This window comes from Brevibacterium oceani (assembly GCF_013623835.1).
Lineage (GTDB): Bacteria > Actinomycetota > Actinomycetes > Actinomycetales > Brevibacteriaceae > Brevibacterium > Brevibacterium oceani.
Map to the genome: position 1 here is coordinate 57150 of NZ_JABKDE010000007.1, position 115343 is coordinate 172492.

The 115343-nt window shown below is 66.1% G+C and carries 95 protein-coding genes (2 of these 95 cut by a window edge); 45 read left to right on the plus strand and 50 right to left on the minus strand.

Annotated elements, in window-relative coordinates; genetic code table 11:
* Positions 1-141, minus strand: partial view of a YidH family protein gene (locus HK401_RS15230; RefSeq protein WP_181275684.1) — the 5' end (the start) only. 282 nt of this gene lie to the left of the window's left edge; the window shows 141 of its 423 coding nt (coding positions 1-141); its start codon is at positions 139-141; the stop codon falls past the left edge of the window.
* Positions 142-331: 190 nt separating this feature from the next.
* Here HK401_RS15230 and HK401_RS15235 point away from each other — a divergent pair, with 190 nt between their 5' ends.
* The 3 genes from HK401_RS15235 (at position 332) to hrpA (ending at position 6641) form a co-directional block, all read left to right on the plus strand.
* A complete protein-coding gene (locus HK401_RS15235) occupies positions 332-1648 on the plus strand; it encodes an Nramp family divalent metal transporter (protein ID WP_210605039.1) in 1317 nt (438 codons plus the stop codon).
* A 61-nt stretch (positions 1649-1709) separates the two neighbouring features.
* A complete protein-coding gene (locus tag HK401_RS15240; RefSeq protein ID WP_181275513.1) occupies positions 1710-2303 on the plus strand; it encodes a DinB family protein in 594 nt (197 codons plus the stop codon).
* A gap of 72 nt (positions 2304-2375) precedes the next feature.
* Positions 2376-6641 (plus strand): ATP-dependent RNA helicase HrpA, encoded by a 4266-nt coding sequence (gene hrpA, locus HK401_RS15245; RefSeq protein ID WP_181275514.1) that lies wholly within the window; start codon positions 2376-2378, stop codon positions 6639-6641.
* A 66-nt stretch (positions 6642-6707) separates the two neighbouring features.
* Here hrpA and HK401_RS15250 read toward each other — a convergent pair whose 3' ends face one another.
* On the minus strand, positions 6708-7079 hold the full coding sequence (locus HK401_RS15250) for an Asp23/Gls24 family envelope stress response protein (RefSeq protein WP_181275515.1): 372 nt from the start codon (positions 7077-7079) through the stop codon (positions 6708-6710).
* 198 nt (positions 7080-7277) lie between these two features.
* Between HK401_RS15250 and HK401_RS15255 the strand changes: the two genes are divergently transcribed.
* The 8 genes from HK401_RS15255 to HK401_RS15290 all read left to right on the plus strand — a co-directional run bounded on the left by HK401_RS15255 (position 7278) and on the right by HK401_RS15290 (position 17933).
* Entirely contained in the window at positions 7278-8870 is a 1593-nt protein-coding gene (locus HK401_RS15255) for a peptide chain release factor 3 (protein WP_181275516.1), read from the plus strand.
* 193 nt (positions 8871-9063) lie between these two features.
* Positions 9064-10149, plus strand: a complete 1086-nt coding sequence (locus HK401_RS15260; RefSeq protein ID WP_181275517.1) for an inositol-3-phosphate synthase — start codon at positions 9064-9066, stop codon at positions 10147-10149.
* Between the two features lie 356 nt (positions 10150-10505).
* On the plus strand, positions 10506-12089 hold the full coding sequence (locus HK401_RS15265) for an AbgT family transporter (protein WP_181275518.1): 1584 nt from the start codon (positions 10506-10508) through the stop codon (positions 12087-12089).
* 247 nt (positions 12090-12336) lie between these two features.
* Positions 12337-13119: a Bax inhibitor-1/YccA family protein gene (locus HK401_RS15270; RefSeq protein ID WP_181275686.1), complete on the plus strand. Its 783-nt coding sequence runs from the start codon at positions 12337-12339 to the stop codon at positions 13117-13119.
* A gap of 364 nt (positions 13120-13483) precedes the next feature.
* A complete protein-coding gene (locus tag HK401_RS15275; RefSeq protein WP_181275519.1) occupies positions 13484-14374 on the plus strand; it encodes a dihydrodipicolinate synthase family protein in 891 nt (296 codons plus the stop codon).
* Positions 14371-15903, plus strand: a complete 1533-nt coding sequence (locus HK401_RS15280) for an aldehyde dehydrogenase family protein (RefSeq protein WP_181275520.1) — start codon at positions 14371-14373, stop codon at positions 15901-15903. Before HK401_RS15275 ends, HK401_RS15280 begins: the two co-directional genes overlap by 4 nt.
* A 46-nt stretch (positions 15904-15949) precedes the next feature.
* Positions 15950-16276, plus strand: coding sequence for a hypothetical protein (locus tag HK401_RS15285; protein ID WP_181275521.1), 327 nt, complete (start codon positions 15950-15952; stop codon positions 16274-16276).
* Between the two features lie 25 nt (positions 16277-16301).
* Complete coding sequence (locus HK401_RS15290; protein ID WP_181275522.1) at positions 16302-17933, plus strand: molybdopterin-dependent oxidoreductase; 1632 nt, start codon at positions 16302-16304, stop codon at positions 17931-17933.
* 16 nt (positions 17934-17949) lie between these two features.
* Here the strand turns inward: HK401_RS15290 and HK401_RS15295 are convergent, their stop codons facing one another.
* On the minus strand, positions 17950-18384 hold the full coding sequence (locus HK401_RS15295) for a VOC family protein (protein WP_246490649.1): 435 nt from the start codon (positions 18382-18384) through the stop codon (positions 17950-17952).
* A gap of 18 nt (positions 18385-18402) precedes the next feature.
* On the opposite strand from HK401_RS15295, the gene HK401_RS15300 reads away from it, so the two are divergent.
* Positions 18403-19299: a helix-turn-helix domain-containing protein gene (locus HK401_RS15300; RefSeq protein WP_181275524.1), complete on the plus strand. Its 897-nt coding sequence runs from the start codon at positions 18403-18405 to the stop codon at positions 19297-19299.
* 2 nt (positions 19300-19301) lie between these two features.
* Here the strand turns inward: HK401_RS15300 and iadA are convergent, their stop codons facing one another.
* From iadA to HK401_RS15335, 7 genes are all read right to left on the minus strand, one after another.
* On the minus strand, positions 19302-20501 hold the full coding sequence (gene iadA, locus HK401_RS15305; RefSeq protein ID WP_181275525.1) for a beta-aspartyl-peptidase: 1200 nt from the start codon (positions 20499-20501) through the stop codon (positions 19302-19304).
* A gap of 61 nt (positions 20502-20562) precedes the next feature.
* Positions 20563-21393, minus strand: a complete 831-nt coding sequence (locus tag HK401_RS15310) for an ABC transporter ATP-binding protein (RefSeq protein ID WP_181275526.1) — start codon at positions 21391-21393, stop codon at positions 20563-20565.
* On the minus strand, positions 21390-22181 hold the full coding sequence (locus HK401_RS15315; RefSeq protein WP_181275527.1) for an ABC transporter ATP-binding protein: 792 nt from the start codon (positions 22179-22181) through the stop codon (positions 21390-21392). Before HK401_RS15315 ends, HK401_RS15310 begins: the two co-directional genes overlap by 4 nt.
* Positions 22178-23113 carry an ABC transporter permease gene (locus HK401_RS15320; protein ID WP_181275528.1) on the minus strand — a complete coding sequence of 312 codons (936 nt, stop codon included), beginning with the start codon at positions 23111-23113 and terminating at the stop codon, positions 22178-22180. The genes HK401_RS15315 and HK401_RS15320 overlap by 4 nt, the downstream gene beginning before the upstream one ends.
* On the minus strand, positions 23110-24231 hold the full coding sequence (locus HK401_RS15325) for an ABC transporter permease (protein WP_258234258.1): 1122 nt from the start codon (positions 24229-24231) through the stop codon (positions 23110-23112). The genes HK401_RS15320 and HK401_RS15325 overlap by 4 nt, the downstream gene beginning before the upstream one ends.
* Before the next feature lie 2 nt (positions 24232-24233).
* Positions 24234-25802 carry an ABC transporter substrate-binding protein gene (locus HK401_RS15330; protein WP_181275529.1) on the minus strand — a complete coding sequence of 523 codons (1569 nt, stop codon included), beginning with the start codon at positions 25800-25802 and terminating at the stop codon, positions 24234-24236.
* Between the two features lie 155 nt (positions 25803-25957).
* Positions 25958-27436 (minus strand): malate:quinone oxidoreductase, encoded by a 1479-nt coding sequence (locus tag HK401_RS15335; RefSeq protein WP_181275530.1) that lies wholly within the window; start codon positions 27434-27436, stop codon positions 25958-25960.
* Between the two features lie 64 nt (positions 27437-27500).
* Between HK401_RS15335 and HK401_RS15340 the strand changes: the two genes are divergently transcribed.
* Entirely contained in the window at positions 27501-28451 is a 951-nt protein-coding gene (locus HK401_RS15340) for a LysR family transcriptional regulator (protein ID WP_181275531.1), read from the plus strand.
* 9 nt (positions 28452-28460) lie between these two features.
* Here the strand turns inward: HK401_RS15340 and HK401_RS15345 are convergent, their stop codons facing one another.
* The 3 genes from HK401_RS15345 to HK401_RS15355 all read right to left on the minus strand — a co-directional run bounded on the left by HK401_RS15345 (position 28461) and on the right by HK401_RS15355 (position 32575).
* Positions 28461-30587 (minus strand): iron ABC transporter permease, encoded by a 2127-nt coding sequence (locus HK401_RS15345; protein WP_181275532.1) that lies wholly within the window; start codon positions 30585-30587, stop codon positions 28461-28463.
* Positions 30588-30590: 3 nt separating this feature from the next.
* On the minus strand, positions 30591-31631 hold the full coding sequence (locus HK401_RS15350) for an ABC transporter substrate-binding protein (RefSeq protein ID WP_181275533.1): 1041 nt from the start codon (positions 31629-31631) through the stop codon (positions 30591-30593).
* A 125-nt stretch (positions 31632-31756) separates the two neighbouring features.
* Positions 31757-32575: an ABC transporter ATP-binding protein gene (locus HK401_RS15355; protein WP_181275534.1), complete on the minus strand. Its 819-nt coding sequence runs from the start codon at positions 32573-32575 to the stop codon at positions 31757-31759.
* A gap of 209 nt (positions 32576-32784) precedes the next feature.
* Between HK401_RS15355 and HK401_RS15360 the strand changes: the two genes are divergently transcribed.
* From HK401_RS15360 to HK401_RS15370, 3 genes are all read left to right on the plus strand, one after another.
* A complete protein-coding gene (locus HK401_RS15360) occupies positions 32785-33918 on the plus strand; it encodes a metallophosphoesterase family protein (RefSeq protein WP_181275535.1) in 1134 nt (377 codons plus the stop codon).
* Positions 33915-36533, plus strand: a complete 2619-nt coding sequence (locus HK401_RS15365; protein WP_181275536.1) for an AAA family ATPase — start codon at positions 33915-33917, stop codon at positions 36531-36533. The genes HK401_RS15360 and HK401_RS15365 overlap by 4 nt, the downstream gene beginning before the upstream one ends.
* A 79-nt stretch (positions 36534-36612) precedes the next feature.
* Positions 36613-36846, plus strand: coding sequence for a hypothetical protein (locus tag HK401_RS15370; protein WP_181275537.1), 234 nt, complete (start codon positions 36613-36615; stop codon positions 36844-36846).
* 16 nt (positions 36847-36862) lie between these two features.
* Here HK401_RS15370 and HK401_RS15375 read toward each other — a convergent pair whose 3' ends face one another.
* The 5 genes from HK401_RS15375 to HK401_RS15395 all read right to left on the minus strand — a co-directional run bounded on the left by HK401_RS15375 (position 36863) and on the right by HK401_RS15395 (position 43703).
* Positions 36863-38569 carry a class I adenylate-forming enzyme family protein gene (locus tag HK401_RS15375; protein ID WP_181275688.1) on the minus strand — a complete coding sequence of 569 codons (1707 nt, stop codon included), beginning with the start codon at positions 38567-38569 and terminating at the stop codon, positions 36863-36865.
* A 287-nt stretch (positions 38570-38856) separates the two neighbouring features.
* Positions 38857-40566, minus strand: a complete 1710-nt coding sequence (locus HK401_RS15380) for a class I adenylate-forming enzyme family protein (RefSeq protein WP_181275538.1) — start codon at positions 40564-40566, stop codon at positions 38857-38859.
* 105 nt (positions 40567-40671) lie between these two features.
* Positions 40672-41877: an acyl-CoA dehydrogenase family protein gene (locus HK401_RS15385; RefSeq protein ID WP_181275539.1), complete on the minus strand. Its 1206-nt coding sequence runs from the start codon at positions 41875-41877 to the stop codon at positions 40672-40674.
* A 9-nt stretch (positions 41878-41886) separates the two neighbouring features.
* Positions 41887-42684: an SDR family oxidoreductase gene (locus HK401_RS15390; protein WP_181275540.1), complete on the minus strand. Its 798-nt coding sequence runs from the start codon at positions 42682-42684 to the stop codon at positions 41887-41889.
* Positions 42681-43703, minus strand: coding sequence for a phosphotransferase family protein (locus HK401_RS15395; protein WP_181275541.1), 1023 nt, complete (start codon positions 43701-43703; stop codon positions 42681-42683). Before HK401_RS15395 ends, HK401_RS15390 begins: the two co-directional genes overlap by 4 nt.
* Positions 43704-43901: 198 nt before the next feature.
* Between HK401_RS15395 and HK401_RS15400 the strand changes: the two genes are divergently transcribed.
* The gene (locus tag HK401_RS15400) at positions 43902-44873 is read left to right on the plus strand and encodes an NADPH:quinone oxidoreductase family protein (protein WP_181275542.1); all 972 of its coding nucleotides are present in this window, start codon (positions 43902-43904) and stop codon (positions 44871-44873) included.
* Between the two features lies 1 nt (position 44874).
* Here HK401_RS15400 and HK401_RS15405 read toward each other — a convergent pair whose 3' ends face one another.
* A complete protein-coding gene (locus tag HK401_RS15405; RefSeq protein WP_181275543.1) occupies positions 44875-46041 on the minus strand; it encodes an acyl-CoA dehydrogenase family protein in 1167 nt (388 codons plus the stop codon).
* 134 nt (positions 46042-46175) lie between these two features.
* Positions 46176-47555 carry an MFS transporter gene (locus tag HK401_RS15410; protein WP_181275544.1) on the minus strand — a complete coding sequence of 460 codons (1380 nt, stop codon included), beginning with the start codon at positions 47553-47555 and terminating at the stop codon, positions 46176-46178.
* A gap of 375 nt (positions 47556-47930) precedes the next feature.
* On the opposite strand from HK401_RS15410, the gene HK401_RS15415 reads away from it, so the two are divergent.
* On the plus strand, positions 47931-49409 hold the full coding sequence (locus HK401_RS15415; protein WP_181275545.1) for an APC family permease: 1479 nt from the start codon (positions 47931-47933) through the stop codon (positions 49407-49409).
* Positions 49406-50296, plus strand: coding sequence for a universal stress protein (locus HK401_RS15420; protein WP_181275546.1), 891 nt, complete (start codon positions 49406-49408; stop codon positions 50294-50296). The genes HK401_RS15415 and HK401_RS15420 overlap by 4 nt, the downstream gene beginning before the upstream one ends.
* A gap of 18 nt (positions 50297-50314) precedes the next feature.
* On the opposite strand, the gene HK401_RS15425 is transcribed toward HK401_RS15420, so the two are convergent.
* The 8 genes from HK401_RS15425 to HK401_RS15460 form a co-directional block, all read right to left on the minus strand.
* Positions 50315-51778, minus strand: coding sequence for an amino acid permease (locus HK401_RS15425; RefSeq protein ID WP_258234260.1), 1464 nt, complete (start codon positions 51776-51778; stop codon positions 50315-50317).
* Between the two features lie 246 nt (positions 51779-52024).
* Positions 52025-53632 (minus strand): nuclease-related domain-containing DEAD/DEAH box helicase, encoded by a 1608-nt coding sequence (locus HK401_RS15430; RefSeq protein WP_181275547.1) that lies wholly within the window; start codon positions 53630-53632, stop codon positions 52025-52027.
* 90 nt (positions 53633-53722) lie between these two features.
* Positions 53723-54448, minus strand: a complete 726-nt coding sequence (locus HK401_RS15435; RefSeq protein ID WP_181275548.1) for a DeoR/GlpR family DNA-binding transcription regulator — start codon at positions 54446-54448, stop codon at positions 53723-53725.
* A gap of 107 nt (positions 54449-54555) precedes the next feature.
* Positions 54556-55602, minus strand: coding sequence for a 4-hydroxythreonine-4-phosphate dehydrogenase PdxA (pdxA, locus tag HK401_RS15440; protein WP_181275549.1), 1047 nt, complete (start codon positions 55600-55602; stop codon positions 54556-54558).
* A gap of 51 nt (positions 55603-55653) precedes the next feature.
* Positions 55654-56997 (minus strand): four-carbon acid sugar kinase family protein, encoded by a 1344-nt coding sequence (locus HK401_RS15445; RefSeq protein ID WP_181275550.1) that lies wholly within the window; start codon positions 56995-56997, stop codon positions 55654-55656.
* A complete protein-coding gene (locus HK401_RS15450; protein ID WP_181275551.1) occupies positions 56994-58490 on the minus strand; it encodes a GntP family permease in 1497 nt (498 codons plus the stop codon). The genes HK401_RS15445 and HK401_RS15450 overlap by 4 nt, the downstream gene beginning before the upstream one ends.
* 163 nt (positions 58491-58653) lie before the next feature.
* A complete protein-coding gene (locus HK401_RS15455; protein WP_181275552.1) occupies positions 58654-59715 on the minus strand; it encodes a 2,3-butanediol dehydrogenase in 1062 nt (353 codons plus the stop codon).
* A 241-nt stretch (positions 59716-59956) separates the two neighbouring features.
* Entirely contained in the window at positions 59957-60901 is a 945-nt protein-coding gene (locus tag HK401_RS15460) for a VOC family protein (RefSeq protein ID WP_181275690.1), read from the minus strand.
* A 204-nt stretch (positions 60902-61105) separates the two neighbouring features.
* Between HK401_RS15460 and HK401_RS15465 the strand changes: the two genes are divergently transcribed.
* On the plus strand, positions 61106-62695 hold the full coding sequence (locus HK401_RS15465; protein ID WP_181275553.1) for an acetolactate synthase large subunit: 1590 nt from the start codon (positions 61106-61108) through the stop codon (positions 62693-62695).
* Between the two features lie 43 nt (positions 62696-62738).
* Positions 62739-63254, plus strand: a complete 516-nt coding sequence (locus tag HK401_RS15470; protein ID WP_181275554.1) for a hypothetical protein — start codon at positions 62739-62741, stop codon at positions 63252-63254.
* Between the two features lie 66 nt (positions 63255-63320).
* Here the strand turns inward: HK401_RS15470 and rraA are convergent, their stop codons facing one another.
* The 4 genes from rraA to HK401_RS15490 form a co-directional block, all read right to left on the minus strand.
* A complete protein-coding gene (gene rraA / locus HK401_RS15475; RefSeq protein WP_181275555.1) occupies positions 63321-63788 on the minus strand; it encodes a ribonuclease E activity regulator RraA in 468 nt (155 codons plus the stop codon).
* Positions 63789-63829: 41 nt separating this feature from the next.
* Entirely contained in the window at positions 63830-64852 is a 1023-nt protein-coding gene (locus tag HK401_RS15480; RefSeq protein WP_181275556.1) for a D-cysteine desulfhydrase family protein, read from the minus strand.
* Between the two features lie 17 nt (positions 64853-64869).
* Positions 64870-65310 carry a hypothetical protein gene (locus HK401_RS15485; protein ID WP_181275557.1) on the minus strand — a complete coding sequence of 147 codons (441 nt, stop codon included), beginning with the start codon at positions 65308-65310 and terminating at the stop codon, positions 64870-64872.
* A 280-nt stretch (positions 65311-65590) separates the two neighbouring features.
* Positions 65591-66940, minus strand: coding sequence for a dicarboxylate/amino acid:cation symporter (locus HK401_RS15490; protein WP_181275558.1), 1350 nt, complete (start codon positions 66938-66940; stop codon positions 65591-65593).
* A 134-nt stretch (positions 66941-67074) separates the two neighbouring features.
* Here HK401_RS15490 and HK401_RS15495 point away from each other — a divergent pair, with 134 nt between their 5' ends.
* Positions 67075-68931: an acyl-CoA dehydrogenase gene (locus HK401_RS15495; protein WP_181275559.1), complete on the plus strand. Its 1857-nt coding sequence runs from the start codon at positions 67075-67077 to the stop codon at positions 68929-68931.
* 83 nt (positions 68932-69014) lie between these two features.
* Here the strand turns inward: HK401_RS15495 and HK401_RS15500 are convergent, their stop codons facing one another.
* The 3 genes from HK401_RS15500 to HK401_RS21085 form a co-directional block, all read right to left on the minus strand.
* The gene (locus HK401_RS15500) at positions 69015-69749 is read right to left on the minus strand and encodes a phosphatase PAP2 family protein (protein ID WP_219921987.1); all 735 of its coding nucleotides are present in this window, start codon (positions 69747-69749) and stop codon (positions 69015-69017) included.
* Positions 69750-69885: 136 nt separating this feature from the next.
* Positions 69886-70551, minus strand: coding sequence for a response regulator (locus HK401_RS15505; protein WP_219921988.1), 666 nt, complete (start codon positions 70549-70551; stop codon positions 69886-69888).
* 50 nt (positions 70552-70601) lie between these two features.
* Complete coding sequence (locus HK401_RS21085; protein WP_309136015.1) at positions 70602-72125, minus strand: sensor histidine kinase; 1524 nt, start codon at positions 72123-72125, stop codon at positions 70602-70604.
* Positions 72126-72284: 159 nt separating this feature from the next.
* On the opposite strand from HK401_RS21085, the gene HK401_RS15515 reads away from it, so the two are divergent.
* Positions 72285-72938, plus strand: coding sequence for a DUF4352 domain-containing protein (locus HK401_RS15515; RefSeq protein WP_181275561.1), 654 nt, complete (start codon positions 72285-72287; stop codon positions 72936-72938).
* Positions 72939-73006: 68 nt separating this feature from the next.
* Here the strand turns inward: HK401_RS15515 and HK401_RS15520 are convergent, their stop codons facing one another.
* Together HK401_RS15520 and HK401_RS15525 are read right to left on the minus strand one after the other, a co-directional pair.
* Positions 73007-73798 (minus strand): fructosamine kinase family protein, encoded by a 792-nt coding sequence (locus HK401_RS15520; protein WP_181275562.1) that lies wholly within the window; start codon positions 73796-73798, stop codon positions 73007-73009.
* A 31-nt stretch (positions 73799-73829) separates the two neighbouring features.
* Positions 73830-74015, minus strand: a complete 186-nt coding sequence (locus HK401_RS15525) for a 3-keto-5-aminohexanoate cleavage protein (protein ID WP_181275563.1) — start codon at positions 74013-74015, stop codon at positions 73830-73832.
* A gap of 293 nt (positions 74016-74308) precedes the next feature.
* Between HK401_RS15525 and HK401_RS15530 the strand changes: the two genes are divergently transcribed.
* Genes HK401_RS15530 through scpC form a run of 3 tightly spaced genes read left to right on the plus strand, consistent with a single transcriptional unit; the run spans position 74309 to position 78126 of the window.
* On the plus strand, positions 74309-75214 hold the full coding sequence (locus HK401_RS15530) for a formylglycine-generating enzyme family protein (protein ID WP_181275693.1): 906 nt from the start codon (positions 74309-74311) through the stop codon (positions 75212-75214).
* A gap of 39 nt (positions 75215-75253) precedes the next feature.
* The gene (locus HK401_RS15535) at positions 75254-76600 is read left to right on the plus strand and encodes an amidohydrolase (RefSeq protein ID WP_258234261.1); all 1347 of its coding nucleotides are present in this window, start codon (positions 75254-75256) and stop codon (positions 76598-76600) included.
* A 23-nt stretch (positions 76601-76623) separates the two neighbouring features.
* Positions 76624-78126 carry a succinyl-CoA:acetate CoA-transferase ScpC gene (gene scpC / locus HK401_RS15540; RefSeq protein WP_181275564.1) on the plus strand — a complete coding sequence of 501 codons (1503 nt, stop codon included), beginning with the start codon at positions 76624-76626 and terminating at the stop codon, positions 78124-78126.
* A gap of 24 nt (positions 78127-78150) precedes the next feature.
* Here scpC and HK401_RS15545 read toward each other — a convergent pair whose 3' ends face one another.
* Complete coding sequence (locus tag HK401_RS15545; RefSeq protein WP_181275565.1) at positions 78151-79404, minus strand: SLC13 family permease; 1254 nt, start codon at positions 79402-79404, stop codon at positions 78151-78153.
* Positions 79405-79659: 255 nt separating this feature from the next.
* On the opposite strand from HK401_RS15545, the gene HK401_RS15550 reads away from it, so the two are divergent.
* From HK401_RS15550 to HK401_RS15570, 5 genes are all read left to right on the plus strand, one after another.
* On the plus strand, positions 79660-80136 hold the full coding sequence (locus HK401_RS15550; RefSeq protein WP_181275566.1) for a YybH family protein: 477 nt from the start codon (positions 79660-79662) through the stop codon (positions 80134-80136).
* Positions 80133-81530: a purine-cytosine permease family protein gene (locus tag HK401_RS15555; protein WP_309136016.1), complete on the plus strand. Its 1398-nt coding sequence runs from the start codon at positions 80133-80135 to the stop codon at positions 81528-81530. The genes HK401_RS15550 and HK401_RS15555 overlap by 4 nt, the downstream gene beginning before the upstream one ends.
* Before the next feature lie 126 nt (positions 81531-81656).
* The gene (locus tag HK401_RS15560) at positions 81657-82913 is read left to right on the plus strand and encodes a sensor histidine kinase (protein WP_181275567.1); all 1257 of its coding nucleotides are present in this window, start codon (positions 81657-81659) and stop codon (positions 82911-82913) included.
* A complete protein-coding gene (locus HK401_RS15565) occupies positions 82910-83587 on the plus strand; it encodes a response regulator (protein WP_181275568.1) in 678 nt (225 codons plus the stop codon). The genes HK401_RS15560 and HK401_RS15565 overlap by 4 nt, the downstream gene beginning before the upstream one ends.
* Positions 83588-83736: 149 nt before the next feature.
* Positions 83737-84888 (plus strand): fatty acid desaturase family protein, encoded by a 1152-nt coding sequence (locus HK401_RS15570; RefSeq protein ID WP_181275569.1) that lies wholly within the window; start codon positions 83737-83739, stop codon positions 84886-84888.
* A 9-nt stretch (positions 84889-84897) separates the two neighbouring features.
* Here HK401_RS15570 and HK401_RS15575 read toward each other — a convergent pair whose 3' ends face one another.
* Positions 84898-85758 carry an MBL fold metallo-hydrolase gene (locus HK401_RS15575; protein WP_309136017.1) on the minus strand — a complete coding sequence of 287 codons (861 nt, stop codon included), beginning with the start codon at positions 85756-85758 and terminating at the stop codon, positions 84898-84900.
* A gap of 88 nt (positions 85759-85846) precedes the next feature.
* Positions 85847-87106 carry an ABC transporter permease gene (locus tag HK401_RS15580; RefSeq protein ID WP_181275570.1) on the minus strand — a complete coding sequence of 420 codons (1260 nt, stop codon included), beginning with the start codon at positions 87104-87106 and terminating at the stop codon, positions 85847-85849.
* Between the two features lie 91 nt (positions 87107-87197).
* Here HK401_RS15580 and HK401_RS15585 point away from each other — a divergent pair, with 91 nt between their 5' ends.
* On the plus strand, positions 87198-87800 hold the full coding sequence (locus tag HK401_RS15585) for a TetR/AcrR family transcriptional regulator (RefSeq protein WP_181275571.1): 603 nt from the start codon (positions 87198-87200) through the stop codon (positions 87798-87800).
* A gap of 19 nt (positions 87801-87819) precedes the next feature.
* On the opposite strand, the gene HK401_RS15590 is transcribed toward HK401_RS15585, so the two are convergent.
* Positions 87820-88557, minus strand: a complete 738-nt coding sequence (locus HK401_RS15590; protein WP_181275572.1) for an MgtC/SapB family protein — start codon at positions 88555-88557, stop codon at positions 87820-87822.
* A 96-nt stretch (positions 88558-88653) separates the two neighbouring features.
* On the minus strand, positions 88654-91089 hold the full coding sequence (locus HK401_RS15595) for an ABC transporter permease (RefSeq protein ID WP_258234262.1): 2436 nt from the start codon (positions 91087-91089) through the stop codon (positions 88654-88656).
* A gap of 115 nt (positions 91090-91204) precedes the next feature.
* Here HK401_RS15595 and HK401_RS15600 point away from each other — a divergent pair, with 115 nt between their 5' ends.
* Positions 91205-91861 (plus strand): TetR/AcrR family transcriptional regulator, encoded by a 657-nt coding sequence (locus HK401_RS15600; protein ID WP_181275573.1) that lies wholly within the window; start codon positions 91205-91207, stop codon positions 91859-91861.
* 82 nt (positions 91862-91943) lie between these two features.
* Here the strand turns inward: HK401_RS15600 and HK401_RS15605 are convergent, their stop codons facing one another.
* Both HK401_RS15605 and HK401_RS15610 read right to left on the minus strand, forming a co-directional pair.
* On the minus strand, positions 91944-92663 hold the full coding sequence (locus HK401_RS15605) for a DsbA family oxidoreductase (protein ID WP_181275574.1): 720 nt from the start codon (positions 92661-92663) through the stop codon (positions 91944-91946).
* A gap of 58 nt (positions 92664-92721) precedes the next feature.
* Positions 92722-93753: an ABC transporter substrate-binding protein gene (locus HK401_RS15610; RefSeq protein WP_181275575.1), complete on the minus strand. Its 1032-nt coding sequence runs from the start codon at positions 93751-93753 to the stop codon at positions 92722-92724.
* A gap of 212 nt (positions 93754-93965) precedes the next feature.
* Here HK401_RS15610 and HK401_RS15615 point away from each other — a divergent pair, with 212 nt between their 5' ends.
* The gene (locus tag HK401_RS15615; RefSeq protein WP_181275576.1) at positions 93966-94700 is read left to right on the plus strand and encodes a helix-turn-helix transcriptional regulator; all 735 of its coding nucleotides are present in this window, start codon (positions 93966-93968) and stop codon (positions 94698-94700) included.
* A gap of 64 nt (positions 94701-94764) precedes the next feature.
* Here the strand turns inward: HK401_RS15615 and HK401_RS15620 are convergent, their stop codons facing one another.
* Both HK401_RS15620 and HK401_RS15625 read right to left on the minus strand, forming a co-directional pair.
* Positions 94765-95868 carry an Rv2578c family radical SAM protein gene (locus HK401_RS15620; RefSeq protein ID WP_181275577.1) on the minus strand — a complete coding sequence of 368 codons (1104 nt, stop codon included), beginning with the start codon at positions 95866-95868 and terminating at the stop codon, positions 94765-94767.
* A 66-nt stretch (positions 95869-95934) separates the two neighbouring features.
* Positions 95935-96465 carry a flavin reductase family protein gene (locus HK401_RS15625; protein WP_181275578.1) on the minus strand — a complete coding sequence of 177 codons (531 nt, stop codon included), beginning with the start codon at positions 96463-96465 and terminating at the stop codon, positions 95935-95937.
* Positions 96466-96774: 309 nt separating this feature from the next.
* Here HK401_RS15625 and HK401_RS15630 point away from each other — a divergent pair, with 309 nt between their 5' ends.
* The 6 genes from HK401_RS15630 (at position 96775) to HK401_RS15655 (ending at position 105213) form a co-directional block, all read left to right on the plus strand.
* Positions 96775-98106 carry an MFS transporter gene (locus HK401_RS15630; protein WP_181275579.1) on the plus strand — a complete coding sequence of 444 codons (1332 nt, stop codon included), beginning with the start codon at positions 96775-96777 and terminating at the stop codon, positions 98104-98106.
* A 103-nt stretch (positions 98107-98209) separates the two neighbouring features.
* Positions 98210-99586: an LLM class flavin-dependent oxidoreductase gene (locus HK401_RS15635; RefSeq protein WP_181275580.1), complete on the plus strand. Its 1377-nt coding sequence runs from the start codon at positions 98210-98212 to the stop codon at positions 99584-99586.
* 192 nt (positions 99587-99778) lie between these two features.
* The gene (locus tag HK401_RS15640) at positions 99779-101038 is read left to right on the plus strand and encodes an MFS transporter (RefSeq protein ID WP_181275581.1); all 1260 of its coding nucleotides are present in this window, start codon (positions 99779-99781) and stop codon (positions 101036-101038) included.
* 99 nt (positions 101039-101137) lie between these two features.
* Positions 101138-102592 carry an MFS transporter gene (locus HK401_RS15645; RefSeq protein WP_181275582.1) on the plus strand — a complete coding sequence of 485 codons (1455 nt, stop codon included), beginning with the start codon at positions 101138-101140 and terminating at the stop codon, positions 102590-102592.
* A 259-nt stretch (positions 102593-102851) separates the two neighbouring features.
* A complete protein-coding gene (locus tag HK401_RS15650; protein ID WP_181275583.1) occupies positions 102852-104369 on the plus strand; it encodes an NCS1 family nucleobase:cation symporter-1 in 1518 nt (505 codons plus the stop codon).
* A 52-nt stretch (positions 104370-104421) separates the two neighbouring features.
* On the plus strand, positions 104422-105213 hold the full coding sequence (locus tag HK401_RS15655; protein WP_309136018.1) for an aspartate/glutamate racemase family protein: 792 nt from the start codon (positions 104422-104424) through the stop codon (positions 105211-105213).
* A 3-nt stretch (positions 105214-105216) separates the two neighbouring features.
* Here the strand turns inward: HK401_RS15655 and HK401_RS15660 are convergent, their stop codons facing one another.
* Both HK401_RS15660 and HK401_RS15665 read right to left on the minus strand, forming a co-directional pair.
* The gene (locus HK401_RS15660; RefSeq protein WP_181275584.1) at positions 105217-105942 is read right to left on the minus strand and encodes a GntR family transcriptional regulator; all 726 of its coding nucleotides are present in this window, start codon (positions 105940-105942) and stop codon (positions 105217-105219) included.
* Positions 105943-105954: 12 nt separating this feature from the next.
* Positions 105955-107625 carry a DUF885 domain-containing protein gene (locus HK401_RS15665; protein ID WP_181275585.1) on the minus strand — a complete coding sequence of 557 codons (1671 nt, stop codon included), beginning with the start codon at positions 107623-107625 and terminating at the stop codon, positions 105955-105957.
* Positions 107626-107744: 119 nt separating this feature from the next.
* On the opposite strand from HK401_RS15665, the gene HK401_RS15670 reads away from it, so the two are divergent.
* The 4 genes from HK401_RS15670 (at position 107745) to HK401_RS15685 (ending at position 112544) form a co-directional block, all read left to right on the plus strand.
* Positions 107745-108941 carry an MFS transporter gene (locus tag HK401_RS15670; RefSeq protein ID WP_181275586.1) on the plus strand — a complete coding sequence of 399 codons (1197 nt, stop codon included), beginning with the start codon at positions 107745-107747 and terminating at the stop codon, positions 108939-108941.
* Positions 108942-109106: 165 nt separating this feature from the next.
* Positions 109107-109904 (plus strand): carbon-nitrogen hydrolase family protein, encoded by a 798-nt coding sequence (locus HK401_RS15675; protein WP_181275587.1) that lies wholly within the window; start codon positions 109107-109109, stop codon positions 109902-109904.
* A gap of 133 nt (positions 109905-110037) precedes the next feature.
* Positions 110038-110748, plus strand: coding sequence for a TetR/AcrR family transcriptional regulator (locus tag HK401_RS15680; protein WP_181275588.1), 711 nt, complete (start codon positions 110038-110040; stop codon positions 110746-110748).
* The gene (locus tag HK401_RS15685; protein ID WP_181275589.1) at positions 110745-112544 is read left to right on the plus strand and encodes an MDR family MFS transporter; all 1800 of its coding nucleotides are present in this window, start codon (positions 110745-110747) and stop codon (positions 112542-112544) included. The genes HK401_RS15680 and HK401_RS15685 overlap by 4 nt, the downstream gene beginning before the upstream one ends.
* A 90-nt stretch (positions 112545-112634) precedes the next feature.
* Here the strand turns inward: HK401_RS15685 and HK401_RS15690 are convergent, their stop codons facing one another.
* Together HK401_RS15690 and HK401_RS15695 are read right to left on the minus strand one after the other, a co-directional pair.
* Positions 112635-112967, minus strand: a complete 333-nt coding sequence (locus HK401_RS15690; RefSeq protein WP_181275590.1) for a hypothetical protein — start codon at positions 112965-112967, stop codon at positions 112635-112637.
* A complete protein-coding gene (locus HK401_RS15695) occupies positions 112964-114544 on the minus strand; it encodes an acyl-CoA carboxylase subunit beta (RefSeq protein WP_181275591.1) in 1581 nt (526 codons plus the stop codon). The genes HK401_RS15690 and HK401_RS15695 overlap by 4 nt, the downstream gene beginning before the upstream one ends.
* A 68-nt stretch (positions 114545-114612) precedes the next feature.
* Between HK401_RS15695 and HK401_RS15700 the strand changes: the two genes are divergently transcribed.
* Positions 114613-115343: the 5' portion of a biotin--[acetyl-CoA-carboxylase] ligase gene (locus HK401_RS15700; protein WP_181275592.1), read on the plus strand. Its footprint extends 157 nt past the window's final position; the window shows 731 of its 888 coding nt (coding positions 1-731); it begins with the start codon at positions 114613-114615; its stop codon lies off the right edge, out of view.

Sequence of the window (115343 nt, forward strand, 5' to 3'; positions counted from 1 at the left end):
CAGGAAGGTCCGCTCATTGGCCAGGGTGAAGCGCGGGTCCGGGTCCTCGCCGTCGGGGAAGACACTGCGGGCGATTCTGCTGCGGGTATCTTCGGCGGAATTGTCGTCACTCACCCTTCGAGGATAGCCCCAGACGGCCATCGCCGGGTGGGGAAGTCCGCACACGGCAGCGATGACGAGACGATGACGTCCGTGGCGCACCGGTCCTGTCGACTACGATGGTGGTGGACACACGGAGACCGCTGCGCCGCCGATGCCCGAGGAGATCCTATGGAGGGTCACCGACCGCCCGGTGAAGTCGTATGCGACCGAACACGAAGGCGGTAATGGAATGAGCGAGCAGTCGAGCGGCAGCGGATCCCGCGACGGAGCGGATCCGCAGACCGTATCCGGAATCGAGGAGGCCTCGGGGCCGGCCAAATGGAAGGTCATCGGTCCCGGACTCGTCGTCGCAGCCACCGGCGTCGGCGCCGCCGATATGGTCGCCACCCTCGTGGCCGGCAGCCAGTTCGGCTATGGCCTGCTGTGGGCAGTCATCGTCGGTGTCATCCTCAAGATCGTCCTCGTCGAAGGAGCCGGCCGATTCAGCCTCGCAACCGGGAAGACGATCTTCGAAGGCTGGAGGTCACTGGGCCGGTGGACCACGTGGTACTTCGGTCCCTACATCATCATCTGGGGCTTCGTCTACGGCGCGACAGCCATGAGCTCCGCTGCCCTGCCTCTGGCCGCGCTGTTTCCCGGACTCAACCTCACCGTCTGGTCGGTGCTCATGGGCCTGGCCGGTTTCGCCATGGTGTGGTTCGGCCGCTACGCGATATTCGAGAAGATCACCGCAGCCCTCGTGGGCATCATGTTCATCACCGTCGTCGGGCTTGCGATCATCGCCGCACCGAACGTCCCGGACATGCTCACCGGACTCATCCCGATCATCCCCGAGGGCGGCGTGATCTATACCCTCGCCCTCGCCGGAGGGGTCGGCGGCACCATCACGCTGGCCGCCTACGGGTACTGGCTGCGTGAGAAGGGCTGGCACACCCCGAAGTGGATGCGGGTGATGCGCATCGACAACTCCATGGCGTACGTGATGACCGGCATCTTCGTCATCGCCATGCTCATCGTCGGCGCCGAGGTCGTGCGTGCGGCAGGCGTGTCGATCTCCGCCGAGGACAAGGGACTGCTCGACCTCGCCGAGGTGCTCAAGGCCCGCTACGGCGACGTCGTCGGCATCGGCTTCCTCGTCGGCTTCTGGGCCGCCTCGTTCTCCTCGATCATCGGTGTGTGGAACGGTGTGTCCCTCATGTTCGCCGATTTCTGGGGCCATATGCGCAAGAAGCCCGGCGGACACCCCGACACCCTGACCGGCGGCAAGTACTTCAAGTTCTATGTCCTGTGGCTGACGTTCCCGCCGATGCTGCTGTTCATCCTCGGCAAACCGATCGGCCTCATCCTCGCCTACGGTGTTCTCGGCTCGCTGTTCATGCCGTTCCTGGCCGTGACCCTGCTCGGACTCCTCAACGGCAAGAAGATCCCGAAGGAATGGGCGAACAAACTGCACACGAACATCGCCCTGGCGATCACCGCACTGCTCTTCATCGTCCTCGGCATCCAACAGCTCTACTCCGCGCTCGCCCCGCTCTGGGGCGGATGAGAGGATCATTGCTTCATCCGGTCGTGGCTTCATTCGGTCGTGATTGGGGCAGACTGAGATCATGGACAGCGATGACGCGATGAAGACCGTGCTGCGGAACTCCCTCAAGCGAGCGCGAGAGACGCTGGTATGGAAGCTCGAGGGTCTGAACGAACGTGAACTGAGATGGCCGCGGACACCGACCGGGTTCAACCTCCTCGGCGTGGTCAAACATATGGCCAATGTCGAAATCGGGTACTTCGGCGACACCTTCGACCGGCCCTGGCCGCACCGGGACGAAGTTGTCTCCGATGAGGTCTTCGACACCGATCCGCAGGCCGATTGGTACGCCACCGAGGCGGAGTCCGCTGAGAGCGTTCTCGACCTCTACCGGCGGGTCTGGGGTTTCGCGGATGAGACGTTCGACTCCCTGCCGCTCGACGCACCGGGACAGGTTCCGCATTGGCCGGCCCCGATGAACGCGGTGACTTTGGGGCAGATGATGGTCCATGTCCTCGTCGACCTCACCCGCCACCTCGGGCAGGTCGATGTGGCCCGTGAAGGGATCGATGGGCAGGTCGGGCTGAGCGCGGCCAGCCCGAACATCCCGGAAGGCCAGGATTGGGAAGCCTACTTGGCGATGCTGCGGGAGCTGGCGGAGAAGACCGGCCGGTAGAGAATCCCTCCTCTTCGCCACAGCTCGCTGTCTCCGGATTCGCTTGCGGCTGCGGCTAAGCTGGTGACTGCAATGGCACAGGAGAACTCAGCATCGTCGACACCGCGTCCCGACGCGCATACTGATTCGTCGACTCCGCGGGCGAAGCGATCGCCTCGGCGAAAGAACCAGCGACGGAAGTCCACCGCGGCCCACCACCAGCAGCGACGTGCCCGGCTCAAAGACGCCCGCGCGGCGCATACGGTCGACGTCACCTATCCCGCGGACTTGCCCGTCACCGCCGCGAAGGACGAGATCGCCGAGGCGGTCCGGGACAACCAGGTCGTCATCATCGCCGGTGAGACCGGATCGGGCAAGACCACGCAGCTGCCGAAGATCTGCCTCGAACTCGGCCTCGGCGTCGACGGGCTCATCGGTCACACCCAACCTCGGCGGATCGCCGCACGGACCGTGGCCGAACGCATCGCCGACGAACTCGGCGAGGACCTCGGGAACACCATCGGGTATCAGGTGCGCTTCACCGCGCAGGTCGCCGACTCCACTCGTGTGAAGGTGATGACCGACGGCATCCTGCTCTCCGAGCTCTCCCGAGACAAGCTTCTGCGCGACTACGAAGTCATCATCATCGACGAGGCCCACGAACGCAGCCTCAACATCGACTTCCTCCTCGGCTACCTCAAAGAGGTGCTGTCCCGGCGGCCGGACCTCAAGGTCATCATCACCTCGGCGACGATCGACCCGGAGTCCTTCTCCGCGCACTTCGACGACGCCCCGATCATCTCCGTCGAAGGCCGGACCTACCCCGTCGAGGTCCGCTACCGGCCCCTCGTCGACGAAGACGACGATGATGATGTCGACGGACCCGGCGATTCCGGCAGCTTCGAGACCGGGGTCGAGGAGCAGACCGACGGCATCATCTCAGCCGTCGACGAACTCGCAGCCGAAGAACCCGGAGACATCCTCGTCTTCCTCTCCGGCGAACGCGAGATCCGCGACACCGCCGACGCCCTGACCGACCACCTGCGCAGACGTCCGCGGATGAGCAATTGGGAGGTCGTGCCGCTGTTCGCCAGGCTCTCGGCTGGGGAGCAGCAGAAAGTCTTCCAACCGCATTCGCGACCCCGCATCGTGCTGGCCACGAACGTCGCCGAGACCTCGCTGACGGTGCCCGGCATCAAATACGTCATCGACGTCGGCACCGCCCGCATCTCCCGGTACTCCAACCGCACCCGGGTGCAGAGACTGCCGATCGAACGGATCTCACAGGCGAGCGCCAACCAGCGCAAGGGCCGGTCGGGCCGCACGAGCGAGGGCATCTGCATCCGCCTGTACTCGGAAACCGACTTCGACTCCCGTCCCGAGTTCACCGACCCCGAGATCCTGCGCACCAACCTCGCCAGCGTCATCCTGCAGATGGCCTCGCTCGGGTTCGCCTCGAGCGATGAGGAGATCCTCGACTTCCCGTTCCTCACCCCGCCCGACGCCCGTGCCGTCCGCGACGGACGCACGATGCTCACCGAGCTCGGGGCGCTGACCAGCGACAGCACCGGCAGGATCACCGTCACCGAGATCGGTCGGAAGCTCACCGTGCTGCCGATCGACCCCCGCCTGGCCCGCATGGTCATCGCCGGCGCGGAGGCCGGCTGCGGGGGAGAGGTCATCGTGATCGTGGCAGCCCTGTCCATCCAGGATCCCCGGGAACGTCCAGCGGAATTCCGTGCTGCCGCCGATGAGAAACATGCGCGCTTCACCCACCGCGGCAGCGATTTCCTGTCCTACCTCAACCTGTGGAACTACCTGCAGAGCCTGCAGGCCGATATGGGGTCATCGAAGTACCGGCGCCGCTGCAGAGACGAGTTCCTTAACTTCGTGCGCATCCGCGAATGGCAGGACCTCGTCGGTCAGCTGCGCTCCCTGCTCGGCTCGGCAGGCATCCGCATCGACAGATCGGTCTGGCACCCGGCAGGCAGCGATGAGACAGCTGGGCCCGCCGGCGCGATCCACGGCACCGAGGCGGCCGGCAGCGCCAAGGCTGCCAGGAGCACCGAGGCGGCCGACGGCACCACTCAGACGCAGGGTGGTCGTGGTGCCCAGGCGCAGGGCGGTCCCGGGGCGAAGGGCAAGATCGGCTTCGCCGAACTCAGCGCCGCGAAACGCAGTGCGAAGAAGTCAGCGGTCACCGGTGGCGTCGGAGACGCAGGTAAGCAGGTCGCCGCCGCGAAACTCGACCCGCATGCCGCCGCCATCCACCGCGCCCTGCTCACGGGGCTGCTGACGATGATCGGTTCGAGATCCGAACGTCACAAGGACTACCAGGGAGCCCGCGGCACCCGCTTCGCGATCTTCCCCGGATCCGGCCTGTTCAAGGTCAACCCGGACTTCGTCATGGCCGCCGAACTCGTCGAGACCTCCCGCCTCTGGGCCCGCACCGTCGCCGCGATCGACCCCGACTGGGTCGTCGAAGCCGCAGGCGACCTGGTCACCCGCCAGCATTCCGACCCGCACTGGTCGACGAAAGCCGGAGCGTCGATGGTCTACGAGAAGATCTCCCTCTATGGGGTCACTCTCGTCAGCGACCGCCGCGTCGGCTACGGCACCTTCGACCGGGACGGTGCTCGCGACATGTTCATCCGCAAGGGCCTCATCGAAGGCGACTGGCACGAACGCTTCGGTTTCCTCGACCACAATGCCGCGGTCATCGCGGAGGCCGAGGAACTGGCCTCACGGACACGGAACCGGCGCGTACTCGACCAGGACGATGCCCTCTACGAATTCTTCGCTGAACGGATCCCGGAAGGGGTCACCTCGGCGGCGGATTTCCGGTCCTGGTGGAAGAAGCAGAAGCGACGCGACGCGCACCTGCTCGACCTGACCACCTCGGTGCTGCTCAGCGATGACAGTGAGGAGCTCACCGCCTCGGTCGCCGATGATTTCCCGATGGAATGGGAGCTCGCCGACGGTACGCAGGCGAAGCTGCGGTACTCGTTCGACCCCGGCAGCACCGAGGACGGGGTGACGGTGGAGATCCACGCCGAGGCGGTGCCCGCCGTCGACGTCGACGAGTTCTCCTGGCAGGTGCCCGGGCTGCGGGAAGAGCTCGTCGCCGCCTACATCCGGTCGCTGCCGAAGAACAAACGACGCTACTTCGTCCCTGCCCCCGATGTCGCTCGCGACATCCTGCCCGCGCTCACCCCCTACCAGGGCAGCCTGCCGGAGGTGCTGGCCGCCCACCTGAGCGAACGCGCCGGCGGGGGAGGGCTGAACGATCTGGTGCCGATCACGGTCACCGCCTCGGACTTCGACCGGGACCGGATCCCCGCGCATCTGCGACTGACCTTCCGCGTCGTCGACGGGAAGAAGACCGTCGGGCTCGGCGAGGATCTTGCCACCCTGACCACACCAGCGAAGCCGGAAGTGCGCAAGGCCAGGCAGAAGCAATCATCGTTCGCCCCGAAGACGGGACTCACCGGCTGGGCGTTCGGCAGCCTCGGCGATCCTGATGAGGCTTCGGCCGGGGCCGTCCCCGGGCTTGCCGCCCGTCAGCAGTCGGTCGACCTCGTGGCCTTCGACACCGCCCCCGAAGCGCGGCTGGCTACCCGGGAGGGACTCATCACGCTGCTGGCACTGCAGGCGAATGAGGCGCTGAAGTATCTGCAGGACGGGCTGACGACCGAGGAGAAGCTCATCCTCGCCGGGCACCAGAAGTCCTCCGACGAACTGCTCACCGGCCTCATTCGCGTGGGAATCCGCGGGCTCGTCGACGACAGGCTGGGACCGGCCGAGTCCTCATGGGTGGCCACGGAGGCAGAGTTCGATCAGCTGCGCACGCGCGTCCACGCGCAACTGCCGGTCACCTGCTCGTCACTGCTGCCGTCCCTGGTCAGGGCGCTCAAGGCGGCCACCGAACTCGACAAGCTCGTGTCGAAGGCGTCGTCGCTGGTCATCCTGTCGAACCTCGCCGATGTCCAGGCTTGGCGGGCCTCGCATGTGAGCGCCGAGGCGGTCGCGGCGATGACGCCCGAGATGCTGGCTCAACTGCCGCGCTGGGTTCAGGCCGAGGTTGTGCGCATCGGCGGGATGCAGGATTCGCCGATCCGGGACAAACAGTTCATGGACCGAATCACCGGTGTCAGTGACGATGTGTCCAAGAAGATCGGCAACCGGTTCCCGCCGCTGGCGAAGGCCGAGTGGGCGCAGCTGATCGTGTCACTGCCGCGAGATTGGGTCGAGGTCGTGGCCATGGTCGAGGAGCTGCGGGTGTCACTGTTCGCGAATTCGCTGGGCACCGCTCACCCGGTGTCCGAGAAGCGCATCGCCAAGGTGCTCGCGCAGCTCTGATCTCGGCTGGCTCCGCCGGGCGACGGGTTGTCGGTAGGGGACGCCGCGAACTGTAGGGCGTGCCGCTCAGGCCCCAGGATGGATCAGTTTGTCGGCCAGCGCCCAGAGCGGCAGCGCAGCAGCGACGAGGAAAGCGGCCGCCGCCCACCAGATCCGCCACTTCCACGTGCGACGACGAGAGCCGATGAAGAGGAACGCGATCCAGAAGATCACGAACAAGGCACCGGAGAGGCTGAGCATCACCATCGCGAAGGCTTCCCAGCCCGAGGTACCCAGATCGAAGATGTAACTGGTCACCTGAGCGATCTGCCACGAGAACATGATCGCGAACGCGAGCAGCGGGGCGCCGAGGACCCCGGCCAGGATGAGCGGCAGGGCCTTGAGCCAACGTTCCTTCGGCTCCGAACGGCCGGCGTAATCGACATATTCCTCAGACATCGCCACCAGCATATGGGCCGATTCCGACAGGACGCTGGACGCAATGCCGTCACAGCGATGCTCACTTCGGCCGTTCCGCGATGTACCCATCTCGGCTCGGACAGCGCGGACACCTCGAATGCCGCCTTGTACGGCCCCGAAATCCACTGTGACCGACCGGACAAGGCGGCGGCAGGAGAAGGACGATAGGATATTGCGGTGACTTCCGGCCAGTATTCCGATAAGGACATCCGACGAGAAGCGGCGCGCCGCCGCACGTTCGCTGTCATCTCCCACCCCGACGCAGGTAAGTCGACGACCACCGAGGCGCTTGCCCTGCACGCCCGTGCGATCGGTCAGGCCGGAGCCACCCACGGCAAGGCCGGGCGCCGCGCCACCGTCTCCGACTGGATGCAGATGGAGCAGGACCGCGGCATCTCGATCTCCTCGGCCGCGCTGCAGTTCGAGTACCGCGACGCCGTCTTCAACCTCGTCGACACCCCCGGACACGCGGACTTCTCAGAGGACACCTACCGAGTGCTCTCGGCCGTCGACTGCGCCGTCATGCTCATCGACGCCGCCAAAGGACTCGAGGCGCAGACGATGAAGCTCTTCGAGGTCTGCGCCCACCGCAACATCCCGATCATCACCGTCGTCAACAAATGGGACCGTCCCGGCCTCGACGCCCTCGAACTCATGGACGAGGTGCAGCAGCGCACCGGGCTCCTGCCCACCCCGATCACCTGGCCCGTCGGCCAGTCCGGCGACTTCCGCGGCGTCCTCGACCGCCTCACCGGCGAGTACACGAAGTACACGCGCACCGATGGCGGTGCCACCATCGCAGGGGAGGAGACCTACTCCGCCGAGGCGGCCGCGGACCTCGAAGGCGATGCCTGGGCCACCGCTGTCGACGAGTCCGAACTCCTGGAGATGGAAGACCAGATCCACGATCAGGAGACCTTCCTCGCCGGGAAGTCGACCCCGGTCATGTTCGCTTCCGCGGTGCTCAACTTCGGCATCCACAAACTCCTCGACCTCCTCGTCGATCTGGCACCCGCCGCCGAGGCGCGCCCGGACAAGGAGGGAGTCCCGCGTCCCGTCGACGCTCCGTTCTCCGGCTTCGTCTTCAAGGTCCAGGCAGGCATGGATTCGAACCACCGTGACCGGTTGGCCTATATCCGCGTCTGTTCGGGAGTCTTCGAGCGCGGCACCGTGCTCACCCACGCCGCGACCGGCAAGCCCTTTGCCACGAAGTACGCCCAGCAGGTTTTCGGACGCGACCGCGACGTCGTCGACGAAGCCTTCCCCGGTGACGTCGTCGGCCTCGTCAACGCCTCCGCACTGCGCGTGGGCGACTCGCTCTACCTGGACAGGAAGGTCGAGTTCCCGGGCATCCCGACGTTCTCACCCGAACACTTCATGGTCATCAGAGCCAAGGACTCTTCGAAGTACAAGCAGTTCCGCCGCGGCATCGAACAGCTCGATCACGAAGGCGTCATCCAGGTCCTGCGCTCGGATCTGCGCGGCGATCAGGCTCCGGTCCTCGGCGCGGTCGGTCCGATGCAGTTCGAGGTCGCCGAAGACCGGATGACCAACGAGTTCAATGCCCCCTGCAGCCTCGAGCGCCTCAACTTCTCCCTGGCCAGACGCACCACCCCCGAATGTGTGCCGACCCTGTCGAGGGAGAGGTCCGTCGAGGTCCTCCACCGTTCCGACGGTGAACTGCTCGCGCTGTTCTCTGACCGGTGGCGGCTGCAGGGCGTGGAGAAGAACCACCCCGACCTCGTCCTCGAACCGCTGGTCGTCAGCTGAACGGACACACCGCGATCCCCGGGCCGCCTGTCCCGGGTCGGGCACATGCCTCGCCACTTTGACGAGGAGTTTAAGATGAATAGTTGGGTCCGGGCGAATTCCGGACTCGGTCAGGAATATCCGAGGCACGCGATCCCTTGTAACCTCGGGAAACTTGGCATTCGGGTGAGACCCGAAACAACAAAGGAGAATTGTGGGAACGAAATCGATTCGAGTCGCGATTGCCGGATTGGGCAACTGCGCCTCGTCCCTGATCCAAGGCGTGGAGTACTACCGGAACGCGTCCCCAGGGACGAAAGTTCCCGGTCTCATGCACGTGGAGTTCGGGGACTACCACGTCGGTGACATCGATTTCGTCGCCGCCTTCGACGTCGACGGCAAGAAGGTCGGCGTGGACATCGCCGAGGCGATCACGGCCAGTGAGAACAACACCATCAAGCTCGCCGACGTCGAACCGACCGGCATCGAGGTCCTGCGCGGACCCACCCTCGACGGACTCGGACAGTACTACCGCGACACGATCGTCGAATCCGACCGTGACCCCGTCGACGTCGTCAAGGCTCTCAAGGACGCCGAGGCTGACGTGCTCGTGTGCTACCTGCCGGTCGGATCCCAGGAAGCCGTCGAGTTCTACGCGCAGGCCGCCATCGACGCGAAGGTCGCCTTCGTCAACGCCCTGCCCGTCTTCATCGCCGGCACCAAGGAATGGGACGAGAAGTTCCGCGCCGCCGGTGTTCCCATCGTCGGCGACGACATCAAGTCCCAGATCGGTGCGACCATCACGCACCGGGTGATGGCGAAGCTGTTCGAAGACCGCGGCGTCGTCCTCGACCGGACCTACCAGCTCAATGTCGGCGGCAACATGGACTTCAAGAACATGCTGGAGCGTCAGCGTCTGGAGTCGAAGAAGATCTCCAAGACGCAGGCCGTGACCTCGAACACCTCGGCCCAGCTGTCCGACCGCGACGTTCACATCGGTCCCAGCGATTACGTCGAATGGCTCGACGACCGCAAGTGGGCTTTCGTCCGCCTCGAGGGACGCAACTTCGGCGACGCCCCGGTGGCGCTGGAGTACAAGCTCGAGGTCTGGGACTCCCCGAACTCCGCCGGCGTGATCATCGACGCCGTGCGTGCGGCCAAGATCGGACTCGACCGCGGCATCGGCGGAGCACTCATCTCCGCCTCCTCCTACTTCATGAAGTCGCCCCCGGAGCAGCAGGACGACGACGCCGCCCACGAGGCGGTCGAAGCCTTCATCCGCGGTGACGTGGAGCGCTGACCCCAGCGCACACCGACAAGCGCGCCGAGCGCAGCCACGCTGTGATCGGCGCGCTTCGTCATTGTCCGGGCAACGCACGAAACGTCTGTCCGACGTTCACCGCTGCCCGGGGATCGGGCCGGCTGCCTGGGGTTCGCACCGGCCGCCGGGGCATCGGACCGGCCGCCGGGGGATCAGGCCGGCTGCCCAGGGATCGAGCCGCGGGACGATGAGTCGCCTCGGCGCTTCCGGAATATGAGATTGCCGTGACACAACGGCGATTGTCCACGACACTTGTCTCTTCGACGTGATTGCACTCACATGTGCGTCACGCGGGCCGACGCACCGCCCGGTGCGCCTACGACCGAGGAGATCCCATGTCGAGCACCACCTCAGCAACCGATGAGAAGCACAGCGGTTCATCAGACCTCAACTGGCTGATGCGACTGCTGGTCGTCATCGAGAAGGTCGGCAACAAGCTGCCCCACCCGTTCTGGCTGTTCCTCTCGCTGGCCGTCATCGTCATGATCCTCTCGGCGATCTTCTCCGCCACGGGACTGAGCGCGGTCAATCCCGCGACGGATAAGACGGTGGCGGTGACGAACCTCTTCAGCACCGAATCGCTGCGTGAGATCGTCGCCGGGGCGACGAACAACTTCGTCACCTTCCCACCGCTGGGACTCGTCATCATCGTCCTCCTCGGCGTAGCCGTGGCCGAGCAGTCCGGGCTCATCGCCGCGATGCTGCGCGGAACCATCGCCGGAGCTTCGCCGAGGTGGATCACCTTCATCGTCGCGCTCGCCGGCACCGCCTCGTCGATCGCTTCCGACGCCTCGTACATGATCATGATCCCGCTCGGCGGGCTCGCCTTCAAAGCCGTCGGACGCAACCCGCTGCTCGGCTGCGTCGTCGCCTATGCCGCGACCTCGGGAGGGTATTCGGCCGCACCGATGGTCAACTCCCTCGACACCATCCTCGGCGGCCTCTCGACCTCCGCGGCCCACATCATCGACGACAGCTACACGGTCAGCCCGGTCGCGAACTTCTACTTCAACTTCGTGTCCATGTTCGTCGTCGCTGCCGCCATCACCCTGATGACCGAGCTGCTGCTGACCAAACGCGCCGACCAGATCGGACTCGACCCCGAGGACGAGAACGATCCGGAGAACTTCGACGTCACGATGGACCTCGAACCCAAAGAGAAGCGCGGCATGGTCTTCGCTGTGCTCGCTATCGTCGCCTGCGCGGCGATCCTCTTCTTCCTCGCTCTGCCCGCCGACTCGTTCCTCCGGGACGAGGCCGGAGGCTTCGGCCCCGAATCCGGACTGATGGCAGGAATCGCCGGTATCATCGGTGTCGGCTTCTTCCTCGTCGGCATCGTCTACGGCTGCGCGACAGGGACGATCAAGACGACCGCGGACATCCCGGAGATGATGGCCAAGGGGCTGTTGCCGTTCGTGCCTGTCATCGTCCTCTTCTTCGCGGCCAGCCAGTTCCTTGCGCTGTTCACGATGTCCAACCTCGGCGAGATCCTCGCGATCAAGGGCGCAGAGTTCTTCGGCGCGCTCAACACCGGCACGTTCGTCATCCTGCTGGGCGGCTGGCTGCTCACCGCGCTCGGCGCGATGTTCCTGACTTCGGGCTCGGGCCTGTGGACGCTCATGGCCCCGGTCCTCGTGCCGATGTTCATGCTGCTCTCGATCTCCCCGGAGACGACGCAGGCGCTTTACCGCATCGGCGACTCGACGACGAACATCATCTCCCCGATGAGCCCCTACTTCGTCCTCGTGCTCGGCTTCATCCAGCGCTACCGGAAGGATGCCGGCATCGGCACCCTCCTGTCGTTCACGATCCCGCTGTCTTTTGCGATGTTCGTCTTCTGGGGTCTGCTGTTCTTCATCTGGTGGGCCACGGGAATCCCATGGGGCCCGGGCTCAGCGACCGGCTACCACATGGGCTGAGCCGCCACGGGGTGCGGCGGCGATCGAAGAGGGGCAGCCCGCTGGAAATGCAGCGCTGTCGGCGACCCCGACCATCCCGAGAACTCCAGGGATTACGATCGTGCAACGCCTCCCGGAGCGGGACCGGGAATTTCAGTATCCGTCCAGGTGTTGTCGCTAGACTGAACCAAGAATCACCACTCGCGTGACACCGCGTCGGCGCGAGCAGTCTACTCAGATCGAAAGGATCTCGACCGTGAGTAACCCCATGATGAACCGGGCGATCAACCAGGGCGCCCAGGCCGGACGCAATCAGCCGGTCATGTCCGATCAGGAACTCAACAACCTGTTCAACCAGCCGGCCGCGGAGAACCGCAACGCCGGTCCGCAGGTCGCCGACCGGGCGATGACCTATGACGATGTGATGATGAAGACCGGCGTGCTCTTCACCATCCTCCTCGCCGGTGCCGTCCTCGGCTGGTTCGTGCCGATGCTCGCCTTCCCAGCGATGCTCGTCGGCCTCGTCCTCGGCTTGGTCAACGCCTTCAAGAAGGAACCGAGCAAGGCCCTGATCATCGGCTACGCCGCATTCGAGGGCGTGTTCCTCGGCGGCATCTCCTCGATCTTCGAGAGCATGTACTCCGGCATCGTCGTCCAGGCCGTGCTCGCCACGCTCAGCGTCTTCGGCGTCATGCTCGCCCTCTTCAAGTTCAAGGGCGTGCGCTTCGGCTCGAAGATGATGAAGTTCATGATGATCGCCGTCGGCGGATATGCGATCTTCTCGATCGTCAACCTCGTCTTCGGGCTGGCCTTCGGCACCGGCGGAGTCCGCAGCATGGAGATCTTCGGTATCCCTCTGGGCATCGTCATCGGCATCGCCGCCACCGTGCTCGCCGCGATGACACTGATCATGGACTTCCAGATGATCGAAGAGGGCGTCAAGCACAAGATCCCGGAGAAGTACTCCTGGATGTGCGCGTTCTCGCTTATGGTCACCCTCATCTGGCTCTACGTCGAGATCCTGCGCCTCATCTCCTACTTCAGAGACTGACCGTCGGCAGAGATTGAGAACGACGCTCACCGCACACTCGAGGGTGGCGACCGAGCGCTGAACGAAGGGCGGATCCCCGAACCGGGGGATCCGCCCTTCGTCGTGTGCAGGGTCCCCGAGCGTCGATCAAGGCGAAGCGTGCATGTGCACCGGCGCACGGTTCGAAGAGTGCGCGGAGCCTTGAACGAGGCCGGAGTGAGGCTCGAGCAAGGCTGGAACGATCGAAAACAGGGCAACCGGGTCCGCCCCATTGCTTGTGATCACTTTTATGCCTATCGTCTGAGATACCGACGACGACCGTCGGAGGACCGCCTTCACCGTCGAAGACCGGACCAGCTGCCTCACCGCCTGAGAGGACCATTCGATGACGAATCCGATGCGCGGCGTCTTCGCCGTTCCCACGACTCCCTACACCGAGGACGGAGCCCAGAACCTCGACGCACTGAGCAGACGCATCGACGAGGTCGTCGCTGCGGGGGTGACCGGCATCCTCGGCCTCGGCGCCACGGGGGAGGCCCTCGCCCTTACTCCCGCCGAGCGCGACGCCCAGATCAAGACCATCGTCTCCGCCGTCGACTCCCGTGCCCATATCGTCATCGGCTGCATGGCCTACACCCCGACCGAGATGAGTGCGCAGATCAGCCAGGCCGCCGACCGCGGAGCCGACGCCGTCATGGTCACCCCGCCCTTCTACGGCGGACTCGAACCCGATGCCGTCATCGCCGCCCTGCAGCCCGTACTAGCCGGCGCCGAGGTACCGGTCATGGTCTACAACAACCCGCACTCCACGGGCACCGACCTGATCCCAGACCACCTCGCCGCCCTCGCCGACACCGGTCGGCTCTGGAGCGTGAAGGAGACCTCGGAGGCGGCCACACGCATCCGCGAACTGCGTGATCGCCTGGGCCAGGACATCGAGATCTTCGTCGGCGCCGACGGGATCGCACTCGAAGGCTTCGCCCAGGGAGCCAGCGGATGGGTGGCCGCCTCGGCGTGGCTGCTTCCCGAGCACTGCCAGCGACTCTGGGCATTCGCCGACGCCGGAGACTGGGCAGGTGCGGTCGAGCTGTGGACGAGGCTCGGGTCCGCGCTCGGCCTCATCGAAGGCAACGCAGCGTTCATCTCACTCATCAAACAGGCCCTCGGCCACCGCGGCCACGAACAGGGGCCGGTGCGCCCACCGCTGCCGACGGCCGACTCCGAATCGCTGACGGAACTCATGACGGCGATCGCCGCTCTGGAGGAGGAACGATGAGCGACACGACCATGAACGATCATTCCACGACGAAACAGGCACTGCTCGACCGCGGCGAAGCCGCACTGCACTCCATCATCGACGGCGACAACGGGCTGTGGATCGGCGGCCGAGCCGAAACGGGTGAAGGCGAGCAGATCGACCTCATCTCACCGATCGACAGAACCCTCCTCGGCAGCCTCACCGCGGCCAGCCGGCATCAACTGGATACGACCGTGACAAGGGCACGCACTGCTTTCGACACCACCGACTGGGCTCGCGACGCAATGCTGCGCGCCCGCGTGCTGCGTCGACTGGCCGACCTCGTCGAGGACGACGCCGCAGAGATCGCCTACCTCGACGCCGTCGAAGCCGGGAAGGTCGCCCCCGGCAGCGTGGATGAGGACGTCCCCGACGTCGTCGCGAACCTGCGCTTCGCCGCCGACCTCATCTCCCACGACGACGGCCGCTACCTGCGCAGCGCGGACGGTTGGGGCTGGGTGACGAAGGTGCCCGCCGGCATCGTCGCCGCGATCCTGCCGTGGAACTATCCCATCGCCATGCTCGGCTGGAAGGTCGCCCCCGCGCTGGCCGCCGGGAACGCGATGATCATCAAGACCTCCGAGGACTCAACCCTCAGCGCCCTCCACTTCGCCTGCCTCGCCGCGAAGGCCGGGGTTCCCGACGGCATCCTCAACGTGCTCACCGGCACGGGCCCGGGCATCGGCGCGGCCATGGGGCTGCACGAGGACATCGACGTGCTCACCTTCACCGGGTCCGGCCCGGTCGGACGGTCCTTCCTCGAATCCTCCGCCCGGTCGAACCTCAAGAAGGTCTCGCTCGAACTCGGCGGCCGGGCCGGGTACATCGTCGACGCCGACCATGCCGGTGACTTCACCGCTATCGCCGCTGACATCGCCGGGGCCGCGTTCGGCACGAGCGGACAGAACTGCACGGCCGCCTCGCGGGCGATCTACGTCGGTGCCGACGACGAGCGCTTCGCCGACTTCCGCACCACCCTCATCGCCGCCACCGAGGCACTGACCGTCGGCGACCCCTTCGATCCGACGACCGACATCGGTCCCGTGATCAACACGAAAGCCCGCGACCGGATCACCGCCTGGGTCGACGAAGCCGTGGACCAAGGCGCGCGGATCGTCAACATCCGCGCCGAGGTGCCTGACATCGGCACCTGGTACCCGCCGACCGTCATCGAATCCGTCCCCGATGACACCCGCCTCGGAAGCGGCGAGATCTTCGGCCCCGTCACCCACCTGGTCCGCTGCGAGACCAGCGAAACCGCAGTGTCCCTGATCAACGACGAGCCCTATGGCCTGGCCTCGACCGTGTGGTGTGAGGACATCGGCTGGGTGCGCTGGTGGGCCGACCGGATCCGAGTGGGCACGCTCGCCGTCAACGGCTACAGCGAAGGCACCGAGGCGACCCCGTTCGGGGGAATGCGACAGTCCGGATTCTGGGGCCGCGACAACGGACCCGAAGCCCTGGCCTCCTACCAGGAGACGATGACCGTGTGGGTGGCCGACGGCTGAGCGCCACCTCGGAGCCGGGCCGAAGGTCGAGGACTACCATAGGCCTATGACCACAGCCGCGGAGGAACTCGAGACCGAGGTGCGTCGACTCCGCATCCGGATCATCTCGTTGACCCCCGCCCAACTCGACGAGGCGACCGCCACCGCACCCAGCAGGCGGCAGGCGATCATCGATGCCCTCGCCGAGTTCTCCTCCATCACCTCGGCCCGACGCGAGGTCCCGTGGCTGAGCGATCAGGCGCTTGCCGACCAGGTCGTCGTCCTCCTCGAGCACGGACTCAGCACATCCGCAAGGCTGTCCGAAGACGAGCGGGACGACCAGATCCGCACCCTCACCGAGGCGGCCGTGCGTCTGCGCCGCGCGCTGGCATGAGGATGGGCGGGGGAGGCGAAGAGCGATGACCGACCGTCGCACGGTCACCTCCGTCCTGGCCGGGATCGTCGCCACCGTCATCTACTTCGGCACCGCCGAACTCATCGCCCGCGGACTCGGCATCGTCTCGGCCCCAGCGCTCATCCTCGGCCAGATCCTCATCCCGCTCATGCCGACCGCTCTCATCAAGGCGGCGATCGCGGTCTTCGGCACCGGTGACAAGCTCGCGCTGGTCATCACCATCGTCATCGTCGGCTCTCTGCTCGGAGCACTCATCGGCTGGATCGGGGTCAACCGGCGGGGCCTCTCGATCGTCCTGCTCATCGGATTCGGCCTGTTGCCTTCCGTGCTCACTGTGACCACCGGCTCCGAACTGACCGCCACCCTGCCGACACTCGGCGGGGTCGTGGCCGGCACGATCGTCTACCTCATGCTCCTGCACCTTGATGATCGCGCCAGGCGGAAGTGTTTCGACGAGGTGGGGCAGCCGGGATCCGGCGAGGCGGGACGTCCCGACGCGCGGCCGGCAGACAGTTCGGATGCCGTCACGAGAGAACGCGCCGGGCGAGAGTCGAAGCCTGACCGGCGGGCCTTCTTCGGACTCGCCGCAGGGCTCGGTGCGATCGGAATCGCCGCCGTCGCCGCCGGCCAATCCGCCGCATCGTTGGCCCGCAGTGCGGCAGGCACGGTCACGCGACTCGTTCTGCCCCGTCCGGCCACCTCGGCGCCGGAGATTCCTGCCGGGGCCGAACTCGACGTCACCGGGCTCACCCCGCTGGTGACCGAGAACGAGGATTTCTACCGCATCGACACCGCGCTCATCCCGCCGTCGGTCGATGCCGGGACGTGGCAGCTGCGCATCCACGGACTCGTCGAACACGAAGTGACGATCACCATGGCCGAACTGCTCGACCTGCCGCTGGAGGAGCACTACGTGAGTCTGGCGTGTGTGTCGAACGAAGTCGGCGGGGATCTCGTCGGCAACGCGAAATGGCTGGGATACCCGATCCGGGACCTGCTCGCCCAGGCAAAGCCGAAGGCCGGGGCGGACATGGTGCTCTCGGGCTCCGACGACGGTTTCACCGCCTCCACCCCGCTCGAGGTGCTCACCGACGACCGGGCCGCCCTGCTCGCGGTGGGCATGAACGGCCACGCGCTGCCGCGCGACCACGGGTACCCGGCTCGCCTCGTCGTGCCGGGACTCTACGGGTACGTCTCCGCGACGAAATGGGTGACCGACCTCGAGGTCACCCGATTCGCGGACAAGGAAGCGTATTGGACGACCCGCGGCTGGTCCACGCACGGGCCGGTGCTCGTAGCCTCCCGCATCGACGTGCCGCGCCCCGGAGCCACAGTGACGCCCAAGGACGGTGGACGGGTGATCACAGCGGGCATGGCCTGGGCTCAGCACACGGGGATTGCGAAGGTGCAGGTGAGCGTCGACAACGGCGACTGGCAGACCGCCGATCTCAGCGAGGAACTCACCGCCGACACCTGGCGGCAGTGGCGGTGTGAGCTGAGCGGACTGAGCCGGGACACGCACACGGTGAGCGTGCGCGCGATCGACGCCGACGGCAATGTCCAGACCTCGCAGCGCCGCCCGGCCATCCCCGGTGCCGCCACCGGTCTGCACGACCGCCAATTCACCGTGGAGTGAGGCAGAATGGGCCCGCTCAGCCCCAGTTCTTCGCGTCCGAGATGCAGAACGGGTGACCGGCAGGATCGATGAGCACGACCCATGTCTCGCCGGGCTGCGGATCGGCGCGGGTGGCGCCGAGGGCCACGCAGCGGTCGGCTGCGGCCTCGACATCATCGGCTGCGAGGTCGAGATGGAACTGTTTGTGCCCATCATCGGGCCAGTCCGGGCGCTGATAGTCAGGGATCGTGCCGATGCCCAGAGCGTGGCTGGGTCCGGTGAGCATCGCATAGTTCTCATCCGAATAGGCGATCGGCCACCCGATGACGGCGGAGTAGAAGCTGCCGAGCGCCGCGGCATCCGGGGCGTCGAGAGTGACCATGGCCAGAGCGGCGATGGGGGACTGGGCCGTGGTGTCGGGAGTGGTCGGCAGGGTGTCGGTCGGGTCTGTGGAGTTCTGTGTGTCGGTCATGTCTGACATTCTTGTCTCATGGACGATGTCGTCTCTAGGAAAAATACGTCACCGGCGCCCGATCACCTCTACGGTCGCGTCCTCAAGCCGGGGGAGCTGCTCGAGCACGCGCAGTACTCGTCGGTCCGCGTGGTCGCGGAGCGCCTGCGGCCCTTCGTCAAACGCTATTGGGCCGTCGACTGGGATCTTCCCGACGGTGAGAGCTACCAGACGGCGACGGTCGCCGAGCCGACGATCAACCTGACCTTCGAATACGGGACGAGCCGGCGGGCGAACATCGACGGACCGGGAGTGTGGGTGACGGGTCCGGTGACGCAGCGACGCTTCGACGTCGGGATCTTCGGCCGCGGCGGAGTCTTCGGGGTGAACTTCCACCTCGGAGCGACCTTGGCGTTCTCCGGGCAGATGCCGGCCGACATCCGCGACACCACCGTCCCCGCGGCACAGTGGTTTCCCGCCCTCGAATCCGATCTGGGACTGACCGAGTCGGACTTCAGCTCGGCAGACGGCCCGAACATCTCCGCGCTCGCCGAGGCGGTCGAGTCCTGGCTGCTCTCCCGCCGACCGCAGATGACCGGGGGTTATATGCGGCTGAAGCAGCTGCTCGAGATCCTCGATGATCCCGAGGTCGTGAGTCTGAGAATGCTCTCCGAGCGTGCCGGTGTCACCGAACGCACGGTGCAGAGGATGTTCAGCCGCTACTGCGGGGTCGGAGCGAAGAAGATTCTCAGCCGGGCTCGGATCATCGACGCCGTCGGGGCCATCGACCGCGGATGGGACGAGCCACTGGCCGACCTCGGTGCTCGCTTCGGATGGTTCGACCAATCCCATTTCAACGCCGACTTCCTCCGTGTCACCGGTTTCAGTCCGGGCGAATACGCGCAGCGCAGGTCGGCGCGAGCCCAGCGCGACTGAGGTCAGTCCCGGCTGCTGCGGCCCGGGCGCGACTGAGATCGTGTTGTCTGAGAAGGCGCCGCATCGAACGTCCCACGGACCTGCAGCCGACCGTCGCTGATAGTCTGATGCCCCATAGCGAATCCGTGTCGGAACGTCCGGCCCTTATCGAACAGCAGCAGGTCGGCATCATGCCGGGGCGCGATCCGGCCCTTGCGGGAGAGCTTGAGTGCGTCGGCGGTGTTGGCGGTGACGAGGGCGAGCACCTGGGACAGGGAGAGTCCGCTGGACTCGGCGCAGGCCCACACCTGCTCAAACAACGTCGACTGGTCGGCCACTGTGAGGTCGATCAGACGACCCTGAGCATCGAACCTCGGCAGGCTTCCGTTGGCATCCGAGGACAGCGTGAGCCGGTCGAGATCACCGCCGAGCTCGACGTATCTGCGTACCGATTCCACGGTCGAGGCACCGGCCGTCATATCGACGAAGGCCCCCTTCGCCGCCAGCGCGACGGCATCGGCTAAGAGCTCCTCATCCCGGGTGATGTGCGTGGCGTAGACGGCTGGCGGCGCGATCGGGTAGTCATCGAGGAGGCGATGGAGAGGGGCGAGCCTGGACTCATGGGACCCGACGTGGAAGTGCGTGACACCGGCCTTGCCGCTGAGCAGTCCGCCGACGTGGCACTGGCTGACGATGTCGGCGAGAGCCTCGATCATGGGTTGGAACGAACGCCGTTCGGACACGGCGATCTCTCCGGCGCCGATGACCTTGTCGATGAGCACGATGTCGTCGACGACCGATCCGGTGATCGTCCGTGCCGGGAGCTGGTAGCTTCCGGTATAGACGAAAGCCGTGATCCCCTCTTCTTCGAGGCCCCGAGCCTTGGCGAGGAGACCTGTATGTGTGCGGGTGACGGAATCGGTGCCGAGGCAGCCGACGACGGTGGTCACACCCGAACGGATGATGTCGGTGACGGCGATCTCCGGGGTACGTGTCGCATAGCCTCCTTCGCCGCCACCGCCGGTGATGTGCACATGCGGGTCGATGAAACCCGGGCAGGCGGTGAGTCCCGAGGCATCGATGACCCGGGCACCGGGCAACGCGGCGATGCCGGCCGGATCCACCTCACCGATATGGGCGATGCGGGAACCTTCGACGAGGATGTCGCGGACTCCCAGCGGTTCGGGGGCGAAGATCTCCGCCCCGCGGATCAGTGTGACCAAGCTGAGTCTCCCTCCCACCCCGACCGTGTGCGCACTCGACCCGGTCGAGACGCGGATACGTTCATCCGGGGATCATGCCCTTGCCGTCGACCTTGGGGATGGCGGCCAACAGCTTCTTCGTGTAAGGGTGCCTGGGATCGTTCCAGATCTCAGCGGTCGGCGCGACCTCGACGATGCGACCGGCCTCCATGACCGCGACCCGGTCAGCGATGTCGCGGACGACGGAGAGGTCATGGCTGATGAAGATCATCGACGCCCCGGAGTCGATGGCGAGATCGCGCATCATCCGAGCGATGCGAGCCTGCAGGAAAGCATCGAGAGAGGCGATCGGCTCATCGCCGACGAGCACCTTCGGCCCGGCCGCCAGGGCACGCGCGATCGCGATGCGCTGTCGCTGTCCGCCGGAGAACGAATGCGAATACCGCTGCGCGGAGTCCTTCGGCAGGTCGACCGCCTCGAGGAGCGACTCGACACTCCAGCTCCCCGACGGGTCCAAGGCGAGGGCGTCCTCGAGCTGATCACGGATGCGCCTGCGGGGATTGAGCGAGGCGTAGGGGTTCTGGAAGACCATCTGGATGCCGAGCAGACTCTTCGCCCGCTTCTTCAGCCCCAAGGACCTCACCGGACTGCCGGCGAAGGTGATGGAGCCGCCGGCCGGTTTCTCCAGCCCGCAGATGAGCTTCGCCAGAGTGGACTTCCCACAGCCGGACTCACCGACGAGTCCGAGCACCTCGGAACGGCCCAGCTGCAGGGAGACCCCGTCGACCGCACGGAATCGTCCGCCGCCGTCGAGCTTGTATTCGCACGACACGGAATCGAGGGCGAGCAGCGGGGCACCGTCGGCGGTGGACTCGTCGCGGGCCTGAGTCGAGGTGTGACCATCGGGCGTCATGATGCGACCTCCGCTCCCGGCAGCGATTCGATGAGCGACCGTGTGTATTCGTGCTTCGGTGCGGTGATCACGGTCTCCCGGTCACCGGTCTCGACGACGACGCCGTTCTTCATCACGACGATGGAATCGGCCACCGAGGACAGCACCCCGAAATCGTGGGTGACGAGCAGGACCGCGAGGTCGAGGTCGTCGCAGAGCTCACGGAGGAGACGGAGGATGCCGGCCTGCACGGTGACGTCGAGCGCCGTGGTCGGTTCGTCGGCGATGAGGACCTTCGGATCGCAGATGATCGCCGAGGCGAACGCGATCCGCTGCAGCTGCCCGCCGGAGAACTGATGGGGGTACTTGCGGACGGCTTCATCGGGGTGGGGGACCCGTGTGCGGCCGAGGATGTCGACGGCCTTCGCCAGCGCCTGCTTCTTCGAGACCTTCTGGTGGTGCCGGAGATGGTCGGTGATCTGGTCACCGACGGTGAGCATGGGATGGAATGCCGACGCCGGATCCTGGAACACCATCGACAGCTGCGCCCCGCGCAGCCGGTTATGGGCCTTGGCCGGCATTCCGACGAGTTCGACGCCGTCGAAGTCGATGCTTCCGCTCAGTTGCGCCCCGGCTGGGGAGAGGCCCATGATGGCCAGCCCGGTCTGGGTCTTGCCGGACCCGGAAGCTCCGGCCACACCGGTGATCCGACCGGCATCGAGGTCGAACGAGACGTCCCGGAGGATGTGCGAGGTCTCCTTGCCGGTGGTGACGGAGAGATTGAGGTCTCTGATGCTGATCATGCTCATGATGTCGTCTCACCGACTTCCTGTGCGGTGTGCGGATCGAGGGTGTCGCGCAGACTGTCGCCGATGAAGTTGAAGGCCATGACGATGGTGAGGATGCACAGGCCGGGGAAGAACGCGATCCACCAGGCGGCGAACTGCGAGACGCCCTCGCTGATCATCGCGCCCCAGTCCGGGGTCGGGGGGACCGCGCCCAGAGACAGGAACGACAGCCCTGCCATCGTGAGGATCGCCGAACCGACGTCGAGGGTGGCGAGCACGACGACCGGTGAGATGACGTTGGGTGCTATCTCGCGGACCAGTGAGCGGCCGGCGCTGAAACCGAGGAGGCGACCGGCGATGACGTATTCGCTGCTGCGAGCCGTCATCACCAGAGACCGGGTGACACGGGCATAGGAGGGCCAGGAGACGAGCAGGATCGCGATGATGGCGTTCTTCAGCCCGGGTCCCAGCGCTGCGGCGATGACCATGGCGAGGATGATCGTGGGGAACGCGAAGACGAGGTCGGCGATGCGCATGATGATCTCGTCGACGGCGCGTCCGAAGTACCCGGCGATCGCTCCGAGCACCGAACCGAGCACCGCCGAGCAGATGACGACGAACACGGCGGCCGGAAGCGTGGTTCTCGCCGCGACGACGATGCGTGAGAATACGTCGCGGCCCAGAGTGTCGGTGCCGAGCAAATTCTCACTACCTGGTGCCGCGAGCCGAGGGAAGTCCTGGGCCAGCGGATCGAACGGCGCGATGAGCGGGGCGAAGACCGCCACGATCAGCCAGATGAGGAGGATGGCGGCACCGACGAATCCGAGCGGAGTGCGCAGGGACCTGGGGAAACGCAGCTGCCACCGCTTCACACCGGGGGTGAGGGGATCACGGGTGGCCGCCTCGGCGCCGGTGGAACCCTCGGCTGAGTATTTGGGAGTGCCGATGCTCATCTCACCCTCACTCTCGGATCCACGAAGCCGTAGATCAGGTCGACGATGAAATTGACGATGATGTAGACGATGCCGATGACGAGGCCCACCCCCATGATGACGGGCAGGTCGAGCGTCGTCGCCCCGCGATAGGCGTATTGGCCGAGGCCGTTCCAGGCGAATACCGTCTCGGTGAGCACCGCTCCCGAGAGCAGAGAGCCGAAGGCGAGTCCGACGACGGTGATTATCGGGACCAGGGCGCCGCGGAAGATGTATTTGAACACGACGGTGCCGGTGGGCAGGCCCTTGGCCTTCGCCGCAGTGACGTAGTCGAACTTGATGATGTCGAGCACGCTCGAGCGGGAGAAGCGGGTGAGCAGTCCGATCGTGAACAGGGCGAGCACACACGAGGGGAGGATGAGATGGCCGAATGCGTTGGTGAAGGTCGCCATCTGTCCGGCCAACAGGGAATCGAGTGTGTAGAGTCCCGTGACCTTCGGCGGGGGAGTGATCCACGGGTCGAGGCGGCCGGCGCCGGGGACGACCCGGAGTTTGAAGAAGAACACGAAGTAGGCGACGGTCGCGATCCAGAACGTCGGGGCGGAGATGCCGATGAGGCTGAGAGTGCGGATCGCATGGTCGACGATCGTGTTCTGCTTGAGCGCACTGAGCAGACCGAGCAGGAGCCCGAGGATGACGGAGATGAGGATGGCACCGATGCCGAGCTCGATCGAGGCGGGAAAGACCTGTCCGATCGAGTCGAGCACTGGGGTGCGCGTCTGGTTGGAGACTCCCAGGTCCCCGTGGAGCAGATTGCTCAGGTAGGTGAAGTACTGGACGATGAGCGGTTGGTCGAGGCCGAGACGCTCACGTGTCTGCGCCACGATCTCCGGGTCCGCGGCCGCCCGGTCGCCCAGTATTGCGGCGACCGGGTCGGTAGGCACGAGGTTCGTGAGCAGGAACGTCACGATCGTCACACCCCAGATGAGGAGGAGCGAGATGCCGATCCTGATGAGGATGAACCGCAGCAGCGGGTGGAGCTTCGGCGGTTCGATCCTCTGGGCGGCATCACCGGCGGTGGTGCCTGATGCCGGAGTCGCCTCGGTGGTGGTCGCTGCCTCGGGTGCGGCTTCCGCCATCCTCACTCTGCCTTTGCGAAGTCGAACGAGGTGTCTGCGTTGGAGACGAACTTCTTCACGCTGTTGCCCACGACGATGGTGTCGACCGGTTGGACGAGCGGGATCCACACCCCGGTGTCCGACAGCGACTTGTACATCGTGGCGTAGGCGTCGCCGCGGGAATCCTCATCGGCCTTCTCAGCTTTGTCGGCGAGTTTCGTGATCGCAGGATCGGCGTCCTTGTCCCAGTTGACGCGTTCGGCGACGCTGCCGCCGGGGACGAAGACGTTGTAGTTCGACGGGTCGGGGAAGTCCGCGCCCCAGGTGCCGATGCCCATGGGCTGTTTGCCCGAACGGAAGCCGTCGAGCTGCGTGGCGCTGGGAGCCGGCTTGAGTGCGAGGTTGATGCCCGCCTCCTTGAACTGGGCCTGGAGGGTCTCGGCGAGCTGGGCGAGGTCGACGCCGTTGACGGACTGATCGCTCGAGTAGTGGAACGGAATCTTCTCACCGTCGTAGCCGGACTTCTTCAGCAGCTTCTTCGTCTTCTCCAGGTCGCGTTCGGGCGCCTGGTCCTTCGGCACGGCCCCGTTGAACTCATTCGGGACGAGGCCGGCCATGCGCTGAGCGCCTTCGCCGGAGAGTTCGAGGATCTTGTCGTAGTCGATGGCCGAGGCCACGGCCTTGCGGAAGTCCTCGTTGGTCGTGATGTCGCTGACCTTGGAGTCCATGTTGTTGAAGATGTAGAGGCTGCGCGTCGACGGCAGCGAGGTCTTCTGCGCCATGCTGTCGTCGATCGAGTTCGCCTGGTCGGAATTGAGGTCGTAGGCGACCTGAGCCTGACCGGACTGGATGTCGGTGAGCTGCGTTTCGGCCGAGACGTTGCGCAGGACGACGCGCTTGTACTTCGGAGCCGGGCCGTTGTAGTGCTCGTTCGCGGTGAGCACGACCTGGCTGTCCGGGTCGTAGGTGTCGATCTTGTAGGGACCCGAGCCCTGCGAGTTCTCATTGAGGAACTGCTCGGCCCCGTCCTTCTCATCCGTCGTCCCTTTGTTCTCCTTGACGACCTTGGAGTTGACGATGCCGATCGAGGAGTTGGGCAGGATGTAGGGCAGCGCCGGGTTGGGCTTCTCGCTCTTCAGCTCGATGGTCTCGTCATCGATCTTCTTCACCTTCACCCCGTCGAGGAAGAAGGAGGGATTGCCCTTGAGGCCCTGGAGACGTTCGAAGGAGAAGACGATGTCATCGACGGTGACGGGATCGCCGTTGGAGAACTTCGCGTCCTTCTGCTTGAGCTTGAGCGTCATCGTCTTGTCGTCATCGGACATCTCGAAGGAGCAGAGACCATCGGTGGGTTTCGTGAGGTCGCCGTCCTTGAACTCCAAGGCGGTCTGGTAGAGGGCATTGTCGATCGTCGAGCCTGTGAATTCGAACTGCCGGTGGGGATCGATCGTCGCGAGGCTGAACGCCGTCTCCGCCACGATCGTGTCGCCGGAACCGCCGGCTTCGTCGGAGCCGCCGCTGCACGCGGCGAGGCCCGCCGTCAGCGCAAGTGTTGAGCAGATGGCCACGAAACTGCGGGTCAGACGCCTCATATGTGATCTCCCTAACGGTAAGTGTTGTCAGTCACATTAGAGTCGATTCGTCCCCCGTGCAATTCAACTTGCCACAACGCTGAGAGTTTTCCGCTGTGGGGTTCTGACAATGCTCTGATCCGTGGGGCCGAGGCGGTTGTAGGTGATCTCCGATGTCAGCGGCGCGAGGGTGCCAGGTCGAGCGCCTCGGCGGTGTCGGTGACGGTGCGAGCGACCGCCTCGGCGGTCCATGTCTGTCGGGCGCGATCGGGGACGGCCTCGGTCATGGCTGTGCTCCAGCGCTCACGCCACTGGACGGGGAAGGCCCGCTGGAGCAGTTCGAGCATGATCGGGACCGCGGTCGAGGCTCCGGGGGAGGCGCCCAGGAGCCCGGCGATCGAACCGTCGGCGGAGACGACGAGTTCGGTGCCCTGCTGGAGGACTCCGATCCGTTTCGGGTCCGGTGTGACCAGCTGTGCCCGCTGACCTGCCGGGGCGAGGGTCCATTCGTTCCGACGCGCCTGCGGGTAGTAGCGCTGCAGTTGGGCGAACTTCTTGGTGGGGCCGGCCGCGAGTTCCTTGATGAGGAAGCTTACGAGGCTGAGGTTCTGCAGGCCGGCGGCGGCGATGATGTGGAGGTTGTCGGGGCGCAGGGTTCTGAAGAAGTCGGTGAGGCGGCCATGCTTGAGCAGGCGGGTGCTGAACGTTGCGTAGGGGCCGAAGAGCAGGTGTTCGCGTCCGTCGACGACGCGTCTGTCCAGATGCGGCACCGACATCGGTGGTGCACCGACTTCGGCCTGTCCGTAGACCTTTGCGTCGTGGTCGGCGACGACGGACGGGGTGGAGCAGCGGTAGAAGGCGGCCCCGACCGGCAGCACTGCGTAGCCGCGGACTTCTGGGATCTTCGCCTTCTGCAGGAGTCGGAGGGCGAACCCTCCTGCACCGACGACGACGGTTCTCGCGCGCACCGTGAACGACCTCTGCGAGGTCGACCCGGTGACTGTCCATCCCTTGTCCGTTCGGTCGAGCCCAGTCACCTCATGGTCGGTGCGGACCTCAGTAGTCCCGATGCGTGTGAGCGAGCGGGTCAGCGCTCCGAAGTCGACGTCCGTGCCGCGCGGGTGTCGGGCGGCAGCGATCGGCTCGCCGGTCGAGGGGCGTCCGGTCATCGTCAGCGGGGCCCACTTGGCGATGGTGTCGGGGTCGTCGGTGTACTCGAGTTCGGCGAAAAGGGGGTCGGCGCGCAGGGTCTCGACACGAGTGCGCAGATAGGAGACGTCCTCGGCGCCGAAGACGAGGTTCATGTGCGCCGTTTCGTGGATGAAGTCGTCTGGGTCGAGCAGGCCGCGGCGCACGAGTTCGGCCCACCACTGCCGGGTCAAGTGGTACTGTCCCGCGATCGACGCGGGCTTCGAACCGTCGGTCGGGTCGGGCATGTAGTTGAGTTCGCAGAATCCCGAATGTCCGGTGCCGGCGTTGTTCCACGGATCGCTGCTCTCTCCGCCGATGCTCTCGGCCTTCTCGAGCATGAGGATGCGCCATTCGGGTTCGAGCTGGGCGAGCATCGATCCCAGCGTCGCCGACATGATTCCTCCGCCGATGAGGACGACGTCGGCGTCGGGCAGATGGTCTGAGGCTGTGGTGTGCGAAGACATGTCATCACGATGCGCCCCTAAGAATCATCCGTCCAATGAGGAATGTGATATGTATGATCCGAATATGGAACGATCGAATGATGGCCGTCTCCCGCTGACGGCGCTGCGGGAGCTCGTCGGGCTGGCCGACCAGGACGGACACCTCACCGAGGCAGCCGCCGCGCTCGGCATTCCGCAGTCGACGATGAGCCGGCGCATCCATGGACTCGAGGACCGCCTCGGCGTGCCTCTCATCGTTCCGCACGGACGGGCGATCGGCCTGACCGAGGCGGCTCGCGAGCTCGCTGCCGCGGTGCGGATGCCCCTGCACGAGATCGGTGCCGCGCTCACCGACATCGCCGAGGCGGCCGACCCCGATCACGGCACGATCCGATTCGGATTCCCGCTGACGATGGGAGCCGGCGAGGTGCCCGACCTGCTGGCCGCCTTCGCCGCGGAGCATCCGGGCATCCGGCTCGATCTCAAGCAGGCGCACGGTGCCGAACTCGTCGACGATCTGCTCAGGGGTGCTCTCGATCTCGCCCTCATCATTCCGCCGCCGCCGGAGGTGCCGCACGAGATCCTTGCCAGCCAGCGGATCGTGGCGGTCGTCCCCGCTGACCATCGGCTGGCGCGTCGCGCGAGCATCGCCGTCGAGGAACTCGTCGACGACGAGTTCATCTCCACGCCCGACAGCTACAATCTGCGGGCGCTCACCGATCGGTGGTGCCGTGCCGCCGGTTTCGTCCCGCAGGTGAGGACCGAGGTCACCGAGTTCTCCACGATCCGCGAGTTCGTCGGTCGAGGCATGGGCGTGGCACTGCTGCCGCGGGCCGTGCGAGCGGTCGAAGGGGTCGCCGAGGTGGAGCTGAGCGGACCCGAGTACGTTCGCGAACTCGCCCTGTGCGCAGCCGTCCGTCGGCCGGGCCGAGTCGTGTCCCGGCTGCGTGATTTCATTCGCGATCGGAGCGCCGAATGGAGCACCGAGTCGGTCTCGGCCAGGCAGTCGAACGGGGCACGGCCGCGTCCGGACTGAGCACAGACCTCACGCCCGTGACCGGGCGAGCAGGTAGACGAAGTACGGGGCGCCGATGAGGGCGACGATGAGCCCGGCCGGGATCTGTGCGGGAGCGATGATCGTGCGGCCCACGGCATCGGCGACGACGAGGCCGACGGCCCCGAGGATCATCGCGGCCGGAACCACCCTGCGATGTCGGGCGCCGACCAGTGCGCGGGCGGCATGCGGGGCGACGAGGCCGATGAAGCCGACGACGCCGACGGCCGAGACGCTCACCGCGGCGAGCACGGCGGCGGTGATGAGCACCGCGAGACGGACCGGTTCGCGAGCAACGCCGACCAACCTCGGGGTGTCGTCATCGAGGGCGAGCAGGTCGAGCTCACGTGTCCACACGAACGCCGCGGGCACGGCGACGAGGAGGACGAGGGCGCCCGGGGCGACATCGGCCCACACCCGCCCGTAGGTCGACCCGGACAGCCAGGTGAACAGGGTCGGTGTGTCCCAGGGATTCGCGCGGACGAGGAGCAGCGTGGTCAGCGATGTGAACCCGAACCACAGGCCGATGCCGATGAGCACGAGCCGGTCCGTGTCCATTCCGCCCCGCCATGAGAGTCCGTAGACGAGGGCGAAGGCCACGAGAGCGCCGATGATGCCGACACCGGACACCAGCCCGATGCCGGCGCCGGGGATGAGGGTGACGACGATGACCGCACCGAGCCCGGCACCGCCGGTGATGCCGAGCAGACCCGGTTCGGCCAGGGGATTGCGGGCGCTGGCCTGGACGAGGGTGCCCGAGAGTCCGAGAGCGGCACCGGCGGCCAGTGCCGCGGCCACCCGCGGAGCCCGGGAATCGAAGGCGAAGTCGATGACCGGGGCGGCCTGGCCCTGAAGCCACAGCAGACCGTCGCCGAGGAGGTAGAACCGTTCCCCGGTGAGCAGACCGAGGACTGCGACGACAATGAGGACGGCGAGCCCGAGACCGATGACCAGCCCTGCCCGCCGAGGACCGATGAGCGTCGATTTCGCCGCCGAGGTGGCCTGCGCCGGTCCCGAGGAACGCATCGACCTGGCGAGGAGGACGAGGACGATGGAGCCGAGGATCGTCGTCGTCACACCCGACGGCAGGGTGATCGCCTCGGTGGCCCCGACGATCGCGCGGAGCACGGCATCGGCGAGGATGACGATGATCGCCCCGATGATCCCGGTGGCCGGGATCATCACCGCATGTCGGCCGAGCACCGGCACCACCCTGGCGAGCAGACGGGCGATGACCGGCGCGCAGAGCCCGACGAACCCGATCGGCCCTGCCAACGTCACCGCCGTGGCGGTGAGCATGACGGCGAAGAGGATGCCGATCGCCCGGGTCGAGCGGATCGGGACCCCGAGGACGGAGGCCGCATCATCGCCGAGGCCGAGCAGATCCAGACGCCTGGACAGCAGAATCGCTCCGAGAACGATGAGGCCGATGACGGGGATGCTGCGCAGGGCGGCCGTCCCGTCGAGCTGATTGAGGGTGCCCGACCCCCAGGAGAAGAGACTCGTCGTCTCCTCGGAGAAGAGGATGAGCAGCGTCGATGTCCCGGCCTGCAGCGCCATGGCCGTGGCCGTGCCTGCGAGTACGAGCCGGGTCGTCGAGGCGGCCGCGCCCCCGGCGAGGCCGAGCACAAGGGCAGCGGCCAGCAGACCGCCGACGAACGCGACGCCTCCCGAAGCCCACATCGGGATCGCGATGCCGAAGGCCGTGACCACGGTGACGGCGAAATACGCTCCGCCCGTGACGGCGAGAGTGTCCGGCGAGGCCAAGGGGTTGCGTGCCAGGGACTGGAAGAGAACCCCGGCGACGCCGAGAGCCATGCCGACGAGGATGCCTGCCCCCACGCGCGGCAGCCGCGATCCCAGGAGGATGTCACGGGCACCGGGACCAGCCTCGGCGAGGGAGGAGTCCTGACCGAAGAAGGAAGCCAGCAGATCACGGACACCGATCCCGGAGGTGCCCTGGGTGATGTGCCAGGCGGAGAGGAGGACGAGGACGGCGGTGAGCGCCAACAGCACCCCGGTGGCCGAGATCGCACCGACGATCCCACCGCTGCGGAGCCGGGCCGTGGCCGACTCCGTCGTCGTGTCTTCTGTCGTTGCCGACACGGATGCGGTCATCGATTACTTCGTCAGCGCATCGACATAGGCGTCGAGGACCTGCTCGGAGGACTTCGGTCCGCCGAAGGTCCAGATTCCGGCCGGGAACGCGAAGGTGCGATCGTCCTTGACGGCGGGGATGTTCGCCCAGATGTCGTTCTTCTTCAGCAGCGCGACATAGTCCTCGGACTCCGGGTCCTCGGTGCCGGTGTAGAAGAAGTTCGCGTCGCCGACCTTCGAGATGCCTTCGATGTCGGTCTGGCCGAGGCCGTAGGCGGGGTCGACCTCTCCGGTCCACGCGTTCTTCAGTCCCAGCTCCTCGCCGAGCTCGCCGATGAGCGATCCCTGCCCGAAGGGTCGGATGGCGACGTTCGACCCGTTGACCCACCCGTCGAAGTAGACGAAGTCCTTCGTCTCAGGGTCCGCCTCGGCGATGGCCTTCTTCGACTCCTCGAGCTTCGCATCGAAGTCGCTGAGCACGGTCTCGGCGCGTTCGGTCCGTCCGGTCGCCTTCGCCACCGTGGTGAACGTGTCCTTCATGTACTTGACGGGGTCCTTCCCATCAGCCCCGGCCATCGCCATGACCTCGATGCCCTGGTCCTCGAGCTGGCCGACGATCTTGTCCTTGCGGTCGGCGCTCTCGATGATGACGAGATCGGGATCGGCTGAGAGGATCGACTCGACGTTGGGCTCCTGGCGGGTGCCGACATCGGTGACGTCCTCGGGCACCTTCTCCGCGGTGTCCCAGGTGGTGAAGCCCTTCGCATCGGCCACGGCGACCGGGTCGACACACAGGGACAGGAGGTCCTCGGTGTACTGCCATTCGAGGGAGACGACCTTCGCCGCCGGCTTGTCGAGGGAGATCTCATGTCCGGTGTCATCCTTGACGGTGACCGGATCCGCCGAGGTGGCGCTCGAGTCGTCCGCGCACGATGCCGAGCTCGTCGACTTCGCATCGGCCGAGGTCTCGGTGTTCGTGGTGCCGCAACCGGTCAGGGCGAGAGCGCAGATCGCCGTCGCCGAGGCGAAGGCGGCGAAGGTGCGGGGCAGGGGCGTCGTCGTCATGGTCTTCCTTCTGGTGGGCCGAGGTTGTCTCGGCGGCTGGGGTGAATCGGCGGGTGGTGAGGTCATCGTGCGGCGGGGCGCCCCGGGCCGAACAGGGGTCGTCGGAGGCGGGTCGGACCTGTGGTTCAGACGGCGGCGCGGCGGCGTCGCCGGTTGAGGGCTTCGACCCTGACCAGGCCGGTGTCCTCATCGATGCGAGCGGAGATGGGCAGCCCGTAGACCTCGCTGAGGACGTCGGCGGTGAACACCTCTTCGCAGGTGCCGACCGACCGGATGCGCCCCCGGTCGAGGAGGACGACGTGATCGGCGACCGTGGCCGCATGTCCGAGATCGTGGAGGACGACGCCGACGGCGAGGTGGTGGTCATCGGCGAGTTCGCGCATGAGGTCGAGGATCTCCGCCTGGTAGCGCAGGTCGAGGTGATTCGTCGGTTCGTCGAGCAGCAGCACTCCGGTGTCCTGTGCCAGGCAGGTGGCCAGCCAGACGCGCTGGAGTTCGCCGCCGGAGAGCTGATCGACCGGGCGGTCGGCCATGCGGACGGTGCCCGTGAGTTCCAGCGCCCGATCGATGGCTTCCCGGTCGGTGTCCGTGAGCGCGGCGAAGCGCTTGCGGTGCGGGTGCCGGCCGTAGGCGACGATCTCACGGACGCTCAACCCCGACGGGTGGGGGCGCGACTGCGAGAGCAGCGTGACGATGCGAGCGAATTCCTTGGCGCTCAGGGCGCTGGCCTGCGTGTGCTCCTCGTTCGTGGTCACGACGACCTCGCCGGAAGTGATCGGGTGGAGCCGGGCCAGAGAGCGCAGCACGGTCGACTTGCCCGAGCCGTTGGGGCCGAGCAGCGCGGTCACTTCTCCGGGGGCGATCGTCAGGCTCACCTCGTGGACGACGGGAGCGCGATCGTAGCCGAGGACGAGGCCGGTGGCGGTCAGTGCAGTGGAGTTCACAAATGTTTAGCCTAACCTAAGACTCCGGTCGGAGTCGCGTACTTGAGATGTCGTATCGGTCCGGGCAGCGGGTCCGCCGCCGGGACCGCCGCGTTCGCCCAGGTGGGGCACCTGGATCGTGCCGAGGGTGTGCTGTGCCTCACTTGTGTCATGACCGCCCGATACGGTGGGCACTCGCCCGTAGGATGGGATGAGATGAGGAGGAGCAGATGAGATTCATCGCCACGGGGGACTGGCAGCTGGGGATGACGGCCCACTACCTCAGCCCGGAGGCTCGCCCCCGCTTCCACCGCGCCCGACTCGACGTCGTCTCCCGCATCTGCGAGCTTGCGGAGGAGCAGGACGCGGAGTTCGTGCTCGTCTGCGGAGACGTGTTCGAGACCAATCAGCTCGACCGCGCCATCATCGCCCGCACCTTCGAAGCCCTCGCCTCGTTCACCGTCCCCGTCGTCCTGCTGCCGGGCAACCACGACCCCCTCGACGCGGCATCGATCTATGATTCCCCGGCGTTCACCTCACGCGTGCCCGACCATATCCATGTGCTCCGCGACAGCGACCCCTTCGAGGTCGTCCCCGGTGTCGAGATCGTCGGTGCCCCCTGGTTCTCCAAGCATCCTCAAGGTGATCTCGTCGCCGCAGCGACGACCGACCTCGCCGAGGTGGCTCCCGGTTCCGTGCGCATCATCGCCGGTCACGGTGCCGTCAGCGTCCTCGACCCCGATCGGGAATCGTTGGCCACGATCGACACCGATCACCTCAGGGCACTGTTGCGCGAGGACCGTGCCCAGTTCGTCGCCCTCGGCGACAGACACGCCACCTTCGAAGTCGCCGACCGGATCTGGTACCCGGGAGCACCCGAGGTCACCTCCCGGCGCGAAGACGATCCGGGCAACGTCCTGCTCGTCGACATCGACGCCGACACCCATGCGACCGAGGTCGAGAAGATCCACCTCGGCACCTGGACCTTCAGCGTCATCGACGCCGACCTCAATTCCGCCGCCGACGTCGACGAGTTCGAACAGCGGATGAACGCCGTGGCGGACAAGGACCGCACCGCGGTCTGGCTCATCCTCCGCGGCACCCTGCCGACGGCGGCGAAGGCCCGTCTCGACGAGATCCTCGACCATTTCACCGACCTGTTCGCCCTCGTCTCCCTCTGGGAGCGTCACACAGACCTCGCGGTCATCGCTGCCGACGAGGACTTCGCCGACCTCGGCCTGAGCGGGTATCTGCAGGAGACCCTCGACGAACTCTCCGCTCGCGCCGCGGCCGAGGACGACACGGCGATCGCGGCCCAGGACGCCCTCGGCCTGCTCTACCGATTCGCCAGGAGCAGCTCATGAGACTCCACTCGATCACCCTCACCGATTACCGGGGCATCACCGAGTCCACCGTCGAATTCGGTCCCGGCGTGACGATCGTCGAAGGCCCGAACGAGATCGGCAAGTCCTCGATCCACCAGGCCATCACCCAGCTGCGCGAGGACAAGGCGAGTTCCCGGAAGGCCAGTGTCAAGGACACTCAGCCGGTCGGCTCCGACGTCGGCCCCCAGGTCGAACTGCACCTGAGCACCGGCGACTACGAGGTCCGCTATCGCAAACGCTGGCTCAAGCAGCCCTTCACCGAACTGCACATCCTGGCACCGGCACCCGAGCAGCTCAGCGGCGATGAAGCCCATGAACGCTTCCTCTCCCTCCTCGAGGAGACCGTCGACATCGACCTCCTCGATGCTCTCGACGTCGCCCAGGGCCGAAGTCTCGCCCAAGCACCGCTGGCCGAGATCAAGGCGCTGCACGGCGCGCTCAACACATCGGGGGAGGCCCCGGCCGATCACGATGCCTTCCTCGACCGGGTCGAGAGCGAATACCTCAGATTCTTCACGGCCAAGGGCAAGGAGACCGGAGAGCTGAAGAAGCTCACCGACGAGCTCCCGGCCGCCGAAGAGCGCCATCGGACCCTCGATGAGCGCAGCCGGGACATGGACGCGCTCGTCGAACGGCACGCTCGAGCCGCCGACCGCCTGGAGGCCGTCCGCGATCAGCTGACCGCGGCCGTGACCGAACGTGAGGAGGCCGAAGAGGCGGCGAAGGCCGTGTCCGGACTCAAGACCGAGTTCGAGCGCGCCGCCGAGGCGGCCGACTCCGCGAAACGCGAAGAGGAGCGGGCAGCGGAGGCCCATGACCGTCGCAGTCGCCTCATCGCCGAGACGACCGCCGCCGACGAGGCAGTGAAAGAGGCGGCAGCGAACCGGACGACGGTCACGGAGAGCGAACGCGATCAGGACGCCGTCGTCGCCCGATCACAGCGGGCCCTCGACGCCAGGCAGACCGAACTCGAGACCGCGCGGACCGAAGCGAAGACGGCATCCGCGAGCCTCGCTCATGCCCGCGCACGCCGTGAAGTGAGCGAACTGCGCAGGCGGTTGGCGAGCATCCGCGAACAGGAGAGCAGAGCAGCCGACGCGAGGGCGACGATCGGTTCGATCACTGTGACGGCGAAAGACGTCGACCACCTCGGCGGCCTCGTCACCGAGGTGCGCATCGCACAGAAGGCGAAGACCGCCGCGGCCGCCCACATCATCGCCAGGCGCCTCGGGGACACCGACGTGAGGATCGACGGAACCACGCTCTCAGAGACGACCGATGCCGAGTTCGCCGTCGTCAACGATACAAGCATCGTCATCGACTCCGTCGTCGACATCACGGTTCGGCCGGGTCAGTCCCCGGCCGAACTCGACCGTGCCGTCGATCGGGCACGCAGCGAACTCGACGCCGAACTCGAACGACTCGGCGTCGACTCGCTCGACCAGGCGCGTGAGCGAGCTGAGGTGCGCACGAATGCCGAAGCGCTGCTGGCGGAGGCGAACTCGACGCTGCGGGCGCTCATCGGCGACGACGACCGCGACCGGCTCGATTCGGCGCTGTCTCGGGCCGAACAGCTCATCGTCGAAGCAGGAGAACCTGCGGGAAGCGACGCCGAGGTCGATGCGACGACGATCGACGAACTCGAAGCGAGAGTCGACACGACCACGGCAGCGGTCGACACCGCACAGGATGCCGTCGACAAGGCCCGCGCCGCGCTCGATCGCACACGCGCCGACCGCGACCAGGCACGGGTCGCCGCGGTCCGAGCGCAGGCTCAGCACGAACAGGCGATGACGGCTCTTGAGAACCTCACCGCGCGACTGGCAGCCGATCGGGACGCTCACTCCGATGAGGCGCTGAAGGACGCACACGCCGACGCGCTGGAACAGTCTCAGAAGCGTGTGGGAGAGGTCGAAGCGGCTCGGGCACGCTATGAGGCCGCCGACCCCGAGACCCTGGAGATGCGGCTGCAGAACGCTCTCCAGCTCCTCGACAGCAAACAGCAGGAGCAGGAGACCGGGCGGCAGGAGGTCGATCGGCTCTCGGCGCTCATCGACGACCGGGCGGCGGAGGGCATCTACGACAGACTCAAGGCCGCGGAGGAGTCCCTGGATTCGCTGCGCTCACGGCTGGCACGCCTGCGCCGGGAGGCGGAGGCGGTCCGCCTGCTGCGGGAGACCGTGCTCGCCCACAAGGAAGAAGCGCAGCGACAGTACGTGGCCCCGTTCAAGGAGCAGATCGAACGGCTCGGACGGGTGATCTTCGGCCAGGGGCTGTCGGTGGAGATCTCCGAAGACCTCGAGATCGTCTCCCGCACGCTCGACGGCCGCACGGTGAGCTTCGAATCGCTCTCGGACGGAACGAAGGAGCAGCTGGCACTCATCGGACGCCTCGCCGTGGCCACCCTCGTCGATGAGTCCTCGGGTGCTCCGGTCATCCTCGATGACGCATTCGGCTTCGCCGATGAGAAGCGTCTCTCCGCGCTCAACGTCATCCTCGGCAATGTCGGCCGCAATGCGCAGGTCATCCTGCTCACCTGCCAGCCCGATAGGTTCGCACGCCTCGGCGGAGCACGCACCGTCAGTCTCGGCTGAATGCAGTTCCCGCCGGGGCCGGACCGAACGGATCCGCCTTGCCTCAGTTCGGCAAGTGACCATGCGCTAACCTGTGCATATGACCGAGAAGACCTATGCCGACGAAGCCATCGTCCGCTGCTCAGGCGATGGGTACTACCGGACACGCTGGATCCCTCTGGTGTCGTTCAAATCGATCCGCTTCGGCGCCTACCGGTTCCAGAGATGCCCGGTCCATGGCCGATGGGAGATGGCGGGAATCGTCGATGACGCGGATCTCACTCCGGAGATCCGCAGCACAGCGGAGAGATATCCGGCCTCCCGCATCCCCTGACCGACTCCGAAACTCGTCAGTCGGAGCCCACTGTCCCCTGTGCCGCATTCGTGGCCGCCTGAGCTGCCTCGACGGCATCGGCGCGGATGCTCCGGCGCAGGATCTTGCCCGAAGTCGTCTTCGGCAGCTGCTCGAGGATCGTGACATGGTGGGGTGCCTTGAACGCGGCCAGACGCTCCCGGCAGAAGCCGATGATCTCCTCAGCCCTCGCCTCGGCGCCGGGACGGAGAGTGACGAACGCGGCGACGTCCTCACCGCGGTACTCATCGGGGATGCCCACGACCGCCGCCTCCTCGATGCCCGGGTGGGTGTAGAGGACGTCCTCGACCTCACGGGGCCAGACCTTGAACCCTGAGGCGTTGATCATGTCCTTCATCCGATCGACGATGAACAGCCACCCGTTCTCGTCCATGAACCCGACATCGCCGGTGCGCAGCTCGCCTCCGGGAATCTGCGCGGCCGTCGCCTCCGGGTCGTTGAGATAGGCGGGAACGACCGACGGGCCGGAGACGGCCACCTCGCCGACCTCGCCCGGACCGAGCGAGGCACCGGAACCGTCGATGATGCGCACCGACGTGTCGACCTGGGGCAGACCGCAGGAGAGATTGCCGCTGTTCTCGTCCACCGGTGCCCGCATCCCGGCCGGCACCGAGGCGACCTGTGCACAGGTCTCGGTCAGACCGTAGCCCTGTTGAAGGTAGATTCCGGTCTTCTCTTCGAACCGATCGACGAGCCCTTCGGGCAGGGGAGCACCACCGGACTTCAGGCGTCGGAACGAGGAGAAGTGATCCTCGGTGAAGTCGGGGTGGGCGAGCATCGCAGTGTAGACGGTCGCCGGTCCGACCATATACGCCGGGCGCTCGCGACGGCACAGCTCCAGCATCGGACCCGGCTGGAAACGGTAGTTGAGGATGAGCCGCGCCCCACCGGCGACGGCAGCCACGAACTGACTGACGAATCCGGTGATGTGGAAGAGCGGAGCGAGAGTCGCATACCCCTCACCAGGGGTGTACGACGAGGTGCGCACCGCCTGGCGGGCGTTGTTCGACACATTCGCATGGGTGGCCATCGCCCCTTTCGACTTCCCCGAGGTGCCCGAGGTGAACACGACGAGAGCCGTGTCCTGGGCGACAGGCCGTTCCGGGACGAAGCCGTCGTCGAGGTGCTCAGCGACGACGGTGCGGAAGTCGAAGGCATCGCTGACGGGAGGCAGATCCGAGAACGCGGAGAAGATCGAATCAGGTCCCTCGACCTGAAAATCACCATCATCGCTGAGGACGACGAGCGGCAAGGACTCGGCGAAAGGCCGTACACGGTCGAGATAGGCCGCCTTCGAGGCGATGATGCCCTTGACCTCGGCGGTGTCGAAGATGTGCACGAGTTCGCCGCGATACATCGGATTGAGCGGCACGACGGCACCGCCGGCCTTCCAGATCCCGTAGCTCGCGATGACGAACGCCGGGGTGTTCTGGTCATAGATTCCGATGCGATCACCGCGGGTGACTCCGTGCGATGCGAGGAACGAGGCGAAGGCGCTGCTCCAGCGGTCGAACTCGGTCCACGTGAGCGAGAACCCGTAGTAGCTGATCGCCGTGGCCTCGCCGCGTGCCCTGACCGTTGCGGCCAGGTCGGCCACGGTCGTCGACGGTTCCAGAACATTCGGCTGCGGAGCCGCATCGCCCCAGGTCGCCATCCACGGCCGTGATTCGAACCAATCACCCATGCTCACCACGTGCTTTCTTCGCGCTCTTCACTTCTCGGAGACTCACTCCGTCCCCGCACGGGGACACGCTACTCTTCCGCACCTCGGACGGCAATCGAACGATCGACCAGGCAGTTCGAGCAGTCCGAACGGTCGCATCCGCTGATTGACTCGGACGCAGTTTGGGACAGCAAGTTGCGGACGATCCGTGCGGGAATTCGCGTTCGGAACCCGCACGGATCGTCCGCAACTCGGCAGTTGTCGCGGCGAACGGCCGCATTGCGAAGCGGCAGCCGTCAGAGTCTCCCTCAGTGAGACCCGGTGGCCCCCTGCGCTTCCTCTCGAGCCGCCTGAGCTGCGTCGACGGCGTCAGCACGGATCGTGCGGCGCAGGATCTTGCCCGAACTCGTCTTCGGCAGCTGGTCGATGAACGTGACCTGGTGCGGTGCCTTGTAGGAGGCCAGACGCCCACGGCAGAAGGTGATGATCTCCTCAGGAGTCGCCTCGGCGCCGGGTTGGAGCGTGACGAACGCGGCGACGTCCTCGCCGCGGTAGTCATCGGGGATGCCGACGACCGCGGCCTCCTGAATCGCCGGATGCGTGTAGAGGACGTCCTCGACCTCGCGCGGCCAGACCTTGAAGCCGGAGGCGTTGATCATGTCCTTCTTGCGATCGACGATGAACAGCCACCCGTCCTCACGCATGAACCCGACGTCCCCGGTGCGCAGTTCGCCGTTGGGGATCTGCACGGCTGTCGCCTCGGGATTGTTGAGGTAGCTCGAGACCACCTGCGGTCCGGAGATCGCGACCTCACCGACCTCACCCGGTCCCACGGGCTCACCATCGTCATCGAGGATGCGGATGAGGACGTCGGGCTGGGGCAGCCCGCATGCGAGATTCCCGCTGTCGGGGTCGACGGGAGCGTTGAACCCGTGCGGCACGGTGGCCACTTGGGCGCAGGTCTCCGAAAGGCCGTACCCCTGGCCGACGTAGATGTGTGCGCGTTCCTCGAACTTCCTGACCAGCCCCTCCGGCAGGGGAGCCCCGCCGGACATCATCGACTTGAACGAGGCGAACTTCTCCGGGTCGAAGTCCGGATGCGCCATCAGGGCGGTGTAGACCGTCGCGGGCCCGGCCATATAGGCGGGCTTCTCCGCAGCGCACAGGGCGATGAACGAACCAGGCTCGAACCGGTAGTTGAGGATGAGCCTGGCCCCACCGGCGACCGAGGCGAGGAACTGGCAGATGAAGCCGGTGATGTGGAACAGCGGGGCAAGGGTGAGATACCCGTCGCCGGGGCCGAGCACGGGGTTGCGCAGACAGTAGCGCGAATTGCTCGAGATGTTCGCATGCGTCGCTGCCGCTCCCTTCGACCGCCCCGAGGTGCCCGAGGTGTAGGCGATGAGAGCGAGGTCGGCAGGTGCGGGGGAGTGAGGAGTGAAATCGGTGTCGAGGTTGTCATCGACGGCCGTCGCGAAATCGGGCAGATCGGGGATTTCGGGAAGCTGCGCGAACATCGAGAAGATCGCGTCCGGACCGTGCTTCTGGAAACTTCGATCGTCACTGAGGACGACGAGCGGCAGTTCGCCGGCGTAGTCCTTGACCCGATCGAGATAGGCGGCCTTCGACACGATGAGTCCGCTGATCTGCGAGTCCGCGAAGATGTGCTCGAGTTCGCCCCGATACATCGGATTGAGCGGCACCACCGCTCCGCCTGCCTTCCAGATGGCATAGGTCGCGATGACGAAGGCCGGGGTGTTCTGGTCGTAGATGCCCAGCCGGGCCCCGGGCGCGATTCCACGGGAGGCGAGGAACGCCGCGAACGCCGTCGTCCGCCGATCGAATTCGGCCCAGGTCAGCCGGAAGCCGTAGTAGGTGAAGGCCTCGTCGTCACCGCGGGCAGCGACGGTCGCGGCAAGATCGTCGAGAGGTGTCGAATCGGGCAGAACATAGGGCTCGTGGGCGAGGTCGCCCAGTGTCGTGATCCAGGGACGAGTGTCATACCAGCTGTTCGTCATCGAACATCCTTTCAGATGGGTACCCGGTCGAAACCTCTCTGGGGGTCTCGACCGGCTGGGTGCCGTGACTCGCGGGAGTCGGTCCAGCGGGCCACGGCCGAGACCTCAGCCTCGGTGCTTCTTGATCTCGTTGCGGGCGATGGAGCGTTTGTGCACCTCGTCGGGCCCGTCGGCCAGTCGCAGGGTGCGCATATGCGCCCAGAGCCGGGCCAGTGGGAAGTCGTCGGTGACTCCGCCGCCGCCGTGGACCTGGATCGCACGGTCGATGACTTTGAGCGCCATCGACGGGGCGACGACCTTGATCTCGGCGATCTCGTTCTTCGCGACCTTGTTGCCGTACTTGTCCATCATGTCCGCGGCGTGCAGGGTGAGCAGGCGGGCCTGGTCAATCTCGATCCGGGATTCGGCGATCCAGTCCTGGATGTTCGACCGATCTGAGAGCTTCTCACCGAAGGTCACGCGCGATTCGGCGCGCTTGACCATGAGTTCGAGCGCCCGCTCGGCGGCTCCGATGGCGCGCATGCAGTGATGGATGCGGCCGGGTCCCAGCCGGGCCTGGCTGATGGCGAACCCTTCGCCTTCGCCTTTGAGGATGTCCTTGAACGGGACGAGTACGTCCTCGAAGACGATTTCGGCGTGTCCCTCCCGGTCGGCATAGCCGAAGACGGGGAGGTTGCGGACCACGGTGACCCCGGGAGCGTCGATGGGGACGACGAGCATCGACTGCTGCCGGTGCACCTCGGCGCTGGGATCGGTCTTGCCCATCACGATGAGCACGCGGCAGTTGGGGTGCATGCCGTTCGAGGCGAACCATTTGCGGCCGTTGAGCCGGAATCCATCGTCGGTGCGTTCCATGCGCATCTCGACGTTCGTGGCGTCGGAGCTGGCCACGGCCGGTTCGGTCATGGCGAACGCCGAGGCCATCGTGCCCTCGAGCAGCGGACGGAGGTACTTCTCCTTGTGCTCATCGGTGCCGAAGAGCGTGAAGACCTCCATATTGCCCGTGTCCGGGGCGTTGCAGTTGATCGCCTCGGGGGCGATCTCGATGCTGCGTCCGGTGATCTCGGCCAGCGGCGCGTATTCGAGATTCGTCAGGCCCGGCCCCCAGTCGGGATGCGGGTGGAAGAGATTCCACAGCCCCCGCTTCTTCGCCTCAGCCTTGAGATCTTCGAGGACCTGCGGCTGGGTGTGCGGGCTGTCGGACGCGGCCATCTGTTCGTGGTAGACGGATTCTGCCGGGTAGACGAACTCGTCCATGAAGGCGGTGAGCCGTTCCTGGTATTCGCGTCCGCGTTCGGTGGTCTCCAACACGTTGACTCCTCAACTCTCGTTCAATCGGGACTGATAGCGGGACATACCCCGCAGCCAGCGTTCGTAGTCGCTGCCTTTCATGCGGTACATCTCGAGCACTTCGGGGTGGGGAAGGATGAGGAACTCCTCCCGCTCGACGGAATCGAGGACGATGACGGCGACCTGCTCGGGTTCGAGCACGGTCCCGGCCTCGGTGACCGCCCGCTGTGCGGCCCCGCCTTCGTCCCCGGCGGCATCGAGCAGCGCGGTGTTGACCCCCATCGGGCAGATCACCGAGGCGCGGATCCCGTCATCCCGATACGTCATCGCCAACCATTCGGCGAAGCCGACCGAGGCGTGCTTGGTCACCGAATAGGCCGCCGACCCGATCTGCGTGAGCAGACCCGCCGCCGAGGCGGTGGCGACGAAATGCCCGGATTCGACCTCCTGCCAGCGGGGGATGAGCACCTGGGCGGCGCGGATGTGGGCGCGCATGTTGACGTCGATGATCGGATCCCAGTCCGCGTCGGATTCCCCGAGCATGGCCGGACCGATGATGCCGGCATTGGCGAAGTAGAGATCGACCCCGCCGAGGCGGTCGTCGGCCAGAGCGATGAGCTGCCCGATGCCGTCGACCGTGGAGACGTCGCCGACCCACCCGTGGGCCCGATCGCCGAGGTGGGAGGCTGTTTCGGTGACCGCCGGATCGAGGTCGGCGAGGACGACGGAGGCGCCGCGACCGAGCAGTTCGGCGGCCAGGGCCGCCCCGATTCCGCCTGCGGCGCCGGTGACGACGGCTCGAGCCCCGTCGAAGCGTGGTGTGCTCATGACTTCTCCAGCAGGGTCAGAGCCTGACCGGCCAGGTCTTCGACTCCCTCGCCGGCGACGTCCGGGTCAAGGTCGAGATCGCCCATCTGGCCGGCCTTCAGCCTGGTGTAGACGCCTTCGCGGATGCAGGCGAGCTTCCACATCGCGAACGCCGAGTAGTAGCCGACGTCGTGGACTTCGTGCCCGCTGACCTCCTGGTAGCGGGCGATGAGCGCCTCGGTGTCGGGGAAGCCGTCCGCCGGTGTCGGCACCCAGATGCTCGTGTACTCCTCGGGCACTGTGAGCATCGCGATGAAGTAGCCGAGGTCGGTGAGCACTTCGCCGACCGCGGTGAGTTCCCAGTCGACGACGGCATTGAGTCCGCCCCCGGGCGCGAAGATCATATTGTTCGGTTTGAAGTCGCCATGCGCGAGTCCGACGGGACTGCCTGCCGGGTCCGGCATCGACTCCAGGAGCACGTCGTGGACTTCGTGGATCATCGGTGTCTCACGCGTGGCGATGTGTTCGACCTGGCCCAGCCAGCGCCGCAGCTGCCGTTCGATGAGTCCGCCCGGCCTGCGCAGATCGCCGAGGCCGACCGCGTCGATGTCGACTGAGTGGATGGCCGCGAGGGCATCGATCATGCCGAAGGCGCAATCGGGCTTCGACTCATCGGGGATCGACGACCAGTCCGACGGGGTGTTGATCGCGAAGCCGGGGCAGTGATCCATGAACACAAAGGGCACATCGAGGACCTCGGGATCGTCGACGATGTCGAGGACCGTCGGCACGGGCACGGTGCTGTCGGTGAGTGCAGCCATGATCCTGCCCTCGCGGGCGACATTGTGGGCGCTGCCGCCCTCATGTCCGAGCGGTGGGCGGCGCAGCACCCAGCGCGGTCGGCCGTCGACGGTGATCGTGAAGGTGAGATTCGACCGGCCGATCGACATGACCTCGACGTCGAAGTCGCTCACCCCGAATCGCTGTGAGATCCATCGTCCGATGGACGCGGTGTCGAAACCTGCCGGTGGATGTGTCAACGGTGACCCTCCCGAGTGAACAATCGTTCAGTTTCGTTTACAGTATTCAACCAAGGCCTGCGAGTCAAGCCGAAGAAGTGACCGCGGTCACCGCCGGATGTGATACGTCTGGACAGGCCGCGCCGACGCGCGAAAGCGTCTGAGAACTGACGCACCAATGCGTTCGAGAAGAACCGAACACAGCGAAGTGAGGACCCGATGAAAGCTGTTCATGTCACCGCCCTGACCGGCCCCGATGATGTCGAGATCGCCGAGGTGGACCGACCCGTGCCGGGGGAGGGGCAGGTCCTCATCGAGGTCGCGTATGCCGGTGTGACCTTCCCCGAGCTGCTGCAGACCCGCGGAATGTATCAGACGAAGCACGAGCTGCCCTTCGTCCTCGGTTCGGAGGCCTCCGGCGTCGTCACCGAGGCGGGCCCGGGTGCGCGTTTCTCCGTCGGCGACCGTGTGGCCGCGATCACCGGGGTGGGCACCTTCGCCGAGTACCTCGTCGCCGACGAGGCGCAGGTGATGCCGCTGCCCGACGGGGTGAGCCTCGCCTACGGAGCGGGGATGCCGATGAACGTGCTCACCGCCGACTTCGCGCTGCGGCTGCGGGCGAACGTCCAGCCGGGTCAGAGCCTGCTCGTCCACGGCGCCGCCGGCGGACTCGGTTCGGCCAGCGTGCAGCTCGGTGCGGCAATGGGTCTGACGGTCATCGCGGTCGTCTCGACCGAGGCGAAGGCCGAGGTCGTCCGTGAGCTCGGAGCCGAGCAGGTCGTCCTCGCCGAGGGGTTCAAGGACGCAGTCAAGGAGATCCTGCCCGGCGGTGTGGACTATGTCCTCGATCCCGTCGGCGGTGACCGCTTCACCGATTCCACACGGGCGCTCGCCCCCTTCGGCCGACTTCTCGTTCTCGGCTTCACCGCGGGCGAGATCCCCTCGATCCGGGTCAATCGCCTGCTGCTGAAGAACATCTCCGTCGACGGTGTCGCATGGGGCGCTGCCACTCACGGCGACCCGGGCTTCATCGCAGCGCAGTGGGAAGCCGTGAGCGAGCATGTGGCAGCCGGGCGGCTCGATCCACGCATCCACGCGACCTACCCCCTGGCGAAGGCCGCCGAGGCGATCAAGGAACTCGACGAGCGCTCCGTCATGGGCAAGGTGCTCCTCGAGGTCGCCGGCGAGTGAGTCAGCGGGACCGGCGGCGGCCGGCGATGTCTCGGCCGATGAGGTCCTTCATCACCTCGTTGGCGCCGCCGAAGATCGCTTGGATGCGGTTGTCCTTGAAGGCTCGGGCGATCGGATACTCGAGCATGTAGCCGTATCCGCCGAAGAGCTGCAGGCACCGGTTGACGACCTCGATCTCGAGATCCGAGCCGAGGTACTTGGCCTTGGCGGCGTCGACGGCGGTGAGTTCGCCGGCGTTGAGTGCCAGCGCACAGCGGTCGATGAAGGCCTCGAGGGCATCGACGCGGGTCTCGAGTTCGGCAAGTTCGAAGCGTGTGTTCTGGAAGTCTCCGATGGTCTGCCCGAAGGCGGGGCGTTCGAAGACGTAGTCGGCCGTCCACTCGAGAGCCGCCCGTGCACCGGCGAGGGTTCCGGAGCCGATGAGCAGTCGCTCCGTGGGCAGATTGACCATGAGGTGGATGAAGCCGCTGTCGAGTTCTCCGAGCAGGGCATCGGAGCGAACCCGGACATCGGAGAATGAGAGCTCTGCGGTGTCTTGGGCATCCATGCCGAGCTTCTTGAGCGGACGTCCGCGTTCGAAGCCAGGGGCATCGGCATCGACGATGAACAGCGAGGTGCCGCGCGAGGGCTTCGCATCGGGGTTCGTGCGGGCGACGACGATGACGAAGTCGCAGTGGACTCCGTTGGTGATGAAGGTCTTCGTCCCGTTGATCACCCAGTCCTCGCCGTCGCGCACGGCCTTGGTGGTGATGCCCTGGAGGTCCGAGCCGGCATTCGGTTCGGTCATCGCGATCGCCCCGATCATCTCTCCCGAGGCGAGGCCGGTGAGGTACTTCTCCTGCTGCGTCTGCGTTCCGAAGGAGAGGAGATAGCCGGGGACGATGCCGTCCGAGACGCCCCACCCGCTCGTCGCCGATGCGACACCTCGGCGGGCGATCTCCTCGCTGCGGACCATCTCGAAGCGGAAGTCGGAGACCCCTGCGCCGCCGAACTCCTCGGGAATCGCCAGACCGATGATCCCGGTCTGTGCCGCCTTGCGCCACATCTGCCGATCGACGAGGTGGTCCTCCTCCCATTCCTCGAGGTGGGGGACCACCTCGCGGTCGAGGAAGGCGGCGACGGTGCCGCGGAACGCCTCATGGTCGTCGGTGTACAGATCTCTCTTCACGAGGGCGTCCTCTCAACGGTTCGTGGCACATGCTGATCGTTCGTTCAGATTTTCACGCGGGAGCGGACCCGTCAAGACCGATCGGGCCCACCGTGAGACGGTGGACCCGATCTGGATGCGGGGAGGCCGTTGGCTTACTTCGCGTCGTCGACGAGGTCGGTCTCCATGACCACGTCGGCGCCCTCCTCGGGAAGACCCGCTCCGCGCAGCGATGCACCCTTGGTCTCCTTCATGAAGATGGCTGCGATGAAGCCGATCACGCATGAGGCCATCACGAGGTAGGCGGGGATGATGGTGTTGTCCGTGGCATCGATGAGGCCCTGGCTGATCGACGGTGCTGTTCCTCCGAATACCGCGGTCGAGACGTTGTAGGAGATCGCGAAGCCGGCGAAGCGCACCGGTCCGGGGAACATCGCCGGGAAGGTCGCCGAGATCGTCGAGATCTGCGGAATGTAGAGGATTCCGAGCACGGCGAGGCCGATGAGGGCCCAGACGAAGCCGCCCTGCATGAGCATGAACATCGGAATCGCTGCGACGAAGAGCCCGATGAGCGAGAAGTACCAGACGGGTTTGCGCCCCACCTTGTCTGAGAGCATGCCGCCGAAGGGGATGAGGAGCATCATGAATGCCTGAACGAGGAACATCACCGTCAGCGAGGCATTCGGGCTCATGCCGACCGGGTCCTGCAGGTAGGTGGGCATGTAGGACAGCAGCGTGTAGTTGACGACGTTGACCGCGACGACCATGCCGCCGAGGATGAGCAGCTGCTTCCAGTAATCAATGAAGAGGGTCCGGAAGACCTCAAGCACCGATTTGTCCTGCCCCTCCTCGTCGAGCTCCTCATAGACGGGCGACTCGTCGAGCTGGTTCCGCAGGTAGAGGCCGACGACGCCGAGGACGCCGGCGAAGACGAACGGAATCCTCCACGCCCAGTCCGTCATCGTCTGCTCGCCGAGTCCGAGCTGGAGGAGGAGGACGAAGAGGGAGCCGGCGGCCATACCGGCCAGAGTGCCGAATTCGAGGAAGCTGCCGAAGAATCCACGGCGATTGTCGGGAGCGTATTCGGCCATGAAGGTCGCGGCGCCGCCGTATTCGCCGCCCGAGGAGAATCCCTGGATGACGCGGAGGGTGACGAGGATGATGGGCGCGGCCACGCCGATGGTGGCGTAGCTGGGCAGCAGCGCGATGCAGAAGGTCGAGCCGGCCATGAGCAGGATCGTCAGGGCCAGCACGCGCTTGCGGCCGAGACGGTCACCCATCGGGCCCCAGACGATGCCGCCGAGCGGCCGGAAGATGAAGGACACGGCGAAGACCAGCAGCGCCATGAGCTGGGCGTGTTCGCCGGGGAAGAAGTGCTGGGCCAGATAGGTGACCGAGACGGCGTAGAGACCGTAGTCGAACCATTCGGTCGCATTGCCGAGCGCCGAGGCGGCGACGGCCTTGCGGACGGTCTTGAGGTCGGGTTCTTTCGGGGATGCCGGTGCCTGCGCACCGTGGGTATTGGAGTTGCTCACGTTCTCCTCCGTTCGTGCAGGCCGTTCAGCAGGCGGCCCTGCAATAGAAGTGCGTTGTCACGCTACGAGCATTCGCTCAACGTTTCAAAGCCGGAAGCGCGTCAAACTCTCGGCGTGTCACTTCAGATGTTCTTGGATTCTAAGTCTCTCACCTGGAGTGATGTTTCGTGCGTGGGGTTCGTTCCGACAGGGCTCCATTCACAGGAGATGCTCCGGATATCGTTATCTCGAGTCGGTTGACAGACGACTTCTCGTCCCCGCAATGCTCAGCTCTTCGTCCTCCCGATGCCCTGCGACGGTGGTAATGTGCCGAACATGTGATCTGAGTCATGTTCGACCTGGCGGCAGATGCCATCGTCTCAAGGAGGACCACTCATGGGAGTGCTGAGGAAGAAGAGTGTCGACGACGTCATCAACCAGGACGCCGAGGGCGACGCGAAAGAGCATCTGCGCAAGAATCTCGGCGCGAAGGACCTCATCGGGTTCGGCATCGGAATCGTCATCGGCACGGGGATCTTCACCCTCACCGGTCTCGAAGCCAAGGAACACGCCGGACCGGCCGTGATGATCTCCTTCGTCGTTGCCGGTGTCGTGGCTCTGCTCGCGGCCCTGTGCTACGCCGAGCTCGCCGCTGCGGTGCCGACTGCAGGCAGCTCGTACACCTACGCCTACTCGACGATCGGTGAGATCTTCGCCTGGATCATCGCGTGGGATCTCATCCTCGAATTCGCCCTCGGGGCCTCGGTCGTGGCCAGGGGGTGGTCGGGATACATCGCCGGTGTCTTCGATCTGCCTTCGGAGTGGTTCGCCGAGGAGGGGTCGATCGTCAACTTCGGCGCCATCTTCATCTCCCTCCTCCTCGGCTGGGTGGCGATGCGCGGCATCCGCGAATCGAAGTGGGTGACCAACGGCCTCGTCGTCATCAAGGTCCTCATCTGCGTCTTCGTCATCGTCGTCGGTGTCTTCTACATCAAGACGGCCAATCTCGTGCCATTCATCCCGCCGGCGAAACCCGTCGAGGAGGGAACCGCCTCGGGACTGCAGGCCCCGCTGTGGCAGTGGGTGACCGGCATCGAGCCCTCGAGCTTCGGCGTCGTCGGCATCTTCGTCGCCGCAGCAGTCGTCTTCTTCGCCTACTCGGGGTTCGAAGCGATCGCCAACCTCGGCGAGGAGACGAAAAAGCCCTCCCGCGACATGCCGATGGGACTGCTCGGCACCCTTGCCATCTGCACGGTCCTCTACGTCGGTGTCTGCCTCGTCGTCACCGGCATGGTCCACTACTCGAAACTGTCCGAAGGCGACGCCGTCGCCGACGTGTTCACCCAGAACGGCCTCGGTTGGGCGGGAATCCTCATCGGCATCGCCGCGGTCGCCGGGCTGAGTTCGGTCATCCTCGTCGACATCGTCGCGATGGGCCGCATCGGCTTCGCGCTCTCCCGCGACGGGCTGCTGCCGGGGATCTTCTCGCGCATCCACCCGCGCTGGGGCACCCCGGTCCTCATGACCGGTCTGACGGTCGGCGCCGTCGTCCTGCTCTCCGGGCTGGTGCCGATCTCGGTGCTCGCGGAGATGGTGAGCATCGGCACGCTCTTCGCCTTCCTCGTCGTCTCGATCGCCGTCATCGTCCTGCGCAGGACCTCACCGAACATGAAACGGCCCTTCCGGACCCCGTGGGTGCCGTTCCTGCCGGTCGTGTCCGTGATCTCCTGCCTCGGGCTGATGGCCAGCCTGGCGGTTGAGACCTGGCTGCGGTTCCTCGTGTGGCTGCTGCTCGGGTTCGTCGTCTACTTCGCCTACGGCAATAGGAAGTCCCGCCTGGCGCGGAGGGAACGTGAGGAAGGAGCAGTGAAATGAGCGTTCTCGTCGGATTCGGGGTCGACACCAAGAGTCGAGCGAGCGTGAGGTTCGGCGCCGACCTCGCGCGCACCTCGAATGAGCCGCTCATCCTCTGCTGCGTCGTCCACGACCGCTTCTCGGCTGCGCAGATGTCGGACTTCTCAGGAGTCTCCGACGATTGGAAGAAGGAGATCAGAACGATGACGGCTGAGGCCGTCGAGAATGCGAAGGCGGCCGTGCCCGATGATGTCAGCGCCGAGGTGGTCATCCGGTCTGGTCGGTCGGTGACCCGAGTGCTCCACGACGAGTCCGTCGACCGCAGCGCGCAGGTTCTCGTCACCGGCTCGTCCGTGCGCGGTCCGCTGGGACGGATCGTGCTCGGCAGCACGACGGACCGGCTGGTCCATTCCTCGCCGCTGCCGATCGCGCTGGTTCCGCGCGGCTACTCCTCCGACCGCACCGAGGTGAAGCGGCTCGTCTTCGCCGTCGACCCGTCTCGCCGTACGGAGCGGTATTACGACTCGGTGGGGCGACTGGCCCGGTGGTTGGGCGTCGGTGTCGACGTCGTCACGTTCGCTGTCCGTCCGTCGCGGCCCAGCGGTCTGGGTGCCTTCAGCGACCAGGGAGTGTTCGCTTCGTGGAAGGAGCAGGTCCTGAGCGGGCAGGCGACTGTGGTCGGTGCGCTCGAAGACGCCGAGTCCGGGGCCACTGTCACCGGGACCGGGATCGTCACGGGGGAGCGCTGGTCGGCGGCGGTCAGCGAGTTCGACTGGCAGGACGGTGACGTCCTCGTCGTCGGATCGAGCGAGTCCGCACTGCACGGAGTGTTCCTCGGGTCCACGGCCACACACATCATGCGGCACTCGCCGGTGCCGATGATCATGCTTCCGCGACCCAGACGGTGACGTCGGGGCGAGGGAGGATCAAGACGAGGCCGAGTCCGCCTTCGCGGCTGCGGCGCGCTGGTCCATCGCCGGTGAGGTATCGACTCCGCGGGCGTTGAGTTTGCGTTTGACCAGCGGCCACACGGCGAAGAGCACGGCGGTGGCCACGAGGCTCGTCCACACCTGGGCGCGACCGTCTTCGCTCAGCAGCATGATGATGACGACACCGATGACCACGGCGATGAGGAAGATGTTGAGCACCGGCGTCAGCCACGACTTCAGGGTCAGGGCCGCGCGTTCGGCAGGCGTCAGCTTCATCCGCATGCGCCATTGGGCGAGGGCGATGAAGACATAGACGAAGAGTGCGACGAGGCCGCCGGAGTTCATGATGAAGTCGAAGATGCCCGATGCGGGGACGGTGAAATTCGCGACGACGGCGGCCAGTGCGCCGAGGCTGGAGGCGATGAGGGCGGCCACCGGCACATTCGTCTTCGACCTCTTGCGGATGATGTGCGGTGCGTAACCCTTGTCGGCCAGGGAGGCGAACATGCGAGAGGCCGAGTAGAGACCGGAGTTGAGGACCGAGATGACGGCGGTGAACAGCACGATCGTCATGATCTGCGCAGCACCGGGGAGTCCGAAGAGTCCGTAGACGTAGGCGAAGGGTGCGATCTCATCGGGGTCGGGAAGCCTGTCCCAGGGGACCGCGGTGACGACGATGAGGACTCCGCCGACGAAGAAGAGAAGAATGCGCCAGATGACGGTGTGCGTGGCCTGCGTGATGCCGCGGGCGGGATCGACGGATTCGGCGGAGGCCATGACGGCGATCTCGGTGCCGAAGTAGCTGAAGATGACGGTGGCGACACCGATCATCACTGCGCTGAAGCCCATCGGCATGAAGCCGCCGTGGTTCCACAGGTTCGACACGGAGTTCGTCGCGTGCGGCCAGAGGCCGAGAGCGAAGAGCGCACCGACGACGAGGAAGACGACGATCGTGATGACCTTGACGCTGGCCAGCCAGAACTCGACCTCACCGAAGACGCGCACCGACAGGATATTCGTGCCGATGAAGACGAGGACGAGGAGGAGCGACCACAGCCAAGTCGGGACGGCCGGGAACCAGCCGGAGAGGATTCCCCCGCCGACGACGGCCTCATAGGCGATGACACCGACCCAGAAGTACCAGTACAGCCAGCCGACGAGGTAGGCGGCCCAGCCGCCCATCGATTCGTTCGCGTAGTCCATGAACGAGCCGACCGACGGCCTGCGAGCAGACATCTCGCCGAGCATCCGCATGGCGAGGAAGACGAGGAGGCCGCCGATGAGATAGGAAATGATTGCGGCCGGTCCCGTCGAGCGGATGACGTTTCCGGAGCCGACGAACAGGCTGGCGCCGATGATCCCGCCGAGGGTGATCATGGTGATGTGTCGATTGCGCAGTTTCGCACTGCCGCCTGCTGCCGCTTCCGTGCCGGTGCTGCCGGTGTCGGTGGGTTCGCTCATCGAGCAATCTCCTTGAGAAGCAATGCCCGGTTCCGCTGTCGGATTCCGAGCTTCCAGGCAGTCTCTGTTGACACTGCCTCCGGGATTCTACACAAAGAATGCTCAACGGAAATTCATCCGCCCACCCACTGGCAGCACCCGGTGTTCCGAGGGTGCTGACGGTGTGAAGCGCTCACCCGTACCACTTCTTCGTGTCGGGGTCGCGGTAGGTGGATGGTCGATGGTCTCCGGTGGACCTGCCCGCGTTCAGGTCTCGCCGAACCAGCTGAGATCACCGACGATGACGAGTTTCGTCGTCGCCCTCGACATGCCGACGTAGAGCATATCGAGGGCCCGCTGCGGGTCGCGGAAACCGTTGACGCACAGCACGACGGCCGGACGTTCGAGTCCCTTGAACCCGAGGACATGACCGTAGAAGACGTCCTCGGCGGCGAAGAACTGGTCCCAGTAGGCTGATGTCCCCTCGTCCTCGACCACCTCGCGCTGGACCGGATGCCTCGACCCAGTGGTGAGCAGGGCGATGTCACCGGGGTTCCACCCGGCGTCCATGAGCGATTCGACCTGACCGTCGGCTGCCGCCATCGCCTCCTCGGCGCTGGTGTCGATCCAGTCGATGTCCTCGCCCGGACCGTTGCGGGCGATCGGCGGGTCGCTGACGAGGTCGGAGAACCCGGCGACGATCTGCTGGGAATTGCGGAGGTTCTCGTCGAGCTGGATCGGATTCATGGTGATGGGAGACTCGCCCTGGCGGTCGAAGATCCGCTGCCGTTCGTCGGTGAAGACGTAGAGCGTGCCCGCGAGCTGATTGCGCAGACACGACTGGACCGCGTCCCACCACAGCACGCTGAAATCCTGTCCCTCATCGATGACGATGGCGTCGAAGAGGCCTGTGCGGGGTCGCCCGTCGGCGAGTTCCTTGAGCATCGTCGGCAGGCGCAGTTCCCAGTACTCGGAGTCGTCGTCGCTGCCGCGGGCGGCGCCCCAGCTGATCGGCAGGTCGTGGAAGAGTCCGACAAAGGCAGGCCGGTCCGATTCGGGCCACTGAGCGGTGAAGAGCTGCAGGAACCGACCGAGTCCGCGCGAATAGCACATGAGGGCGACCTTGAGCCCCTGCTGGGTGAGCGATCGTGCCTTGAGCAGCGCGAGGTACGTCTTCCCGGATCCGGCACCGCCGCTGATCTCCGCACGGTTCTGATGCCGGAGGATGCGGATGAGCTTCGCCTGTTCCCGGCTGAGCGCATCCGCTCGATCGCCGATCTCGGCGGCCCGCAGCGCGAGGTTGTCGACGGCTTGGTTCGTGCGCTTGAGGTTCTTGATGACATATTCGTGGGTGAGCGTGGGATCGTCCCGGCCGGGGTCGAAGTCATAGCGGAGTTGGTCGGCCACGATGCCGGCGAGAGAGTCGAGCTGGGTGGCGTCGACGAGCTGCCGGCGCGGTGCGTCCGGCTGGTCCCAGTCGCCCGGCAGCTGCGAGTACGGGAAGACCGCCAGGTGGCTGACCGGGCCCGGCAGGGTCGACACGCGTGAGTGCAGATAGTCGACGAGGGTGTGCTTGGCGATCATCGCCTGGTCGAGCGGCGGCGTGGACAGGCGGCTGCGGGCGCCGTTGGATCCGTGGGTGTACCAGTCGCCGTCGACGACGTCGACGCGTCCGCCCTTGACCTCGATGACGGCGATGCCCATGCCCGGCCAGAGGACGAGGAGATCGATCTCGACGTCCTTGTCATCTCCTGTCAGACGCTGGCCGTGGATGAGCGTGGCATCGGCCGGCAGCTGCTGGATCAATCGATTCCAGACGAGCTCCTCGGCGGTGGAGTCGTGGAAATTCGGCTGCTCGGGAATCAGCGTGACCATAGCCCGAGACTAGCGCACAGCGGGTGTCGTCGACCGGAGACACCCGCGTGAGATTCGGCGACACCTGCTGTGTGCGGAGAAGCGGCGAACTCAGCCGTATTCGTGGGAGGCATGCTCATCGATGTGGATCCATCCCGGCGGCATCGGCGCCCAGGCAGCGACCTCACGTCCGGACTTCGAGGAATCGGCGAGCACGACGACGCTGCGGGCACGTTCGGAGATGAGCTCTTTCGTGCGTGCCTCATCGAGGGTGGGTTCACCGAGGCCGGTGTGCGGATCGACGGCATCGGCGCCGAGGAAGGCCACGTCGACGTGGATGCGGCCGAGGGCGTGATCGCTCAGCGCCCCGGTCGTGCCGTGGGACAGCGTCGAGACCTCACCGCCGACCATGACTACCTTCGGCCCCATCGGATGAGCGAGCGCGAGGGCGATCTCGAGGCCGCGGGTGACCACGGTGAGGTCGCCGCGGTCTCGGATCCGTTCGGCCAGGCGCACGGTCGTCGATCCGGCATCGAGGAAGATCGTGCGCACGCTCGCATCGGTGAGGTGGGAGAGCGCGCGGGTGACGATCGCGTCCTTCGCCTCGGCGTTGGTCTCCATCCGCTGTCCCAACGGCGGTTCGACGAATCCGGCCGCCGTCGCTCCGCCGATGGTGCGGATGACCTCTCCCGCCTCGGCGAGGTCGCGCAGATCGCGGCGGATCGTCGATGCGGAGGTCTCGAGCTCTTCGGCCAGCCGGGTGATCGTCCACGTTCCGGTCTTGAGCAGCGAGAGGATGTCCTCACGCCGTTTCTGCGTTCCTGTGCGGATGGCCATGGGCGGTTCCTCTCACTCACTCGTCCGGACGGATGCCGACCTGCTGAGCCCGACCGTGCGACCTCGGGCCGGGATCGGCCCGAGATCGGATCTGACGCAGGCTGGTCTCAGCGGGGCAGGTACTCCTCGCGGATACCGTCGACGAATGGAGCGTAGCCGATCGCAGCCCGGTAGGCCGAGCGCATCGTCCCGGCATCGGCGATTCCCCGACCGGCGATGTCGAAGGCGGTGCCGTGATCGACCGAGGTGCGCAGGATCGGCAGACCCACGGTGACCGAGATCGTTCCGTCGAAGTCGAAGGTCTTCGAGGCGATGTGTCCCTGGTCGTGGTACTGGGAGAGGATCCCGTCGAAACGTCCGGTCAGTCCCTGGTGGAAGACCGAATCGGCGGGGATCGGTCCGGCCACCTCGAAGGAGCCTGCGGCATTGACCTGCTCGACGGCAGGCCGGAGGATCTCGATCTCCTCGTCGCCGAACGCACCGTTCTCCCCACCGTGCGGGTTGAGCGCGGCGACGGCCAGCCTCGGCGAGGTGACACCGTAGAGCTGCAGCGCGCGGTGGGCCCGCTCGATCGAGTCGACCTGGGTCTCAACGGTGAGGGCATCGATGGCCCTGCGCAGCGACATGTGGCGCGTGGCGAAGAAGATCTGGAGTTTGTGCTCAGGAGTCTTCGTGTTCTCGACGACGAACATCGTGTCCTGCTTCGTCACACCGGTCAGCTCACCGAGCATCTCCGTGTGTCCGAGGTGGACCGAGCCCGACTTCCACACGGCCTCCTTGTTGATCGGCCCGGTGACGATGCCGGCGACCTGCTGATCCATGGCGGCCTTCGTGGCGACCTCGATCGCGGTCACCGAAGCCTGACCGGCGCGGGCGTCGACGACGCCCCATTCGGGCAGATCGTCACCGAGCACACCAATGTCGAAGACGTCGATGACGCCCTCGCCTGCGGCAGGGGTCGACCAGTCGGTGATCGCGCGGAGTTCGACGTCGAGGCCGAGGACCTCCACCGCTCGTCGCATCACGGACAGGTCGGCGACGGCGACGCCGTGCTGGTCATCGCGACCGGCGAACTCGGAGAGCACCTGGGCGGTGATCTCCGGTCCGATGCCGACGGGGTCTCCGACGGTGACGGCGAGTACGGGTGCGGTCATGGGCTTCTCCTCAGTGTATGGACGAATGGAATGGACAGGATGGGCCGCCGGTCAGCCTCGGCTGCGTGCGGCGTGGTCGAGGTGGTCGAAACAGAGCGCCGCCGTTCCGGCCTCACCGATCAGACCGCCCTTCGTCACGATCGGCAGTCCCGCGGCACGGCCTCCGGCGATGCGGCCGCCGACGGCGAGCGGAACGATCTCGGTGTCGATCTCCATGCCCAGCGCGTCGAGACCGGATAGAACGGCGGCGGTGACGTCACCGCCGGTGGTGTAGAGGCCGGCGACGTCGACCGTCTCCAACACCTCGGCCGTGATCATCGCCAACCGGCGGGGGATGAGCTCGGAATGTTCGGCGGTGAGTTCGCGCAGATCGTCAGCGTCGAGGACGGTGGCGATGACGATCGCCCGCGCCGAGGCGGCCGCACAGACCGCGCGGACCGTGGCCTCGACATCGGGCAGGCCCTCGGCATCGAGCTCGGCGCGCATGACGTGGAAGTCCGGATCCTCGGCCAGCGCGGCCAGCTGGGTGCGGGTGATCTCGGTGGCCGAGCCGGAGACCCCGAGCAGGATGCTGCGGTTCCGGGCGGGCAGGAAGGCACGGGCCAGGGACAGGCTGCCGGGCCCCGGATCGATGGCCACCCAGTCGAGGCGTTCGACTCCGCCCTCTGCCGCCTCACGCGTGAGGTCGGCGATGACGGCGGTGATGCGGTCGATGTGATCGAGGGTGAGGGCGTCGGCGACGATGACGTCGACACCGGAAGCGATGCCGGTGAGCACCTCAGCACGGATCGCTGTGGGGCCGGCCAGCACTGTGGAGATGTCGATCGTGTGACAGGCGAGCTCGGTGCCATCGGAGAGGATCGTCGCCACCTCGGAGGTGGTCATGGGGGAGCGGACGTCATGAGCCAGCTCCGTGTCCTCGAGCAGGTGGCCGTTGAGCAGCTGCCGACCGCCGACGGTGACCCGGCCGGAGCTCGGGAAGGCCGGCACACAGAGACCGAGAACCCGGGTCGGAGCGCTTCCGACCCCGGCGCGCGCTGTCGAGGTCAGGCTCGCACGGGCCCGCAGCGCCGCCTCGGCGGTGGCACCGACGTTCCCGCGCAGCGTCGTATCGATGCGGCAGGCGAGCAGGTCGACCTCACCGGCGGCCGCGACGATGGATGCGGTGATCGCTGCTGCCTCGGCAGGCGGCAGATGTCGGCTGTTCGCGTTGACGACGATCACGTCGCAGTCGTCGAGGGCAGCACTCAGCGACGACTCAGCGTCGGCGCCGGTGACGGTCATGGTTCTCAGCCCCGCCTCGGCGAAGAGCGCGCCGCAGGCGTTGCCGCCGGTGAGGTCGTCGGCGATGATGAGGATCCGCGGACTGAGCTCCGCCTGTTCGGTCACGCTCATACGATCAAGTCGAGCACGAACAGCAGCGGAATGGAACCCGCCCAGACGGCCGTGGTGATGCCCGACCAGCCCTTGATGGCGTTGATGCCGTCGAGTCCGGCGAAGCGGGTGACGACCCAGAAGTACGAGTCGTTGAAGTAGGAGAAGACCATCGATCCGGCAGTGCAGGCCATGACCGCCACGAGCGGATCGAGTCCCAATGGCTCCACCAGCGGAGCGGAGACCGAGGCTGCGGTGATCATCGCGACCGTGCCCGAGCCCTGGGCGATGCGCACGAGGGTGGCGATGACGAAGGGCACGAGGAGCGCGGGCAGGCTGATCGAGGCGATCGCCTCGGCGAGGGCATCACCGACACCGGATTCGGTGAGCACATTGCCGAACGCACCGCCGGCGCCGGTGATCAGCAGGATGAGGCCGGCCGAGGCGGCACCGTCGGCAAGCCAGCTCTGCACCTGGCTGCGCGGGGTCACGCGGGGCAGGAGGGTGTAGACGGCGAGGATGAGGCCGATGATGAGCGCCACGACCGGGTTGCCGAGGAACGCGAGCGGAGCGACCCATGTCGACGGTTCGTAGTCATCGCCGGACAGCGCACCCTGGGCGTTCTTGTCGATCGCCGTGGACACAGTGTTCGCGACGATGAGCAGCAGGGGGACGATGAGCGGGAGGAACCCGAGGAAGGCACCGGGCTTCTTCGCTGAGGTGGTGGCCGAGTCTGCTTCGGCATCGTCGCCGGTGGCGGCGACTCCATCCGTGTCGTCACCGGTGACGGTGGCCACGGAGCCGGTTGTGGCTCCGGTCGAGCCGGACTGGGACTCCGCGTTCGCCGAGGCGGCCGTGACCGAACCGTAGACGTCGTATTTGACGGCGGCGTTGAGGACGGGTTCGAGCTTCGGACCGATCCAGCGGGCGTAGATGACGACGACGGGCAGGAGGACGACGGTGAAGATCAGACCGGTGAGGATGACGGAGCCGATGTCGGCGCCGAGGATGCCGGTGGCGGCCAAGGGGCCCGGGGTCGGGGGAACCATGTGGTGGGTCAGCGTCATACCGCAGCCCAGCGCCAGGGCGAGGGTGACGTAGCCGCCGCGCTTGACGCGGGCGATCGAGCGGGCCAGCGGATTCATGATGACGTAGCCGGAGTCGCAGAAGACGGGAATCGAGACGAGGGAGCCGACGGTGCCCATCGCCCAGGGCTCGCGGCCTTTCCCGAAGATGCGGAGGAAGGCTCGGGCGAGGGAGTCGGCGGCCCCGGAGACTTCGAGGATCTTGCCGATTCCCACGCCGAGGCCGATGACGATGCCGATGCTGGCCAGGGTGTTGCCGAAGCCTGTGGTGATCGCATCGACGAGGCTGAGCAGGTCTTGACCGGCGACGATGCCGGTGACGACGGATGCGACGAGCAGGGCGATGAAGGCGTCGAGGCGGGTCGCGAGCACGATGACGACGATCGTCGCGATCCCGGCTGCGAGCGACAGGATGAGTTGCAGATCCATGAGATCCTCCGCAGTGAGGCCGAACCGGGGCGGTCCGGGACCGACTCGATGAGTCGGCGTGGATGTGAGCTGACCATGAAGTTGAACAGTCTGAGCAAGTATGTGCCATAACTGCGCAACTATGCAAGGTCGTGTACCGGCTCCCTCCTGCGGAGGCCCTCGCTCAGGCGCGGGGGTCGACGATGATCTTCACGTGCTGCTCGTTGTTGTTGATGAGCTCGTCGAAGCCGCCGGTGATGAGGTCGTCGAGACCGATCTTGGCGGTGATGAACGCGGACAGATCGAGGTCGTCGCTGCCGGCCAGTGCGATCGTCGCCGGGTGGTCTCCCGAGTAGCCGATGGTGCCGCGCAGGTCGATCTCTTTGAGCACGAGCTTCGGCATGTCGACCTCGGGCTTGTGGCCCCAGATCGAGACGTTGACGATGACTCCGCCGGGGCGCACCGCGTCGAGGAGCATGTCGAGGACGACCGGCACCGAGGAGCATTCGAAGCCGACATCGGCACCATGGCCGTCGGTCCGTTCCCGCACCGCCTCGGCGACGTCCCCGTCTCTGGGGTCGAACACCTCGTCGGCGACCCCGGTCGAGAGCGCCTTGGTCTTGCGTGCCTCGGAGAGTTCGGAGATGAAGACGGTCAGTCCTTCGGCCTTGAGCACAGCGGCGGTGAGGAGGCCGATCGGCCCGGCCCCGCCGACGATGGCGACCTGCCCGGCCCGTGCCCCTGAGCGGACGAAGGCGTGGTGGGCCACAGAGAGGGGCTCGATGAGTGCGGCCTCATCGAGCGGGATGTCGCCGATCGGGTGGACCCAGCGGCGTTGGACGACGATCTTCTCGGCCAGCCCACCGCCGCGCCCGCCGAGTCCGATGAAGTTCATGTCCTTCGACAGCTGGTAGCTCTCACCGATGCTCGTGTCGACGTCGTCGGCGATGATGTAAGGCTCGACGACGACGTTCGCTCCGACCTCGAGGTCCGTGACTCCTTCGCCGAGGGCGGTGATCGTGCCGGAGAACTCGTGTCCCATCGTCACCGGTGCATCCTCGCCGGAGATCGGATGGGGATGGCCGGCGGGTGGGACGAAGATCGGGCCTTCGAGGTATTCGTGGAGGTCGGTGCCGCAGATGCCGCACCAGGCGACGTCGATGGCGACGGTGCCGGGCAGGAGTTCGGGTTCGGGAATGTCCTCGATCCGGATGTCCTTGCGATCGTGGAAACGTGCTGCTCTCATGGTGTGTCCTCTCGACGCGGTGGGCGGTTCTCGCCTCACCCTAAGGAGTCGTTCACCGGCAGGGACAGGGTTGCGCCCGATTGCATTCACCCGAGGTTGCATTGACTCGACAATGCCGGAGGCTGGTGTGTGCCTGCGACAATGGTCTGTGTGCCGGGGCCGGATAAGCCGAGCTCACAGGCGAGCTGAGGGCCCGGAACGCACTGGGCGTTCAGGGCCACATGCCGGCGATCGAGACCGATCACCGGGTCAGCGCCTCATCGATCGAGCTGGTGCCGATGGACAGCGTCACCTGCGTGCCCCACGGGTCGGACAGGCGCACCTGGCGTCCGTCGTCGGCGAAGTCCATCTTGCGGGCGCGCAGGCGGGCGACGAGGGCGTCGAGGTCCTCGCGGCCCGGAACGCTGATCGCGACATCGCCGAGTCCGAGGCTGGCCGCACGAGGGCCGGCGCCGCGGCTGTTCCAGGTGTTCATCGCGACGTGGTGGTGGTACCCGCCGGCGGAGGCGAAGAGCACGCCGGGCATCGAGGCCAGGGTGGGTTCGAAACCGAGGGCATCGACGTAGAATTCGCGTGCCTGCGGGACGTTGCCGACCTGAAGATGAACGTGCCCGACGATTCCCGGTTCCGCCGAGGTGGCGGCGAGGACCTCGTTGGTGAGGTGGCGCTCGAGGAACCTGTTGGGGTCGAGGTAGAGCGAGTCCATCTGCACCTCGCCGTCGACCGAATGAGTCCACTCCGAGCGGTCGCGATCGACGTAGAGCTCGATGCCGTTGCCTTCGGGGTCGGTGAAGTAGAACGCCTGGCTGACGAGGTGGTCGCTGGAGCCGACGAACCGGCTGTTCGTGTTCTGAGCGGCGTGAGCGACCGTTGCGGCCAGGGCAGCCTTGTTCTCGAAGAGGAACGCCGTGTGGAAGAGGCCGGCCTGGCGCGGGTCGACGCCGGGCAGTCCCGGGGTGGCGACAAGTTTGACCAGGGGAGTGGTGCCGCGACCGAGAACCCGATGGGTCTCAGCCCCGCGCGAGACCTCTTCGAGCGGCTCCATTGCGAGTGCGTTGGAGTAGTAGGTCGACATCTTCTCGAGGTCACCGACGCGCAGGGTGACGGCGTCCATTCCGGTGTCGGCGCTCAGCGTGGTGTCGTTGACGACGGGTGATGATGGTGTGGTGTTCTCGGTGACGGTCATGGCGCCCTCCCGGCCGGCGATCCTATAGTTTAACATTCAACTAATATCGTACAGAGATGGAACCGCGAGTGCAAGGAGGATATTCCCGACCGCCGATTCAGGCGAGAATGCGGTGTTTCGGCGAGGCATGATAAGACGGAGAACAACTGCTGTGCACGGTGAGCCGGTGGCTGCGCCACGAGGAACGTCCAAGGAGATGAGGGTATGAACGGTGCCGAGAGCCTGTTGGAAACGCTCGGCCACAACGGGATCGAGGTGTGCTTCGCGAATCCCGGAACCTCGGAGATGCACTTCGTGGCGGCCCTTGACCGGCAGCCGCATGTCCGCGGGGTGCTCGGGCTCTTCGAAGGGATCGTCACCGGCGCGGCCGACGGGTATTCGCGGATGCTCGACAAGCCGGCCGCGACGCTGCTGCACCTCGGGCCGGGTGCGGCCAACGGGCTGTCCGCTCTGCACAATGCGCTGCGGGCCCGCGCCTCGATCGTCAACATCATCGGTGATCACGCCGGCTATCACCGTGGCCTCGATGCGCCCCTGACCTCGGACATCGAGGGGGCGCTGCGGCCGTTCAGCAATTGGGTGCGCACCTCGCCATCGGCGAATTCGATCGCCGCCGATGCCGCCGACGCCATCGGCTACAGCCTTCCGGGTCGGATCAGCTCGCTCATCCTTCCCGCCGATACCGCGTGGAATGACGCCGACGAATATCACGGGCCACCGACCGCGGTCGTCCCGACGCCGGACCCCACCGATCCTGCCGTGGTCGATGCAGCCGCTGCGCGACTGAAGGATGCTGGGCGGCGGACTGCCATCCTCCTCGGCGGGCGGGCCCTGCGCACCGAACAGCTCGAAGCTGCGGCACAGGTTGCGGCGGCCACCGGTGCCTCGGTGCTGGCGGAGACCTTCGCCCCACGCGCCGAGCGCGGTGCCGGCCGACCGACGGTGACGAAGATCCCCTATCCCGTCGAACCCTCGGTCGAGCTGTTGAAGAACTTCGACGCCTTCATCCTCGTCGACGCCAAACCCCCGGTCGCCTTCTTCGCCTACCCCGATAAGCCGAGCGTGCTCACTCAACCGGGGTCGACGTTCTTCCCCCTCAGCCCCATCGGCGCCGATTCGCTGACCGCGCTCGAGGCGCTGCGCGAGGCGATCGGTGCAGGATCGAATGGGCATGACCTCGCCGAGGCGGCCGGCAGCGGTTCCCTGTTCCCCTCGGTGCGGGCGGAGCTCGCTCCCGCGCCCAAGCCGGATGGGACGATCACCCCGGCCAAGCTCGCGGCATGGCTCTCCGGGCCGATTCCCGAGAACGCGATCGTGCTCGACGAGTCGATCACCACGGGACGCGACTTCTACGCTCAGACGGCGACATCGGCTCCGCACGACTACCTCGGCGGAACTGGAGGATCCATCGGATGGGCACTGCCGGTCGGAGTCGGAGCAGCCGTCGCGAACCCGGACCGAAAGGTCATCGTGCTCGAGTCGGACGGCTCGGGAATGTACACGCCGCAAGCGCTGTGGACCTATGCCCGGGAGCAGCTCGACGTCGTCGTGGTCATCTTCGCCAACCGGAAGTACCAGATCCTGCGCAACGAGATGTCCAACGTGGGCGTGCCGGACTTCGGGCCCAAAGCGCAGTCCCTGCTCGACATCGGCAGTCCTGACATCGACTGGGTCAGTTTGGCCAAAGGGATGGGAGTCCCGGCGACACGCGTGGAGACGATCGAGGACCTCGACCGTGACTTCGCGGCCGGTCTGGCCGACTCGGGCCCGCGGCTCATCGAGGTGGCGGTGTAGGTCGATACGGTCCGCAGGTCACTCCGCCGATAGGGTGGGGTGCATGAGGTCCGTTTCGAAGTCTGCCCCTGTCATCCTGGCCGCCGGACTGGTCATTGCTTCTCTCATCGGTCTCAGCGGCTGCGGCAGCGACACCGGAAGCGCACCGGACGCGGAATCGACTCCGAGTCAGACTCTGGAAGTCGTGGCGCAGGGATTCGACTCGGCCGAGGACCTTGCGGACTACCTGGCGAAGTCCTTGGATGAAGTCGATGTCTACCTCGAGTCCGAGGCGAACCCGGACTTCGATGAGGAGAACGAACCCGACCGCCTCCACGTGGAATTCGCCTCCAGCGAGGACGAGGCGGCAGATATGGAGGCTACGGCGCAGATCGTCCAAGCCGTGTCACAGGCAGCCTTCGACTATGACATCCTCATGGTCACCGGAGACGTGTCCGCTGGAGAATGGTCGTACCTCTACCACCGGGACACGGTGGCCGATCTTACGACAGGGGACACCATCATCGTTGCCGGCGTCTGGGACGCGGCCGACCAGAGCTTCGACACCATCCACCGCTGAACTGTCAGCGTCTGGCCCCGGTCGCATCGACAGCGCCCGACCTGTGGGATCGCCTCGGGCGAGTGACTACTTCTCGACCGCGACCCCGTCGGCGTCGGCGAAGACCATGGCGCCGGGGCGGATCGTCGCCCCGCCGATCTCCACTGGCACATCGATCTCACCGACGGCGTCCTTCGCGCTCTTGCGGGGATTGCTGGCCAGGGCCTTGATCCCGAAGTCCATTTCGGCCAAGGCCTCGCGGTCGCGGATCGCGCCGTTGATGACGACCCCCGCCCAGCCGTTGCGGACACCCGCCTCGGCGATCATGTCGCCCATCAGGGCAGTGGCGATCGACCCGTCGCCGTCGACGACCAGGACGGCACCGTCTCCAGGCTCATTGAGCGTCTTCTTGACCAGACCGTTGTCCTGGAAGCAGCGGATTGTGCGGGCCGGGCCGGAGAACGCGACCTTGGCTCCGAAGTCACCGAAGTTCAACGCGATCGAGTACAGCTCATCGCCGCGTTCGTCCCAGAGGTCTGCCGTCGAAACTGTCATGTCTGTGCCTTCCGCTGATGTGGTGAGTATGGGCGACGCGCTCAGGCGAATGCCTGCGTTCGAGCATAGAGCCCGGGCACTCCGCCGGAGTGGATGAAGACCACCGTGTCGTCGGGTGCGAACCGGCCGCTGCGGACGAGGTCGATGAGACCGGCGGCGGCCTTGCCGGTGTAGACGGGGTCGAGGAGGATGCCTTCGGTGCGGGCGAAGAGCCTCACGGCCTCGACCATGCCCTCGGTCGGCAACGCATAGCCGGTGCCGACATAGTCGCCGAGGCCGACGACGGATCCACGCGGAACCTCCATCAGGCCCAGCCGCGCCGCCGTCGCCTGGACGAGGTCTTCGATCTTCGGTTCCTGATCGGCCTGCGATCGACTGACGTTGATCCCGAGCACCGAGGTCTCGGACTCGGCGGCATGGAATCCGACGACGAGACCCGCCTGCATTCCCGCCGAACCGCTCGGCGTGACCACGGTGGTGACATCGAGGTCCGCATCGGCGAACTGACCGAGCAGCTCCTGCGCACAGTCGACGTACCCGAACGCACCGGTGACATTGGATCCGCCGACAGGGATGACGTAGGGCGAACGGCCAGCTCTTCTCAGCTCCGCCGCGAGCTCTTCCGCACGCCCCAGGAGATCTGCACCGTTTCCGAGCACCTCGACCGAGTCTGCGCCGAGGAGGTCGAAGAGCAGGAAATTGCCCGTGAACTCAGGCGGGTTCGCCCCGGCAGGACCGAGTGCCGACCCAGTTGGGCCGAGGTCCTCCTCGACGATGAGATGGCAGTCGAGGCCCTCCCTGCGTGCTGCCGACAAGGTCAGACGGCAGTGGTTCGACTGAACTCCGCCGACGGTGATGAGGCAGTCGGCACCCTGCTCAAGGGCATCAGCGATGAGGAACTCGAGTTTGCGTGTCTTGTTCCCACCCTGAGTCAGACCGAGACGGTCGTCTCTCTTGACCCAGATCTGCGGCCCGCCGAGCTCTGCCGACAGCCTCGGCAGATGCTCAAGCGGGGTCGGACCATCGGTGTAGGTGCGGCGGGGAAATGCGTTGAGGTCGACCATGGTTCCGAGTCTACCGATCAGTTCGCGAAGGTGACCTCTCGGGCGGCATCGCCTCCGCCGTTCGCGGCGGCTTCGTTCCCGACGCTGAAAGTCATGACCTCGTGGGTGTCGAGATTCGTGTAGGAGACCCAGGTGTGGCCGGCCCCGGCATCGGCGGCCGTGCGGTGCCACCGCTTCGCATGCGCATCCCCGTGGTCGGCAAGGGTCTTGACGACTTTCGCCGTGGCCAGACGCTTGATCGTGTCATCATCACCGATGCCGTAGGCACTGACGAGCAGATCGGTGACTCCGAGCGAATCCGTCGGGTAGCCCGAACTCTGCGGTGCCTGTGAGGCGGTCGTCGCGGATTCGGCGGCCGAGACTGCCGAGACCGGTCCGGCGGTGACTGCCAGAGCCGCGGCAACGGCGACTGCGGCGATTCCTGCGGCGGCGGTCCGACTGCGGATGATGGATGACATGATGGGGCCTCCTTCTGCGTGTGATGTGTCATCGACATCGGCCAGTATCGTCACCCAGGATGAGAGCCAGGATGCGCCGGCTGAGAGCCGGATCGGAACGGGTCTCGGTTCGACGACACTGGCGTCTCAGAGTTGCCGCACAACTGTCATGTGGCAGGTTCGCTTGCCGCGAGATCCGCTTCGGGTCGGCTTTTGTCGCACTCGGTGTGCCCCAGCCCTGCAACCGGCCGCAGCAGTCGTTTGCAACGATCTCAGCGGTCTTTGTGAGACCGGATTGTGATCAGGAATTCTCGGATCGCGTCAGGGGCGGTGAATCGAGATCGACCTCCACGGATTCGGCGTCGTGCGGAGGTTCGGGCTTCTTCATCCAGCGCTTGCCGTCGAGGATCCGGGCGACCATCATCGAGCTCGCCTGGTCGCCGACCGCGTTGACGGTGGTGGCCGGTGGATCGATGACGGTGCCGATGATCTGGATGATCGGCAGGGCAGCGGCGGGGAAGCCGTAGAGCGTGATGATCATCAGCTCGCCGATGAATCCGCCCGAGGGGATGCCGGCCATGACCATTCCCGCGAGCAGAGCCACGGCGATGCCGATGAGGATGTTCCCGGGCGTGAAGAAATCTCGCTGGAAGACAGCGAAGAGGAACGCGATCTTGAGGATCGCGGACAGACTCGACCCCTCCATATGGATCGTCGCTCCGATCGGAATGATCGTCTCCCTGATATCGCGGGGGACTCCGATGCGCTCGCCGGCCCGCAGATTCGCCGGGATCGCCGCGACCGAGGAGGACGTGCCCAGAGAGATCGCCGTCGGCTCGATGATGTTCGACCAGAACTTCGTCACGCCTCGGCGACCGCCGGCGAGGAACGCGTAGAGCGTGAATGCGACGACGAAGTAGATGATCGCCACGGGATAGTAGACGAGGAAGGCGCGAACGTAGTCGCCGACGAGCTGTGCGCCGAGCTCGCCGATCAGTGCGGCGAAGTACGCACCCAAGCCGATCGGTGCGTAGTACATGATGATGGAGGTGAACCTGAGGAACACCTCGGAGCCGGATTCGAGGAACGCAGCGAAGGGCTTGCCCTTCTCACCGATGCTGCTGGTCGCGATGCCGACGATGACGGCGAAGACGATGAGGGCGAGCATGTGCTCGGCCGACAGGATCTTCGAGAAGTCATCGACGACGAAGGTCTGGACGAGCTGATCGCCGATGGAGCCGACCTCCTCGACGTCCTTCGGCTGGGTCATCTCGACCTGGACGCCCTCGGTCGCCTTGGTGATCCACAGCGCAGTGATCATGACGATCGAGGCGATGATGCCGGTGACGGCGAAGACTCCGAGCATTCCCCCGAGGATCGAGCCCAGCCGTTTGGCGGAGGACATTCCTGCCACGGCAGAGGAGATGGAGAAGAAGACGAGAGGAACGACGAGGGTGAACATCATGTTGATGAACAGCGTCCCGAACGGCTTGATGACCGTGGCTCGCTCGCCGAAGGTCAACCCGATGATCGCACCGATGACGACACCGGTGAGGATGAAGAGCGGGAACCGGTAATTGCGCAGGATTCGGGCGCGCCTCGAGCCGGACCGCACCTCAGCGGCGGCGTCCGTGCCGGCAGGGGAGGACATAGGTTCTGCCTTTCACATAGTGCGTTCTGCCCGACCGATCCTACTGGTCGGGATGCGCCGACGGGCACACATCTTGTCAGAAAGGAGGCTTGCACTCTCTGCACTGAACGAACGATTAGTCTAAACTGAGGAACGTGACTGAAGAGAACACAGGCAACGGCGCCGACCCGACCACCGCAGAAACCCTCCTGTCATCCAGGGACATCGGCTTCCTCCTCTACGACTGGCTCAAGGTGGATGAACTCACCGACAGAGACCGCTTCGCCGACCACTCCCGCGAGGTCTTCGACTCGCTCCTGTCAGCGAGCGAGGACCTGGCCAAGGCGAGCTTCGCCACGCATTCGCGCAAGTCCGATCTCAACGAACCGACCTTCGACGGACAGACGGTGACCCTGATCCCGGAGATCAAGACAGCCCTTGACCAATTCGCCGACATCGGGCTGCTCTCGGCGACGATGGACGAAGCCGTCGGCGGAATCCAGCTGCCGCAGACGGTGGCGAAGGCGTGCTTCGCATGGTTCCAGGCCGCCAATATCGCCACCGCCAGCTACCCGCTGCTGACCATGGCGAATGCGAATCTGCTGCGCGAATACGCCGATCCCGCTCTCGTGGAGAGGTACGTCGGTCCTGAGCTCGATGGACGGTTCTTCGGCACCATGTGCCTGTCCGAACCCGAGGTCGGCTCCTCCTTGGGCGACGTCACGACGAAGGCCGTGCCCGATCCCGCCGGCAGCGATGGAGCGTTCCGCATCCACGGCACGAAGATGTGGATCTCCGGCGGCGATCACGAACTGGCGGAGAACATCGTCCACCTCGTCCTCGCCCGCGCCGAGGGCGACGGACCGGGCACGAAGGGGCTGAGCCTTTTCCTCGTTCCGAAGTACCTCGTCGACGCCGACGGCAGCCTCGGCGAGCGCAACGACGTCGTCCTGGCCGGACTCAACCACAAGATGGGCTGGCGGGGAACGACGAACACGCTGCTCAACTTCGGTGAGGGGACCCACCGTCCCGCCGGTTCCGCGGGGGCGATCGGCTACCTCGTGGGGGAGCGCGGGCAGGGCCTGTCCTGCATGTTCCACATGATGAATGAGGCGCGCATCGGCGTCGGGGCCGGTGCGGTCGCACTGGGCTACCGCGGATATCTCGACGCCCTGGCCTACGCCCGCGACCGTCGCCAGGGCCGCCCCGACGGAGCGAAAGGCGCGGATGCCGGCCAGATTCGGATCGTCGAGCACGCCGACGTCCGCCGCATGCTGCTGTCATCGAAGAGCTACGTCGAAGGCGGGCTCGGACTCATCCTCTACGCCGCACGCCTGCTCGACGAATCCGAGACCGCTGCCGAGGCAGCCGACCGTGACCATGCGGCGCTGCTGCTAGACGTGCTCACCCCGATCGTCAAGACCTGGCCGAGCGTCTGGTGCCTCAAAGCCAACGACCACGCGATCCAGGTGCTCGGCGGTGCCGGATACACCCGCGACCACGACGTCGAGCAGCTCTACCGCGACAACCGACTCAACCCGATCCACGAAGGCACCCACGGCATCCAGGCCAAGGATCTGCTCGGTCGGAAGATGATCATGGCCGGTGGTGCCGGGCTTGAGGTTCTCCTCGAGCGGATGCGACAGACCATCGCCGAGGCGGCCGAGAAGTCCGCATGGAACGCCGAAGCCGCGGCGCTGAGCGCCGCCGTCGAACGCATCGGAACCGTCACCGCGGCCGTCTGGGCCGAGCTGGATCCCACCCTCGCATTGGAGAATGCCTGGACCTATCTCGAGGCCGTCGGACACACCGCCATCGCATGGCTGTGGTTGGAGCAGGGAATGGCCGCCGAGGCGACCGCCCGAGATCGCGGTGACTCACCGATCCTGCGCGGCAAGATCGCGACGGCCAGATACTTCTTCACCCATGAGCTGCCGCTGACCGGTCCGTGGTTCGACCTCGTCGAATCCCGCACGACGACGTTTCACGACCTCGACGACGTTTGGCTGTGACGCACTGTCAGCGGTGACGCACTGCCGGCCGTGACGCACTCATGCCGCTGACGTAATCACGGCGGTGACGCTCTGCCGGGCGCTCAGGTCCTCAACGGCGGCACACGCCGATCGACGCTCATGATGATCCGCAGGAACAGTCCGCCGGCCAGCAGACCCCCGACGAGGTCGGTGGCCCAATGCCATCCGAGGGCGAACGACACAACGACCGAATTCGCGCTGATCACGGCGACCGCCCACCACAGACGTCGGACGGTCCGGGTGGAGGCGCTGCTGTAGGTGGCGATGAGGTAGGCGACCGTGCCGTAGATGAGCACCGCCTCGGCTGCGTGACCAGAGGGATAGCTGATTCCGCGGTCCCCGAGGTCGAGCAGACCGCCCTGGAAGAATCGGGGGTCGTGCAGCGTCGTCGCGGGTCGGGCGAGCAGCAGCTTGAACGAACCGACACCGAGGTAGAACGCGGCCTCGGCGGCGACGGCGATGACGACCGGCCGCCATGACCGCCGCCGACGGGCCAGCGTGATCGCTGTGACGACGAGCACCGGAAGGCAGACGGCCTGACCGGCGATGGGGTCGAGGATGTGCTGGACGAACCAGACGAGGTCCTGATTGAAGAGGTAGAGCCACCGGCGGTTGAGCTTGTAGTCCCAGACGCGCAGCGGCCCTGCGGCGAGCACCGTGACCACGGCGAAGGCCAGGGCCAGAACCCAGATGGGGGTTGCCCGAAGGAGCAGCCCCTGTAGTCGAGCCGTCCGGGGACTGGGTTCGGAGGGGCTGCCGATCATATCCTCGGATTCGACATAAGACTCAGCAACCATCACTGCCGATCTTAGACGGAGCAGACAATCACTTCTGCGATTGGCGATAAAGAAACGATGAATTCTGGAACGGATTTCGTCGATGCAGGACGATGCCGGCCCGTGCAGCACTCATTCTGTGCAGAGTCGACCCGGCTCAGATCTTCTGAGCTCTGACGACCATCGTGGCGATGCGCACGCGATTGTCCGTATCGAGTTTGATGTTGATGCGATTGAGGTGCGTCTTCACCGTCGCCTGACTCATGAAGGTCCGCTCGGCGATCTCCTGATTCGACAGGCCCTCGGAGACGAGCTCGGCGATCTCCAGCTCCTTGTCGGTGAGTGCCGCCAGGAGCTGCGCGGCTTCGCGCTGCAGGCGATGGTCGGCGCTCGAAGTGACCTTCGCGATGATCTGCCGCATCGACCGCGGCGCCAGGATCGGTTCTCCTGCGTGGACCCTGCGGATCGCGATCGCCAGATCAACCGGTCCGATGTCCTTGAGCAGGTATCCGTTCGCTCCCGCTTCGAGCGCGCGGAAGAGATGATCGTCGCTGTCCATGCTCGTCAACGCCACCACCTTCGGAGGACGGGTGCTGTTGACGAGGCGCTCGGTCGCATCGATTCCTCCGATCCCCGGCATCCGGATGTCCATGAGCACGACATCGGGGTAGTGCAGGGCCGCCTTCTCGATGGCTTCTTCGCCGCTCGCTGCGGAGCCGACCACCTCGATATCGTCTGCGGCCTGCAGAATCCCTCTGATCCCGGTGATGACCATGGGATCGTCGTCGACGACGATGACGCGAATCGGAGCGGATGGGTTCATGATCGTCAGATTACCTGAGCCGCTCCGACCCGCAGGCCACGAAGAAGGAATCAGGTGCCGGGTGGAAACGGCGGAAAGCTCACGTCGACGAGGAACTCGCCTCCACGCGCCCCGATCGTCGCCGAACCCCCGTACAGGTCGACCCGCTCGCGGATGCCGACGAGGCCGGCCCCCGAGCCCGACGAAGCCAGATCGCCAGAGACCTGAGCCGAAGGGATGTGAGCCGCGGAACCCCCGGCCACGGAGCTCTGCGCCGCCGAACTCCCAGCCGCGGAGACCGGCCGGCCCGACGCCGCTGAGTCCGGGGCGAACTGCGGTCGCGGCGGCACCTGGACGAGGCCAGGCGACGCTGTGATCGGATTGGCGGCGACGATCCGTGCCCCACCGGCCGCCGAGACGGAGACGCTGACGTTCACCGGAGAATTCGGGGCATGCTTCATCGCATTGGTCAGCGCCTCCTGGACGATGCGATAGATCGCCCGGTCCAAACCCGTGGGACAGTGTTCGACATCCTGGATGATGATCGAAGGGCGGATGATCGTGCCGGTGGTCTGGACTGATGCGATGAGCTGCGGGATCGACTGCAGCGACGCCCGGTTCGGTGGCGTCACACTTCCGCGGTGGGTGCTCGGATCGGTGAGATCTCCCTCCCTCACCCCACCCACGAGGTGGCGCAGTTCCTCCAGAGACGCGCGTGCCTCCTGCCGCAGCGCCGCCGCCGTCGACGCGACCTCGGGGTCGGTCTCGGCACCGATCTCGAGGGCGCCGCTGTGCAGAGAGATCACCGACAGCCGGTGCGACAGCGTGTCGTGGAGTTCGCGCGCGAGCAGTTCGCGTTCGGACTGTCGCGCGAGCTCGGCGGTGAGCGACTCGTTGCGCAGGGTCTGACGCTCCGCGAGCGACTCCACTCTCCTCATCCTCCTCGTCCGTCGCAGCAGCGCACCGACCCCGAGGCTCACCCCCAGTCCGATGGTGGACGCGGCGATGGTCATGATCGTCATGGCCAGCAGCGAATCATCGGGTGGGACGGCCGCCTCGGCGCCGGTGACCTGCGCCGGGTCGGGCAGAAAGAAGAGGCCGAACGGGTTGCGCCGTGCCGGAGCCAGACACATCCTCACCGTCGACCCGACGACCAGCGCGAATCCCACCGCCGAGGCGATGATCGCCTGCCGAATCGGCGCGCGGATGACGAGGTGGAACAGCCCGATGAGCAGGAGGAAGGCATCGCCCCACCCCGTGGTGAGCACAGCCCCGGCGACGAAAAGGGCCCACGGCCAGCGACGGCGGAGGAACACGAGCCCCCAGACGGGGATGAGGAGCAGCACCGTGACGATCCCGGCGTCGTTGAGCTCGCCGTCGGAGAACGCCCACGGAGCCGCCGTGACCGCCATCGCCGAGGCGAAGAACCCGAGGAGGAAGAGGACGATGCCGATGAGGATGCTTCCCGCGATGCGTACGGCGCGAGGGATCGTCCGGGGTCGCGCCGCCGGCGGGCCGACTCGACTGCGATGCTCGGCCGCGGCTGCCGGTGGCTCCGGACCGTTGACGGTCGGAGGGAGGAATTGTTCTGCCACAGAAGAATCGTAGCCGCGACCCCTGACGCGTGTAGTCCACCGATCGGCTGAGGTCGATCAGCCGATCGGCCAGCCGGTTCGAGCCGAAGTGCGGACGTGCGATCGGACGGGACCGACGAGGCTGATGGAGTCAGCCGGCAACCGTTTCGAAGGAGCGCCATGTCCCACCCGCAGAACCCCCAGAATCCACCGCAGCAGCCCTCCGGTCAGAAGCCGCGGAAGCCGAAGAAGCCCCTGCTCAAACGCTGGTGGTTCTGGCTGATCGTCATCGTCGTCCTCATCGCCCTGGTCAGTGCACTCGGCGGCGGAGGAGACGAAACCAGCACCGAATCGGCCGACTCCACCTCGGCAGACGAACAGCAGGCCGGCGGCGGCGAAAAGGAGGCGAAGGCTGAGAAGCCCGCCGAAGAGTCCGCACACGGCATCGGCGACACGGTCGCCGCCGACGACTGGGAGATCACCGTCGACGAGGTCGAAGACGGGGTCTCGAAGGTCGGCGACGAATACCTCGGAGCCGAGGCCCAGGGACAGTTCGTGCAGATCTCACTGTCGGTGAAGAACACCGGTTCCGAACCCGACTACTTCTTCGAAGACGACATCAAACTCGCCGACGATCAGGACAACACCTACTCCGCCGATTCCGAAGCGGGCATCTACGCGGCGAAGGACAACATCCTCTTCCTCGAAGAGATCAACCCCGGCAACACCGGGAAGGGCGTCCTCGTCTTCGACGTGCCGGAGGACGTCGACCCGAGCCGGCTCACCTTCGCCGGCGGATTGTTCGCCGATCCCGTCGAGATCTCACTGAAGTAACCGCTCCGGGCTCAGCGAGTTCCGGCCGGCAGGACCGGTTCGACCCGGTGCATCGGGTCGGCCCGGTCCTACGCCTGCAGCTGTCGTGCGCGAGCAGTGATCGACCTGGCCGCGCCCAGGGTCTGAGCGAGGAAACCGCGACCGAAGAGCCGCACATGGGCAAGCAGTGCGAAGAAGCTGTGCACGGGCAGGTCCTCCCGCCACCCCGCAGGCATCGGATGAACCTCCTCGTAGCCGGTGAAGATCTCCTCGAGGAACGGTGTACCGAAGAGCGCGAGCAGCGCGAGATCCTCCAGTCGGTGCCCGCCGTGGGCGGCAGGGTCGATGAGCGTGCACCCGTCAGGAGTCCACATGAGGTTGCCGGCCCACAGATCGCCGTGCACCCGGGCCGGCGCTTCGACGCCGTCGCCGCAGATGCCGTCGAAGGCGCCGCTGCGGATCACCTCGATCGCCGAGGTGACCGTGACCTTCTCATCATCCGTGAGCTCGCCGTCGAGCCAGGTGAGGATCGGCGACAGGCGCTGATCGGCCCAATAGTCGCAGAAGGCCGACACCGCATCGTTGGCAACGGCGAACGGGGCGTAGAGGGGACCGAAGAACGCCGATTCGGACGGCGACCAGCCGAACCCGGGAGCGCCGGAGTCATGGAGCCGCGCGAGCCTGCGGTCGAACACTGCGGCGGCATTCGCGTCGGACCCGACCTCCTCGAGGCGCTCGAGCCGCAGGTGGTCCTCGCCGGAGTCGATGACTTCGACGACGGGGATCACCCCCGGTTCGGCCAACCACTTCAGCCCGGCCGCCTCGGCGGCGAAGAAACCCTGAGGTGCGTCACTGTGACTCTTGAGGTGATGGTCGTTCATGCCTCCAGGCTAGCGCTCGACCATACCGCAGTCAGGTGCTCAGCTGAGCGATGAGCCCCGCCGCCACGGCGACGAGTTCGGCATTGCCCGTCGCCTGGCTGCCGTCGATGAGCACGGGCGTGTCCTCGAGGCCGGTCCGCACCGCGTGCCCGCGTCGGATCGCTCGCGCGTTGACGATCCAGGAGGCGATTCCGTCGCCGTGGTGGACCTGCGGCAAGGCGATCCGTGCCTCGGTGAGGACATGCTCGATCGCCGCCGCCGTTGAGGGCGACGTGCAGCCGTGGGATCGATGATGACTGTGCGCTCATCTCTCAACCTTCTCGCCCTCACAGCACCGAGTACAGCCGACATCGTAAAGTGGTGCGAGCAGGAGAATCGAGGCAGAGGGGTGCACACGTGAACGCAGCGGTCGACGGAACGGACGGCGGCCTCGGCGCAGGTGCGCATTCCTGCTGCGCACCTGCGGTCGAGCGGGCGACCGACAACGTCTCCAGCGACGCAGGTGCGGCGATGCCGACCGCACGGGCAGATGAGGCCGTCGGCTTCAGCTTCGACTTCGTCACCTCAGGCGGCACCTTCGACATGGGCGACCCCTTCGGCGACGGACACCCGGCAGACGGAGAAGGACCTCGACACCGCGTGTGGCTGAGTGACTACGAGATCGCTGCGACGACGGTGACGAATGACGACTTCGCCCGTTTCGTCTCGGCGACGGGCTTCGTCACCACCGCAGAGAGGCTGGGCACATCGGCGGTGTTCGCGATGCTGCTCGAGGACAATCCGCAGGCTTCGGGCCACGTCCTCGGCCGGGCGCCGGGAGTGCCCTGGTGGGTGGAGGTCTCCGGCGCGCACTGGGCGGCACCCGAGGGACCCGGCTCCGATCTCACCGACCGGGCAGACCATCCCGTCGTCCACGTCAGCTGGGACGACGCGGTCGCCTACTGTGCGTGGTCGGGCACCCGCCTGCCGAGCGAAGCCGAATGGGAATGCGCCGCCCGCGGCGGACTCAAAGGACGTCGCTACCCGTGGGGCAACCGGGTGCTCATCGACGGGGACTGGAACTGCAACATCTGGCAGGGCGAGTTGCCAAGCAGGAACACCCGCGACGACGGGTACATCGGGACCGCACCGGCCAGACACTTCGCCCCGAACGGCCTGGGTCTGTACAACACCGTCGGCAATGTGTGGGAATGGTGCGCCGACTACTTCGACCGCGACTACTACCAGCGCTCGCCGCAGGCCGACCCGCGCGGTCCCGAGTTGGGGGAGAAGAGGATCATGCGCGGAGGATCCTTCCTCTGCCACGACTCGTACTGCAACCGCTATCGCGTGGCGGCGCGATCATCGAACACCCCGGACTCCTCGGCGTCGAACATCGGCTTCCGCGTGGTCCGGTCCGCCTCGACGGGGGAATAGGATCGGTACAGTCGACCGCACCGATCCGAGGACACGAGAATGACATCGTCAGCACCCGAATCGACCATGACAGCGCTGCCGGAGGGACTGGAGGATCGACTCGTCGCCTGGCGACGTGACTTCCACCGGTTCGCCGAACCGGGATGGACGGAGTTCCGCACCACCTCGGCGATCATCACCGAGCTGCGCGAGCTGGGCTGGGATACGGTCTGCGGACCCGAGCTCCACGAGGCGAGTGAGCGGTTGGGTGTGCCCGACGCCGAGGTGCTCGCCGCCGAACGCGAACGAGCCGTGGCCCAGGGCGCGGATCCCGAACTCGTCGAGGCGATGGGCGATGGGTTCACCGGTGTCCTCGGCATTCTGGAGACCGGCCGCCCGGGCCCGGTCGTGTGCTTCCGCTTCGACATCGACTCCAACGACCTCGTCGAATCGGCAGACCAATCGCACCGACCCTTCGCCGAGGGATTCTCCTCGGTCAACGAGGCGGCCATGCACGGGTGCGGCCACGACGGGCACGCGGCGATCGGACTCGGACTCGCCACCGTCCTCAGCGACCGACTCGAGGCACTGACCGGGACGATGAAGATCATCTTCCAACCCGCCGAGGAGGGGGTCCGTGGGGCGCATTCGATCGTCGCCGCCGGCTGGTTCGACGACGTCGACCTCTTCGTCGCCACGCATCTGAAGTCCGATGACGGCAAGGGCAACATCGTCACCGGGTCCGACGGATACCTCGCCAGCACGAAGTTCGACGTCACCTTCACCGGAATCGGCTCCCACGCCGGTGGGGACCCCGAGAAGGGCCGAAACGCCCTGCTCGCCGCCGCCTCGGCGACACTCGGGCTCCACTCGATCCCGCGCCACTCGGCCGGCGCGAGCCGGATCAACGTCGGCACCTTCCACGCGGGGGAGGGCCGCAATGTCGTGCCCCGTGCAGCGACGATCCGTGTCGAGACGCGCGGACAGACGAGCGAGATCAACGAGTTCATGTTCGCCCGAGCCGAGGACGTCATCGCGGGAGCCGCGCGGATGCAGGGAGTCGACTGCGCACTCACGGTCGTCGGGCGCGCCGACCGCGAGGATCCGAGCCCCGAACTCCTGCCCTTCATCCGGGAGAGCTTCACAGGAGTCCCCGGGGTCGCCGAGATCCGCGACTCGAGCGGAGTCGGCGGATCGGAGGACGCCACGGCCATGATGAAACGGGTGAAGGAGCGCGGTGGCCTGGCCACCTACGTCCAGATCGGCATGGACACGACCGCCGGGCACCACACCGAGTGCTTCGACGTCGACGAGGACATGCTCGGCCTCGGGGTCATCGCCGAAGCCAGGATCGCCCTGGGTGCGCGGGCCTTCCTCGCTGCGCAGAGGCCCGAGCCGACCGTGTGAGAGCGTCCGATAGACTCACATGAATGTCGAGAATCACCTGCCCTGAGCTGAAGAAGACCGTTTCCGCCGATGAGGCGGCCCGTCATATCGACAACGGACATCGCGTGGCGATGAGCGGTTTCACCGGTTCCGGCTACCCGAAGGTCGTGCCGGGCGCCGTGGCCGCACGCGCTCGCGCGGCCCATGACCGCGGGGACGACTTCGGCATCGAACTGTGGACCGGCGCCTCGACCGCCCCCGAACTCGACGGAGTCCTCGCCGAGGCGGATGCCGTGAGCAAGCGTCTGCCGTTCCAGTCGGACCCGGCGATGCGGTCCTCAATCAACTCCGGGGCGACCGAATACGTCGACACCCACCTCAGCCATTCCGCCCAACAGGCGTGGTTCGGCTTCTACGGCAACCTCGACGTCGCCGTCGTCGAAGTGGCCGCGATCCTGCCCAACGGGCTGCTCGTGCCCGGCAGCTCCGTCGGGAACTCGAAGACCTGGCTCGACCTCGCCGACAAGGTGATCCTCGAGGTCAACTCCTGGCATCCGCGGGCCTACGAAGGCTTCCACGATGTCTACTACGGAACCCGGCGCCCGCCCGAGAGGCTGCCGATCCAGCTGCTCGAGCCGATGCAGCGCATCGGCGACCCCTATCTGCGGGTCGATCCGGCCAAGGTCGTCGCCGTCGTCGAGACGAACGCGCCGGACCGGAACCTCCCGTTCAAGCCCGCCGACGAGGATTCGAAGGCGATCGCGGCTCACCTCGTCGACTTCCTCCGACACGAGATCGCCGCCGACCGACTGCCGCCGGAGCTACTGCCCCTGCAGTCCGGCGTCGGCAACGTCGCCAATGCCGTCATGGGCAACCTCGCCGACAGCGAGTTCACGGGACTGACCGCCTACACCGAGGTCATCCAGGACGGGATGCTCGACCTCATCGACGACGGGAAGCTCACCTCGGTCTCGGCCACAGCCTTCTCGCTCTCGGCCGAACGCGCGGCCGACTTCAATGAGAACATCGAGTCCTACAAGGGGCGGATCCTGCTGCGGACGCAGGAGATGTCGAACCATCCCGAGGCGATCCGCCGTCTCGGCGTCATCGCCATCAACGGCATGGTCGAGGCCGACATCTACGGCAACGTCAACTCCACGCACGTGATGGGTTCGTCGATCATCAACGGCATCGGCGGCTCGGGGGACTTCGCCCGCAACGCCTATCTCAACTTCTTCGTCTCGAATTCGCTGGCCAAGAGCGGGGCGATCTCGTCGATCGTGCCCTTCGCCAGCCACATCGACCACACCGAACACGACACGCAGATCCTCGTCACCGAACAGGGGCTGGCGGATCTGCGGGGACTCTCGCCGGTGGCGCGGGCACGGAAGAGCATCGCCGAATGCGCACACCCGAGCTATCGTGACCGACTCTCCGACTACCTCGAACGGGCGATCGCGGCCAACCCCGCCGGACGGCACACTCCGCACCTCCTCGGCGAGGCCCTGGCCTGGCATGGGAACTTCCAGGTCGGCGGAAGGATGTGAGGCGAACGCGCCGAGGCGGCTGGTTCAGGCCGCGACCCACGTCGGAACGGCGGCCACCACCCAAGCCAGTCCCGGGCCGATGAGGCACATGAGGCCCGCATAGCCGATCATCTGCCGGTAGTAGCGGTCACGGATCGACGCATCGACATTGGCCAGCAGCATCGCACCGTTGGTCGAGAACGGACTGATGTCGACGATCGTCGCCGCGATCGCCAGAGCAGCGACGAAGCCGCCGACATGGACGTCTCCGGATTCGAGGAACGGCACGGCCAGGGCGATGACGACGCCGATGATCGCCAGAGATGACGCCAGTGCCGAGATCAGGCCGGACATGTAGAACAGCAGCAGTGCGGCGAGCAGCGGAATGCCGATCGATGAGATTCCCGCCGAGACCCATTCGACGGTGCCCGCCTCCTGCAGCACGGCGATGTAGGTGAGCACGCCGGTGATGAGGATGACGACCGACCAGGAGACTTTCGACATCGCCGCCTTGCCGGCTGCTGGGTCGATCACGGCGAGGACGATCGCGATCGTGATGGTGACGAATCCGACGTCCCAGCCGAAGGCGATCACGGAGACGGCCATGGCGGCGAGGCCGATGATGGTGGGGATCTGCGAGCGGGAGAGCCGGACCTGCGCCTCATCCTCGGCGGCGGTCGCTTGGTCGTCGGCCTCGGCACGCAGGCCCGGCCGCCGGCGCAGGACGAGGTAGACGACGAAGGCGAATGCGAGGTTGAACAGCAGCGGGGCGAGGAACAGCGACAGCGGTGTCGGGGTCAGCCCGTTCTTCTCCAGGTAGTCGTTGATGAAGATGCCGTAGACGCTGATGGGGGAGAACGCTCCCGCCAGTGCACCGTGGACGACGAGGAGTCCGGTCATGAACTGGTTGATCCGGTTCCGGCGTGCGAACGTCAGCGCCAGCGGAGCGATGATGGCCACGGCGAAGAGCGCGCCGAGGGCGATGAGGACGGCGGTGAGTGCGAAGAAGATCCACGGCATGAGGGAGACCCGCCCGCCGACGAGCCGGACACACCAGTGGACGATGACCTCGATGACACCGTTGTTCTGTGCGAAGCCGAACAGATAGGTCAGGCCCACCAGGGTGAGGAACAGGTCGACGGGGAACCCCGAGAGGAACTCCTCGGGCGCCTGGTGGAGGACGAGTCCGCCGACGCCGGCGGCCGCAATGAACCCGAGCAGGCCCATGTTGAGGTCGCGCCACGTGCCGATGACGAACATCAGTCCGAGGACGACGACGCAGATCAGTTCCGGACTCATCTCAGCTTGTTCTCCTTCACGCTCATTGCGCGCGAACGATCCATGACCGTTCGCGCTCCATCCCTGCAGGCCAGGTGGTACGACTCTACGATTGATCTCACTCTGTGATTGCCGCATCGCGATATGCGGGCGGTGAGTGCCGTGGTGGATAGACAGGGTCTCAAATGCTCCACTTTGGACAGTGCGCTGGATCACCAGAGGGCTAGAGTGTCACGCAGTCGTTCCATCGCACCCCCTTCGAAAGGCAGCGATCCCATGTCCGAAGACGCACCCGAATCACACGCCGAACCACGCATCGCCGAGGTGCTCGCCGCGGCCGATGCGATCGTCGCCGCCTTCGCTTCGACCGACACGCAGGCCTACTTCGCCGGCTTCGCCCCCGACGCCACGTTCGTCTTCCACCCCGAAGCGAAACGATTCGACAGCCGCGCCGAGTATGAGGACACATGGCAGGGTTGGATCGCCGAGGGATGGTCCGTGGTCGACTGCCGCTCCTCCGAACGGCTCGTCCAGACCTTCCCCGGAGGGGCCGTCTTCTCCCACACGGTCGACACCACCGTCGAGACTCCCGACGGTCGGGAGTCCTACCGGGAACGCGAGAGCATCGTCTTCCGCCTCCTCGGCGATGCCCGCCTCATCGCCGTGCACGAACATCTCTCGACGGTGCCGGCGACCGCCGATGCCGACAGTGACCCCGAGGCTGACACCGACGCCGAGGCGGTCCCGCAGTGAACTGGTACCGCAGGCTCGAGAACCGGCTGGAGTCCGGCAGCGACGAATCCGGCGTCATCCGCGGGACTCTGAGCGGGCGTCGGATGTTCATGATCTGGCTGGCCGCGAACCTCGTCGTCACGACCATGCTCACGGGAACCCTCTTCGTGCCCGGCATCGACTACACCACCGCCGTCATCGTCATCGTTGTGGGAACGATCATCGGCACCATCGTGCTCACCCTCATCGGCAACATCGGCACGCGCACGGGCCTGGCGACCATGGCGATCACCCGCGGAGCCTTCGGAGCCAGGGGCAGCTATCTGCCCGTCGCCGCCAACGTCATCATCCTCATGGGGTGGTCATGGGTGCAGGCCATGCTCGCGGGCATCAGCGTCAACTACGTCGTCGAACAGACCACCGGCTTCTCCAGCCCGATCCTCTTCTCCGTCCTCTGCCAGGCCCTCGTCGTCGGTCTCGCCATCCTCGGACATGAAGGCATCGAGAAGGCAGAACCCTGGTTCGCCCTCCTCATCCTCCTCGCCATGGCCTTCGTCTTCGTCACGGCATTCACCGGACACGCACCGAGCGAGTACACGCAGATGAGCACCGACCCGTCGCTCGAGTTCACCCCGGCCCTCGCGCTCGACATCGTCATCTCCACCGCGATCTCATGGACCGTGCTGTCCGGGGACCTCAACCGGCTCGCAAAGAGTCAGCGCGCAGGCGTCGTCGGCTCGGGACTGGGTTACATCACCTCGACAGTGCTCGCCATGGTCCTCGGTCTCACGGCCTTCAGCTATATCCTCATCGACCGAGGCGGATCGGCTGGGACCGGCGATGCCGGTGGCGAGCCCGCCGCGTTCGACCCGACCGTGCTCGCCGACGAATTCGGTTGGGCGCTGGCCATCGTCATCTTCCTCTCCGTGATGGCGACGAACACGATGGTCGTCTACGGAATGGTCAACTCGGTTGTGGGGGCGCAGAGCCGGGCCCGGCTGCGCTTCCTGCCCGTGGCACTCGTGCTCGGAGCGATCTCGATCATCGGCTCGACCTGGCTGGCCCTTCTCGACCAGTACACCGACTTCCTCACCATGATCGGGGCCTTCTTCGTCCCCGTCTTCGCAATCCTCATCGTCGACTACTACATCATCAAACGTCGCGTCTACACCCGTGACATCCTCCGCGACTCCGGCGGACTCTACTCGTACACCCGCGGAGTCAACTGGGCCGCAGTGGGCGTCTGGGTGGTCGGAGCGCTCGTGTCCTATCTGCTCACCTACGCCTATCCGAGTCCCGTGGGCGCGACGATCCCGTCATTCATCGCCTCGTTCGCGCTCTACCTCGGACTCACCTGGCACACGCGAGGACGCTTCGCAGCCGTTTCCGTCGGTCACCTCTCAGCCGAAGCCTGAGCCCGGCGCCGCGGCCGGGCGCATCTGGGGCCGAGAGTGCGCGTTTGCTACTGTCGACGTGACGACGCGCGCCGGGTTCGACGATCCCCAGGATCGACCGGGATCGCAGAAAGGGAGCCCGCAGACGTGGTGATCAGCCGACTCTTCGACAGATTCCTGCCTCCCGACCGTTCGCTCGACCCGAGGGCCCTGGCCTGGGTGGCGGTGATCCTCGCCGCCATTGCGATGCTCGCAATCGAAGCCTCGATCGCCGTCGGCGTCTACGCAGCTCCGATCGCGCTCGCCTTCGCCCTCAGCCTCGTCCACGCCGGCTGTCTGCCGTTGGCGATGCTGCGTCCGCTCTTCTCCACGATCGCCTCGGCGCTCGTCTGCGGTGTGCTCCCGCTGCTCGCCCCCACGGCGGCCGGACTGCCGTGGCCGTGGACGGTGCCGATGATGATCACCCAGGTCCTCGTCATCCTCATCGTCGGCCTCCGGGCGCATTGGGGAGTCGCCCTCGGTGCGCTGCTCGGCAGCATCGTCGCCTCCTCGGCTGCGGCCGCGGCCGGCCATTTCCTGCTCGAGATCCGCCGGTCGGAATCGACCGTTGTGACCATCGTCGTCTTCTCGTGCATCGCGGGCGGGGTCTACGTCGCCGCGGTCATCGTCCGACAGTGGAACCTCATCCGGTCCCAGCTCATCCGGGAGAAGGAGAACACAGCAGTAGAGCATTCGAAGCGGGTCACCGTCGAGGAGAAGACGCGCATCGCCCGAGAGCTGCACGACATCGTCGCCCACAGCATGTCGATCATCAACATCCAGGCCTCCAGTGCCCCGTTCCGCCACGTCGGCATCGACGCCGAGGTGGCCGAGGAGTTCGAAACGATCTCGGTCTCGGCCCGCCACGCGCTCACGGAGATGCGCGGACTCCTCAGCGTCCTGCGCAACGACGACACCGGCCACGAACTCGCCCCGCAGCCGAGGTTGTCCGACATCGGGAACCTCATCGTTCAGGCCCAGCAGGCCGGGGTCCGAGTCAGCCTTCGTCAACAGGGGGACGACTTCAGTCGCGGCTTCCGGGAGAGCACGGGACTGGCGGGGTATCGCATCGTTCAGGAGGCACTGAGCAACGCGGTGCGCCACAACCGGGACCCGGAGATCGATGTCGACGTCCGCAGCGACGATCGAGCGGTGACGATCAGCATCGTCAGCACTCGCGGCAGCGGCCCGACCGAGTCGGCCGGGCACTCGTCCGACCGAGGGCAGGGGCTGATCGGAATGCGCGAGCGCGCCGCCTCGGTGGGAGGACAGGTCCACATCGGGTGGACCCCTGAAGACACCTACGAAGTCGTGGCGATCCTGCCGCTCGATCCGGCGACCGATGACGGAGAGGAACGGTCATGATCCGTGTGCTCATCACCGATGACCAGGCGATGGTGAGAGCCGGCTTCGCCGCGCTGCTCGACGCCCACCCTGACATCGACGTGGTCGGTCAGGCCCAGGACGGCGCCGAGGGTGTGGCCATGGCCGCAGACCTGCGACCCGACGTCATCCTCATGGACGTGCGCATGCCGCTCATGGACGGCATCGAAGCGACGCGGGCGATCCTCGCTGAGTCGGGTGGCGATTCAGGGGGCGGCAGTGAACCGCGGATCATCATGCTCACCACCTTCGACATCGACGACTACGTCTTCGACGCGATCCGCGCCGGAGCCAGCGGCTTCCTGCTCAAGGACGCCCCACCCGATGAGCTCGCCGATGCGGTGCGGGTCGTGGCCGCAGGGGAGGGGCTGCTCGCGCCGAGCGTCACCCGTCGCGTCATCGAACACTTCGCTGCCGGGCCGCAGGCACCGAGTCTGACTGCCCTGCCCGAGCTCACCGACCGCGAACGGGAGATCCTCGTCGAGGTCGCTCGGGGCGCGACGAACCGGGAGATCGCCGCCTCGCTGTGCATCGCCGTCCAGACCGTCAAGACCCATGTCTCACGGATTCTGGGCAAGGTCGGGGCACGGGATCGGGCACAGGCGGTCATCGCCGCGTATGAGTCGGGTCTCGTCGTCCCCGGTGGCCAGCCTTGATATCCCCAAGCCTGAGGTGCCCAAGCCTGAGGTGCCCAGGCCTGAGGTGATCGCAGTCGAGCTTTCGACCCGACCCCTACCAGGGTAGGGGTCGAAGACCGCTCTCTGGGGTGACGCGGTGCCGCGGTCGCATCCCTATTGTGAGGAGTATGAATCCGACCGATGTCATCAGCACCCCCTTGCCGACTCCGCAGCCGGATGTGGCCACCCGCGCCCAGGTCCTCGAGAACAGGCGTGCCAAGCGCGGTACCGCGCAGCAGGAGTTCACGAGCGACTTCAGCGCCCTGATGGCCCAGGTCAAGGAAGCCGGCCTGCTGGCCAGGCGCCCCGGATGGAACACCCTGCGCTTCAGCCTGCTGGGACTGGCCTATCTCGGCGCATTCGCGATGCTCTTCCTCATCGGCGAGAGCTGGTGGCAGATCGCCACCGCAGTCGTCTTCGGCATCCTCTTCACTCAGACTGCCTACGTCGCTCACGACGCCGCCCACCGGCAGATCTTCACCAGCGGGAAGGTCGGGGAGTGGGTTTCGACGATCATCGGGAACCTCTTCATCGGCCTCAGCTACGGCTGGTGGCTGAAGAAGCACAATGCCCTCCACCATGCGAACCCGAACAAGGCCGGTGTCGATCCCGACATCGCACCGGGAACCCTCGTCTTCGTCGCCGAGGACGCCCGCGAACGCACCGGCGTGGCCAAATGGTTCGCCGCCCGCCAAGGCTGGGCGTTCTTCCCCCTGCTCACCCTCGCCGGTCTGCAGCTGCACGTGCAGTCGGTCCAGGCGATTCTCCGCGGTCAGTCCTCGATCAAGCGGCGCTGGACCGAAGGCGTCCTCATCGGCATCCGTCTCCTCGGGTTCCCGCTGCTGGCGATCTGGGCCGCCGGACCCGTCATCGGTCTCGTCTTCTTCGTCGTGCAGGTGGCGGTCTTCGGTGTTCACATGGGCGGATCTTTCGCTCCGAACCACAAAGGCCAGCCGATCGTGCCGAAAGACGTGAAGATCGACTTCCTGCGCAGGCAGACCCTGATGTCACGCAACATCTCCGGCGGTCGCCCGATGGGCTTCCTCATGGGCGGGCTGAACTACCAGATCGAACACCACCTGTTCCCGAGCATGCCGAGTGTCAACCTGCACAAGGTGCAGCCGCTCGTACGCGAATACTGCCGACAGAAGGACATCCCGTACACGGAGACGACGCTGTTCGAGTCCTACCGGATCATCGTCCGCTATCTCAACCGCGTCGGGCTCGGCCGGGCCGATCCCTTCGATTGCCCCGTCACCGCGCAGTTCCGCTCCCGCTGATCACGGCCCTCAGGTGAGGTGGTCGTGGACGCCTGAGACCCACTGTGCGTAGCGTTCGGCCGACGTCTGCACGGCGTCATGGGCACCGTTGGAGATCTGCTGACCGAAATTGCCGTACATCCGATCGAAGTCGAGATCGGAGACCGCGGAGGCGATGCGTCTGACGACGGCGGCGGACAACGGCAGATAGTTCGGGAAACTGCGCATAAACGTCACCCAGCCGTCTCTGGGGACGGGGCCGATGGAATCGCCGCTGAGCATGACTCCGGTGCCGTCCGCACCCGTCCACACGGCCACGGCGCTGCCGGGGAAGTGTCCTCCCGTGCGGCGGAGGCTGACCCCGGGCAGCGGGGCCGCCTCGTGGAAATAGGTCGTGATCGTCCTGTCTCGGCGCTGCACCCAGTCGACATCGGCCCGGCAGACGAACACCGGGGCGTCGTCGAAGGCGGCGCTCCATTCCAGCTGGGTGCCGAACATGTGCGGGTGACTGGCGGCGATGGCTGCGACTCCGCCGAGCTCACGGACCTGTGAGACCGCCTCGGCGTCGATGTAGGCAGGGACATCGAAGAGCAGGTTTCCCGATTCCGTGCACGCCAGATAACAGGTCTGGCCGATTCCGAGTTTCGGCTCGATCCGCAGTGCGAAGAGCCCGGGCTCGCGTTCGTCGATGCTGAGAGCATGACCCTCGGCTTCGAGTTCTTCCCTTGTCGTCCACGCCTGACCGGAAGCCGGAACCCACTGGCGGTCGTCATCGCAGATCGGGCACAGCCGAGGTGGCGGTGTCGTCGTTTCCACTCCGCAGGTGCGGCAGATCGTCACATCGTCGAATGCCACGATGGATTCCTCCCCGGTCTCGATGTCGGAGACCACTGACTCCCACCGACCCTAGTCTTCGTGAGAGACGATGACCAGGGGCGATGGGAGTCAGTTGGGAATAGTGCGCCGGGTGGGGGAGTGCTCAGTGCGCGGCTGCTCGCGTCTTCCGGTGGGCCAGGACATGGCCGATGAGGATGAGTGCGATGCCGAGGACGAACCAGCCGATGAGCACCCACCACTGGGTGGCCATCGCAGCATCCGGGAAGTACGAGAGGTCACGCAGGAGCGTTCCGGCCGCGCCGGGTACGAAGAACTGACCGATGTCTCCCCACGACCCGACGAGGAACTCCTTCGGCTGCTGCAGGGAGGAGATCGGATTGCCGATGAACATCGTGAGGATCGCGCCGATGGCGATGCCGCCCGGCCCCATCAGCGAGACGAATCCGTTGATGAGCGCCGCCGTCGAGGCGACCGCGAGACCGGCAGCGAGGACGTTGAGACCGAAGTTGCCCTGGAGGATGCCGAACCAGGATTGGAGGATGAGTGTGAGAGCCAGACCGCCGACAGCCCCGTAGACGACCACGGCGACCGCTCGCATCCGGCGGGAGTGAACGAGCATGCTGGTGAGCACACCGCCGATGATACCGCCGATGGTCAGAGGGAGCCCGGCGATCGCCAGCCCCGCACCGGTCGAGTCGTCATCGGAGAGGGGAACGACGTCGGTGACCTTGATCTGCGGCACCTCCGTGGCCGAGGCGTCCTGTCCGGCCCCGGCGGCCGACGAGTCCTGTTCTGCTCCCGGCTGGCCGGGTTGGCCGGCACCGGGGGCCTGCGAGGCGGCTTTCAGCGCCCCCTGAAGCTTTTCGAGTCCGTCCTGCATGCCCGAGATCGCCTGCTTGTCGATCTGCTGCTGCATCTGCGCGGCCATGGCTCGCAGCTGCTGGTCCACCGCGGGCGAGGCGGCCGAGGACACGAGGATCTCGGGTTCGTCGCCGAGGACCAGTGCTCCGTAGACATCACGGTGTTTGATCATGTCCACGGCATCGGCTCGAGAATCGGCGTCCTTGAGGTCGAGCATGCCCTCAGGTGCATTGTCGACGACCTGATCGATCTGCTTCTCATCGCCGATGGCCGCGATGGGCAGGTCCTTCGGTTCGGCCGTCACGGTCGGCCAACTGAACGCGAGCAGGATGGCACTGACGATCGCGGCGGCGAAGACGGCGATGCCGATGGCACGGCCGACGCTGTGCCGCGGCAGTTTGCCCTCAGGCGGTGCCGCAGGATCTCCGGAACCCTGCGACGAAGCGGAATTCTCTGTCGCGGCCGGTCGAGTGCCTGCGCCCGTCGGAGCTGCCTCCGGGCTCGCGCCCTTTGTCGAGCTGCTGAGAATCCTCGTGCTCATGTCTGTCCAATCTTCGAAAACGAATGCTCGTTCATTATGAAACCATGAAGTAGGGTATATCAAGAATGTTCATTCGTTTTATGGGGGAGATGTGCCGAAGGTCACCGAAGAGCACAGGCAGACGATGCGTCGCAGGATTCAGGACGCCGCACTGGCCTGCTTCGCCCGCAGGGGATTCGCCGGCGCGTCGATGGCCGAGATCGTCAAGGAGGCCGGGCTGTCGGCCGGTGCCGTCTACGTCTACTACGCCTCCAAGGGCGATCTGATGATCGATGTCGCCCGCAGAGTGATGGAGCCTCGCATCGCGGTGCTGCAGACGGCGCAGTCGGAAAGCGAGGTGACGGAGCCTCAGGTGGTGTTCGTCGAACTCCTCGACTCTCTGCTCGTCGACAACCCGTTCTCCTCGGTTCTGGTGCAGGTCTGGGGCGAGGCGTCGTATGACGGGGAGTTCGCGCGATTCGCCGGCACGATCTTCGAAGCGCTGCTCGAGCAATTCACCATGTACCTGACCGCCTATCTGCACGAGCAGCGGGGAACGGAGACCGAATCGGCACGGGCGCAGGCTGCTGCCCTGGCACCGGCGATTCTCGCCATGCTCCAAGGAGCCGTCGTCCAGGCGACGGTCTTCGGGGACTCCTCACGGCAGCGCGTCCGGGCAGGTATGGAAGAGATGCTCTCCCGTCTCGCGCTCTGATGCCGCTGCGGCGAGTCGGTCAGACCGAGTCCCCGTCGTCGTCGAAGGAATGAATGCGGTCCTCGCGCATGCTCACCGTGCCGACTCCGGGCAGATCCATGAGTGGTGCGACGAGGAGGTCGAGCGGACGCTTGCCCTCGAACTTCACGTCGATCTGAACCATGCGTGTGCCGTCGTCGTCATCGAACCGCCGGGAGTCGACGATGGAATTCGAGAACCCCATGCGGCTGGCCAGCGCGAGGATGTCTCGCAGCACCCCGGACCCGTCCTGGTAGGCGATGCGCAGCAGTTTGCGATGGTCGCTGTTGGGGATCCTGCGGATCAGCGGGGCGACGACGAAGAGCGTGAACAGGTGGAGGGCAGTGAGGATGGTCGCCAGCGAGAGCATGCCCGCACCACAGGCCATGCCGACCGCGGCGGTGACCCAGATCGTTGCGGCCGTGGTCAGTCCGCGGACCATATTGCGGCCCTTGAAGATGACTCCGGCACCGAGGAAGCCGATGCCCGAGACGATCTGCGCAGCGATCCGCGAGGGGTCGAGGCGGACGTCGCTGTCGAGGACGCCTGCGAATCCGTACGCCGAGACCAGGGTGAACGCGCAGGTGCCGATTCCCACGAGCACGTGTGTGCGATAGCCCGCTGCCTTCTGCCGGAACTGGCGTTCGAAGCCGATGAGCGAACAGAGCACGAAGCTGGCCAGCAGCAGACCGGCCTCGATGAGGCCGGTCGTGCTGAAGAAGTCGATCTGTGAACCCATAGTGCTCTTCACACTAGCCCCATTTGCTGCCTGACGGCGGCCCAGCAACCTCGCGCGAGGTTGCAGAGCCGCCGTCAGGTAGCAAATGGGGTGGGGTCAGACGGTGGAAGGGATCGGGGTGTGGTGGTCATCCCGACTGCTGTCATCCTCCGGTCTGCTGCGTGAGATCCCATCGCCGGCGGTCGGGGCTCTGCGTGGTTCGAGCGAGTACGACGTCGAGTCCGACCCGTCTGCTGCCGCTGGCTGATCGGCTTCGTCAGTGTCCTCGACGATCGTGCTCTGCACGGTCTGGGTCTCCTGGGGAGCATCGAGGGCCTTCGTCTGCTTGCGCAGCTGCTTCCTGCGTTCGCGTTCCCTCTCGAGGTGGAGATTGCCGAAGTCGTGCTCGGTGCGCGGCGGCCGGATGCCGTCGATGAGGAAGACCAAGGCCAGGGAGACGAGCCCCCACAGCCCGAGGACCTGAAGATGCTCGGCGACGACATCGCCGTCGAAGTAGATGATCGACCGGATCGTCTCCACCGCGGCGGCCATCGGCAGCCAGTCGTGCAGGGTCGAGAAGAACGACGGAACCATGTATTCCGAGATCGCTCCGTTCGAGGCAGGCACTCCGGCGAACATAAGAGTGCCGATGACGGGAATGATCGCAAACATCCCGATGAGTCTCTCGAAGACCATCGCGAACATCGAGATGCACGCAATCGCGATGATGCCTGCACCCCATAGGGCCGCGAAGTGCCCCTCGACGGCGCCGGTGATCGGTCCGGCGATGAGTGCGACGACCAGCGACATGAACGGCGCATAGACGGTGAGCAGGGGCAGCATCCGCTTGAGCGGTCGGCTCCACGGGTTCGCATTCGCACCCACGATGACGACCATGAATCCGGCGAGGATCCAGCCCATGGCGACGTACATGACGACCACGCCGTTCTTGTCCCGGTCGGGCAGCGGGGCGATGTCGTCGACGTCGAGATCCATATCCTGCGCCGAGGCGACCTGCTCGAAGATCTGATTGACGACCCGATAGGAGGCGTTGTTGGCCGCCTGATTCGCGATGAGCCCGAACTCGGGGTTCTTCTCGGTGGGCAGGACGAGTGCGGCGACCTCATCGCGGTCGTGGACGAGCGCACGAGCCTCGTCTTCGTCATCGGAGGCGGTGAAGTCGAACATGCCGTCCATCTGCTTGTCGAGATCGGCGATCGTGTCCTTCGCCTGCTCGGTCGAAGAGCCGACGACGACCACGGGCATGTCCTTCGGCGCCGGAGAGTGCATGGCGCCGAGCATGAACGAGATCATCATCGTCACCATTCCCAGCGGGAAGATCACCAGCGAGACGTAGCGGAGGACCTTCGAATCCGGACGTCGGCCTCCGTGGATGGAAGGTATGTTCACGTCCAGCGGTGCCGGATCGGGATTGCGCCTGTGCGAGATGGTGTCGTAGAGCTTCGTGAGCAGGAGACCGACGACGGCGCCGATGGCGAGGACGAGCAGATGTTCGGTGACTCCGCGACCGCCGAAGTAGAGCACCGAGCGCAGGGATTCGCCGATCGCCGGCATCGGCAGGAATTCGTGGGTGAACCGGAAGAATCTCGGCATCGTGGTCACGGGCATCGCCATGTTCGACGATGGCATGCCGAGGACCATGAGGAAGAGGATTCCGACGATCACGCCCATCGCCCCGACGAGGCGGGTGATGAAGAGCTGGACGGCGGCGATGGCGAACACGCCGAGCCAGGCGATGCCGAGCACAGCGACGGTGTCCTCGACGTCGACGACGTCGAGGATCGGGCAGGCCACCGTCCACACGAGGCCCGCGATGACGGCTGCCCAGGTGCCGATGATGGGAACGATCCGTTTGAATTTCAGCAGCTCAGGGGAGTTCGATCGCAGCACGCTGAAGGGCAGGTAGCCGGCCATGACGATCGCCGTCATGAGGAACATCGCGGCCATGCCGGTCGGATCGTTGCCCGGCAGCGGTGCGAGATCGTCGGTCTCGACATCGAGGCCCTCCTCCTGGAGTACCGGCATGACGAGGCCGGTCACGGTCGTCGCCTGTTGCGCTCCGGCCCCGCCGGCGGTGTACAGGGTCGCCTGTCGACCCTCGACGACGACCGCCGCCGAGGCTTTTCGATCGATGACCAGCTCACGCGCGGTGTGTGCGTCGTCGACCTGGTCGACATCGAGGGCGTCGGGCTCGGCGCCGTTGAGCGCGTAGGCGAGATCCGACGACGCCGACGAGGAGCCCGCAACGGCGATGGGGATGTCCTTGGGTGTGGGGGAGTGCATGGTGCCGAGGTAGCTCGTGATCATCATGCCCACGAAGATGAGCGGCATGACGAAGATCGCGACAGTGCGTCCGATCATTTCGGCTTTCGCGCGCTTGGCTGCGGCCTCACCGCTGTCTGCGGACTCACCGGCTGTGTCTGCCGTCGAGGATGCTTCGCGTGAGTGGGGTTCGGCACTGCGGAACCCCTGCGAGCTCTGGTGGTCGAACTCGCGGGCCTCTCTCCTGGTCTGCGGCGGTCGGTCCGGCATTGTCTGCTCCTTGCGGGTGGAAGGACTGTGATCCCCGTCGACCACCATGTGCTCATCCAGATTAAGACACGTGGCTTAAAATTGTGAAATCGAGAACGAGTGGAAAGATGAAGGAATGGGAACTCAGACCGACCGAGCCCGAGAGGCACTGCTCGATGCCGCCGAAGAGCTCTTCGCCCGACACGGGATCGATGCGGTGTCGAACCGGCGGATCGTCGAATACGCCGGGGCCGCCAATCACTCGGCGATCGCCTACCACTTCGGCGGGCGTGATGGGCTGTTGCGCGCGCTCGTGATGCGGCATCAGGACGAGATGTCCCGGCGCAGGGACGAGCTGATATCGCAGTTGTCCGATGCGCCGAGCATCCACGAACTCATCACCTGCCGACTGCGCCCGCTCATCGAGCTGCTCGACAGCCTCCCGCGGCCGAGCTGGCGCGCTCAGTTCATCTCACAGATATCCGCGGTGCCTTCGGCCGTTGAAGTGGCCAAGGACGTGATCGGAGGGACGGATGTGCCCGAGGATCTGCGCTTCATCAACGGTGCGGTCGAGGGCATTCCCGAGGGGGTCCTGCGCGGGCGAGCCTACCTGCTGGGCTCCATGGTCGTCGGCGTCTGCGCCGATCAGGAGGCGAGGATGAACGAGGATGCGAACAAGGGCAGCTGGGAGCAGGTCGGACGGTTCCTCATCGATGCGGCCGCCGGGATGCTCGCCGCGCCCGTGACCGATCCTGACGGGGCGGTGCGGTACCCGAACGTGCCCCTTCTCTGACCCGCATACCCCCAATTGCTACCCGACGGCGGCCCAGCAACCTGGCGCAAGGTTGCTGGGCCGCCGTCGGGTAGCAATTGGGTCAGTTGCAGCCGTCGGGGCCGCAGACGGCTCCGTCCGGGTATTCGTCGTCCGCGGCCTGCGGGCCGGCGAGTACGGTGAGCTTCTGGCTCTCGCCCCAGGCGGTCTCAAGGGCCTGGCTGAAAGCCGCTGGCGGCTGCGCGCCGGAGATGCCGTATTTGCGGTCGATGACGAAGAACGGAACACCATCGGCGCCCAGCTCCCTGGCCTCGGCGATATCGGCCCTGACCTCAGCACTGTACTCATCGGACTCGAGCACCCGCCGTGTCTCCTCGGCGTCGAGGCCGAGGGAGGACGCCACCTCGGCGAGGTAGGAGACGTCACCGATGTCCCGGCTCTGTTCGAAGTGACCGGACAGGAGCGCCTCCTTCGCCTCGGACATGACTCCCTGCGTCCCGGCATAGTGGAGGAATCGGTGGGCGGTGAAGCTGTTGGCCACGACGATCGCATCGAAGTCGTAGTTCAGGCCCTCTCCGGCCGCCTGTTGGCTGACATGGTCGAACATCTGCCGGACCTGTTCGGGCGGCATGCCCTTCATCTGGCTGAGGTATTCGGTCTCGGTGCCGTCGAAATGCTCGGGCAAGCTCGGGTCGAGCTGGAAGCTGCGCCAGGCAACCTCGACGGAGTCCTTGTGTGCGAAGGCATCGAGGGCCGTTTCGAAACGGCGTTTTCCGATGTAGCACCAGGGGCAGGCGATGTCCGACCAGATCTCAATCTTCATGGCAGAGGCAACCGCACGCGAGTCACCCGTATTCCCGCCGTTCGTGTGAACCCGCGGACTAGTCCACAGTCTTCGCGATCTGCGGGGCCATCTCATCGAGGGCGTACTGGAGGCTGAGGATGGTTCCCCAGCTGAATGCTCCGGAGAGCACCTCGTCTTCGACCCAGAGGACATGGTCGTCGGCGACGACGGGCAGATCCCGGTAGAGCCCGAGGCCCTCGACGGTCTTCTTGGCGTCGGGGCTGAAGCCGGCGTTCCAGACGAGCAGGTCCTTCGAGAGTTCATCCATGCGCTCGTCAGGGACGTAGACCTCGCCTGCATCGTTGGGTTCGAACTCCGCGATGGACTTCGGCACGTCGAATCCGAGCTGGGAGAAGAACTGGGCCCGCACGTCGTTGCCCGTCCGGACCACGGATTCTCCGGCTTCGAAGCGTTCGGCGACGACGGCTTTCTTGCCCTTGAACTCGGGGTGGTCGGATGCGGCATCGGCGAATGACCTCTCGAGGTCGTCGACGAGGTCGAGTGCCTCGTCCTCGCGTCCCAGTGCCTCTCCGGTGGCGCGGGTCGCCTCCTGCCAGGTGATCGAGAAGTTCGTGTACTCCTTATCGGGGACGACGACGGGAGCGATTTCGGAGAGCTGCTGATACTGCTCTTCCGTGGTCCCGTTGTAAAGGGAGATGATGAGGTCCGGCTCGAGTTCGGCGATCTCCTCGACCGGCGGGTGATCATCGTTGCGCTCCCCGCCGTTGAGAACCTTCGGCTTCGCATCTCCGAGTTCGTCCTGCGCCCACGGCCAGGTTGCGTAGTCGTAATCGCCCCACCAGGGAGCCACGGCGATCGGGGCGACTCCGAGGGCGAGCAGCGGATCCTGGTCCGAGAGGCCGAGGGTGATGATCTTCTTCGGTTCGCTCTGGATCGTCGTCGTGCCGTAGGCGTGATCGATGGTGACCGGGAATGAGCCGCCCTCGGCTCCGGATGTTCCCCCGGCATCCTCTTGGTCGGCAGGCGCAGAGGAACAGGCGGTCAAGGCAACGGCAGTGACAAGGGCGACAAACGGCATGACCGATCGCAGTCGGCGGCTCAGGGGCATGGGTGCTCGATTCTCATCGGGTGATATCGGGGCGGTGCCGGGCTGGCACTTGAGGTAAGGCTAACCTTTGCCCTCGGCGATGTTCTGCTCTGATCAGATGGCACAGATGATGTTCAAGTGACACTAGGCTGTCGTCTGTGACGAATCGGAATGCAGGGAATGACGTGATGACAGTCGCTGAAGGCGAGACTATGGTTTTCAATGATGCTGAAGTGACAACGGCGACTTTCTCCGCTGCCGAACACTGGGACGAGTCGTTCGCTCCGCACAGCCACGAAGGTGACCAGCTCTACTGGTTCCCCGGGGGTGCGATGGAAGTCGTCATCGGCGAGCATCGCTGGTTGGTTCACGAGGACACCCTGCTCTGGATCCCTGCGGGCGTCGTGCATTCGAACCGACTGCTCGGCCCCGGCGCGACGGTGAGTGTCTATCTCAGCCCGGTGCTCCGTCCTGCCGGCGAACGCTGGATGCGTCCTCGCGCAATTGCGCTCGACCCGCTTGTCGGAGCGATCATGCGTCATCTTCCCGGGCGCGCTCTGAGTCCTCATCGTCGTGCGTCGTGCTGTCGGCTCCTTCTTGACCTCCTCGGCGAGGCGGAGGATCGCGATACCACCCTTCCCCTGCCGACCCACCCGGCTGCGCGAGCCGTCGCTGATTCCCTCATCGCCGAGCCGGATCTGCCCACGCAACTGAGCGAATGGGCCGCACTTCACGGGGTGAGTGCTCGTACCCTCGCGCGGGCGTTCGAGTCGCAGACCGGACATGGATTCGCCCGATGGCGGACGAAGACCCGGCTGCTCTCATCGCTCACCGGGCTCCTGGATGGCGAGTCCGTTCATCGCGTGGGCGCGAAGGTCGGCTACGCAACGGCCGGAGGATTCATCGACGCGTTCCGGAAGGAGTTCGGAGCCACGCCCGCCGAATACGTCCGTCTGCACCGACCGTGAGCGGGTTGGCGGTGGTCGGTGGGTCCGCTGAGGGTGGTTCTCCGCTGCGTCAGCGGCAGAGCGCTCAGAAGAGCGGTCGCTGCGAGGGCGGCGCCAGATCGGCGGGAAATGGCGCCTCCGACCGACTGCGGCGGCCCGGGCCGGCTCCGATGCGAGTCCGAGACTCGCGCGCTGCGACGGGGTAGTCGTCATCGTTGCGTCCGCGCAGCCCGTAGCCGTCGATGAGCGGATTGATGCGCTCGCCCAGCCAGCGCCGGTAGTCCTTCGAGGCATACGACGAGGTCGCGTACATGCGGCGGTAGCGGGGGAGCAGCTCGGGGTGTTCGCGCTCCAGCCAGGAGAAGAACCACTCCCGCGCTCCCGGGCGCAGGTGAAGTGCACCGTAGACCACCCGCGAAGCACCGGCGTCCCTGATCGCGCGCAGAGCCGAATCGAGGTGGTCGCGGGAATCGGTGAGCTTGGGCAGAATCGGCATCATGAAGACCGTGACGTCGAAGCCGAGTTCGGCGGCGGCTCGGACGGTCGCCAGCCTGGCCGCAGTGGTCGGCGTCCCCGGCTCGAGGCTCTGCTGAAGCTCGTCATCGTGGACGGCGATCGACATGCTGATCTCCACCGGAACGTCCTCGGCAGCGCGGGCGAGCAACGGCAGATCCCGCCGCAGCAGCGTGCCCTTGGTCAGGATCGACATCGGGGTGCCATGTCCGGCCAGGGCGGTGATGACGCCGGGCATGAGCGCGTACCTGCCTTCGGCCCGCTGGTAGGGGTCGGTGTTCGTGCCGAGGGCGACGAGCTCGCGCGACCATTTCGGCTTGGCCACCTCGGCGGCGACCACCTCGGCAGTGTTGATCTTGACGATGACCTGCCGGTCGAAGTCCTCGCCGGTATCGAGGTCGAGATAACGGTGTGTACTCCTGGCGAAGCAGTACACGCAGGCGTGGGAACAGCCGCGATACGGGTTGATCGTCCAGGTGAACGGCATCGAGCTGGCCGCCGGCACCCGATTGAGGGCGGACTTCGCGAGCACCTCGTGGAAGGTGACGCCGGAGAACTCGGGAGTGCGGACGGTGCGGACGAGCCCTCGGACTCCGAAGAGCTCCGGCGTCGCTGCGCCGGGTCTCGCAGGGGCACCGCCGTCCGGAGCGGGGCCGGCGAGTTCGTTCCACCTCATAGATCAATTCGAACACGTGTTCGAACATGCGTCAAGCGCCCGCGAACGGACATTGCGGGACTGTGGTCAGGACACGCGCATGCCCTTGAACTCGCTGCGATGGAAGACGAGTGCCTCCGGGCCGTCAGGGCTGCGCGTGGCGAGGATCTCGAGTAGGACAACGGTGTGGTCGCCGGCCTCGACTTCGTTGTAGAGGCGGGTCCAGAGGAATGCCGAGCTGCCGGGGATCGTCACCGCACCGGCGGCGGTGAGGTCGGGGTCGATGCCGTCGAAGCGACGGGAGCGGTCCTTCGACGCGAGCTGCCGGGCCAGCCTCTCCTGGTCCGTGCCCAGCAGAGAGATCCCGAGCTCGGGTGCATCGCGCAGGGCGGGCCAGGTGGCCGACGATTTCTGAACGGCGACACTGACCAGAGGCGGATCGAGCGAGACTCCGACCGTCAGTGTGGAGGCGACGATCCCGATCGGTGCACTGTCGATCGTCGCGCCGATGAAGGTGACTCCCTGTGGGAAGTGGGAGAAGGTCTCGCGGAGATTCTCCGGGGAGGCGGCATCGGCGGCTGTATGGGGTGTGACCGAGGGGTCTGCCAAGATCGTCATTCCTTCACCTCGTATGCTCTGTTGAGCGATCCGGATCGGTGTCTCCACTCGCGCGAGGTTCGCGTGAGGGCCCGCGATTCAGGGGACCGCTGGTCGATATGCGTCGGTCGTTGTCCTCGATCATTGCAAAATACGACGTGAAGTGCAGTGATCGGGGTCATATGGCGACGCAGTGTGACCCTCTGTGACAGACAAAGTCGGACCATGACGCGGCGCGACGTGAACTCGGGCGTGAGGGAATAGATTGCTCAGCGATACTGACGACCCCGACTTATGTGTCTCACTCGGTGAGCGCAGCAGGAGCCTCCCATGACCCAGACCTCGGTCACCGATCCGAGCACCCAGGACGCGCCTCGGCGATTCTTTGACGGAAAGAAGCGGGTGCTGGCCTCGGCCTTCGCCGGAACGACGATCGAGTGGTACGACTTCTACCTCTACGGGACTGCGGCGGCTCTGATCTTCAACGTCCAGTTCTTCCCCTCCGACAGTGAACTCGGCAGCCGACTCGCGTCCTTCGCCACCCTCGCCGTCGGGTTCTTCGCCCGACCTCTGGGCGGAATCATCGCCGGCCACCTCGGCGATCGGGTCGGACGCAAGGCGCTGCTCGTCGTCTCCCTGCTGTCCATGGGAACCGCCTCGACGCTCATCGGGTTGGTCCCGAACTTCGCAGCCATCGGCTGGTGGGCCGCCGCCTCGCTCGTCGTCCTGCGCATCGTCCAAGGTCTGTCCGCCGGCGCCGAATGGGGCGGGTCCGCTCTGCTGTCGGTCGAACACGCGCCGGCCCGCAAGCGTGGCTTCTTCGGTTCCTTCACCCAGATCGGCTCCGCTGCGGGCATGCTGCTGGCCACCAGCGCCTTCTTCATCGTCCAGAACCTTCTGAGCACCGAACAGTTCGAATCATTCGGCTGGCGCATTCCGTTCCTCGCCTCCGCACTGCTCGTGGGACTGGGGCTGTGGATCCGCCTCGGTGTCTCCGACGCCCCGGAATTCCAAGAGCTGAAGGACTCCGGCCAGGTCGCCAAGGCTCCGCTGCGCACGGTCATCACCGACCATCCCCGGGTCCTGCTCATCACGATCGGTCTGCGCCTGGCCCAGAACAGCGTCTTCTACCTCATCACCGTCTACATGCTCAGCTACCTGTCGGAGAACCGCGACGACTCGACCTCCGGCGTCACGGCCGTGATGATCGCCTCGGCCATCGGCCTGGTCACCGGGCCGGCGTGGGGCTGGGTCTCCGACCGCGTCGGCCGCAAGCCCGTGACCATCGGCGGCTTCATCGGCATCGCCGTGTTCGGGTGGATCTTCTTCGCCTACCTCGACGCGGGTCCGCTGGCCTTCCTGCCCATCATCGTCATCCTCGGAATGAACCTCGCCCACGATGCCGTCTACGGACCCCAGGCCGCATGGTTCGCCGAGCAGTTCCCCATCGAGGTCCGCTACTCGGGAGTGAACATGGGCTACCAGCTGGGCACCGTCATCGGCGGCGGAATCATGCCGATGATCGCCGCGCTGCTCTACGTCGCCGGCGGACAGTCGCCGTGGCTGATCTGCGGCTACCTCACCCTGCTGTGCGTGATCTCGCTCATCGCCGCCGTGGCGGCCAAGGACCCGGCACGCGACCTCGCCCGCAGCGCCGCCTGAGCCGACAGCACATTCGTACCCAGCCACTGAGCGAGCCGGGGCAGCAGCAGACACAGCACCACGCACTCACAGCATCACGCACCACCGAAACAGGAGACAACCGATGACGAAACCGATCGTGCTCAACGCCTTCGACATGATGACCCCGGTCCATCAGTCGCCCGGGCTCTGGCGCCACCCCGAATCACGCATCGAGGAGTTCACCCAGCTCTCGTTCTGGACGGATCTGGCGAAGACGCTCGAAGAGGGCGGATTCTCCTCCCTCTTCCTCGCCGACATCCTCGGCGTCTACGACGTCTACGGCGGCAACGCCGATGTCACGAACCGCGGGGGAGTCCAGTTCCCGCTGCTCGACCCGCTCGTCGCAATCCCGGCCATGGCCGCGGCCACCCAGACCCTCGGCTTCGGCGTCACCGCCTCGGTGACGTATGAGAAGCCCTACCTCCTCGCCCGCACCCTGACGAGCCTCGATCACTTCACGGACGGTCGGGTCGCCTGGAACATCGTCACCAGCTACGTGGACTCGGCAGCTCGCAACCTGGGCCTCAAGGGTCAGATCCCACACGATGAGCGCTACGACCGGGCCGATGAGTTCATGGACGTCATGTACAAGCTCTTCGAGGGTTCGATCACCCCCGACGCTCTCAAAGTCGACGCCGAGGCGAACGTCTTCGTCGACCCCGCGCAGGTCCACGACATCGACCACGAGGGCAAGTTCTTCACTGTCCCCGGACAGGCGCTCGCCGTGCCCGGCCCCCAGGGCACTCCGCTGCTGTTCCAGGCCGGTGCCTCGAAACGCGGACAGGAATTCGCCCTCGACCACGCCGAGGCGATCTTCTTCTCCGGCCCGACACCGCAGATCCTGCGCAACTGGGTCGACAAGGTCCGTGACGGACTCGAAGAGCGCGGACGTGCCCGTGACTCCGTGAAGATCTTCGCTCTGGCCACCGTCATCGTCGACGACACCGACGAGGCGGCCGAGGCGCGTCTGGTCGACTACCGCAGTTACGTCGACACCGAATCCGCGCTTTCCCTCTTCGGCGGCTGGACCGGAGTCGACCTGTCCGGAGCGAACCCGGAGGACACGCTCGAATACGTGTCCACCGATGCCAATCAGTCCGCGCTCGCCTCCTTCACGACCATGGCAGGGGACAAGGCGTGGACGATCCGTGACCTCGCAGAATTCGTCGCACTCGGAGGCCGCGGTCCGGTCATCACCGGATCGCCCGCAACCGTCGTCGACGAATTCCAGCGGTGGATGGATGAGGCCGACATCGACGGCTTCAACATCGCCGCAGCCGTCCGCCCGGCCGATGCCGAACGCTTCACGAAGTACGTCTCACCCGAGCTGCGCCGTCGCGGACTCCTGCCCGAACCGGTTGCCGGAGCCACGTTGCGCGAAGCTCTCACCGGCGGTGGCCCGCGGCTGGCCGACGACCACAAGGGCGCCGGCTTCCGTCTCGACGCCGCCCGCGTCTGAGTCCCATCGTCGCCCAGGTCGCCGGAGCAGCCCGGCCACCGAGGCGGCGGTCCGCCGGAGCAGCCCGGCCGCTGACGCAGCCCCGGTCGCCGAGGCGGCTGTCCGGCGGTGCGGGCACTGACCTTGCCGGCCCGCCTGGGGCATAATGGTCTGCGGCCGTTTTCCGATCCGTCGACCGAACAGAGACCGCGTATGAGTGCTTCGACGCCGCTGACCACCGCCGAATCCGTCGCCGAGCGCGGCTACCGGCGCAAGGCGCTCTTCGCCGCCGCGATCGGCTACGGACTCGACGGCTTCGACCTCCTCGTCCTCAGCTTCGCCCTCTCGGGCATCATCGCCACATTCGGTCTCAGCGACGTTCGGGCCGGTTCGCTGTCGACGATCACCCTGTTCGGCGCTGTGCTCGGCGGCATCGTCTTCGGCGCGCTGGCCGACCGGTTCGGCCGAGTCCGGGTGCTGACGTGGACGGTGCTCGTCTTCGCCGTGTTCACCGGACTCTCCGCGCTCGCGCAGGGATACTGGGACCTCGCGGCCTATCGGTTCATCGCCGGCATCGGCATCGGTGGGGAATTCGGCATCGGCATGGCCCTGGCCGCCGAGGCGGTCCGTGCCGACCAGCGGGCGCGGGCCACCTCGTGGGTCGGGGTGGGCTTCCAACTCGGCGTCTTCGCCGCCGCCGTCGTCTCCGCCCCGGTCATCGCCGCCTGGGGATGGAGGGGGCTGTTCGTCATCGGCCTCTTCCCTGCCGTGTTCGCCTTCGTCGTCCGCCGCGGAGTCGAGGAGCCGGAGAAGTTCGTGCGCTCCCAGGTGGACGAGGGCGGCCAGACGGAGGCGAAGGCGCACGAATCCTTCGCCGCGAAGCTCGGCGCACTCGTCAGGGACCGTACGACACTCAAGGTCACGGTGGCGCTGACCATCCTCACCAGCGTGCAGAACTTCGGCTACTTCGGCATCATCACCTGGCTGCCGAACTACCTCTCCGAGCAGATGGGACTCGGTGTGACGAAGGGATCGCTGTGGACGGCGGTGACGGTCGTGGGCATGCTCGCGGGAATCCTCGTCTTCGGGCAGATCGCCGACCGCCTCGGCCGGCGTCCGGCATTCTGGATCTTCCAGGTCGGAGCCATCGTCTCCATCCTCGTCTACTCTCAGTTGAGCGATCCGAGTGCGCTGCTGGCAGGCGGCTTCTTCATGGGCGCCTTCGCCAACGGCATGATCGGCGGTCACGGGGCTCTGCTGGCCGAGATGTACCCGACCGAGGTCAGGGCCACTGCACAGAACGTCATCTTCAATGTCGGCCGCGCCATCGGCGGCCTGGCCCCCGTCGTCATCGCTCTGCTGGCCGGGTCCCTCGGCTTCGGCTTCGCCCTGGCGCTGCTGCCCGCCATCTACGTCCTCCAATTCCTCGCGATGTTCCTGCTGCCGGAGAGGCGTGGGGCCGAACTCACCTGAACCGCACCTCCCGCAGTCTCTGTGAGGCCGCACACACGCGTGACGCTCTGTGACGGAAGAGGCGGATCGCGGTGACACGCACCGTCATAATCGACGCTTGTGAGCAATTCAGACACCGCCGCGAACCAGGCGACCACACGCATCATCTCCACCGCCTCCGACATCCACTCGGTCCTCGCCGAATTCGGCTCACAGGGGACGAAGACGAAGGCCGTGATCATCCTCGCCCTCGGCGGGATCTTCATGGACGCCTACGACTTCTCCTCGCTGGCCTTCGGCATCACGGCGATCCAGGAGCAGTTCGGGCTCTCCGGGTTCATGACCGGCCTCGTCAACGCCTCGATCATGATCGGCGCGGTCATCGGTGCCCTCTTCGGCGGCTACCTCGTCGACCGCTTCGGCCGCTACCGGCTGTTCATGGCCGATATGGTCTTCTTCGTCATCGCCGCGATCGGCTGCGCCCTGGCTCCGAACGAATGGGTGCTCATCGCCTTCCGCTTCGTCATGGGCATCGGCGTCGGTCTCGATCTGCCCGTGGCGATGGCGTTCCTCGCCGAATTCTCGAAGCTCAAGGGCAAGGGCAACCGCTCACAGCGCGTGAACTCGTGGTCGCCCGCGTGGTACATCGCCACCGGCGTCGGCTACCTCATCGTCCTCATCATCTTCGTGACCCTGCCGTATGACCAGCATGCGATCCTGTGGCGCATCGTCGTCGGCTTCGGTGCTGTACCCGCCCTCATCGTGCTCCTCGTCCGCCGCCGCTACCTCGCCGAGTCCCCGGAATGGCTGGCCAACCAGGGCGATCTGCGTGCGGCCGTCGACGTCATGCGCTCCCACCACAACCTCGACGTCACTCTCGCCGCCGAGGCGTCCAGCGGTGCGGCAGAGGGACCGGAGGGCGGAACCGACAGGCCCGCAGCAGGACGGTGGCGTGGCTTCGCCGAGCTCTTCTCCCCAAAATATCGAGTGCGCACCATCGTCGCGCTCTGCGTCTCCGTCTTCTCGACCTTCGGCTACAACGCCGTGGCCTATGGGACACCGCTCATCATCACCACGCTCTTCCACCAGACGCCGCTGATCACGATCGTCTCCTCGCTCATCATCAATCTGGGCTTCGGGGCCCTCGGCGGCCTGCTCGGCATGTCGATCGTCAACCGCTTCGGCACTCGGAAGATCACCTTCATCGGCTTCGTCGTCCAGGCCGTCGCGCTGGGTCTGCTGGCTCTCGTCGGCATTCCGAACGGGGCACTCGTCCTCGTCTCGGTCGCGATGCTCGCAGCCTTCGTCTTCGCGCAGGCCGGTGGACCGGGTGCGAACCTCATGAACTACGCGACCCTGTCCTACCCGACGCGGCTGCGTGGCATCGGCATCGGCTTCAACCAGTCCGTGCTCCGAGCCTTCTCGATCGTCTCGCTCATCATGTTCCCGATCCTCGCGGCCTCACTGGGCACCGGCGTGTTCTGGATCGTCGCCTGTGCGCCGCTGGCCGGAGCCATCGCGGTGGGCATCGTGGCGTGGGATCCGACGGCCAAGGACGTCGAGCGCGAAGAGTGACCACGACGGCCCTCGGAGGGAATGGAATACCATTCTCTCCGATTGTGGTCCAGGCCTCGCCGAGGCGGCGCGACGGCGTCGTATCCCGCGTCGCTGACCGCGCGAGACCACAGATGACGTGCGTTCGATCGGTGGCGTGGTCTTGCGGCGGGAGTGTGAGCCGCGTTACTCTGAGGCGACAGGAATTCGCCGTCGCAGCGCCTGGGAACCTCATTTGGTATCCCGGCGATGTGCTCATCACGCAGGAGTTGTGAGCCGCATGAGGAAGACCGAGACCTCGGAGGAGTCTGTGCCGTCGCGACTGGGGCCGAGTCCGGACCAGCTGGCCGCACACCGGATCAGTCCGCGCTTCTACAATGCCGACCTCGCGCCGAGCAAGAAGGAAGGGCGCAGCTGGACCGCGTACAGCGTGTTCACCCTGTGGGCCAACGATGTGCACTCACTGGGCAACTACGGATTCGCCCTCGGGCTCTTCGCGCTGGGACTGGGCGCCTGGCAGATCCTCGTCGCCCTCCTCGTCGGCGCCGCTCTGCTCTTCTTCCTCCTCACCCTCTCGGGCTTCATGGGACACAAGACCGGGGTTCCCTATCCGGTGATGAGCCGCATCGCCTTCGGCATCCACGGCGCCCAGCTGGCCGCCTCGGTGAGGGGGATCGTCGCGATCGCCTGGTTCGGCATCCAGACCTACCTGGCCTCGAGCGTGCTCAACGTCCTCCTCCTCACCCTCATCCCCAGCCTTCAGGCCTGGGCAGACACAGAATTCCTCGGTCTGTCCGGACTCGGCTGGTTCTCGTTCACCCTGCTCTGGATCGTTCAGGTCATCATCGTCAGCTACGGCATGGAGATGATCCGCAAGTACGAGGCGATCGCCGGCCCCATCATCCTCGTCACCTTCCTCGCCCTCGCCGTATGGATGCTCTCACGCGTGGACTTCTCGATCTCCTGGTCCCGGGACGGCGCCCTGTCCGGGTGGCCGATGTGGATGCACATCCTCGGCGGCGGTGCTCTGTGGGTCTCGATCTACGGCACCTTCGTGCTCAACTTCTCCGACTTCACCCGGGCAGCGAAGAAGAAGGGATCGATCGTCGTCGGCAATTTCTGGGGGATCCCCATCAACATGCTCGTCTTCGGCCTCGTCGTCATCTCGCTGGCCGGAGCCCAGTACGAACTCGACGGCACCGTCATCACGTCACCCGCCGACATCGTGCAGACCATCGGCAGCCCGATCCTGCTGGCCCTGGCCTCGCTGTCCCTGCTCATCCTCACGATCGCGGTCAACCTCATGGCCAACTTCGTTGCCCCGACCTACGCCCTGACCAACCTCTTCCCCCGCCACCTCAACTTCCGCTCGGCCGCGATCGTCTCGGCGATCATCGGCTTCGTCATCCTGCCGTGGAACCTCTACGACTCACCCGTCGTCATCGTCTACTTCCTCGGCGGGCTCGGTGCTCTGCTCGGACCGCTGTTCGGCATCATCATGGTCGACTACTGGGTGGTGCGGAAGACGAAGGTCAACGTTCCCCAGCTCTACACCGAAGCCGGCGACGGAGAGTATTTCTACCACCACGGCGTGAACTGGCGAGCGATCGGAGCGTTCATCCCCGCCTCGGCGATCTCCCTCGTCTTCGCCCTCGTCCCGACCTTCGCCGGGCTCTCCGAGTTCTCGTGGTTCTCCGGAGCGGCCCTGTCAGCGATCATCTACTTCGTCATCGCCCGCCGGGACTTCACCTTCCGCGAGGTCGACGGCGAGGAGATCGCCGTGCCGACCACCCACTGACCCCTCTGCAACCCCAGCGCACCGCCCGCCGCCGACCATGATGGAGCCACCCGTGAGAGTACTCGTCGCCAACGTGAACACGACGGAGTCGATGACCGAGGGCATCGCCCGAGCCGCACGCGCCGTCGCCTCGCCGGGCACCGAGATCATCGGACTCACCCCGAGGTTCGGTGCCGAGTCCTGCGAAGGCAACGTCGAAAGCCACCTCGCGGCCCTCGGCGTCATGGACGCCGTGCTCGGCTACGACGGCGACTACGATGCCGTGATCCAAGCCGGCTACGGAGAACACGGGCGGGAGGCCCTCCAGGAGCTCCTCGACGTCCCCGTCGTCGACATCACCGAGGCGGGGGCCGCGCTGGCGATGTTCCTCGGGCGCCGCTACTCGGTGGTCACCACGCTCGATCGCACCGTCCCGCTCATCGAGGACCGGCTGCGCCTGGCCGGACTCGACGCCCACTGTGCCTCGGTGCGGGCCTCGGGTATGGCGGTCCTCGAGCTCGAAGAGAGTCCGGACCGTGCCGTCACCGCGATCGCCGACCAGGCCGCCGAGGCGGTCGAGCGTGACCGTGCCGAGGTCATCGTCCTCGGGTGCGGGGGAATGGCCGATCTCGGCCGGACGATCACGGATCGGTGCGCCGTCCCCGTCGTCGACGGCGTCACGGCCGCGGTCAGGCTCGCCGAATCCCTCGTCGGACTCGGCCTGAGGACCTCGAAGGTGAGGACCTATGCACCCGCCCGGCCGAAGCAGATGAGCGGGTGGCCCTTCCCCGGCGTCGGCGATGCGGACGGTCGCACTGCCGACGGCCGCACTGCGGACGGCCTGGGAGCCGCTGCGAGGGACTGAGGCTCACTCCTCCTCGGGCGGCTCCTGCTCCGGTGCCCCCTGCTCTGCTGCCTCTTCCGGCACCGCCCGTTTCTCCTCGACGGCCCGGGCCAGGCGCTCGGTGTGCTTGTCATGCTGGTCCTGGCTGGTGCCCAGGTGTCGGTTGGCCAGTTCCCCGGCCTTCGTCTGGTCACGCCTGGCGATGGCGTCGAAGAGTTCGGCATGCTCGGTTGCGACGACATCGAGATCGTCATGCTGGCTCAGCTGCCAGCGCATCCGGGAGTCGAGCAGCGCCCCGATCTCTCCGAGCAGTTCGTTGCCGGTGAGCTCGGTGACGATGGCGTGGAACTCCGCGGCGCTGCGATGGGCGCCGACGACGTCACCGTTCTGCGACAGCTCCCGGCCCCTGCGCATCGTCGATTCGAGACGCGCGAGGCCCTCACGGGTGTGGCGCTGTGCGGCGAGTTCGAAGATGAGCACGTCGAAGACGGTGCGCACTTCGTTGAGGTCGGCGATGTCGCTGGGGGAGAACTCGCGCACGGTCGACCATGTGTTCGGTCGCGTCGTGACCAGGCCCTCCGAGGCGAGCTGCTTGAGTGCCTCGCGGATGGGCACGCGGGAGACCCCGAGCTCGTCGGCGAGGTTGCGTTCGACGAGTCTCTCTCCCGGCAGGCGGATGCCGTCGATGATCTGGTTGCGAAGGACCTCGGTGACCCGCACCGTCTCGGAGCGCGGAGTTCCACTGTTCATCGGGGCGCCTCCTCAGCGGCGCATCGCGCGGCCGAGTACGTCGAGGCCGACCGAGCCGAGCCCGAGCGCCTTCGTATGGAAGGCCTTGAGATCGAAGTCGGCACCCGCCTCGGCGGCAGCCTTGTCGCGGAACTGCTCCCACAGCCGCTGACCGATCTTGTAGCTCGGCGCCTGGCCGGGCCAACCGAGGTAGCGGTCGAGTTCGAAGGCGAGGAATGAGCGGTCCATCGCGACGTTGTCGGTGAGGAACTGCCAAGCCTTCTCACGGTTCCAGATTCCTCCGCCGAGGCTGGTCGGAGCCTCGAGTCCGAGGTGGAATCCGATATCGAGGACGACGCGGGCGGCCCGCAGCCGCTGCGAGTCGAGCATGCCGAGGTAGTCGCCGGGTTCGTCGAGGAAGCCGAGGTCGGCCATGAGCTTCTCCGCGTAGAGAGCCCAGCCCTCACCATGACCGGAGACCCAGCACATCAGCCGTCGCCACCGATTGAGTGTGTCGGAGACGTAGGTGGCCTGACCGACCTGCAGGTGGTGACCGGGCACGCCCTCGTGATAGACGGTGGTCTTCTCCTGCCAGGTCGCGAACTCCGTGACGCCCTCGGGCACCGACCACCACATCCGACCCGGACGGGAGAAGTCGTCGGTGGGGCCGGTGTAGTAGATCCCACCGGTCGCCGACGGCGCGATCATGCACTCGATCGTGCGCACCGGCTCCGGGATGTCGAAGTGAGACTTCCCGAGCTCGGTGATCGCCTCGTCGGCCACCTGCTGCATCCAGTCGCGCAGCGCCTCCGAGCCGTGCAGGGTCCGCTCGGGATCCTGATTCAGCATCTCCATGACCTCGAAGAGTCCGGCACCCGGAGCGATCTTCTCGGCGACCTCACGCTGTTCGGCGTCGATGCGGGCGAGCTCCTCGAGTCCCCAGGCGTAGGTCTCGTCGAAGTCGACCTCGGCACCGAGGAAGTCACGCGAGTGCAGCGCGTAGGCGTCGCGACCGCACGCCTCGTTCTCCGGCGCCTGCGGCAGCAGAGTCTCGCCGAGGAAGTCGGCGAGCTCATCGAAGGAGGCCCGAGCCGCCTCGGCGCCGGTGTCCAGGGTGGACTGCAGGGTCTCCGGGACTGCGACGGCACCGGCGACGAGGGCATCGAAATTGCTGCCCGGACGGGCGAGGGCGCGGGCCTGTTCGATGACCTTCTCGACCTGGATCCGCGCGGAGACCCGGCCCTGTTCGGCCGCGAGGCCGAGCGATTCCCGGTACCCGCCCACGGAGGCGGGCACGGCGGCAAGCGTCGTCGCGATCTGCTCCCAGTCCTCGGTCGACGCTGTGGGCATGAGGTCGAAGGCATCGCGGATGTCCTGGAGCGGGGAGGCGATGACGTTGAGGCTCGCGTGGCGGTTCCCCGCCTCGAAGTGATCCCGGTCGACGCCGAGGCGGTCGCGCATCGCATCGATGGTGACGCGGTCGACTTCGTCGAGTTCGCTCGTCCGCTCCACCTCATCTAGCTTCGCCAGCGTCTCGACGGTGAGATCGTTGGACGCGGCCAGTCCCGCGGGGGAGAAGTCGTCGAATCCCTTCGCACCTTCGAGACCGAGGTAGAGGGCGAGGGAGGGGGAGAGGGCGAGGGAGCGGTCGACGTAGTCTTCGGCGACGGCGTCGACGGCTGAGGGGGTTCTCTTCTGGGTCATGGATCCCACCCTATCGCGAGCTGCGTCACGTTCGGCCCGGACACCTGCACCTTCTTCGCGTCGAACCCGCTAATGTGTCAGTGTTCCCGACACACAGCAGAAAGCGAGACCGATCACCCGTGGCACGAGCGAAGCTGTGGACGAAGGACTTCATCGTCGGGATCGGGCTCAACCTGTCGATGTCGATGGTGTTCTACCTGCTCATGACGTCCATGGCCGGGTATGCGGTCGCGCGCTTCGCCGCGGGAGAGGCCGCTGCCGGCTTCGCGTCCTCGTCATTCGTCCTCGGCGCGGTCGTGGCACGCGTGCTCACCGGAAAATATCTCGACTTCATCGGACGACGCAGACTCCTCGTCATCACCATGTCGGCCTCCGTCCTCGCCTCTCTGGCGTATCTCGTCGCCGATGACCTTACTCTTCTGCTGGGACTGCGCATCGTCCACGGCATCGCCTTCGGTGCCGGGAACACGGCGATCATGACCGCGATCCAGAGCATCATCCCCTCCTCCCGCCGCGGCGAGGGGACCGGGTACTTCGGCACGGCGACGACCCTGTCGACAGCGCTCGGGCCGTACCTCGGTGTCATCATCCCGCGCCAGTTCGACTTCGCGATGCTCTTCGTCGCCTCGGCGATCATGTCCGTCATCGCACTTGCGTGCTGCCTCCTCATCCGGCTGCCGGTCCAGGAGCTCAGCGACTACCAGCGCCGAACCAAATGGCACCTCAAACTCGGCACCCTGGTCGATCGCGACGGCCTGCGCATCGGTTCGGTCATGCTGCTGGCCGGCACCGCCTATGCCGCCGCGCTGGTCTTCCTCGCCGGCTACGCCGCCGAACACGGGGTCGCGCCCGCGGCTCCCCTGTTCTTCGTCGCCTTCGCCGTCGCTTCACTGGTGGCGCGCCTGTTCGTCGGTCGGCTGCAGGACGTGTTCGGAGACAACGCGGTGATCTTCCCGGTCTTCGTCTGCGACATCGCTGGGAACATCCTGCTGGCCCTGTGGCCGACGATGACCGGAATCATTCTGGCCGGTGTGCTCATCGGCCTCGGCTTCGGCTCCCTCATGCCCTGTATGCAGGCGATCACCGTCAAATCCGTGCCGATGAACCGCGTCCCCGTGGCCACCGCCTCGTTCTTCCTCCTCCTCGATGCCGGATCGGGCATCGGCCCCGTGGTCCTCGGCTTCCTCTACCCGATGACGGGAGGAAACGGCATGTTCCTCGTCTGCGCGGGGCTCGTCGTCGTCTCCATCGGCGTCTACATCTGGGTGCACGGACATCGCCGAGGCGGTCGTCCCGGACGCGAGTTCGTCGCCTGATCCCATCCCATTTGCTACCCGACGGCGGCGCAGCAACCTCGCGCGAGGTTGCTGCGCCGCCGTCGGGTAGCAAATGGGAGGTTTTGTGGGGGTGGGGATCGGGATAGCCTTGAGGGGGTGGTACTCCCGCTGACCGCACCTGCGCCCGTTTCCCGGAGGATGAGAATGAAGTTCGCGCTCGCTCAGATCAACTCGACTACCGCAGTGGCCGACAATCTCGAGAAGGTCCGGACCTTTGCACGCTCAGCCGCCGAGGCTGGGGCGCGCTTCATCGTCTTCCCCGAGGCGACGATGTCGGCCTTCGGATCCGGGCTGCGGACGATCGCCGAGGACAACGTCGAGACCTGGCGGGACGCCCTGACCGAACTCTCCGCCGAGCTCGACATCACCGTCATCGTCGGCGAATTCGCGACCACCGCAGACAAGGTCATCAATCTGCTCGCCGTCTACACGCCGTCGGGGGAGCGGTCCGACTACGCGAAGATCCATCTCTACGACGCCTTCGGCTTCAAGGAGTCGGACACCGTCGAAGCCGGCGAGGAGCCCGCGGTCATCGACATCGACGGTGAGGACATCGGACTTGCCCTGTGCTACGACATCCGCTTTCCCAAGCTCTTCGCCGAGCTCAGCCGTCGCGGTGCCAGGCTGGCCGTCGTCGCCGCTTCGTGGGGAGCCGGTCCCGGGAAGGTCGAGCAGTGGGAACTCCTCGCCCGAGCCCGGGCACTGGATTCGAATATGTTCATCGCGGCCCTCGGCCAGGCCGACCCCGAGGTCTCCGGGGTCGATGTGCCGAAGAAGGGACCGACCGGAGTCGGTCACAGCCTCGTCTCCGATCCCTTCGGGTCGGTGCTGACCTCGCTCGACGGTGCCGAACACCTCGAGATCGTCGACCTCGACCTGGCGGGCGCTGACAAGGCGGCCGAGGCGGTGCCCGTCCTGACCAACGCCAAGCTCGGCTACTGAAACCGGCCGCCCCCGACCTGCACCGGCTTCGCTGAGCGCGAGTCGCGCCCGACCGGCGCTGTCCGAACGGCTGTGTCCGAGAACACAAAAATTGCACTTGAGGTAAAAATGCACTGAGTGCAACAATGAGGTCATGACGTCCAGTTCAGACAGCGCGACCCCGGCTCCAACAGAGGGGCTGCGCGAACGCAAGAAGCGCGAACGCGGTCAGGCCCTGCGCCGTGCCGCGATCGATCTCGCCCTCGAGAAGGGCTATCACAACGTCACCGTCGAAGACATCTGCGAACGCTGCGGAGTCTCGAGGCGGACGTTCTTCAACTACTACTCGTCGAAGGAAGAGGCCCTCCTCGGGCGCGCAGACACCGTGTTCGACGAAGAGGATCAGCCGGCCATCGAGGAATTCGAAGCCGGCGGCCCCCACGGCAGACTCATCGCCGACCTCGAACACCTGCTCGGCTTCGTCGTCGCCACCCGGATGGGCAAGCGCGAGGAGATGCACCAGTATCGCCTCATGCTCAAGCAGGACCCGTCGCTGCTGCAGCTGCAGATGGCCCGGATGGGCAACAATGAACGGCTCTTCCGGCAGATCATCCAGCGCCGCCTCGACGGCCGCCCGCGGACCGCCTCGGCGCCGCTGTCACCCCCCGACGCCGCGACGACTCCCTGCTCCGCCGATCAGGAGGAGGACCCGGTGTCGGCACGTGCCGAGGCCGTCGCGGCATTGGCGATGATGGCTCTCAAGGCGACAATCACCCGGCTGCGCCGAGCGGAGGGGGATCCGAACCCCATCATCGCGGAGCTCTTCGACGAACTGCGTTCGATCTTCAAGGAGGAATCAGCATGAGTGCTGCATCCACGACGGCCGAAAAGGCCCCGATCGTCCTGACGAAGCGGACGATCATCCTCATCTTCTCCGCGCTCATGGCCGCGATGTTCTTAGCGACCCTCGATCAGACGATCGTGTCCACGGCGATGCCGACGATCGTCGGCGAACTCGACGGGGTCGAGCATCAGGCGTGGCTGGTCACGATCTATCTGCTGGCGATGACCATCGTCATGCCCCTCTACGGCAAGTTCGGCGATATGTGGGGCCGGAAGATCATCTTCCTCGTCGCCATCGCGATCTTCGTCATCGGCTCGTTCGGTTCGGGCCTGTCGCAGAACTTCTGGGAGCTCATCGCCTGGCGCGGCTTCCAAGGCCTCGGCGGCGGCGGACTGATGATCCTGTCCCAGGCGATCATCGCCGACATCATCCCCGCGAGCGAACGCGGAAAGTACATGGGTCCGCTCGGTGGTCTGTTCGCGATCTCGAGTGTGCTCGGACCGGTCCTCGGCGGGTTCTTCACCCAGCACATGGACTGGCGCTGGTGCTTCTGGATCAACGTGCCGATCGGCATCGTCGCCTTCCTCATCGCTCTCTTCGCGCTCAAGCTGCCCAGCCACCGCTCGGATCAGAAGGTCGATATCCTCGGCATCGTCCTCATGGTCGCCACGACCTCACAGCTCATCCTCGTCACCAGCTGGGGCGGCCACGACTACGACTGGGACTCACCGACTATCATCGGCCTCATCATCGGCACCATCGTCGCCGGTGTGCTCTTCGTCCTCGTCGAGTCGAAGGTCTCGAACCCGATCATCCCGATCCACCTCTTCCGCAATCCGACGTTCGTCCTCTCGACGACCATCGGCCTGCTGCTGGGGCTGGGCATGTTCTCCGCGATGGCGTTCCTGCCGACCTTCCTGCAGATGGCAGGCGGCACCGACGTCACCGGATCGGGTCTGCTCATGCTGCCGATGATGGCCGGTGTCATGCTCACCTCGATCGTCTCGGGCATCATCGTGTCGAAGACGGGCAAGTACAAGATCTACCCGCTTGCCGGCACCCTCATCGCCGGTGCCGCGCTGGCGTGGATGACGACGATGACCGCGGACACCTCGATGGTGCTCATCGGCACCATGATCTTCACGATGGGCTTCGGACTGGGCCTGGTCATGCAGATCATCGTCCTCGTCATCCAGAACTCGGTGGATCCGAAGCTCGTCGGCACGGCCACCTCGACGAACAACTACTTCCGCGAGATCGGCGCGTCGGTCGGCACCGCCCTGTTCGGGTCGATCTTCACCACGCGCCTGTCGGGCAAGATCGCCGAGGCGATGCACGGCCTGCCGGCGGACGCGGCCAATGCCGCCGCCGGGGCCCCGTCGACCGATTCGCTCACGCCGGAGTCGGTGGCCGATCTGCCGGGTCCGATCCACGACCTCGTGGTCGGAGCCTATGCCGATGCGCTGGCGCCGTCGTTCTGGTACATGGTCCCCGTCTTCCTCGTCGCCTTCGTCCTCGCCTGGTTCCTCCCGCAGCTCAAGCTCTCCGACGTCGCCGGCATGGTGGCCCGCGGTGAGGCCGTGTACGGAGAGGACATGGGCGGGCGCGCGAACGCGAACGCCGGCACCGACACCGACGTCAACACCGACGTCAACACCGACACCGAGGCGACTGCGGGCGAGGGGCGCCTGTCCACGGTCACCGTGGCTGAGGGAGCGCAGCCGGACCTCGGCGCCGATACGGGCACGATCCACCGCGCCGATGATGCGAATCGACTGTGGGCCGACCCGGACAAGGAGCAGTACCGGCTGAAGTGATCGGTCCCCGAAGTGGGATGAGAATGGGGCCGGCGGAAGAGGAATCCTCTTCCGCCGGCCCCATTCGGTTCGACTGAAACGGTGAATGCCTCAGCGACCCAGATGCTGGTCCCAGGTCTGGGGGAGTCGCCTGCGCACGTTCCTGCGCGGTGCTCGGAAGCCTGCTCTGTCGCCCTTGCGGGTCTCGGACTCGTCCGCGGCAGCGGCCTGCTGGGCGGCATAGGCGATCGCGACCTGGCGGATCGCGACGACGGCGGCCACCGCGGCCGCGCTGGCCATCTCATCGCTGATCGGCTCGCCGTCATCGGAGTGCACCTGGGACCGTCCCTCGACGGACGGCACCCTCAGGGCGTCGTCGATGGGTTCGGGGTCCGTGCCTGTGGGCGCGTCCGCCTCGGTGTCGGTCTGCGTTTCCTCACTCATAGTGGGATGTTACCGTGCTTGCGCGCGGGCGCGTCGACGTGCTTGTTCTTCAGCGCACGCAGCGCACGGACGATCCGGTTGCGGGACTCGCTGGGCTTGATGACCGCGTCGATGTAGCCCTCTTCGGCCGCGAGGTACGGGTTGAGCAGAGCATCCTCGTAGTCCTGGATGAGCTCGCTGCGCTTGGCCTCGACGTCCTCACCGGCCTCCTCGGCAGCCTTGAGTGTGCGACGGTAGACGATGTTCGCCGCCCCCTGGGCTCCCATGACCGCGATCTGCGCGCTCGGCCAGGCGAGGTTGATGTCCGCGCCGAGCTGCTTCGACCCCATCACGCAGTACGCGCCGCCGTAGGCCTTGCGGGTGATGAGCGTGACCAGAGGGACGGTCGCCTCGCCGTAGGCGTAGATGAGTTTCGCCCCGCGGCGGATGATGCCGCCGTACTCCTGATCGGTTCCGGGGAGGAACCCGGGCACGTCGACGAAGGTGAGGATCGGGATGTTGAAGGCGTCGCAGAGGCGGACGAAGCGGGCCGCCTTCTCCGAGGCGTCGATGTCGAGCGTGCCGGCCAGCTGCATCGGCTGGTTGGCGATGACGCCGACGCTCACCCCTTCGACACGTCCGAAGCCGGTGACGACGTTCGGCGCGAAGAGCTCGGAGACCTGCAGGAACTCACCGTCGTCGAGGATCGTGGTGACGACGTCGAGGATGTCGTAGGGCTGCGACGGCGAGTCCGGCATGAGCTTATCCAGCGCCTCGTCCTCCGGGCTCAGCGACAGATCGGACTCGAATTCGTCGGCGTCGGCCGGGTCGAGGTTGTTCTGGGGAAGGAAGGAGAGCAGGTCGCGCACATAGTTGACCGCGTCCTCCTCGTCGCTGGCGAGGTAGTGGGCGTTGCCGGAGACCGTGTTGTTCGTCCGTCCGCCGCCGAGCTCCTCATGTCCGACGGATTCGCCGGTGACGGTCTTGATGACGTCGGGACCGGTGATGTACATGTGGCTGATCTGGTCGACCATGATCGTGACGTCGGTCAGCGCGGGGGAGTAGACCGCGCCGCCGGCGGAGGGGCCCATGATCAGTGAGATCTGCGGGATGACTCCGGAGGAGGCGACGTTGAGGCGGAAGATCTCGGCGAACAGCGCGATCGATCCCACGCCCTCCTGGATGCGGGCGCCGCCGGAATCGTTGATGCCGATGATCGGGCAGCCGAGCTTGAGCGCGAGCTTCTGCACCTTGACGATCTTGCGGCCGTTCGCCTCTGCCAGTGACCCGCCGAGGACGGTGAAGTCGTGGGCGAAGACGGCGACGGTCTTGCCTTCGATCGTGCCCAGTCCGCAGACCACTCCGTCACCGTCGGGGCGGTTGTTCTCCATCCCGAACTGGTGGTTGTGGTGGCGGGCGAATTCGTCGATCTCCTGGAAGGAGTCGGCGTCGAGGAGAGCTGTGATGCGTTCACGGGCGGTCTGCTTGCCGCGGTTGTGCTGATTGTCCACCGAGCGCTGGTTGCCGGTGTGGGCCGCGTCCCGACGCTCGGTGAAAGCGTCGATGCGCTCGGCTGTTGTCCGTGGGGTATCCGTCATACCTCCCACAATAACGACGCATCAGCGTTTCATTGTGCACTCTCGCCAAAAGAATCTAGAGTGGACTGGTGAACAGCGAACACATTCCTCTGCTCGTCGATTCGGCCTCGGTGATCCGCGCCGCTGCGGACCGCGGAGTTTCGATCCCACGTCTGATCTGGGACGATACGTGCCCGTCCACGAACGACGAATTGGCCTCGCTGGTCCGCGAGCAGGCCGTCGGCGGCGAGACCCCGGCCGAGTTCACCATCCGCGGCACCGACTTCCAGAACTCCGGTCACGGTCGACTGGGCCGGACCTGGACGGTCCCTGCCCGACGCTGCCTGACGTGGTCGATCCTGCTCACTCCGCCGGTCGGATTCTCACGCTGGGGGTGGATCCCGCTCATCGCCGGTGAGGCCGTGCGCTCCGCCGTCGCCGAGGCGGGTGTGCCTGCCGTGATCAAGTGGCCCAACGACGTCCTCACCGTCGACGGGAAGAAGCTGTGCGGGATCCTCGCCCGTGTCGAACCGCTGCCGCAGGGGCCGCAGATCATCCTGGGAATGGGGCTGAACACCAGGCTGGAGCCGGACGACCTGCCTCGTGCCGATGCGAGCTCACTGGCCATCGAGACCGGCGTGGACGGTTCAGAGATTGATCATGAAGCATTGCTAGTCTCCATCCTGAGCACACTGATTCCCTGTTACAGAGAGCTGACGGAATATGGCGAGACGGATTTCCGGGACAGCCCCACGGCGCACCAAGTGCGTGAGCACATGGTGACGCTGGGGACGCAGGTCAGAGTGGAGAAGCCCGACGG

Bases quoted from the DNA above. Each gene is read 5' to 3' on its own strand.
- HK401_RS15235 (WP_210605039.1), top strand. From the start codon at position 332: ATGAGCGAGCAGTCGAGCGGCAGCGGATCCCGCGACGGAGCGGATCCG.
- HK401_RS15240 (WP_181275513.1), top strand. From the start codon at position 1,710: ATGGACAGCGATGACGCGATGAAGACCGTGCTGCGGAACTCCCTCAAG.
- hrpA (WP_181275514.1), top strand. From the start codon at position 2,376: ATGGCACAGGAGAACTCAGCATCGTCGACACCGCGTCCCGACGCGCAT.
- HK401_RS15250 (WP_181275515.1), bottom strand. From the start codon at position 7,079: ATGTCTGAGGAATATGTCGATTACGCCGGCCGTTCGGAGCCGAAGGAA.
- HK401_RS15265 (WP_181275518.1), top strand. From the start codon at position 10,506: ATGTCGAGCACCACCTCAGCAACCGATGAGAAGCACAGCGGTTCATCA.
- HK401_RS15270 (WP_181275686.1), top strand. From the start codon at position 12,337: ATGATGAACCGGGCGATCAACCAGGGCGCCCAGGCCGGACGCAATCAG.
- HK401_RS15275 (WP_181275519.1), top strand. From the start codon at position 13,484: ATGACGAATCCGATGCGCGGCGTCTTCGCCGTTCCCACGACTCCCTAC.
- HK401_RS15280 (WP_181275520.1), top strand. From the start codon at position 14,371: ATGAGCGACACGACCATGAACGATCATTCCACGACGAAACAGGCACTG.
- HK401_RS15285 (WP_181275521.1), top strand. From the start codon at position 15,950: ATGACCACAGCCGCGGAGGAACTCGAGACCGAGGTGCGTCGACTCCGC.
- HK401_RS15290 (WP_181275522.1), top strand. From the start codon at position 16,302: ATGACCGACCGTCGCACGGTCACCTCCGTCCTGGCCGGGATCGTCGCC.
- HK401_RS15295 (WP_246490649.1), bottom strand. From the start codon at position 18,384: ATGACCGACACACAGAACTCCACAGACCCGACCGACACCCTGCCGACC.
- HK401_RS15300 (WP_181275524.1), top strand. From the start codon at position 18,403: ATGGACGATGTCGTCTCTAGGAAAAATACGTCACCGGCGCCCGATCAC.
- HK401_RS15310 (WP_181275526.1), bottom strand. From the start codon at position 21,393: ATGACGCCCGATGGTCACACCTCGACTCAGGCCCGCGACGAGTCCACC.
- HK401_RS15315 (WP_181275527.1), bottom strand. From the start codon at position 22,181: ATGAGCATGATCAGCATCAGAGACCTCAATCTCTCCGTCACCACCGGC.
- HK401_RS15320 (WP_181275528.1), bottom strand. From the start codon at position 23,113: ATGAGCATCGGCACTCCCAAATACTCAGCCGAGGGTTCCACCGGCGCC.
- HK401_RS15325 (WP_258234258.1), bottom strand. From the start codon at position 24,231: ATGGCGGAAGCCGCACCCGAGGCAGCGACCACCACCGAGGCGACTCCG.
- HK401_RS15330 (WP_181275529.1), bottom strand. From the start codon at position 25,802: ATGAGGCGTCTGACCCGCAGTTTCGTGGCCATCTGCTCAACACTTGCG.
- HK401_RS15335 (WP_181275530.1), bottom strand. From the start codon at position 27,436: ATGTCTTCGCACACCACAGCCTCAGACCATCTGCCCGACGCCGACGTC.
- HK401_RS15340 (WP_181275531.1), top strand. From the start codon at position 27,501: ATGGAACGATCGAATGATGGCCGTCTCCCGCTGACGGCGCTGCGGGAG.
- HK401_RS15345 (WP_181275532.1), bottom strand. From the start codon at position 30,587: ATGACCGCATCCGTGTCGGCAACGACAGAAGACACGACGACGGAGTCG.
- HK401_RS15350 (WP_181275533.1), bottom strand. From the start codon at position 31,631: ATGACGACGACGCCCCTGCCCCGCACCTTCGCCGCCTTCGCCTCGGCG.
- HK401_RS15360 (WP_181275535.1), top strand. From the start codon at position 32,785: ATGAGATTCATCGCCACGGGGGACTGGCAGCTGGGGATGACGGCCCAC.
- HK401_RS15365 (WP_181275536.1), top strand. From the start codon at position 33,915: ATGAGACTCCACTCGATCACCCTCACCGATTACCGGGGCATCACCGAG.
- HK401_RS15370 (WP_181275537.1), top strand. From the start codon at position 36,613: ATGACCGAGAAGACCTATGCCGACGAAGCCATCGTCCGCTGCTCAGGC.
- HK401_RS15375 (WP_181275688.1), bottom strand. From the start codon at position 38,569: ATGGGTGATTGGTTCGAATCACGGCCGTGGATGGCGACCTGGGGCGAT.
- HK401_RS15380 (WP_181275538.1), bottom strand. From the start codon at position 40,566: ATGACGAACAGCTGGTATGACACTCGTCCCTGGATCACGACACTGGGC.
- HK401_RS15390 (WP_181275540.1), bottom strand. From the start codon at position 42,684: ATGAGCACACCACGCTTCGACGGGGCTCGAGCCGTCGTCACCGGCGCC.
- HK401_RS15400 (WP_181275542.1), top strand. From the start codon at position 43,902: ATGAAAGCTGTTCATGTCACCGCCCTGACCGGCCCCGATGATGTCGAG.
- HK401_RS15415 (WP_181275545.1), top strand. From the start codon at position 47,931: ATGGGAGTGCTGAGGAAGAAGAGTGTCGACGACGTCATCAACCAGGAC.
- HK401_RS15420 (WP_181275546.1), top strand. From the start codon at position 49,406: ATGAGCGTTCTCGTCGGATTCGGGGTCGACACCAAGAGTCGAGCGAGC.
- HK401_RS15425 (WP_258234260.1), bottom strand. From the start codon at position 51,778: ATGAGCGAACCCACCGACACCGGCAGCACCGGCACGGAAGCGGCAGCA.
- HK401_RS15430 (WP_181275547.1), bottom strand. From the start codon at position 53,632: ATGGTCACGCTGATTCCCGAGCAGCCGAATTTCCACGACTCCACCGCC.
- HK401_RS15435 (WP_181275548.1), bottom strand. From the start codon at position 54,448: ATGGCCATCCGCACAGGAACGCAGAAACGGCGTGAGGACATCCTCTCG.
- pdxA (WP_181275549.1), bottom strand. From the start codon at position 55,602: ATGACCGCACCCGTACTCGCCGTCACCGTCGGAGACCCCGTCGGCATC.
- HK401_RS15445 (WP_181275550.1), bottom strand. From the start codon at position 56,997: ATGAGCGTGACCGAACAGGCGGAGCTCAGTCCGCGGATCCTCATCATC.
- HK401_RS15450 (WP_181275551.1), bottom strand. From the start codon at position 58,490: ATGGATCTGCAACTCATCCTGTCGCTCGCAGCCGGGATCGCGACGATC.
- HK401_RS15455 (WP_181275552.1), bottom strand. From the start codon at position 59,715: ATGAGAGCAGCACGTTTCCACGATCGCAAGGACATCCGGATCGAGGAC.
- HK401_RS15460 (WP_181275690.1), bottom strand. From the start codon at position 60,901: ATGACCGTCACCGAGAACACCACACCATCATCACCCGTCGTCAACGAC.
- HK401_RS15465 (WP_181275553.1), top strand. From the start codon at position 61,106: ATGAACGGTGCCGAGAGCCTGTTGGAAACGCTCGGCCACAACGGGATC.
- HK401_RS15470 (WP_181275554.1), top strand. From the start codon at position 62,739: ATGAGGTCCGTTTCGAAGTCTGCCCCTGTCATCCTGGCCGCCGGACTG.
- rraA (WP_181275555.1), bottom strand. From the start codon at position 63,788: ATGACAGTTTCGACGGCAGACCTCTGGGACGAACGCGGCGATGAGCTG.
- HK401_RS15480 (WP_181275556.1), bottom strand. From the start codon at position 64,852: ATGGTCGACCTCAACGCATTTCCCCGCCGCACCTACACCGATGGTCCG.
- HK401_RS15485 (WP_181275557.1), bottom strand. From the start codon at position 65,310: ATGTCATCCATCATCCGCAGTCGGACCGCCGCCGCAGGAATCGCCGCA.
- HK401_RS15490 (WP_181275558.1), bottom strand. From the start codon at position 66,940: ATGTCCTCCCCTGCCGGCACGGACGCCGCCGCTGAGGTGCGGTCCGGC.
- HK401_RS15500 (WP_219921987.1), bottom strand. From the start codon at position 69,749: ATGGTTGCTGAGTCTTATGTCGAATCCGAGGATATGATCGGCAGCCCC.
- HK401_RS15505 (WP_219921988.1), bottom strand. From the start codon at position 70,551: ATGAACCCATCCGCTCCGATTCGCGTCATCGTCGTCGACGACGATCCC.
- HK401_RS15515 (WP_181275561.1), top strand. From the start codon at position 72,285: ATGTCCCACCCGCAGAACCCCCAGAATCCACCGCAGCAGCCCTCCGGT.
- HK401_RS15520 (WP_181275562.1), bottom strand. From the start codon at position 73,798: ATGAACGACCATCACCTCAAGAGTCACAGTGACGCACCTCAGGGTTTC.
- HK401_RS15530 (WP_181275693.1), top strand. From the start codon at position 74,309: ATGCCGACCGCACGGGCAGATGAGGCCGTCGGCTTCAGCTTCGACTTC.
- HK401_RS15535 (WP_258234261.1), top strand. From the start codon at position 75,254: ATGACATCGTCAGCACCCGAATCGACCATGACAGCGCTGCCGGAGGGA.
- scpC (WP_181275564.1), top strand. From the start codon at position 76,624: ATGTCGAGAATCACCTGCCCTGAGCTGAAGAAGACCGTTTCCGCCGAT.
- HK401_RS15545 (WP_181275565.1), bottom strand. From the start codon at position 79,404: ATGAGTCCGGAACTGATCTGCGTCGTCGTCCTCGGACTGATGTTCGTC.
- HK401_RS15550 (WP_181275566.1), top strand. From the start codon at position 79,660: ATGTCCGAAGACGCACCCGAATCACACGCCGAACCACGCATCGCCGAG.
- HK401_RS15565 (WP_181275568.1), top strand. From the start codon at position 82,910: ATGATCCGTGTGCTCATCACCGATGACCAGGCGATGGTGAGAGCCGGC.
- HK401_RS15570 (WP_181275569.1), top strand. From the start codon at position 83,737: ATGAATCCGACCGATGTCATCAGCACCCCCTTGCCGACTCCGCAGCCG.
- HK401_RS15580 (WP_181275570.1), bottom strand. From the start codon at position 87,106: ATGAGCACGAGGATTCTCAGCAGCTCGACAAAGGGCGCGAGCCCGGAG.
- HK401_RS15590 (WP_181275572.1), bottom strand. From the start codon at position 88,557: ATGGGTTCACAGATCGACTTCTTCAGCACGACCGGCCTCATCGAGGCC.
- HK401_RS15595 (WP_258234262.1), bottom strand. From the start codon at position 91,089: ATGCCGGACCGACCGCCGCAGACCAGGAGAGAGGCCCGCGAGTTCGAC.
- HK401_RS15600 (WP_181275573.1), top strand. From the start codon at position 91,205: ATGGGAACTCAGACCGACCGAGCCCGAGAGGCACTGCTCGATGCCGCC.
- HK401_RS15605 (WP_181275574.1), bottom strand. From the start codon at position 92,663: ATGAAGATTGAGATCTGGTCGGACATCGCCTGCCCCTGGTGCTACATC.
- HK401_RS15610 (WP_181275575.1), bottom strand. From the start codon at position 93,753: ATGCCCCTGAGCCGCCGACTGCGATCGGTCATGCCGTTTGTCGCCCTT.
- HK401_RS15620 (WP_181275577.1), bottom strand. From the start codon at position 95,868: ATGAGGTGGAACGAACTCGCCGGCCCCGCTCCGGACGGCGGTGCCCCT.
- HK401_RS15625 (WP_181275578.1), bottom strand. From the start codon at position 96,465: ATGACGATCTTGGCAGACCCCTCGGTCACACCCCATACAGCCGCCGAT.
- HK401_RS15630 (WP_181275579.1), top strand. From the start codon at position 96,775: ATGACCCAGACCTCGGTCACCGATCCGAGCACCCAGGACGCGCCTCGG.
- HK401_RS15635 (WP_181275580.1), top strand. From the start codon at position 98,210: ATGACGAAACCGATCGTGCTCAACGCCTTCGACATGATGACCCCGGTC.
- HK401_RS15640 (WP_181275581.1), top strand. From the start codon at position 99,779: ATGAGTGCTTCGACGCCGCTGACCACCGCCGAATCCGTCGCCGAGCGC.
- HK401_RS15650 (WP_181275583.1), top strand. From the start codon at position 102,852: ATGAGGAAGACCGAGACCTCGGAGGAGTCTGTGCCGTCGCGACTGGGG.
- HK401_RS15660 (WP_181275584.1), bottom strand. From the start codon at position 105,942: ATGAACAGTGGAACTCCGCGCTCCGAGACGGTGCGGGTCACCGAGGTC.
- HK401_RS15665 (WP_181275585.1), bottom strand. From the start codon at position 107,625: ATGACCCAGAAGAGAACCCCCTCAGCCGTCGACGCCGTCGCCGAAGAC.
- HK401_RS15675 (WP_181275587.1), top strand. From the start codon at position 109,107: ATGAAGTTCGCGCTCGCTCAGATCAACTCGACTACCGCAGTGGCCGAC.
- HK401_RS15680 (WP_181275588.1), top strand. From the start codon at position 110,038: ATGACGTCCAGTTCAGACAGCGCGACCCCGGCTCCAACAGAGGGGCTG.
- HK401_RS15685 (WP_181275589.1), top strand. From the start codon at position 110,745: ATGAGTGCTGCATCCACGACGGCCGAAAAGGCCCCGATCGTCCTGACG.
- HK401_RS15690 (WP_181275590.1), bottom strand. From the start codon at position 112,967: ATGAGTGAGGAAACGCAGACCGACACCGAGGCGGACGCGCCCACAGGC.
- HK401_RS15695 (WP_181275591.1), bottom strand. From the start codon at position 114,544: ATGACGGATACCCCACGGACAACAGCCGAGCGCATCGACGCTTTCACC.